A 115,343-nucleotide genomic window follows, 5' to 3' on the forward strand; every position below is an offset into this window, starting at 1 on the left:
CGCATGCCCGCCAGACCGGGGATCTGAGCCTGTTCGACCCACCTGCCGACGAGACGCTGCGATTCAAGATCGGCGCACAGATCATGATGCTCACCAACGATCCGGCCGACCGTTGGGTCAACGGCACCCTGGGCAAGGTCGTCGCGCAGGTGGCAGTTGATTCATCGGTCATCGTCGAGTTCACCGACGGCACCCGCGCCGAGGTGGGCCCCAACGTGTGGGAGGCGACCCGGCCGGTCATCGAGGGCGGTTCGCTGCACCACGAGGTCTGCGGCACCTTCACCCAGCTGCCGTTCAAACTGGCTTGGGCCATCACCATCCACAAGAGCCAGGGGCAGACGCTGGACCGCCTGGTTGTCGACCTGACCGGCGGCATGTTCTCCTACGGGCAGCTGTATGTGGCCCTGAGCCGCTGCACCTCACTGGGCGGCCTGGTGCTCAAACGCCCTGTGCTGCCCAAGGATCTGAAGACCGACCGGCGCATCGCACGGTTCCTGCAGACCGCCGGCGACGACGATCAGGGTGCCCGTCGCCACTGTGCCATCGGCATGCTGACCGTCGGCGACGAGGGCCGGATGTCGCGGCCCCGCCCGGTCGAACTCGCCGTCGCCTTCGACGACGGCACCGCGGTGAGCACGCTGGTCAACCCGCAACGTGATCTCGCCGACGCGCGTACCGCCTACGGCATCACCGTCGCCGATATCCTGCTGGCCCCCACCTTGGCCGAGGCCTGGGCGATCATCGCCCCGATGCTGACCGGTTGCACACCGGTGGGACCGCACATCGACGAGACCCTCGGCCTGATCGACTTCGAGCTCAAACGGCTCGGACACGTGACGGTCATGCCGTTGGGCGTACCGAACCGCGGCGCGAGCAACGCAGCCCGCGCCCTGGACCGCGCCACCGCCGCATTGCACCGGTTCACCGAGAACACACCACCCACAACGGGTTCCACACCGTTCGGCGACCCACCCGAATCGGCGTCGGGGCATCTGCTGACCCGCGACCCCGACACGCCGACACCGACCTCGGCGCACCTGCCCGCCCTGTCGGCGCTGCTGGAGGTCAGCACGTACGTCGGGCCGGCCCTGCTCGGTTTACCCACCACCGCGGCGCCACCGGACACGCCGTGGGTCGCGGCGGCCCGGCATTCGGTGGCCGGTCAGCTGCGCGCCGCGGCCGGCCGGGTCCGGCTCACCGCCGAGGCCCGTGACCGGTTGCACACGGCGCAGACCCTGCTCGGGGTCGACATCATCGACACCGCAACACAATCCGATATGCCCGATATCGACGCGGTGCTGGTGGCGGGCGCGCGGATCTGTTTCACCGGCACCGCGCTGGACGGCGCAGGGCGTGAGGTGCCGCGCGAGGAGATGATGCGACTCGCGACGGCCGCCGGCCTGTCGCCGGTGAAGACGGTGACCAAGACCCGCTGCGAGGTGCTGGTGACCGCCGAGGCCGGCACCCAGTCCGGTAAGGCCCGCAAGGCGCACGAACTGGGCAAACCGGTGTTCGCCGCCGAGGACTTCCTGCAATGGGCGCGTGATCACTCGTCATCGCCCGGCACACCTTAAGGTCGGAACCGTGAACCGGCTGGACCGCTTCTTCGAAATCACCGCCCGCGGCTCGACGATCTCTTCCGAGCTGCGTGGCGGCGTCGTCACCTTCATCGCGATGGCCTACATCATCGTGCTGAACCCGATCATCCTGTCCGGTTCGGCGGATGTCACCGGCAACCAGCTGGGATTCACCCAGGTCTCGGCCGTGACATCGCTGGCCGCCGGGGTGATGACCATCCTGTTCGGAGTGGTCGCGCGGCTACCGTTCGCGTTCGCCGCCGGGCTGGGCATCAACTCGTTCCTGGCCACCTCGGTGGTCGGCGAGCTGACCTGGGCCGAGGCCATGGGCCTGGTGGTCATCAACGGCATCATCATCGTGCTGCTGGCGGTCACCGGTCTGCGCCGGCTGATCTTCGATGCGGTGCCCATGCAGCTCAAGCTGGCGATCACGGCGGGCATCGGGTTGTTCATCCTCTTCATCGGGCTCGTCGATGCCGGCTTCGTCGCGTCCACCGGCGGGCCCTCGCCACCGGTCGGGCTCGGTGGCCAAGGTGCGGGCTCGATCACCAGCATCCCCACCGTGGTCTTCGTGTTCACCCTGTTGATCACCGGAATCTTGGTGGCCCGCAAGGTCCGCGGCGGCATCCTGATCGGCCTGATCACCGGCACGGTCGTCGCCGTCGCCATCGAGGCGATCTGGCATCTGGGCTCCTCGGTCGACAAACCGGGCGGCTGGGGCCTGTCGGTGCCGACGCTGTCCGGGTCCCCGTTCGCGGTGCCGGACCTGTCCCTGGTCGGTGAGTTCAGCCTCGGCAGTGTCGGGCGGATCGGCATCCTGGCCGCGGTCATGCTGGTGTTCACGCTGGTGTTCACCAACTTCTTCGACGCCATGGGTACCTTCACCGGCCTGTCACGACAGGCCGGTGTCGCCGATGACCAGGGCAACTTCCCGCGGCTGCAGTCCGCGCTGGTCGTCGAGGGCGCCGGCGCGGTCGTCGGCGGTGCCGCCTCGGCATCGTCGAACACCGTCTTCATCGAATCCGGTGCCGGTATCGGCGAGGGTGCCCGCACCGGGCTGGCCAGCCTGGTGACCGGCGCGCTGTTCCTGGCGGCCATGTTCGTGACCCCGCTGGCGGCGATCGTGCCCACCGAGGTGGCAGCCGCGGCGCTGGTGATCGTCGGCGCCATGATGGCCTCGCACCTGCGCGATATCGACCTGTCGGATTTCTCCATCGCGCTGCCGGTGGTGCTGACCGTGGCGGTGATGCCGCTGAGCTATTCGATCGCGAACGGTATCGGCGTCGGGTTCATCTCCTGGGTCATCGTGCGGACCGCGGCCGGCAAGGGCCGTGAGATCAGTCCGCTGCTGTGGGTCGTCGCCGTCGGGTTCCTGCTGTACTTCGCCCGCGGCTGGATCGACTCGCTGATCGGGGTATGACCGTCGACATCGAGGGACCCTCGCGCCGTACCCACATCATCCGACTGGCGGCGCTGGCCGCGTTCCTGCTCGGGCTCTGGTACCTGATCGGCATCGAACGGGTCCTCGACGTCACCGATATCCGTGCGGCGGTGGCCTCCACCGGACCGGCCGCACCACTGGTCTATGTGGTGGTGTCGGCAATACTGGGCAGCCTGTTCGTGCCGGGCCCGATCCTGGCCGCCGGCAGCGGGCTGCTCTTCGGACCTGTCGTCGGGGTGTTCGTCACCCTGGGCGCCACCGTGGGCACCGCGATGATCGCCAGCCTCGCCGGCCGGCGCGCCGGCCGGGACAGTACCCGGGCACTGCTGGGCGCCGAGCGGGCCGACCGGATCGACGCACTGATCGCCCGGGGCGGGTTGTGGGCGGTGGTCGGCCAGCGGTTCGTGCCCGGAATATCCGACGCCGCGGCCTCATACGCCTTCGGCGCGTTCGGAGTTCCATTGTGGCAGATGATGATCGGCGCATTCATCGGTTCGGTGCCGCGCGCGTTCGTGTACACCACGCTGGGAGCCTCGGTCGACGATCTGACTTCTCCCCTGGTGTACGTGGCGATCGGGGTGTGGTGTGTGACCGCCGTTATCGGCGCGTTCGCCGCGCACCGCGGCTACCGCAGCTGGCGTAACCGCGCAAACGAATGAATCCGCGGTCCGGGTCGCACGTTCGGCCCGGCTGACGGATGATCTGGGGCATGAAGCGGGAAGTCGGTGCCCAGCTCGAGGTCGACATCGCCGCACCCACCACGCTGGAATTCCAGATCGCGGTGGCCCCGCACCCGGGTGCCGAGGTGTACGAGTCATTGACCTTCACCCTCGACGGGGAACCCGTGCAACCGCTGGCGATCAGCGGGACCCACGGTAATCGGATCCACAAGTTCGACGCCGGTGTCGGCCACCTACGGGTCGAGTACGCGGCCACCGTGCTCGGCTACGCCGATCCCCCTCCGGTCACCGAATATGACCTGTCGATGTACCTGCGGCCCAGCCGATATGCCGAATCGGACAAGCTGCTCGGTTTCGCGGCAACCGAATTCGGAGACCTGTCGGACCCGGCCGCCCTGCTGGCCGGCGTCGCGGCCTGGGTGGGCCGCCGACTGCAGTACGTGCCGGGTTCCAGCGATCCCATCGACGGGGCGGTGGACACCATGCTGGCTGGCGCCGGCGTGTGCCGGGACTACGCGCACCTGGTGGTGGCACTGCTGCGGGCGGTCAAGGTGCCGGCCCGGTTGGTGTCGGTATATGCGCCGGGATTGTTCCCGATGGATTTCCACGCGGTGGCCGAGGCGTTCGTCGACGGGCAGTGGCGGGTGGTCGATGCGACCCTGCTCGCGCCGCGCGACAGCCTGGTGCGCATCGCGACCGGACGGGATGCCGCCGACACCGCGTTCCTGGACAATCACAATGGCGCCATCGCGCTGACCCTGCTGTCGGTCAGTGCGATCACCGAGGGGGTACTACCCACCGACGCCGTGGATCAGCTCGCCACGCTGCACTGACCGAGCACACTGACCGCGTTGCGTCGTCCGGTGCTCACGTAGACGGTGCCGTTATCTGGGCCGACGGCGATAGCCGTCGGCGCGGCGACACTGACCGTCGCGGCGACGGTGTGGCTGTGCGCGTCCAGTGCCCACACCGTGTCGTCGTCACGGCCGGCCACATAAACACGGGCGCCGCCCGCGTCGACCGCGAGCCGCAGCGGGCCGCGTCCCACCTCGACGGTGCCGGTGATCCGTAGGGCGGCCGCGTCGATGAACGTCACCACACCGTCACCGGCGACGTAGACGGCCGTGCCGTCCGGACTGACGGCCACCGCCGATGATTCCCCTCCCACCGCGAGCACCGCGGTGACCTCGGCGGTGGCCGCGTCCAGCACGGTGACCCCGGACGTGTCGGTGACATAGATGCGCCCACCCACCGGGTCGACGGCGACCCATTGCGGGGTGGCATGGAAGTCCACTGCTGTCACCACGCCCATCGTGGCGGTGTCGTACACCGTCAACTGACGGGTGCTGTCACACACCACGTACAGCCGGTCGCCGGCCGGGCTGATGGCCACCGACCGCGGCCGCGGCTGCGCGACCTCGGCGATGACGCGCAGCGAGTCGGTGTCCAGCACGGTGACCGCGCCCTCACCGCTGCGTGCGACGTACAACCGGTCGCCGTCGGGATGCACGGCGAGCGCGGCCGGATCCGAATCGACGGTGACCGTGCCGACGGACGCGTGCGCCGCGGTGGCGACCACCGACACGTCGGCGCTGTTGACGTTGGCCACGTACAGCCGGTCCCCGCGCGGACCGACCGCGAGATCGAACGGATGGCTGCCCACCGCGATCGTGTGCACAACGTTGAACATGTGGTCTCCCGTCGAAGGCTTCCACCGCACTCTGCCCGCGCCCCGGCAAGCAGTCGCGAGTAGTCGACTACCTGTATTCGGCACGACACCGTGGGCGAGATGGCGCTCACACCGCGACCTGCAAGGACAGCCTGTCCTGCCATTGCGGGCGCAAATCTGGTAGGAACAAAGCACCTCTAACAGACCAGGAGGAGAGACCGGCGTGCCCGACTCTTCAGCGGCGACGGTCGTCACTCCCCAGGAGCAGCACCGCGGCGGTATAGCCAAGTTCATCCGCAAGTTCGCGATCTTGATCATCGTGGGCTGGATCGCGGTGGTCGCGTTGCTGACCCTGACGGTGCCGCCACTGGAAACCGTCGGCCAGATGCGTTCGGTGTCGATGAGCCCGGACTATGCGCCGTCGGTGATCGCCAGCAAGCGCATCGGCCAGGTGTTCGACGAGTACCACTCCGACAGCCAGATCATGATCGTGTTGGAGGGCGAGGAGAAGCTCGGCGCCGACGCGCACTACTTCTACAACGACCTGGTCGACCGACTCGAGGCCGATACCGCCCACGTCGAACACGTCCAGGACTTCTGGGGCGATCCGCTGACCGAGGCCGGCGCCCAGAGCGCCGACGGCAAGGCCGCCTATGTGCAGGTGTTCCTCGCCGGCAACATGGGCGAGGCACTGTCCAACGAGTCGGTGGAGGCGGCCAAACAGATCGTCGACGCGGTGCCGCCGCCACCGGGTATCAAGGTCTACGTCACCGGCGGATCGGCGTTGGTGGCCGATCAGCAGATCGCCGGTGACCGCAGTGTCCAGGTGATCGAGAGCGTCATCTTCATCGTGATCATCACGATGCTGCTGCTGGTGTACCGGTCCATCCTGACCACCCTGCTGGTGTTGGTGATGGTGGTGCTCAGCCTGTCCTCGGCGCGCGGTGTGGTGGCGTTCCTCGGCTATCACGAGCTGATCGGCCTCTCCACCTTCGCCACCCAGATGTTGGTGACGCTGGCGGTGGCCTCGGCCACCGACTACGCGATCTTCCTGATAGGTCGTTATCAGGAGGCCAGATCGGTCGGCGAGGACCGGGAGTCGGCCTACTACACGATGTTCCACGGCACCGCGCATGTGGTGCTGGGCTCGGGTATGACGATCGCGGGCGCCATGCTGTGCCTGCACTTCACCCGGTTGCCGTACTTCCAGACCCTCGGCATCCCGATGGCCTTCGGCATGGTGACCGTGGTGTTGACCGCGCTGACCCTGGGTCCGGCGATCGTGACGGTCGCCAGCCGCTACCGCAAACTGCTGGAACCCAAGCGCGCGATGCGGATTCGCAGCTGGCGCCGGGTCGCCGCGGTGATCGTGCGGTGGCCGGGGCCGGTGCTGTTCGCCACCGTCGCGCTGTCGCTGATCGGCCTGCTGGCGCTGCCCGGCTACCGGACCAACTACAACGACCGCAACTACCTGCCGCAGAATCTGCCGGCCCAGGAGGGCTTCGCCGCCGCCGAGCGGCATTTCTCGGTGGCCCGGATGAACCCCGAGGTGCTGCTGGTCGAGACCGACCGCGACCTGCGCAACCCGGCTGACTTCCTGGTCATCGACAAGATCGCCAAGGGCATCTTCCGGGTGCCCGGGGTGGGCAATGTGCAGGCGATCACCCGGCCGCAGGGCGAGCCGCTGGAGTTCAGCACCATCCCAGCGCAGATGAGCATGAGCGGTTCCAGCCAGCAGATGAATCAGGCGTACATGGAGGACATGTTCGCCAATATGCTGGCCCAGGCCGACGATATGCAGTCGACCATCGACACCATGAACAACATGGTCGCGTTGATGACGGAGATGAGCGCCACCACGCAGAGTCTGGTCGGCAAGAGCAACGAGATGGCCGTCGATATCGCCGAATTGCGGGACAACATCTCCAATTTCGACGATTTCTTCCGGCCGATCCGGAACTACTTCTACTGGGAACCGCACTGTTACAACATCCCGATCTGCTGGTCCATGCGATCGGTGTTCGATGCACTCGACGGCACTGACAGGCTGACGACCCAGTTCGAAGAGGTGCTGCCCGACCTGAACCGGATGGCCGCACTGATGCCGGAGATGCTGTCGGTCATGCCCGCCCAGATCGCGTCGATGGAGTCCTCGCGCGACATGATCCTGCGGATGTACCAGACCCAGAAGGGCATCCAGGATCAGGGCATGGAGATGCAGGCCAACCAGAGCGCGATGGGTGACGCCTTCAACGACTCCAAGAACGACGACACGTTCTATCTGCCGCCGGACATCTTCAACAACGAGGATTTCAAACGTGGGATGGAGAGCTTCATCTCCCCCGACGGAAAATCGGTGCGGTTCATCATCTCTCACGCCAATGACCCGCTGACACCCGACGGCATCCAGCTGATCGACCAGATCAAGACCGCCGCCAAGGAGTCCATCAAGGGCACCCCGCTGGAGGGCTCCAAGATCTACATGGCCGGTACCGCCTCGGCGTTCAAGGACATGCAGGAGGGCAACAACTACGACCTGATCATCGCCGGCGTCGCCGCGTTGAGCCTGATCTTCATCATCATGTTGCTCATCACCCGCAGCCTGGTGGCCTCGGCCGTCATCGTCGGCACGGTGGTGGTGTCCCTCGGCGCATCGTTCGGTCTGTCGATCCTCATCTGGCAACACATCCTGGGCGTCGAGCTGTACTTCATGGTGATGGCGATGGCGGTGATCGTGCTGCTGGCAGTCGGTGCGGATTACAACCTGCTGTTGGTTGCCCGGATGAAAGAGGAGATCGATGCCGGGCTGAACACCGGCATCATCCGCGCCATGGGCGGCACCGGTTCGGTGGTGACGGCAGCGGGCCTGGTGTTCGCGTTCACGATGATGTCGATGTTCGTCAGCGAGATGGTCGTGGTAGCCCAGGTGGGTACGACGATCGGGCTCGGCCTGCTGTTCGACACCCTGGTGATCCGGTCGTTCATGACGCCGGCCATCGCGGGACTGCTGGGCAAGTGGTTCTGGTGGCCGCAGTTGGTCCGCCAACGTCCGGCTCGCTTCGTCCCGCCGGCAAAGCCACAGGAACCGGCCTCCGTCTGACCCCATGAGGGGTATCGTGCGACTCCGGCCTCACCCGAAACATCCGTAGCAAATACTCAACGGCGCCCCATCGACGCCTCCGCATACCGCCCGCGGGGTGACGCTACATCCGCGCATCCGTGGAGCGGACCATCGGCGGACCGGGACGGGTGGACCGCCTGCCTGGCGCGATGGACGGGCGCAGGACTGGTGGGCGCGGCGGGGTTGGTGGGCGCGCCGCATTCCCGATCGTGTCGAACGTGTGTTCTAATCGGTAGTGCCCGCCGACCGCGGGTGTTACCGGAGGGATACACCGTACCAATGACTTTCGATACGCTCACCGCCGATACCGCGACGCCGGCCGTCGAGGACACCGCGACCGCGGACACCCCGAAGAAGGCACCGGTCAAGCGGGCCGCCGGCAAGAAATCCAAGACCATCGAGCTGACCCTGACGGTCACCGGCACCGCCGACGGTGACTGGCATGCCGAGCTCAAGCAGGGCAGCAGCTACCTGGCCCGCGATATCGCGGTCGCCGCCGCCGCGGTATCCCGGGCAGCCAAGGAACTGCACGATGACCTGGCCAACCCGATCGACGCGATCATCGACGAAGCCCGCTCCGTGCAGGCAGCCCGGGTCGCCGCGCTGGAAGCCGAGCTGCAGGCCGCGCGGGCGGCACTGGCCGGCTTGGACTGACGCCCAGCTCTCCCGCGAGCGACCCCAAGCGGTCACTCACTGCGGCGTGTCTCGGGACAAGACGCGGTCCGTCACGCCTGAGCGATGTTGCAGGCCCGATGGCGAATCCTCGCGAAACCGGGTCGGCGGCAGCGCGGAACGATCACACTCCTAAGTCGAACGCTTCCCGCTCGGCGATAAGGCTTTGAATGGTCCGCACACCCGAACACCGCACACGCCTTAAGCCGGTGCGACGGTCGCGTGTCGCCGAGTACCGCGGCGGCTGGGCGCTGGTCACCGGCGCGGCCCGCGAGGTAGGACTGGGATACGCGTTCGCGCGCCAGCTCGCCGCCGAGGGTCTGAACCTGATCATCGTCGACATCCTCGGCGAGGAGTTGGAGGCTCGCGCGGACGAGCTGCGTGCCGAATTCGGGATCGACGTGCGGCCCGTGCCGTGCGATATTGCCGACCCCAACTCGATTCGGCAGATCGAGGCCGCCGCCGACGGCGTCGATGTCGACGTGCTGGTGTGCAACCACATGTTCACCCCACCGGATACACCACGCATCCTGGACATGCCCCTCGATGTGCATCGCAGGATGATCGAGATCAATGCCCGCGGCTACACCGACCTGGTGCACGTATTCGGCAATCAGATGCGGTCGCGGGCCCGGGGATCGATCATTCTGGTGTCCTCCGGCGTGGGCCTGACGTCGAGCCCGTTCACCGGTGCTTACGGAGCCAACAAGGCATTTCAGATCTGCCTGGGCGAGGCACTCTGGTTCGAACTGCTCGACAGCGGCATCGACGTGCTGGTGATGCTGGGCGGGCTGATGAACACCCAGGGCGATACCTTCGACAGATACCCGCAGTGGCTGATCTCGGAACCGCATGCGGTGGTACGCCGGGTGTTCAAGGCCGTCGGACGCAAGCACATGTTGGTGCCGAGCCTGCCGAATCGGGTGTTCCTGCTGGCGCAGACCCGGTTGATGACGCGGCGGCGGGCGGTGTCGTCGATCGGACGGTTCCAGGCGAAGGGGCTCGGCAAGGACTGAGCCTTTGTCACTGCGTCAGGCGCTCGATGTCCAACTCGCGCGCGGCGATCTGCGCGAGCGCGCGATGCCCTTCTTCGTTCATGTGGTACTCGTCGTGAAATTGCGACGGGCTGGCCGAGCGTGGTGAGATGCTCGGCCACCAGTCCAGCAGCGCGACGTTCTGCGCTGCGGCCGTTGCCAATACCTGTTCACGCACCGGAGACCAGTTGGGCTGCCAGTACGTCTGCAGGGCGATGTCGGCATTCGGCAGCAGGGAGCGCCAGGTCTCGATCAGGCGCACCAGGTTGTCGTCGACATCGTCGATCAGGGTGGCATCATCCAGATCGTTTGCGCCCAGGGCGATCACGATCAGGTCAGGGTTGAAGCCTGCGGCAAGCGCACGCGGCGCGGCGGTCGCCCGACCGTCGGCGGTATCGGTGGGACCGGTGATCAAGTCGGCCCACCATTGCGAGGTGACACCGTTCGCGGCGAGTGACATCACGTCGAGCTTGCGGTCACTGACCTGGGCAGTGAAGCCGTACCACTCGACCGAACCTCCGGCGCCGAGGTTGCGGACGGTCAACGCCTTGGCACCGTTCATGTCATCGATCCGAAAGCTGTTGACCGGCGCCGACTCCGGGTACATGTCCGACCAGACATCTCCGGTCGCCCACGGCTTCCATGGCCCTTCGTCGTACCGGTACTCGCCGACCGCCGGCGAATCCGGTGCGATCAACAGATCGATATCGGTGATATGGCCGAGCTCGTTGAACCTGGTTTCCTGGCCTGGTGACAGCGTGTTGACGAACTGGGTGTCCAGTGCGGAGTCGGCGACGGAACTCTGTTGCGGCGAGAAGTATCGGTGCCCGGCGAGCTGATGCTGCCAGGAGTACCCCGCCGAGGACGCCGAGTCCCCCACCACCAGAAGCCGCGGATTACGCACGTCGGCGTCGGCGACCGCCGCGCTCCAACGTGGCAGCTGCGGGGTGTCTTGTGCACTCGCCGGCGCGGCTGCCGATGTCGTTGAGGCCGGTGGATCCGCAGGCGTTCCGCCGCACCCCGCCAGGATGGCCACGGCCGCGGCGAGACCGAGGATGCAGCGGGCCATGGCTCAATCGTATCCACGCTCCGAAAACATCCAGCCAATACACAGTTAGCTTAGGTAACCTTCTCCCATTTCGGACTGCAGGAGGGCAATGATGATCTGGGGCGAGCTGACCATCCTCGACGGCATCATGGCGGCGGTGTTCGCCACCTGCGTCTTCATCTACATCACCCGACTGGAGAACCGGACCCCGCACCCGATGGGCGAACAGGTCGGTGCCCACAAGGCGGTGCTGGCCAAGGTGCGCAAACGCGAGCCGATCACCCAGGACGAGTACGACTACGCCCGCGAACTGGTCGACGACGCACGCTCGCCCCTAGCGCTCGCCATCCCGGCGACGCTGTTCTGCATGGGCTTCTTCTATGTGGTCGGCTGCCTGTATGAACTGCACGTGCACGGCGGCAACCCGTCGTTTCGCACCTTCATCGGCGGCATCCCCATGCTGACATCGATGAACATGGCCGCCCAACTGCGCCGCGTCGCTCGCCTGCAGGGCAAGCTCGACGGCATCAGCGTTACTTCTTAGGCGCCTCCGCGTCGTCGTCCTCCCACAGCAGTAGCTGACGCACCGAGGCGCGAGAACCGTAGGGCTGCAACATCGCGCTGGCCGGCCGTTGCCGCACGCGCAGTGGCCACCAGAACCACCGCCCGAGCAGCGCCGCGATCGCCGGCGTCATGAACGACCGCACGATCAGCGTGTCGAACAGCAAGCCCAGGGCGATCGTCGTGCCGATCTGACCGAGAATCTTCAGATCGGCGAAGACGAAGGACGCCATGGTCGCCGCGAACACCAGACCGGCCGCTGTCACCACCGCACCGGACCCACCCATCGCGCGGATGATGCCGGTGTTCAGGCCCGCGTCGATCTCCTCTTTGAACCGGGATATCAACAGTAGGTTGTAGTCCGAGCCCACCGCGAGCAGCAGGATCACGGCCAGTGCCAACACGATCCAGAACAACTCGGTGCCCAGGATGTCCTGCCAGATCAGGACCGACAGACCGAACGACGCGCCCAGCGACAGCGCCACGGTGCCCACGATCACCAGTGCGGCGACAATGCTGCGGGTGATGAACACCATCACCAGAAGGATCAACGAGAGTGCGGCGATCGCCGCGATCATCAGGTCGTACTTGGCCCCGTCCTGAATGTCCTTGTAGGTCGCGGCTGTTCCCGCGAGGTAGATCTTCGATCCGGCCAGCGGAGTGCCCTTGACGGCTTCCTGCGCGGCGTGCCGGATCGCCTCGATATGCGAAATGCCCTCGGGGGTGGCGGGATCACCCTCGTGGGTGATGATCATGCGGGCGGCCTCGCCGTCCGGTGACATGAACAGCTTCATCCCTCGCACGAATTCGGGGTTGGTGAAAGCTTCCGGCGGCAGGTAGAACGAGTCGTCGGTCTTGGAGGCGTCATACGCCTGCCCGAGTGCGGTGGCATTCTCCAACGCCGCGGCCGCCTGGTCGTTCAGACCGGACGTGGTGGCGTAGTTGGTCATCGTCAGGTCCCGGTTGGTTTCCTGGCTCTCGATCTGCGGCGGGATGAGCGCCAGCAACTTCGGTTGCAGCGCATCGAGTTCGGCGATACTGCTCGACACACTGTCCAGCTGATCGGTCAACGCATCGACACCGTCGAGCGCGTCGAACAAGGACCGGATCGCCGCGCACATCGGTATGTCGAAACAGTGCGGTTCCCAATAGAAGTAATTGCGCAGCGGCCGGAACTGGTCGTCGAAGTTGGCGATCTTGTCGCGCAGATCCTCGGCGGTCTGCACCGTCTGCTCGAAGGCTTTCGACTGCGCGTCGGTGACGGCGCTGGACTGCTGTTGCAACGCGTACTGCTGGCGCAGGATGTCGATCGAATTGTTGATCACGTCAACCTGTTTGAGCAGATCTTCACCGCGTGCCTGCTGGAAGGGCAGGTTATTGATCTGCGATGCGCTGCTCGCGCTGATCTGGAACGGGATGGAGGTGTGGTCCAGCGGCGTGCCGAGTGGGCGCGTGATCGACTGGACCTGCGCGATACCGTCGGTGTGGAAGACCGCCTTGGCGACGCGTTCCAGCAGGATCATGTCGGTGGAGTTGCGCAGATCGTGATCGGTTTCGATCATCAGCAGTTCGGGATTGAGCCGGGCCTGCGAAAAGTGTTTCTCCGCAGCCGCATAGCCGACATTGGCAGGGGCACTCGCCGGCAGGTAGGGCTTGGCGTCGTAGCTCGTCTCGTACTGCGGCAGGGCCAGCAGGCCGATGAGCGCGACGGCGACGGTCGCCGCCAGGATCGGTCCGGGCCAGCGGACGATCGCCGTGCCGATCCGGCGCCAGCCCCGGGTGCGCATCGGGCGGGCCGGCTCGAAAAGCCCGAAATGACGGCCGATCACGAGCAGCGCGGGCGCCAGGGTCAATGCGGCGGCAACGGCTACCAGGACTCCGGTGCCGGCCGGGATCCCCAGGCTCTGGAAGTACGGCAGACGGGTGAAGCTCAGGCACAGGACCGCGCCGGCGATCGTCAGCCCCGAGCCCAGGATGATGTGTGCGGTGCCGTGGTACATCGTGTTGTACGCCGCGACACGATCCTGGCCCGCATACCGCGCTTCGTGGAATCGGCCGAGCAGGAAGATCGCGTAGTCGGTGCCGGCGGCGATCACCAACAGCGTCAGCAGGTTGGTCGAATAGGTCGACAGCTCGATGATCCCGGCGTTGGCCAGCACGGCGACCACACCACGCGAGGCCGTCAGTTCGATCATCACCGTGAAGATGACCAGGAAGACCGTTGTGAGGCGTCGATAGAGCCAGAACAGCATCACCGCGATGACGCCGAGGGTGATGAGGGTGGTCTTCAGGGTGCCGTGGCGGCCTACTTCGAACTGGTCGGTGACCAACGGTGCGGCGCCGGTGACATACACCTTCAGGCCGTCGGGTGGCGGGGTGTGGTTGACGATGTCGCGGACCGCATCGACCGACTCGTTGGCCAGCGACTCCCCCTGGTTACCGGCCAGGTAGAGCTGGACCAGCGCGGCCCTGCCGTCGGCGCTCTGGGAGCCGGCCGCCGTCAGCGGGTCACCCCAGAAGTTGTCGATGTGCTGGACGTGCGTGGTGTCCGCCGAGAGCTTGCCGACCAGCTCGTCGTAGTAGTGATGCGCGTCGGCGCCCAGCGGTTGGTCGCCTTCCAGCACGATCATCGCCGAGCTGTCGGAGTCGAACTCCTGGAACACCTTGCCGATCTGCTTGCTGGCCTGCAGTGACGGCGCGTCCTTCGGGCTCAGTGAGACATTGTGCTGTTCGGCGACGGTCTCCAGTTGTGGGACGAAGACGTTGGTGACGACGGCCAGGGCGAGCCAGAACAGCGCGATGAGCACCGAGTAGCGACGGATGAAATCGGGAATCCGGTTGCCGCTCATCCGGACTTGTCCAGGCAATAGGTGAAGGCGTTGACAGTGTTCATGGTTCTCTCGTCCTTGACCGCGTCGTCGATGGTGATGCGACAGCCGATCCAGTCGCCGTCGACCTGTGCGGTGACGTTGACGAAGACGGCGGGTTGGGTGGTCGTTGCGTCGTACGCCCACGGCAGGGTGACGTTGTCAGCACGCTGCGGCTGGGCGTCGACGTCCAGGTAGGTGATGGTGGCCGCCGCGCCGGGTGGGCCGTAGACCTCGAGGACCACGTGTTTGGGGTTGAACGGCACGATCTCGTCGGCCGCGCCGCTGGGGGTCGAGACGACATCCTGGGAGGCGAAGACGCCGTGCAGGCGGTACACGGCAAAACCGGCGATGGCGATGACCAGCACCGCGGTCAGCAGTGTCCACCGCCGCATCAAGCGGTTTCCGATGGAAACCCGTTGCATCCGTGACTCTTTCATAACTGGCAACCGGCACCGGCAGCACGCCGATCCCTTTAGGAATGCTAATCAATTAGGTTGACGGTACGGTACCGGACCGGACTCCACAACACCGAGCCAGAAGGGCGAAAAGCGTATGGCCACAGGTGATTAGCAGAAAACTCACAGGCTCGGGGCAATACTTGTACTCGCGGGCCGGCTCATCGTCGCCGGTGGCCACCTGCCGTCGGTCGCTGGAGGTCCATCTTCGTTCGGCGCCCCGGGCGCCGGCCGGGACCCCCGGTCGAACCCGATGTTTTCAGGCAGGGATGCCTGGTTGGATAGGAGAATGGCGTCGTGAAGACGCTCTTCGTCGTGCTGGCAGCAGTCGCCGGCCTGGGTCTGGCCGAGGCGCCGATGGCTGCCTCGGACCCGGGGCCGGACGGATATGAGAACGTCTACGGTCTGTACACACCAGATGAGAAGCAGGAAGTCTGGGCCAACGGCCAACGCAACTGCGTCACCATCGACCAGGCCGTTGATTCGGGCCGAGTGGCCACCGATGCGGTGCGATCAGTGATCGACCAGTACCTGACCGCTGGATGGGACCTGGAGTCTTCCACAGACATCGCCTGGGAGTCGGCTGAGGGCCAGTGCCCCGAGTACATGGATGCAGTCAAGCGTGCTGTCCGGAGCTACGGCGACCAGTCATGATTCCGAGATCTTCAAAAGACCTGCTGAAGTGGGGCGGGCGGGGCTCGAACCCGCGACCAAGGGATTATGAGTCCCCGGCTCTAACCAACTGAGCTACCGCCCCGGCGCAACGCGCGGCACCTATGTTCGCACAGACCCTCGCGCTGACCTGCACGCGGCTACGCTGACCGCGTGATCAGATTCCTGCTGCGCATCGCGGTATTCCTGGGGTCCTCGGCCATCGGGCTGCTGGTGGCCTCACTGCTGGTCTCCGGCATGACGTTGCGCCCGCTCGGATTCATCACCGCCGTGGTCATCTTCACCGTCGCCCAGGCCATCCTGTCACCGTTCTTCCTCAAGATGGCCAGCCGCTACGCCTCGGCCTTCCTCGGTGGCATCGGCCTGGTCTCCACCTTCGCCGCGCTTTTCCTGGCCTCGCTGTTCTCCAGCGGGATCACCATCCGTGGCGTCGGCTCCTGGATCGCCGCGACCGTAGTCGTCTGGCTGGTCACCGCGCTGGCCACCCTCGTGCTGCCGGCGCTGGTCTTGAAGAAAAAGGCCACAACAAACTGAGCGTGACCACCGCCAGATTGCAAATATCGTTGCCGTCACTCGCACTTTTGCCCGATAAGTGCAATCTCGGCACAAAGGCTACGAGCTGAAGACGGGTATCCCGTCGGCGCCCAGCAAGTAGAGTTCCACACCGTCGGATACCCGCGGCTCGTCCCCGCCGAGGGCGACCGCGATCTTGTTGGTCGCGTTGCGCATCACGTCCAGCGTGATCTCGACGGCCTGCTCCAACGAGAAGTGCTCCAGCACAACGGCCGCGGCCTCATCGACCGCTGACGGTGTCCAGATCAACGCATCGACGTACCCGAGCGCCGCCTTCTGTGCGTCCGTCAGCCGATCCGAACTCTGATAGACCGAGATGTCCTCGTACAGGGTTTCCGAACCACCCGCCTCCAGCGCCGTCGACTCCCGTAGCGACCGGCACAACCGGCAGTTGTGCTGCACCGCGCCACGCAGTCGGATGATCTCGGTGGTCAGCGGATCCAGCCCACGCATCGACCCGACCGCACCGGTGAACTTGTTCAACAGCGCTTCGGCGGGATGGGTGGTGTGGTCCCACCCATCCGGGTCCGGCACGTCGATGCCCAGCGCACCCAGCCCCGCCCGCGCCCGCGGCACGAAATCGGCGATGAACATCAACGCCGCCACACCCAGCACCTCGGCTCCAAAAGCCACCACCAGCGCCGCCCGCTGCTCGGCCGACACCCCAGCGACGTCGGTGGCGAACTGCTCGGCGAACTCGGCCAGCACCGCCTCGGTCGACGACGCAGGCACCGCCGGATCCTCGTAGACCAGCGGCTCCAAGCCGAGGGCCTGCGCGCACACCGTGCGCAGCAGCATGTTCTGGCGGGCCATACCCTCCGGGGACAGCGCGATCAAACCGGTCAGCAAGTCCACACCCGCGATTATTGCGCCTGACTCACCGAGGACATGTGAAAGTCGGGAATCCGCAGCGACGGCATGGTCGCCCGGGTCGCCCAGTCGCCCCACTCCCGCGGCAGCGTCGGCTCACTGACCCCGGCCTCGGTGGCGCGGCGCAGCAGATCCAGCGGGCTCTCGTTGAACCGGAAGTTGTTCACCGCGGCGGTCACCTCACCGTCCTCGATCAGGTACACCCCATCACGGGTCAGCCCGGTCAGCAACAACACCGCCGGATCGACGGTCCTGATGTACCACAGCGTGGTCAGCAACAGCCCACGCTCGGTCGAGGCGATCATGTCGGCCAGTAAGGCGCTGCCGCCGGTCACCAGCAGGTTGTCGGCCGGAACCGCCACCGGCGCATCGAATTCCGCGGCAGCGGCCCGCGGATAGGACAGCGCGTTGATGACACCGTCACGCAGCCAGTCCACCCGGCCGATGTCCATCCCGTTGTCGAACACCGACACCTGCTCCGAGGAACTGGTCACCGAGACGAACGGCTGGCATTCCTGACCGGGCGCAAAAGGATCGGAGTACATGGTCAACCCCAGATCGGTGAGCTTCTCCCCCACCCGCGTCCCACCCGGAGCCGACAACGCCGAGCGACCCTCCTGAGCGCCGCGGCCGTCCATGCTCCAGCCCAGATAGATCAGCATGTCGGCGACCGTCGACGGCGGCATCAGCGTCTCATAACGGCCGGCCGGCAGGTCGACGGTGCGCGACGCCCACCCCAGACGCAACGACAATTCCTCGAGCAGCGCATCGGTGGACACGCCCACAAAGTCAGCGGTCCCCACCCCCGCCCACGCGCTCGCGCCGCCACGCTTGGCGTTGATCTCCACCGAGCCGGTCGGCTGGGTGAAACGCCGCCGCACACCACCCGAGGTGGCCAGGTAGGTGGTCTCCACCTCGTGCCGGGCGAACCCGTAGAGCTGATCGGCCTCCCGAAATCCGCGCACCAAACCGGTTGCCACATCGGCGAACACATCGGCGCCGGTGGTCGGCGACGCGGCATCCCAGTCGGCGGGCGCCGGCCCGGCGGGCAGCGGGTCGGCGGCGTCGGTGGCCGCCGGCGCCGCGGCCGCGGCTTCCTGGGACGCCGCGACCAGGGCGCTCAGCGCTGCCGGATCCACCTCGGTACTGCTCACCGAACCCACATGCGCCGACGCGCCGCGACGCACCACCGAGATGACCGTCGTACTGCGGCCGATGGTTTCACCGTTGGTGGTCATCGAGTTACCGGCCCAGCGCAGCGATGCGGTGGCCCGGTCGGTGACGATCACGGTGGTCTCGTCGGCCCGGCCCAGCCGCGCCGCCTCCGCGAGCACCTGATCGACAACCTGCTGCGGGCTGATCATGAGCGACCCGATTCTGCTTGGATATTCAGGACATTGACACCACGGAACAGTGCCGACGGGCATCCGTGGCTGACCGGCGCGACCTGACCGGGCTGTGCCTTGCCGCAGTTGAAGGCCCCACCCAGGCGCCAGGTGGACAGCCCCCCGACGGCCTCCATCGATCCCCAGAAGTCGGTGGTGGTGGCCTGGTAGGCGACATCACGCAGTTGCCCGTCCAGTTTGCCGTCGCGGATCCGGAAGAACCGCTGCCCGGTGAACTGAAAGTTGTAGCGCTGCATATCGATCGACCATGACTTGTCGCCGACGATGTAGATGCCGTCGGACACCCGGGCGATCAGGTCGGCGGTGGACAGATCCTCGGCCCCAGGTTGCAGGGACACGTTGGCCATCCGCTGGATCGGCACATGATGTGCTGAATCGGCATAGGAGCACCCGTTGGAGCGCGCCTCACCGAGGCGCGGCGCGAACACCCGGTCCAGTTGGTACCCGACGAACAGCCCGTCGCGCACCAGATTCCAGCTCTGCGCGGCCACCCCCTCGTCGTCGAAACCGACTGTGGCCAGGCCGTGTTCGACGGTGCGGTCGGCAGTCACGTTCATCACCGCCGAGCCGTAGCGCATGGTGCCCAGTTTGTCCGGGGTGGCGAACGAGGTGCCGGCGTACGCGGCCTCGTACCCGATAGCACGGTCGTATTCGGTGGCGTGCCCGATCGACTCGTGGATGGTCAGCCACAGGTTGGACGGGTCGATCACCAGGTCGGTGGGCCCGGCGACCACACCGGGTGCCTTGACCTTCTCGGCCAGCAGCGCGGGCAGTTCGGCCAGTTCGGCCGTCCAGTTCCACACGCTGTCATCGACGACGGCCTCCCAGCCGCGCGCCGTCGGCGGCGCCAGGGTGCGCATCGTCTCGAACGAACCGACCGACGGGTCGACGCTGACGGCGTCGAGCACCGGCTGCACCCGCACCCGCTGCTGGGTGGTGGAGGTGCCGAAGGTGTCGGCGTAATAAGTCTGCTCCTTGACGGCCTGCAGGCTGGCCGACACGTGGTCCACACCGTCGGCGGCCAGCAGCCGTTCGGAGTAGTCGGCCAGCACCGCGACCTTGTCCGCGCCCGGGATGCTGAACGGGTCGATTTGGTAGGCCGACACCCAGCTCAGGTCGTCGTAGACGGGTTCGTCGGCCAGTTCGATGCGTTCGGCGTTCAAGGGCGCCAACGTGGTGGCCACCCGCACGGCACGGCGCGCGGTCTGCGCGGCGACATCGGGGTCCAGCTCGGCGTGTGCGGCGAAACCCCAGGTGCCGTCCACGATCACACGAACCGCCAGGCCGACCTCGCGGCTGACCTCGGCGGTCTCCAGCGCGCCGTCGCGCAGTTGCACGACCTCGGTGGTCAACCGGTGGATACGCAGATCGGCATAGCTGGCGCCGGCGGCCAGCGCCGCCGACAGGGCGGCGTCGGCCAGCGCGCGGCGGGGCAGCGCGAGGAAGTCCGGGTCCACCTGCCGTGAAGAATCCGAGTGGGCTGTCACGGCCCCCACCGTAGCGGCCGAGCCGTCAGCGGGTGTGCAGGCCGTACGGCACGGCGGACACCAGCGTGACGACCTGCGTCGCACCCGTGGGCAGCCGGTACTCCCGGCGTTCACCTACCGACGCGCCGCTGATCGCCTCGCCGAGCGGCGATTTCACCGAATAGACCTCGATATCGCCGTAGTCGGCACCACGCACCCCGAGCAGGAATGTCTCGACGTCCGGGGTCCCCTCGAACCGGACGGTCAGCACCATGCCGAGTTCGGCGATCCCGTCATTGGGCGGATCCTCACCCACCACGGCCGCGGCCAGCATGTCGTGGATCTGCTGGATCCGACCGTGCTGGGCGCGCCGCACCGCGACGGTATTGCTGTCTGCGGCGTCGCTGTCGTCACCGTCGATCCCGGTCAGCGACCAGCTGCGCAGCACCTCCAACTCCTCGAGCAGTCGCGCGTGCGCGTCCGGGGTGAGCCATACGGGGGGTGTGGCATGCATGGAAGACTCTCCTTGATCGTGCGAATTGTCGTCAGGGGCAGGCTTGTGCACTGCCCCTGACGACGGGGAACAGAGCTGATTCAGCGCAGCGGGGCCAACGCGCGGAGTGCCTCATGCTGTTTGCCGGTGGTGATCTGCTCCGCAAGCAGACGCCCGGTGATCGGGCCGTGCGCGAAGCCCCACATACCATGGCCGGCGGCCGCGTACACCCGCGTGTCGACCTGTCCGATCAGTGGCAGACCGTCTGCGCTGACCGGGCGTGATCCGACCCAGACGTCGTCGCGTTCGTTCCACCGAACTCCGTCCAACAGATGGGCCGCGGACGTGACGATTGCGTCTATACGAGTCCGGTCGATCGGCGCCTCCGGAGCACGGAACTCCATGGTTCCTGCGACACGCATGGCGCCCAGATACGGCGTGCAGGCAACCCGAGCCGTCGGGAGGTAGATCGGACCGGGCATGGCCCGGTCGATGGGAACAGTGAAGGAATACCCACGTCCTGCGCGCACCGGTACCCGCACGTTGGGCGGCGCCAGTTCTGACACCCAGGCTCCAGTGGCCAGCACCACCACGTCAGCGGTGAAATCTCCGCCACTGGCTGTATGTACAGTCACCGCTCGATCACAGTCACTGAGCCCTATGACACGGTCGGTACGAATCGTGCCACCACGTTCGACGACCGTGCGTCCCAACGCCGTTACGAAACGCCCAGGATCGATGAAGCTCTGTTGATCGACGGACAGCGCCACAGTCGCTGCCCCCGAGGCCAGCGGCACGGCGGCCCGTACAGCGTCGCCGCGCAGGTCGCGCAGCCACACCGGCAACCCGGCGCGCTCCAACGCCGCAATCTCTGATCGGAGTGCCTCGACACCGGCAGGCGCCTCGAACAGCGCGGTGATCGCGGATTGGGTGATAGGTGCGTCCACCCCATTGTCGACGAGGACGCCGAATGCCTCCTGGCACTCGGCATTCAGGGGATGGTTGGCCCGAACCACCAGTTCGGCGGCTGCCGTATTGCAGTGCCGGGCGAACGTCATGAGGAACCGCGCCAGTCCGAGGTCGGCGCGCAGGGGGATATGCAGTGGCGCCGCGGGATTGAGAACCGATCTCAGGCCGTACCGCAGAACAGAAGGCTGATTCAGGGGGATCGTCAACGCGGGTGATATCCAGCCGGCGTTACCCCACGAAGCGCCTGCTGCCACACCGACGCGGTCGATGACGATGACGTCGACACCGCGCTCCTGCAGAAACCATGCTGTCGACAAACCCACGATGCCGGCCCCGACCACGACAGCTCGTCGCGGTCCACCGTCGAAGCGATCGACGCCGACCATCAGAACGACCTCCGTGACCTCAGTTGATGCTGTCAATGCCATCTTCGGAGTCAAGCTCAGGGCGGTCGCTGTGAAAGACGACAATCAAACATCAAGTGATTGTCGCTTTTGAACAATCATCCTCGATCGAGCGCGGCCAACTCGATCATCATGGCCAGCCGCTTACGCGGATCCTCGACCTCGACGGCCGTCACCTCGGCCATCTTGCGGAGCCGGTACCGGACGGTGTTCTCGTGCACACCCAACGCCGCCCCAGCCCGCGCGGGATCACCTTGGGATTCCAGCCACACCCGCAGCGTCATGACATACGGCGTGCCGTGCTCGCGGTCATGGCGCAACAGATCGGTCACCGGACCGCGACTGGGACCGCGCCCGGTGTCGACGGCCGTACGCAGCCGCTGCAACACCAGATCGTCCCAGGACTCGTCGTAGGCGGGCACCGTCGCCTCGACCGGGCCGGCCTCGTGCAGTGCCAGGCATTCATCGGCTTCCCAACGGGCCGCGGCCAATTCACCGATCTCGGCCACTCCGCTGATACCGGCCAGCAGTGTCGTCTGCTCCGGCAACACGGCGCGCAACTGCGCCAACCACTCACGCGCCGAGGACGCCCGCTCACCCGGCAGCACCGTGTAGACGGTGTTGTCCGCCAACGCACTGCGGCCCGGGCGCGACCAACCGAACCCGGCGGTGGCCTTCTCGAAGGCCACCAGCAGCGCGGTGTGCCGGTCGGGTTCCAGCCGGGCACGCAGCGCGATGACCCGCAACGGCCCCTGCGGCAGCCCCACCCGACTGGCCACCGTGACCGCGTCGGCGGTGCCGTCGAGCAGGCGCTGCACCGATTCCGATTCGACCTGGCGCTCCAGGTCGGCGCTGGCCCGCGAGCGCAGCAGGTGCAGCGCCACCGTGCGGGCGCCGTCGCACAGGGCGGTGCGCGCCGCACCGTCGAGCGCAGCCGGGCAGGCCACCCACACCGAGCCCAGCAGTTCGCGCCCGACGCGCGCTGCGACGACCATCCGCCCGGACAACCCCAGTTCGGAGTCCGGATCGATGAACAGCGGTTCGTCGGAGTTCGCGAGGTGGGTGAAGATGCCGCGGCGCTGCAGCACCGCGCGCAGTTCGGCGGGTTGCTCGCGGCGCAGGATGGTCTGCACGCGCGCGGTATCGGCCCCTTCCTGCATGCGCGAGTAGGCCAGCATCTGGGCGTGCCGGTCCTCGATGATGACGGCCCCGCCGATGGCGGCCGCCAGACTGTCGGCCAGCGCGAACAGATCGGTGGGGCCCCGGCCGGATTCGGTCTCGCGGCCTTCCAACACCAGCCCGTAGATCACCGCGGCCAGCTCGCTCCACGGCAGCGCCGGATCGACGAGCAGCACGGCGACACCGTCGGGAAGTTCGGCGGGGACCTCGCCGCCGCGCACCAGCACCACCGCCGCACGCGCGGCCACCGCCCAGTCCAGCGCCTGATGCACCGAAGCGGAACCGATCGCCAACAGGACATCGCCGACCACCGCGGGCTCGGGGATCACCACACTGCGCAACTCGGTGCTGCGCGGCACCGCGCACAGCCGCGTCGTCACGCCGTATCCGCCCAGTACGTTCACCAGGCGATCCAAGGTGATCACAAGCGCAGCCTAGGTGGTGGCCAGGAAGGTGAACCCTTCGATGTAGCCGGCCAACCCGCACACCACGGCCAGCAGGGCCAAGGCCACCCAGTCCGCGGCGCGCGGTCGCGACGGGGCGGCCGACAGTTGGCCCGCGCCACCGCGGGCGGTGATCGCGTCACCCATCTCGTCGGCCCGGCGCAGCGCCACGGTCACCGCCGCAGCCAGTAGATCGATCAGATCGGACACCTGCTGCTTGCCGCGTTCGCGGCGGGACTCGGGAACCTCACGCGGGCGTAGACGCCGTGCGGCATAGAGAATTCGGAACTCGTCGATCAGCATCGGAAAGGCCCGCAACGACAGCGCGACGGTGGCCGCCCAGTCGTCGATCGGCATCCGCAGCCAACGAAGCGGCCGTCCCAGCGTCGACACCGCGGGCGCAATCTCGGCGACATTGGTGGTCCACGAGACCAGCGCACCCATGCCCAACAGCACGAAGGACACCGCGGTCACCCGCAGGAACTTCAGCAGCCCGCCGAGCTCGAGTTCCAGCCCGGCCAGCGTGACGATCGGGGTCCCGCCGGCAAACGCGGCAGTCACCCCGCCAAACACGAGCAGCAGCCAGATCCACCCCGGGATGGACGGCAGTGCTCCGCGCGGGATGCGGGCCAGCAGCACCGCCGCCGTCAGCAGCAGGGTGATCAAGGCGATCGGGATCCAGCCGGGATAGAGCACCATCAGCACGGCGAGCGCGAAGACGGCGATGAGTTTCGTTCCGGCCCACAACCGATGGATGACGGTGTCACCGGGCACCGGCCGCAACAGGACCAGCGGCCGCTTCTGCTCACTCATGACGTCGCCCCCGTCGGCACCGGCACCAGCACCCCGTCGCGCAGGTGCAGGGTGCGCGGACAGAGTTCCTCCAGACCCGCGAAGTCGTGCGAGATCACCACGATGGTGAGCCCGCCACGACGCAACTCTTCGAGCAGACGCAGCAGGCCGCGGGCGCTGGCGGCGTCCAGCCCGGCCAGTGGTTCGTCGAGCACCATGGCGCGCGGCGAGCGGGCCAGCAGCCCGGCCAGCACGACCCGGCGCATCTGCCCGCCCGAGAGCTGATCGATACGGCGGTCGGCGATCTCGGGTTCCAACCCGACGGTGGCCAACGCGGCGACGACCTTGGCCCGGTCCCGGGACGAGAACCCCGCGGCCGAGGCGATCTCGCGGTGCACGTGGCTGCGCATGAGCTGCAACCGGGCGGCCTGGAAGGACAACGCCACCACGCCGACCTGTTCGGCGATGGGCCGGCCGTCGAGCAGGGCGGTGCCGGTGGTCGGTTCGGTGAGTCCGGCCAGGATCCAGGCCAGCGTCGACTTGCCGGATCCGTTGAGCCCGTGGATCAGGACACCGTCACCCTCGTGCACCACCAGGTCGATATCGCGCAGTGCGGTTGTCGCCCAGGGCGTTCCATCGCCGTAGCGGTGTCCGACACCGGACAGCTCCAGCACCGCCACATCGGCATGCACCGCGGCGGTCGCGGCCGGCGGCTCGGCGGACTCCACCATCGGCGAGCCGCCGGTGAGGTTGACCACCCGCTCGGCGGCCTCGGCCTCTTCGTTGTAGTGGGTGATGTGCACCAGCGACATGTCGCGGCGTCGGGTCAGATCGGCCAGCATCGTCATCAGCCCGTCGCGGCCCTGCTGGTCGACCATGCTGGTGACCTCGTCGGCGATCAGCAGCGAGGGCTTGCGGGCCAGCGCGGCCGCCACGGCCAGGCGCTGCAACTCGCCGCCGGACAGCCCGCCGGTATCGCGCTCGGCCAACCCGTCCAGGCCGACTTCGGCGAGCAGGGCCGGGATGTCGACGGCGGTGCCGACCGGCAGCCCCCACACCACATCGTCGGCGACCCGGGTTCCCAGCACTTGGCTCTCGGGATGCTGCATGATGACCGCGGTACCGCCGGGCGCGCCCAGACCGACCGCCCCCGGGCGTTCCACGAAACCCTCGGTGGCCGGCCGTCCGGACAGCACCAGCATCAGAGTGGTCTTGCCGGAGCCGTTGGCACCGGTGACGGCGATGTGTTCGCCGGCCTGCAGGGTCATCGACAGCGGGCCGAGCGCATCACGATCGGTGTCGGGATAGCGGAACACCACATCGCGCAGTTGCAGCGGCACGGGGGCGACGGCGCCGGATTCGTCCAGGGATTCCAGTTTGTGCACATCGGGGACGCCGGCCAATCGGGACAACACCCGCGACAACGCCCACCAGCCGACCAGCCCGACCACGACGATGGCGATCAGCCCGTAGCCGAAGATCAGGATCTGCCAGTGGTCGAGCAGCCAGCCGAACACCTGCCGCACCTGTTGGGCGGCCGGTTCCAGGTCCGGGATGTAGCTCAGGATCGCGACGGTGCCGTCGACGTTGGCGGTCATGGCGGTGAAGACGAGTTCGCGCATCCGGGTGGCCAGGGTCAGGGCCAGCACCACGAAGGCCCCGAACACCGCACCGGCGGCCACCGACACCGCCAGCACGGTCGGCAGACCACGCCCGCGGCGCTTCACGATGCCGACCAGTCCGCCGATATAGGCGCAGTTCAGGACCGTCATCAGACCGCCGATCCCGGCGATGACGAAGGCCACCAGCGCGCCGGCGACGGTGGCTGCCAGGACGACGCGCAACCGGTAGCGGTAGGCCAGTAGGCCCATCGGGACGGTCGCCAGCAGTGAGAGCCCGGCCGCGAAGGGGACGACGACGGCGATGATGGCGATCGCGGCGCTCAGCGCGGCCATCACCGAGGCCTGCGCCAACTCACCGGGGAGCAGGGTGCCGGCCCGACGAGGGTGCGACGGACCGGGAGGCATCACACGATTCTGCCAGTTGACAGGAGCGCTTCGGCCGCCCGCACTGTGACGGTAGCCACGCCGACAGATTTGCCGATGCATAGTAACCCTATGTAACCTTGTTCGAGTGACTCACCCGGACCACACCGCGCTCGGCGCCGACCTGCTGGCCGTCGTGGCGCGGATCAATCGGTTGGCCAGCCAACGCATCGAGTTGCCGTTGCCGTTCGCTCAGGCCCGGCTGCTGGCCACCATCGAGGATCAGGGGCGGACCCGGATCTCCGATCTGGCCGCCATCGATCACTGCTCACAGCCGACGATGACGACCCAGGTGCGCCGCCTCGAGGACGCCGGCCTGGTGTCGCGCACCGAGGACCCCGGTGACGCCCGAGCAGTGCTCATCGGCATCACCGAGGACGGCCGCCGAATCCTGGAGCGGGTGCGCGCCGATCGCAGCGCCGCGATCAACCCCTATCTGGACCATCTCGACGACGCGGAACGAGCCGCCCTCGTCGACGCGATCCGGGTGCTGCGTGGGCTTCTCGATGACGCCCAGCAGGACCGCCCGTAAAGAAGTAAGGAGTTCGCCCGCCATGTGGCGTCAACCGAAAGCCGTTTGGGCCGTAGCCTTCGCCTCCGTCGTCGCCTTCATGGGCATCGGCCTGGTCGACCCGATCCTCAAACCGATCGCCGACAATCTGGACGCCTCGCCCTCGCAGGTGTCCCTGCTGTTCACCAGTTACATGGCGGTGATGGGCGTGGCCATGCTGATCACCGGCGTGGTGTCCAGCCGGATCGGCCCGAAGAACACGCTGCTGCTCGGCCTGGTGATCATCATCGCCGGAGCCGGACTGGCCGGCCTGTCCGACACGGTCATGGAGATCGTGGGCTGGCGCGCGCTGTGGGGTCTGGGCAATGCGCTGTTCGTCGCGACGGCGCTGGCGACCATCGTCAACTCCGCGAAAGGTTCTGTCGCGCAGGCGATCATCCTCTACGAGGCGGCACTGGGACTGGGCATCGCAGTCGGCCCACTGGTCGGCGGTGCGCTGGGTTCGATCTCCTGGCGCGGCCCGTTCTTCGGCGTCTCGGCACTGATGGCAGTCGCCCTGGTCGTCACCGTGTTCCTGCTGCCCGCCACCGACCGTCCGGCCCGGGCGACCAGCCTGGTGGATCCTTTCCGAGCGCTGCGCCACCGCGGCCTGCTGGCGGTGTCGGTGACCGCGCTGCTCTACAACTTCGGTTTCTTCACGCTGCTGGCCTTCACCCCGTTCCCGCTGGACATGAATGCCCACCAGATCGGGCTGATCTTCTTCGGCTGGGGCGTGGCACTGGCGTTCACCTCGGTGGTGGTGGCCCCGCGCCTGCAGCACCGGTTCGGCACGGTGCCCACCCTGGTGGTCAATCTGCTGGCGCTGACGGTCACCCTGGCGGTGATGGCGGTCGGCACCGAGAACAAGACGGCGCTCGCGACGTGTGTGGTGGTGGCGGGTCTGTTCATCGGCGTCAACAACACCCTGATCACCGAGACGGTCATGAAGGCCGCCCCGGTGGAGCGCGGTGTCGCCTCGGCGGCCTACAGCTTCCTGCGCTTCGGCGGTGCGGCGGTGGCGCCGTGGCTGGCCGGGGTGCTCGGTGAACACGTCAGCGTGCATCTGCCGTACTGGGTGGGTGCGGGCGCGGTGCTGGCCGGCGCCGGGTTGCTGTTCGCCGCCCGCGGGCATCTGCGCGGTGTCGACGCCCCCGAGGAGCGCCTCGACGAGTTGACCGATGAGGCGACCGCCGTCACCGTCGGCAACTGAATCAGGTAACCGCTACGCCGACAACGGAACCGACGAGGTAGGTGGCCGCGACCGCGGCACCGCCGAGGGCCAGCTGCCGGATACCACCGAGTGACGTGGACTGGCGGGTGAACCGGGCCGCGACGGCTCCGGCGATCACCAGACCGAGCCCGCCGCAGGCCAGCCCGGCCCACAGCGACTCGAATCCCAACAGGTAGGGAATCAGCGGGATCACTGCCCCGAGGGTGAACATCAGGAACGAGGATCCGGCCGCCACCCACGGCGACGGCTTCTCGCGCGGGTCGACCCCGAGTTCCTGCACCAGATGGAAGTTCACTGCGCGGTTCTCGTCGCGGTGGATCTCGCTGGTGGCGGTGGCCGCGGTCTGCGCCGTCATCCCCATGTCGATGAGCATCGCCGTCAATTCGGCGCGTTCGGCATCGGGCTGCTTTCGGAAGGACCGCTGCTCGACACGCACCTCGGAGTCGATCTGTTCGTTGGCCGTGGTGACCGAGGTGTACTCCCCCAGTGCCATCGAGAACGCGCCGGAGAGCAGCCCGGCGACCCCGGCCAACACCACTGCCTGCGCGCTGGCGCCGGCCGCCACACCCGCGATCAGCGCGGTGTTGCTCACCAGGCCGTCCATCGCCCCGAAGGTGGCGGCCCGCAGCCACCCGCCGGTCACGTCGGCGTGCCGGTGACTGGCCACGTGCGGCAGTCCGGTCGGCGATACCGGTTCGGTCATGGCGTCATTCAACGCCGCACGATTCATAACGTTGTACTCAGGTTTACCTTCCTCGCGGCGTGGGCACGTTACCGTCGACTATGACCACAACCGCTGAACACCTGCGCAATGCTCTCGACGGTCGCTGGCGCGACGTGAAGAACCAGGTCCGGGCCGAGTTGTCCGGCGAGGTGTTCCGGCCGCACTACACCCCGAACACCGTCATCGCCCGCACCAAGGTCGGCGAACAGCTCAAGATCATGGCCGCCCGCGGGGCGGCCGAGGACGGGTTCAAGAAGGAACACGGCGGCAACGGCGACGTCGGCGCAGCCGTCACCCAGATCGAGATGCTCGCCATGAGTGACCTGTCGCTCATGGTGAAAGCCGGTGTGCAGTGGGGATTGTTCGGCGGGGCCATCGAGAACCTGGGCACCGAGCGGCACCACAACGCCTACGTCCGCAAGATCATCAGCCTGGAACTGCTCGGCTGCTTCGCGATGACCGAGACCGGGCACGGCAGCGATGTGCAGTCCCTGGAGACCACCGCGACCTACGACCCGGACACTCAGGAATTCGTGATCGACTCCCCCACCCCGTCGTCGCGCAAGGACTACATCGGTGGCGCGGCCCAAACCGCCAGGGTGGCAGCGGTGTTCGCCCAGCTGATCACCAACGGCGAGGGCCACGGGGTGCACTGTTTCGTGGTGCCCATCCGCGATGACGCCGGCAATGACCTGCCCGGTGTCACCACCTCGGACTGCCACTACAAGGGCGGGCTGCCCGGCGTCGACAACGGCCGCATCCAGTTCGACCAGGTGCGCGTGCCGCGGGAGAACCTGCTCAACAAGTACGCCGACGTCGCCGAGGACGGCACGTACTCCTCGCCCATCGAGAACAAGGGCCGGCGGTTCTTCACCATGCTGGGCACCCTGATCCGCGGTCGGGTCACCGTCGGTGGCAGCGCGGGTGCGGCGGCACGGGTGGCCCTGGACATCGCCACCCGATACGCCCTGGAGCGCAGGCAGTTCGACGCACCCGGCTCCGAGGAAGAGGTGCTGATCATGGACTACCTGGTGCACCAGCGCCGGCTGTTCCCGCTGATCGCCAAGTCCTATGCGCTGCAATTCGCGCAGAACGAACTGGTGGCCAAGTGCCACGAGCTGCAGACCTCGGACAGTCCCGACGCCGAGGAGCAGCGCGAACTCGAGTCCCGCGCAGCCGGTTTGAAGGCCGCCAACACCTGGCACGCCACCGCCGCCATCCAGGAGGCGCGTGAAGCCTGCGGTGGTGCAGGCTATCTGGCCGAGAATCGGCTGATCGCGCTCAAGGCCGACACCGATGTGTTCACCACGTTCGAGGGTGACAACCATGTGCTGACCCAGTTGGTGGCCAAGGAGCTGCTGACCTCCTACGCCGACGACATCAAGGGCATGAGCCCGGTGGAGTGGGTCCGGTTCGCCGCCAACTTCGCCGGTGAGCGGGTGCTCAAGCGCACCGCGGCCCAGACGATCATGCAGACCATCCTCGACACCCGGGAGGACAACGAGGAAGAGGGCTCGCTGTTCAACCGCGGCACCCAGGTGAAGATGTTCGAGGACCGCGAGGAGTACATGCTCGCCTCGGTGGCCCGCCGGCTGCAGGGCAAGGCGAAGGAAATGTCACCGTTCGAGGCCTTCAACGCCGTGCAGGATCACGTGCTGCACACCGCGCAGGCGCATATCGACCGGATCATCCTGGAGGCGTTCGTCGCCGGTATCGATGCCTGCGAGGACGAGCAGGCGCGGGAAATCCTCGGCATGGTGTGCGATCTGTACGCGCTGAGCGTCATCGAGGCGGACAAGTCCTGGTTCATCGAACACAAGTTCCTGTCCACCGAGCGCGCCAAGGCCGTCACCCGCGGCATCAACGATCGCTGCCGCCGGCTGCGACCGCACGCCGAGTTGCTGGTCGAAGGTTTCGGGATTCCCGAGCAGCTGCGCTACGCCGAGATGCTGCATCCCGAGCACATCCCAGACGCCGACGAGCATCGCGAGAAGGATGCCGTCAGCTCGGGGACCATCGAGCCGAAGTAGGCGGGCTCAGCCTCGACGGGGTCGACTGGGCCACCAGATCCGGTCGCCGATCAGTGACATGGCGGCCGGCACCAGGATGGTACGTACGACGGTGATGTCGATGAGCAACCCGACGCCGATCGTGAATCCGATCTGCAGCAGGTTGATCACCCGACCGCTCATCAGGGCGAACATCGTCAGCGCGAACACCAGACCGGCGGTGGTGATGACGCTGCCGGTGCTGCCGAAACTGCGCAGGATGCCCCGGCGCATGCCGTCGGCGGATTCGTCGCGGATACGGGCGGCGAACAGCATGCTGTAGTCGGCGCCGACAGCGATGAGCGCCATGAACGACACCGGAAAGACCGACCAGTCGACGTCGATGCCGATCAGGTGCTGCCACACCAGCACACTGACACCGGCCGCCGCGGCGAAGGACAGCGTCACCACGGCGACCATGAACACCGGTGCGGCGATACTGCGCAGCAGCACGATAAGCACCAGTAGGACACCGAGGATCGCGACGGCACCGTACACGGCGAAATCGCGCCACACCTGATCGCGCATGTCCGCCGACAGTGAGGCCAGTCCGGTTCCGGCGAACTGCGCGGAGGCCAGCGAGGTCCCGGCGGCCGCCTCGGTGGCCGCCGGTGCGATCTCCCGCGACGCGTCCAACGCTTCGGCGCTGTAGGGGTTGATCGCCCAGGTCACCAGCAGTCGAGCGGTGTGCCCGTCCGGTGCGAACAGCAGCCGTTCGGCGGCCCGGAATCCGGCGTCGGAGAATCCTTGCGCAGGAAGGTAGAAACCCGCGCCAGGGCCGGCCGAGGTGTGTGTGCTCAGGGCCGATAGGTAGTCGGTTGCCTCGGTCAGACCGGCGGTCAGCTGCCCGGTGAGGCCGACGACCTCGTCGACTCCGCCCTTGACCTGATGCAGCCCGGCGGCCAACTGGGCCACACCGACCGACAGCCGGTCGGCGCCCTGCAGCAGATCGTCGAGCCGGGCGGCACCGTCCGCCGGCGCCGCGGCGGCCAGCATCCGCAGCCGCGACAGCGTGTCCCGGAGGGCCGGTTCGGCCGCCCGCAGCCGCTCGATGCTCTCGGTCGGCATCGCGGCCGCCAATTGCGCCTGCCGCAGCGCGCGGCTGACCGCGCCCGCGGACAGCGCGTCGAGTTCGGCGATGTGTGCCCGCGCCCCGGTGCACACCGGGTCCCGCGAGCATCCCTGGTTGTCGGTGGACAGCGCCGGACCCAGCGCCGCACCGACGGCCCGTCCCGCATCGAGCAGGGCGGGGTTGGCGGTCAGCACGTGCAGCGCCGGTTCGAGCAGGTTCACCGCGGCGTCCAGGTCGGACAGCGCCGCATCGAGATCGGCCGGGCCGCCCGTCACGGTGGACAAGGTGGAGCCCGCGGCATCGCGGACGTCCACCATCTGTCGGGCCAGCGCGCTGACTTCCCTGATGCCCGAGACCAATTGCGGTAGCTGTGCGTCGGCCGCGGCGGCGCCGTCACGCAGTGCGGCGGATCCGTCGGCCAACCGCTCTAGATCCGGACGCGCGTCCTGCACCTGGTCGCGGGCCGAGCCGAGCCGATCGGCGACAACACCGGCCTGATAGCCGACCGTGCTCTGCTCCAGTTGGCTGCCCGCGGGCCGGGTGAGCGATCGCACGTAGGCGACCTCCGGGATCATCCCGACCCGGGTGGCGATCTGGTCCAGCGCGGCTAGATCGTTGGTGTTTCGCATGTCGTGGTCGGAGGTCACGATCAGGTACTCCGGTGCCACTTCGTTGACGCCCCAGTGCAGGTAGGCCTTCTGGTATCCGGCTGCACTCTCGGTGTCGTCGAGCTGCATGTCGTTCTCGTCGAAATTCACCCGGAAGGTGACCAGCGTCGACGCAGCGGCGATGAGCAGCACCAGCGATACCGTCGCCAGCGCACCCGAATGGCGTAACACCGTGGATCCGATACGGCGCCAGCGCCTTTCGTTCAATCGGCGTGGTTCGGCCAGCCCGCGGGCACCGAGGATGGCCAGCAGCGCATACGGCAGTGTCATCGATACCGCCAGCGCGACGACGATGGAGATGGCGATGGGAGGCCCGGCTGCCTTGAACATGCCGAGTTCGGTGAATCCCATCGCGGTGGCCGCAGCCGCGATGGTGAGTGCGGATGCGATCAGGATCCCCGAGACCCGGCGCCCGGCGTAGGACAGGGCGTCGTCGACCGACAGCTGTTTTCGGCGGGCCTCGTGGTAGCCGGACAGGATGAAGATGGCGTAATCGGTTGCGGCGCCGAGCAGCATCGCGGTCATCAGGGCGATGGTGAAGTTCGACACCGTCAAGATCTCGTTCCCACCGAGCAGGGAGATGATCGGGCGCGCCACGCCCATCGCGATTCCGATGGTCAGCAGCGGAACCATCGCGGTGATCAGCGACCGGTACACCGACAGCAGCACCAGCAGGATGAGGACCACCGAGACCCCGGTGATGATGTGCAGGGAAACATCCATGGCGCTGAACAGATCTGCCAGTGTCGGCGAGGGTCCGGTGTAGAACAGTTGCGTTCCCGGTGGCGTCGGCAGCGAATGGATCATGTCGCGGATCGCCACGGTGTTCGCGTGTGCCTTGGTCGATCCCACGTCACCGGTGCCGGCCACCAGCAGGTTGATGGCCTTACCGTCCGGGCTCAGTGCGATATCGCGCAGTTGGTCGGTGCCGAACACATCGAGCACATAGGCGACGTTTCCGGTGTCGGCGCGTAGATCGGCGACGAGCCCGTGATACAGCTGCTCCTCGGCAGCACCGATGCCGTTCTCGTTGACCAGCAGCACGCTGCCGATTGCCGAGGACTCCGGAACACCGAACTCGTGGGACATCTGACGCAGCGTCTCTGCGGCGCGGATGTCGGCGGGCATGAACGGCGCCGAATGGTTGGCGACTGTGGTCTCCAGTTGGGGTATCGCCACGTTCAGCACCGCGACGAGTGCTACCCACAGCCCGATGACCACCCAGGCGAACCGGCCGCACAGCTCGCTGACCTTGCCGAATCGGCCGCTTTCCCCGTGCTGCATTCGCCCTCCCCAGCCGTAGTAGACCAATTGGTCTACGCGCAGGCGCCGACGTTAGTAGACTGATCGGTACACCGCAAGAGAGGTTCCCATGCAGGCACGCGACCGACTGGTCACCAGCGCCATCGAACTGATCCGGCGCAACGGCGTCGCGGGCACCGGTTTGTCACTGCTGCTGGAGCGCAGCGAGACCGCACGCCGGTCGCTCTATCTGAACTTTCCCGGCGGAAAGTCGGAACTGATCGCCGATGCCACCGTTGCCGCGGGCACCGTGATCGGCGAGGCAATCGACAGCCTGGCGGCCACGCTGACCCCGGTGCAGTCGGTACGGGCGTTCATCGCGGGATGGCGAGAAACCTTGACCCGCAGTGATTTTCTGTCCGGCTGTCCGATCGTGGCGGCAGCACTGGGGCGATCGGAGGCCGAGGTCGCCGCCGACAATGCCGGCGCGGTGTTCACCGACTGGCAACAGCGCCTCATCACCCATCTCGCGGCGGCCGGCGTCGCCCCGGCCGAGGCGGCACGGCTGGCCGGCGTCACCATCGCCTCGGTGGAGGGCGCCATCGTGATGTGCCAGGCCACCAAGTCCGCCGAGCCCCTCCAGCATGTCGAGGACACCCTGGTGGAGCTGTACCGACTGAAGGTGCCTGCTACGTAGTCGGCGTCGGGATCGGATCCAACGCCTGCAGCGCGCCGTCCTCGCCGATCTGGAAGCGCACCTGACCGATTCCGGTCGGGCAGCACGGCGTGTCCGCACCCTTGAGCCACTGGTATTGCACCGTCGCGATCGACTGCCCCAGCGGCACCACCGTGAGATACGGGCGCGGCCGCGGTGTGGGCGGGCCCAGCGGGGTGTTGCGGTCGAAGAACAGCGCCTGCGTGGCGGCGTCGGGCGCGGTGTCACCGGTGCCGATGACAACCCAGTGCAGCCGGCAGTCACCGGTGTGCCCGCGGGAGGTCTCGGTCCACCGCTCGCCGACCTCGGCGATGGCGGCCTTGACGGTCTCGACGGTTGGGGTGTCCTCGGCCGGGCAGTCCGAGGCGGCCTGCGGCGCCGAGTTCTGCGGGCTCCAGCCGCACGAGGCCACCGTCAGTGCCGCGGCGGCCACCGCGAAAGTGCGCGTCGATCGCATGGCTGCGAGCTTACGGAACCGGCGAAACTGCCCGAGAAAGCACGATGGCCGGTGCTTTCGCACCGGCCTGCTGGCTCCCCCGATTGGACTCGAACCAATAACCGCCCGATTAACAGTCGGGAGCTCTGCCAATTGAGCTACAGGGGAATGAACCGAGGACAGACTCTAGCGCATGGACCCCGCCGACCTCGAATCGCCTTGTCAGAAGCCCCGTCGCCACCTTAGGCCGTCGCGTGAGGCAGGATGGTGAGCGTCCTGCTGTCACCATGGAGGGAGCCTGAGTGTTCCGGATCGTCTTCGTACTGGGGGTCGGCTACGTGCTGGGCGCGAAAGCCGGCCGGCGCCGCTACGAGCAGATCGCAGGCACCTACCGCGCAGTCACCGAGAATCCGGCCACCAAGGCCGTGCTGGATGCCGGGCGCCGCAAGATCGCCGACCGGGTGTCACCCGATCCGGCGTTGGTGAAGTTGACGGCGATCGACGCCGAGACGACGGTGTTGCAGCCAGACGAGGCGCAGCCGCCGCAGAACGGACAGACCCGCTAGCGCGAACTAGCCGATGCCGATGCTGGTGTTCCAGGAGTTGCCCGGCAGGATCGGGCTGGTGCAGATGCCGCCACCACAGAGGCCGGCACCGGGGGTCCCGAAGGCGACGCCGTTGCCCTCCGAGTAGGACATGCAGTTGCCGTCTTCCTTGTTACCGAACCACGCCAGGCAGGTCTTGGCTTCGACCGTGACCTCGGGACCGGCAGCGAGGCCGGATAGGGCCAGCACCGGCGCCGCGGCGGCGGCCGCTGCGAAGGCGCCGACGACTGCGAACTTGCGTGTCTGATTGCTCAGAAATGCCACGGTGTTGCCTTTCTAGACAGAGATCTGCTCCTCAACCATAACGGGTGGGACACGATCACGCAGTCAAGTCGTCCCCACTGGCCTGTTCCAGCAGGCTGCGCCGATAGGTCTCCATGGCGACCAGGTCACCGAACAGGGCGTGGTATTCGTCGCTGTTGTCCACCGGGGACATCCGCTGCAGCTTCGACTTCACCTCGGCGATCTGGCGGCCGACCGATACCTCCTGCAGCCGGGCCAGCACCCCGGAGATGTAGCGGGCCAGCCGCTCGTCGTCATCGATGCCGATACCGTCCACACCCAGTTCGTTGACCAGGCTCGCGGCCTCCCCGGCCAGGTCTCGCACCGTTTCGATCCATTGCGCGCCGGACAGCCCCGATGCCACACCGCCGGCGGCGGTGATCGCCGCGCGGACCGCGGCGTAGGCGGGGTGGGTGAAGCTCTCGACGCTCAGGCTGTCGAACACCGGGCCGGCCAGGCCCGGATACTGCAACGCCGATTTGAGCGCCTCACGCTGCGGGCGCAATGTCGGGTCCAGAGGGTTGGGGCGGGCGATCGTCGGCTTCGGCCGTTGCGCAGGTTCAGCGCCCCCACGCCGAGTGGTCTGGGTGGCGCCGCGACCGGTACGGGGCCCCTTACGGCCGGCCTCCTCACGCACCCGGCCGAGCACCTGGCCGACATCGTCCCAGCCGACCCAGCCGGCGAGCTGGCGGGCGTATTCGTCGCGCAGCGTCTGATCCTTGATCCGGGCCACCATCGGCACGCAGCGACGCAATGAGGCCACCCGGCCCTCGGCGCTGTCCAGATTGTGGTCGCCCAGCGCCGTGCGGATCGCGAACTCGAACAGCGGGGCGCGGCGGGCCACCAGATCACGCAGCGCGCCGTCCCCGGAGCGCAGCCGCAGATCGCACGGGTCCATGCCGTCGGCGGCGACGGCGACGAAGGATTGCCCGGCCAGGTTCTGCTCGCCCTCGAAAGCCTTCACCGCGGCGGCCCGGCCGGCGGCGTCACCGTCGAACACGTAGATCAGTTCGCCGCGAAAGAAGTTGTCGTCCATCATGAGTCGGCGCAGCATTGACAGATGCTCCTCGCCGAAGGCGGTACCGCAGGCGGCCACCGCGGTGGTCACCCCGGACAGGTGCATGGCCATCACATCGGTGTAGCCCTCGACCACGACGGCCTGATGGCCCTTGGCGATATCCCGCTTGGCCAGGTCCAACCCGAACAGCACGTGAGACTTCTTGTACAGCACCGTTTCCGGGGTGTTGACGTACTTGGCCTCCATCGGATCGTCGTCGAACAGCCGGCGGGCACCGAACCCGATGGTCTCCCCCGACGACACCCGGATGGGCCATAGGAGCCTGCGGTGGAATCGGTCCATCGGACCACGCTTGCCCTCCCGGCTCAGCCCGGCGGCCTCCAGTTCCTTGAACTCGAATCCCTTGCGCAGCAGGTGCTTTGTCAGCTTGTCCCAACCCGACGGCGCGAACCCGCAACCGAAGCGGGCAGCCGCCTCGCCGTCGAAGTTGCGGTCGATCAGGTACTGCCGGGCCGGTGCGGCCTCCTCCGAACGCAGCGCCTCGGCGTAGAACTCCTGAGCGGCGGCGTTGGCGGCGATCAGCCGGCTGCGGCTACCTCGGTCGCGTTGCACATTGGTCGCGGCGCCACCGGAATAGGTGACGGTGTAGCCGACCTTGTCGGCGAGCAACTCCACGGCCTCCACGAAGCTGACGTGCTCGATCTTCTGCAGGAAGGCGTAGACGTCGCCGCCCTCACCGCAGCCGAAGCAGTGGAAATGACCGTGGTTGGGCCGCACGTGAAACGACGGTGACTTCTCGTCGTGGAAGGGGCACAGACCTTTGAGCGAGTCGACCCCGGCGCGGCGCAACTGGACGTAGTCACCGACGATGTCCTCGATCCGGACGCGTTCCCGGATGGCCGCGATATCGCGATCGGGGATGCGGCCCCGGCCGCCACCCCGTGTCGCTTCGTTGGCCATCGGATCAGTCTAAAGGTCTCGGCGAGCGCACCTCGTGCACGCGTTCCAACCGGGACTCGGTGTACGACGCGATCTGGTCGATCACCACCCGCAGCCGCGCACCGTCGTCCTCGGCGAGAACAAAATCGGCCGCGAACTGCGGGTCCAGACTGCTCGGGGCCTGCGCCCACAGGGCCAGCGCCACCTCCTCGATCAGGGTGCGCTGGTCGGTTTGGATCTGCAGGTGGCGGTGGTCGGACATGATGAACTGCAGCGCCAGCATCTTGAGAACCGCGACCTCGGCGCGCACCGTGTCCGGGACGTGCAGGTCGGTGCTGAACCGGCGCACCGGCGCACCGTCGGCGACCGCCCGGGTCGCCGAGATGGCGGCGTTGGCGAATCGGCCCACCAACTCGCTGGTGAGCTGTTTGAGTGCCACCGAGGCGACCAGGGTGCCGTCGTACTTGCCGACCGCGGCGACCACCGGCATCTGGGACAGCCGCTGGGCGGCGCTGAGCAGTTCGTCATGCGAGACGGTCTTGGATACACCTGCGCCAAGTCGGGCCAGAGCGTCGGCGGCATCGGGGTCGGCGAGCACCCGCAGGTCGATGCGCCCGGAGATCACGCCGTCCTCGACATCGTGCACGGAGTAAGCGACATCGTCGGCCCAGTCCATCACCTGGGCTTCCAGACATGGCCGCCCGGCCGGGGCACCGTCGCGCAGCCAGTCCGCCGCGACCATGTCATCAGCGTAGAAGCCGAACTTCTTCGGGTTCTCCGCGCGTGTCCACGGATACTTGGTGACGGCGTCCAGTGCCGCCCGAGTCAGGTTCAGACCGGCCGAACGTCCGTGCTCGTCAAGGATTTTGGGCTCCAGCCGGGTCAGGATGCGCAGATTCTGCGCGTTGCCCTCGAACCCGCCGAACGGCGCCGCGATCTCGTTGAGCGCTCGTTCCCCGTTGTGCCCGTACGGCGGATGGCCGATGTCGTGGGCCAACCCCGCCAGGTCGACGAGGTCGGGGTCGCAGCCCAGCCCGACGGCCATCCCACGGCCGATCTGGGCGACCTCCAGCGAGTGCGTCAGCCGGGTCCGCGGGGTGTCACCGTGCCGGGGCCCGACCACCTGGGTCTTGTCGGCGAGTCGGCGCAGCGCCGCGCAATGCAGCACCCGGGCCCGGTCCCGCGCGAAGTCGGTGCGGTGTTCGGTCATGCTGCCGGTCGGCTTGAACGTCCCCAGCCCAGCACCCTTCGGCAACTCGGGGACCAGCCGCTGCCGGTCGGAGTCGTCGTAGTCGGATGTGTCTTGTTGTGTTGCCACCGACGGACAGTCTGCCAGTACGCGGGCGACAGTTCGGACATGACTGGCGCCGGATCGGCGGATGAGTCACTAGATTGACGGGCATGCGCATCGCCCGTTTGCTCAGCATGTTCCTCGCGGTCCTGATCGCGGGTCTGTTGGTCGCGCCCGCGGCGACTGCCACTCCACCGTTCCGGCTGCCCGGCTACGTCGTGGACGAGGCCGGTGCGCTCAGTGGTGCACAGTCGACCCAGGTCACCCAGGCCATCGACACGCTCTACGGCGACCGTCAGGTCCGGCTGTGGGTGGTCTACGTCGACACGTTCTCCGGGCAGAGCGCCGAGCCGTGGGCTCGGGCCACCCTGCGGGCCAGCGATCTCGGCGACTACGACGCGCTGCTTGCCGTCGCGACCGCCGACCGCGCCTATGCCTTCCTGGCCGGACCGGCGGCCGCCACCGGAACCGAGGCGAATACCCTGCGCCGCAATGACATCGAACCCGCGCTGCGCGACGGGCGCTGGGCCGATGCGGCGATCGCCGCAGCCACCGGGCTGACCGGGGTTGCGGCCTCGGCGACACCGTCGAGCCCGTCGGACACCGGACTGAACTGGTTCGGTGTGCTGGCCATGCTGGCGGTCATCGCCCTGGCCGTGCTCGGCCTGATGCTGTGGTCGCGGCGGCGCAAGCGCAAGCGCCGCGAGGCTGACGTCGCCGCCGCGCAGCGGGTCGATCCGACCGATCCGGCCGCGCTGGCCGCGGTCCCGCTGGACGCCCTCGACGAGCTGTCCCGCTCGATCGTCGTCGAGGTCGACAACGCGGTGCGCACCAGCGAGAACGAACTGGCGCTGGCCGTCGAGGAATTCGGCGAGCGCGATACCGCACCGTTCACCGCCGCGGTGACCGCTGCGCGCACCACGCTGGCCCAGGCGTTCAACGTCCGTCAGATCCTGGACGACACCGTGCCCGAGACCCCGCAGCAGCGTCGCGACCTGCTCACCCGGGTGATCGTAGCCGCCGCCAAGGCCGACCGTGAGCTGGACAAGCAGCGTGAGGCTTTCGCCGCGCTGCGGGATCTGGTGATCAACGCACCCACCCGGCTGGACGCGCTGACCCAGCAGATGGTGGAGCTGACCGCCCGCATCGAACCCGCCGCGCAGACCCTGGCCGGCCTGCACCAGCAGTTCTCCCAGACCGCACTGCACTCGGTCACCGACAATGTCGAAACTGCCAAGCAGCGGCTGGCATTCGCCGACCAGAACATCGGCAACGCCCGCTCGTTGGTGGCCCGGCCCGCCGGCAGCCAGGCCGGGCTGGTCGACTCGCTGCGCGCCGCCGAGTCCGCCTTGGGTCAGGCCCGGACCATGCTCGACGCAATCGACAGCGCGGCCGGCGATATCAGCCGCGCGACGGCCACGCTGCCCGATGCGATCGCCGATATCGGCAACGGCATCGCGGCGGCCGACGCACAGCTGGCCCAGGGTGGGGTGGCCGACGCGATCGCGCTGAAGGCGGCCCGGGATGCCGCGGCGCAGGCGGTGGCCACCGCACAGGCCTCGGGCAGTGCCGATCCGTTGGGCGCGTTCACGACGCTGACCCAGGCCGATGCCGAGCTGGACCGGCTGCTGGCCGTGGTCTCCGAGAAGCGCGAGGCCGAGGCGCGGCTGCGCCGATCCTTCGACCAGGCGTTGTCGACCGCGCAGTCGCGGGTACGTGGCGTCAGCGATTTCATCGACACCCGGCGCGGCAGCATCGGCCCCGACGCCCGCACCCGGCTGGCCGAGGCGGTGCGTCAGCTGCAGGCCGCCCAGGACAAACAGTCCACCAATCTGCCCGAAGCCATCGCGCACGCCAACGGCGCGACGACGCTGGCCATGCAGGCGCAGCAGTTGGCCAATGACGATGTGCACCGGGCGCATCAGGCCTACAACTCACAGCATTACGGCGGCGGGTCGAATTCCGGTGCGGTGCTGGGCGGCATCATCATCGGCAACATCCTGTCCGGCGCGCTGCGCGGCGGTATCGGCGGCAGTGTCGGTGGCGGAAGCTGGCGCTCGACGTCCTTCGGCGGGTCCGGTGGCGGCTTCTCCGGCGGTGGGTTCGGTGGGGGCGGCGGCCGCTTCTAAGGTCGGTACTCCTAGGTCGTGTACATCGACAGATGGACGAAGATCTCGTCGGGCGAGCGCTCATCGACGATGATCTCGCGGGTCACGGTGCCGTGGGCGGCGGTGGCGACCCGGTCCTGTACGTAGCGCGGATCGGGCGCCGAACCGAGTTCCGGGCCGGCGAGCACCGATGTCGATTTCGGGATGTCCGAGGGGCGAGGCGGCTCCGGGAACTGGCTGAGGAACTGGCTCAGTTGCGCTTCGTCCATCTGTAAGGTCAAGCGGTAGCGGGTATCTCGTCCCGAATCGGTGTCGGTGGCCAACACCTGGACTCCCGCGGGCAGTGTCACATCGCCGAACTGCGCGGCGGTCTCCGCCGAAACGGACATGCCCTGGCCTCCTTCGTCACGGGCATTGTCGCCCGTCGAGCATCCGGGCAGTGCGCACAACAGCAACAGCACTGTCAGGTATCGGGCGATTCTCATCGAGGCACTCCGTCGTAGGTCGATACCGTCGAGGAACCCGTGATGTCGAACTCACGTGCCAGACCGGCGGTCTGGAGTCCCGCCATCTGCTCGTCGGTGATGGTGATGGGTCCGATCTTGGTTTCCTTGCCCTCATCCCAGTTGTACCTGTCGGCGACGTCGATCTGGGATTCGACATGCACCCGGGGCTGGCCGCCCGGCGTCTCAGGCGGGTAGACGGTCACCACGCCGCCGGCCGACATGTCCACACCGCCGACCGCGCGGTACCAGTCCGGGTTCGCGTCGGGATCCAGGTAAAAGCCCTGCCACGGTGTGCGGAACGGTACCGGCCGGCCGTACTGTCCGGTCGCCGCCGCTTCGGCCGCGATCCTATTGACCTCGTCGTTGACCATCGCGTCACCGCGGGCCTGCATCTGCGGGATATCACCCATCATCGAGTTCACGTCGAGGCGGTAGGGCTCACCGGTGTTGTCCAGGTAGTGGTCCAGCAACTCGGCGGCGTGCGGCCACTGGGTCTCCACCAACGGCAGGCCGGCCTCGATCGCCGCTTTGAACGCGGCATCGTCACCGCGCGAGTACCACGGCTGCGAGCCCCATTCCCCGGAACCCTCGTCGTGGCGCTCCCACGGGGGCGGCGGCGGGATACCGTCTTCACCCTCCGGGATCTGCGGAGGCTCCTCGGGTTTGCCATCGGGATCGCGGGTATCGCCATCGCGTCCTTCGCGATCACCGAGAGTCTGGTAGCCGTCACCGATTTCGCGGATGCGTGCAGCGATCGCGTTCATATCGGCGTTCGACCGGTTCAGGATGTCGGCGACCTCGCCGACCCCGCGGGACACCACCGGCAGCAGCGCACGTTCGCCGGCTGCATTGTCGGGCAGGCTCGCCGCCGCACTGAGCACCCAGTGCCGCACCGAATCCAGATCGCGGCGGCCCGCGGCGACGACCGCGGCCGAACGATCCACCTCGGCACCGAGACGACGATCCAGCTCGGCCAACCCTCCGATGGTGCCGGCCAGACGCTGATTTCGATCCCCGTAGGACTCCGCCGCCGAACCTGTCCAGGCCGCGGCGGGCGAGGCAGACTCGACCGTGCGCCGGAGCTCTCCCAGCGGCGCGCTCTGGTCGAATTGTGCTCCGTCGACCGGAGTCCCCTCGCCCAGCGTCGCGCGGGCGTTGTCCCACGTCGACAAAAATGCCGCTAGCACGCTGATGGCCGCCCCCTCGATCTGTGCATTTCAGCCTAGGTGAGTTGCGGGGGTCCTCGGTGCGGCAATTTCAGAGGTCGCTACGCGCCCTCGGCGGGCGCGGTCAACCGCTCGGCGAGCTTGTCGAGTTGGGCCTTGTAGCCCCACTTCATACCGAATGCCGCCATCTTGGCCTTGGCGCCGATCTGGGTGATCGTCACGTCCAAGGTCAGTTCGGTCTGCCCGTCGTGTTCGGTCAGGGTCACATCGTTGACGTGCAGGATCGTGGAGGTGGATTCCTCACCGTCGGTCCAGGATCGGGCGTCGTAGGTCAGCCGGGTGACCGGATCGACGCGGGTGAAGGTCCCGGTCATCGGCCACCGAGTGCCCGCATACTTGCCCATCCCCTCGCCCGCCTCCATGACGATGTGGACCTCGCCACCGACGCGGGCATCGATACGGCATTCCGGGACGAACGTGTTCTTGGGGCCCCACCATTGTCGGACCATCTCGGCCTGTGTCCAGGCATCCCATACCGAGGCGACCGGTGCGGGGTAGGTCCGCTTCAGGGTGAAGTTCTTGTTCTTGAACAGTTGCATGATCATGGTGCAGGCCTTCCCTTTTCGTCGTTGTCCGCCATCGATTCCAGGAACGCACCCAGGTTGTCCAACCGGGTGTTCCACAGCTGTTCGAAGGATTCGGCCCACCGACCGATATCTTCGAACGGCCCCGACTCGAGCTGATAAAACCGTTGCCTGGCCCGGGCATGGCTGCTGACGATGCCCGAATCACCAAGCACCCGAAGGTGTTTGCTCGCCTGCGGCTGCCGGATTCCGAGCGCATCGGCGATCGCGCCCACCGATTGTGGTCCACCCCTGAGCAGTTCAACGATCCGCAACCGGCTCGGCTCGCCCAACGCCACGAACACCGCCGCCTGCATACCGTCACCATATGCCGACTGACGTATTCCCGTCAAGGAATACGTCCTGGCCACTTCTCCCAGCTTCCCCACTTCTCTCGGCGAGCGTGCGCGTCTGCGGGCAACACACCGAGCTGACAGACGAGTTTGCGCACGCTCACGCCGCGCGCGTCCGGGTCAATCCGTGCCCGATACGCCGCACCAGTTCCTCCGGGTATCGACGGACGTCCTCGGACACGATCGAGAGCACGGTCCAGCCCATCTCCTGCAGCGCCGCCCGCTTACGCCGATCCCTGGCGAATCGCTCCGGGTCGCTGCGCCAGTCGTACCCGTCGTACTCGACGACGAACGTGCAGTCCGGCCAGGCGAAGTCGACCCGCCACAGTCGACCCGAGCGGTCGATGATCTCGTACTGCAGCTCGGGCTGGGGCAGACCTGCGTCGAGCATCACCAGGCGGGCCTCACTCTCCATCGGAGACTCCGCGAGACCCGAGGCGTGTGCCGCGAGATCACGCACCGCGACGATGCCGCGGCGACCGTGCTGTCGCGCCACTGCCTCGAAAATTTCCCTGCGGTCACATGTTTCACTGCGCAACGCGGCATCCAGGGTGGCCAACGCCCGAGGACGCCGTAAGGACCTCGCCACTTCGACCGCGGTCCAGGCGGCAGCCGTTGCCGGTCGGCCGTCGACAACCGCCAAGGGCGCACCGTCGCGGCGGTGGATGATCAGACCGTCGGATGCGCGCAATTGGTGGCCGACGGGATTGAGCACATGCAGGTCGACGACCTCCTCGGTGGCAAAGCCATACGCCATGGCGGCGGTGTCGAGGCAGATGGCCACCGGTTCACCGGCCCGAAGATCCAGTCCGCGCAGCCGCGTCAGATTGTCCAGCTCCTCGGCCGAGTACACCCCGGGCCACACCTTCATCAGACGGCCGGTTCGGATCAGGGTGTCGAGGCGACTGCGACTCACGACCTCCAACAACTGTCCGGTGGTTGCAACACCGGATTGTCGTTCGAGCAGAGCCAGGACGCCATCGGTCATGCTGCCGATGGTCGATCAGGCGATTGCCGTTGGCCATGCCCGACGACGCATCTGTGGATGAATCGTCAACTGTGGATAACTGCCGCCGCCACGAGCGTGCGCAAACTCGTGTCCGTGCGCGGCGTGTCCATCCGCAGACACTCACGCTCGCCAAAAGAGAGGAAGCCGGGCGTCAGCTGCCCTTGAGCCGAACCGCCAGGTAGTTCGACACCTCGGAGACCGCCACCCGCTCCTGGCTCATGGTGTCGCGCTCGCGGATCGTGACGGCGTGGTCCTCCAGTGAATCGAAGTCCAGCGTCACACAGAACGGGGTCCCGATCTCGTCCTGGCGACGGTAGCGACGACCGATGGCGCCGGCATCGTCGAACTCCACATTCCAGCTCTGGCGCAACTCGGCCGCGAGATCCTTTGCCTTGGGCGACAAGTCGGCGTGGCGCGACAGCGGCAGCACCGCGGCCTTGACCGGCGCCAGCCGCGGATCGAGCTTGAGCACGGTGCGCTTGTCGACCCCGCCCTTGGCATTGGGCGCCTCGTCCTCGTGATAGCTGTCCACCAGAAACGCCATCAGCGAGCGGGTCAGCCCGGCTGCCGGTTCGATCACGTACGGCACGAAGCGCGTGTCGGAGGCCTGATCGTAGAACGACAGATCGGTCCCAGAATCCTTTGAGTGCGTGGACAAGTCGTAGTCCGTCCGGTTGGCGATGCCCTCCAGCTCGCCCCACGGGTTACCGGCGAAGCCGAACTTGTACTCGATATCGGTGGTGCCCGCACTGTAGTGCGACAGCTTCTCCAGCGGGTGCTCGTAGAGGCGCAGGTTCTCCGGTCGGATGCCGAGGTCGGTGTACCACTTGAGCCGGGTCTCGATCCAGTACTTGTGCCACTCCGGCGCGGTCGAGGGCTCGACGAAGAACTCCATCTCCATCTGCTCGAACTCGCGGGTGCGGAAGATGAAGTTGCCCGGGGTGATCTCGTTGCGGAAGCTCTTGCCGATCTGGCCGATACCGAACGGCGGCTTCTTACGCGAGGTGGTGACGACGTTGGCGAAGTTGACGAAGATGCCCTGCGCGGTCTCGGGCCGCAGGTAGTGCAGCCCCTCCTCGGACTCGATCGGCCCGAGGTAGGTCTTGAGCATCATGTTGAAATCGCGCGGTTCGGTCCACTGGCCCTTGGTGCCGCAGTCCGGGCAGACGATCTCGTCCATCGGGACGGTATCGGGATCGTCGAGCCCCTTCTTGAGGGCGTAGGCCTCCTGCATGTGGTCCTGCCGGTGCCGCTTGTGACAGTTCAGGCATTCGACCAGCGGATCGTTGAACACCGCGACGTGGCCGGAGGCCACCCAGACCTGCCGGGGCAGGATGATCGCGCTGTCCAGGCCGACGACATCGTCACGGCCGGTGACCACCGAACGCCACCACTGCTTCTTGATGTTCTCCTTGAGCTCCACCCCGAGTGGTCCGTAATCCCAGGCGGACTTGGTACCGCCGTAGATCTCGCCCGATTGGTAGACGAGGCCACGGCGTTTCGCCAGGTTTGCAACGGTGTCGATGATGGATGCCACGGGTGAACAGCGTAGCGACAACAGCCGCGACCCCACGTCGCGGGCCGAATACGGTCGCGCCGACAAGACCTCGAAGTATGGTGGCCCGACACGACGCGCATCCGCCCACCACAAGCACGCCGGGCGGGAACGCGAATGGCCTCGGGGGTGGCAGGTGAGCAGCGGGAACGATCAAACCTCCCGACTTGCGGTCATGTTCCTGCGCCAGCCGGCTTGTTTACTCAGCACGACCGGTGCGGTGCGACTGCTCAACACGGCGTGGCAGAAACTGGCGGGGCCATCCGCCGTCGCCGGACTGGCCGACCTCGTGACTGCCGAGGACCATCCACACGTTCTGGCCCAGATCGGATCGGGCAGCCGACTCGCAGACATCCGGCAAATGGAGTGCCGACTTCGCTGTGACGGCGGCGACGCCCGGTGGTTCCTGCTCACCTTTGCGCCGGCGACCGACAACCCCGACGACGGCGTGGTGTGTACCGCCGCCGACATCCACGACCTCAAACACCGCGAGCTGACCCTGGAACGTCTCGTGCGTCTGCAAGAACGCATGTTGGACAGCAGCGCCGACTGCATCAAGGTGATCTCGCCCGACGGACACTTGCTCCATATGAACGAAACGGGTTGCCAGTCACTGGGTGTGGCCCGCAACTCGGTGTACGGGCGGGATTGGCTGTCCCTGCTCCCGGCGGATGTCCAGGCGGCGGCACACGCGGCACTCGAGCAGGCCGCCGCAGGTCACTCGGCCCGATTCGCGGGCAAAAGCGACAGCCAGCGCGGCATTCAGCACTGGGACAACCTCCTGAGCCCCGTCGCCGGGACGGACGGACAGACCTCCTCGATTCTGTGCGTATCACGCGATGTCACCGCCGAACAGGCCGCACAGGAGCAACTGCGGCAAAGCCGACTCCGACTGGCGATGGCCGCGCATGTCGGTGGACTGGGCATCTGGGACTACGACATCGATCGGGACGAGATGGTCTGCGACGAGAACTGGTACCGCATCGTGGGCCTCGATCCGGCGCGGACCATCCGGTCGGTCGCCGACTTTCGCCCGTTCATCCACCCCGAGGACGTGGAGCGCGCGACGGAGGTGCGCCAAACCGCCAGCGATCTGGTCGCCTCCGGGCGCGACTACGCGATCTCGTACCGGATCGTCCGCCCGGATGGCGAAACACGTTGGGTGCGTTCTGCTGCGTGCCTGGTCAACGGGTCCGGACCCGACGCCCAGCGCGCCGTCGGCTTCATCGTGGACGTCACGGCCGCCCGGATGGCCGAACTGGCTCTTCGCGAGGCGAACCGCGAACTGCAGGAGGCGACGGTGTCGCTGACCCTGCAGACCGAACTGGATCCCTTGACCGGTGTCGCGAACAAGCGGCGCCTGGACCGGGACTTGGCGCGGTTGTGCGCCGACGCCGTCGAGACCGGGCGCCCGTTGACCATCTGCATGGTCGACGTGGATCACTTCAAGGCGTTCAACGACCGCTACGGCCATGTCGAGGGTGATGCGGCGCTGCGCAAGGTCGCGGTGGTGCTGCAGGCGTGTGTACGTGCCGACGACCTCGTCGCACGCTTCGGTGGCGAGGAGTTCGTCCTTTTGTTGCCCGATATCCGCGATCCGACGCCATTCCTGCGGCGTATCCGTCAGGCCATCGGCGACCTGGCGGTTCCGCACTTCGGATCCCCACTGGGCCGTCTGACCGTCAGCCAGGGCGGCGCCACGCTGTGGCCGACCGGCCCGATGACCCCCGAGTCCTTGCTCGCCGCCTGCGACGAAGCGTTGTACGAGGCGAAGGCAACCGGTCGCGACCGGTACATCGTCAGGCGTTGACATGCACGGAGCCGCATGTATTCTGAGTCGTAATGAAAATGATTTCCAATTCTGCCACGGCCGAAGATCACGCGGGGCACTCGCATCTGGGCGCGCCGTTCCCGGAGCTGCCATCCCGGGAGATCCTGGACACCACCGGTGATCTGTTGCGCGCACTGGCGGCGCCGCTACGCATCGCCATCGTGCTGCAACTGCGCGAATCGATGCGCTGTGTGCACGAACTCGTCGACGCGCTGCAGGTGCCCCAGCCACTGGTCAGCCAGCACCTGCGGATCCTCAAATCGGCGGGCGTGGTCGCCGGCGAACGCAGCGGCCGCGAGGTGATGTACCGCCTGGTCGACCATCACCTGGCCGAGATCGTCGTCGCCGCCGTCACCCACGCGTCCGAGGACGTGTCGTGAACGCGCCGGTGCGGTCCACCAAACAGCGTGCCGCCATCTCGGCCCTGCTGGAGAACATCGACGACTTCCGCTCCGCCCAGGAACTACACGACGAACTGCGCAAACAGGGTGAGGGAATCGGCCTGACCACCGTCTACCGCACATTGCAGTCGATGGCCACCGCCGGCCAGGTCGACACGTTGCGCACCGACACCGGCGAGTCCGTCTACCGACGCTGCTCGGACCATCACCACCACCACCTGGTGTGCCGGGTCTGCGGCAGCACCGTCGAGGTCGACGGCGGCGCGGCCGAGGTATGGGCCGACGAGGTCGCCGCCGAACACGGATTCACCGACGTGAGCCACACGATCGAGATATTCGGCCTCTGTGGCCCGTGCGCGGTCAACTGACGCGCACGAACTCCAACACCGCACCGAGCGTCAGCGGCGCGAGTTCCCGGTCCCCCGGTTCCTGCGGGTCCACCCAGGCCATCTCGACGATCTCGGCGCCCGGGCTCGGCGGCCCGTCGAGTTCGACCAGGAACAGGTCGGCCGCGACGCGGTGGCCGGGTTCGTTGGCCGCCGCCGCATCGTGATGGCCGAGTTCACGAACCGATCCCTCGACGATCCCCACCCCGAGTTCCTCGCCGACCTCGCGGTGCAGCGCCTGCAGCGGTGTCTCCCCCGGCTCGAGCTTGCCGCCCGGTTGCATGAACGCCATGGTGCCGCGTTTGCGCACCACCAGCACGTGATTGCGGTCGTCGAGCACCACCGCCGCGACGATGCGGATGACGGGACTGACCGGGGTCACGAAACGAGCGTGCGCCGCACGTCGGCGCCGGTCGCCAGCACCATCATGATCAGCGTGCCCAGCGCCTCGTCGGACAGCCCGGACGCCGGGAAGTTGTAGCGCAGCAACACATCCGCGGAATCGTCCTTCTCCACCAGCGAGACCGTGCCCAGCAGGGTATCGCGGGTGTGCCCGGCCACCGTCGCGCGCAGGGTGTCGTCGAGGGGGTGATCCCAGACCAGGATCTGGTTGAGCGACACCATGTCCAGTCCCTCGCCGACGGTCACCACCCGCAGCGAGGCGAAGGTGCCGTCGTGGTGCACTGTGAGCGCGCCGTCATCCTCGCGGGTGGCGGGCAACAGCGCCTCGGCCACCGCCGCCAATCGCTCGGCCAGGTCCATCAGGCGCGCCCGAAGCGGCGGTTGCGGTGGACATACTCCTCGCACGCGGCCCACAGGTCGCGGCGGTCGTAGTCGGGCCAGAGCTTGTCCTGGAACACGTACTCGGCGTACGCGGCCTGCCAGATCAGGAAGTTGGAGGCGCGCTGCTCCCCCGATGTGCGGATGAACAGGTCCACATCCGGGATGTCGGGACGGTGCAGGTGCTTGGCGAAGGACGCCTCACTGATCCGGCTCGGATTGACCTTGCCGGACACCGCCTCGTCGGCCAGTTGCCGTGCCGCCTCGACGATCTCGGTGCGCCCGCCGTAGTTCACGCAGTAGTTGACGGTGATGACATCGTTGCCGACGGTCATCTGCTCGGCGATGTCGAACTCCTTGATGACACTGCTCCACATCCGCGGCCGGGACCCGACCCATCGCATGTTGACGCCCATCGCGTCCAGGTTCTCGCGGCGCCGGCGCACCACCTCACGGTTGAAGCCCATCAGGAAGCGCACTTCCTCGGTGCTGCGCTTCCAGTTCTCGGTGGAGAACGCGTAGACGCTCAGGTGTTTGATACCCAGTTCGATGGCGCCACAGGTGATGTCGATCAGCACCGCCTCGCCCATCTTGTGGCCCTCGGTGCGCCCCAGCCCACGCTGGGTGGCCCACCGGCCGTTACCGTCCATGACCACCGCGACATGGTTGGGTACCTGGTCGGCGGGGATCTGCGGCGGCGCCGCCTTCGACGGGTGCTGCGGCGGCCGGGAGAACCGGCCGTTGGTCTTGGGCGGCAGATCCGGGAACACCACCGGCCACGACGAGGTATCCGGGAACTCCGGATAGTCCTCAGGCGCCGGGGCGAGCTGTGGGTACGGAGATTTGCCCCGCTTGCCTTCCCTGTTCAATGCCATGGGCCATATCCTGCCCGAACACCCCCGGCCTGCGTTCAACGGCCGCACTATCCACCCGGTAGACGCGCTCCACCAGCGGCAATGTCCGCAGCTGACGTTCCAGATGCCACTGCAGGTGCGCGGCGACCAGCCCGCTGGCCTGGCTGCGCTGCGATGAGGTGGAGGCTTGCGCGAACTCCCAGTCCCCGTCGTGCAGGGCGGACATCAGATCCAGCACCGCCTGCGCGGGCGTCGCCGAACCGGACGGCCGACAGTGCACACATACGCTGCCACCGGCGGCGACGTGGAACGCCCGGTGCGGGCCGGGGGCGGCACACCGCGCGCATTCGGTCAGCGCCGGCGCCCACCCCGCGATGCCCATCGCCCGCAGCAGATAGGCGTCGAGCACCAGCTCGCGTGGCCGGCGACCCTCGGCGACGGCCCGCAGCGCGGCCACCGTCAGCCCGTGCAGCTGCGGGACGGGCGCACGTTCCTCACCGGCGAGGCGTTCGGCGGTCTCCAGGACCGCGCAGGCGCAGGTGTAGCGGCCGTAGTCGCTGACGATGTCCACGGCGAACGCGTCGATGGACTGCACCTGGGTGACGATGTCGAGGTTGCGGCCGGGATGCAGCTGAACGTCGATGTGCGCGAACGGCTCCAGCCGCGCCCCGAACTTGCTGCGGGTGCGCCGCACCCCCTTGGCCACCGCACGCACCACACCGTGTTCGCGGGTGAGCAGCGTCACGATCCGGTCGGCCTCGCCGAGCTTGTGCTGGCGCAGCACGACCGCTCGATCCCGGTACAACCGCATCGGGACAGTGTCGCACAGCACGGTGACATCGGCCGCTTCGCAACGCCGGATATCCTCGACTTCACGATGGCTTCCACCCCGAAATTCCCCACCCTCACCCAGTTGCTCTACCGGCTCGCCAGCGGTGCGGTGACCTCCGAAGAACTGGTACGGCAGTCCCTGAACGCCATCGAGGCCAGCCAGCCCACCCTCAATGCCTTCCGGGTGGTGTTCACCCGCCAGGCGCTCGCCGATGCCGCCGCCGCGGATCGTAAACGTGCTGCCGGACAACAGCTTCCGCTGCTCGGCATCCCGATCGCGGTCAAGGATGACGTCGACGTGGCCGGGGTGCCCACCCGGTTCGGCACCGTCGCCGACCCGGCACCGGCGACCGCCGATGCCGAGGTGGTCCGCCGGCTGCGCGCGGCCGGCGCGGTGATCGTCGGCAAGACCAACACCTGCGAATTGGGTCAGTGGCCGTTCACCAGCGGACCCGGCTTCGGCCACACCCACAATCCGTGGTCACAGCGCCACAGCCCCGGCGGATCCTCCGGCGGGAGCGCCGCCGCGGTGGCCGCAGGCCTGGTCACCGCGGCCATCGGTTCCGACGGGGCAGGCAGTGTCCGCATCCCGGCCGCCTGGACCCACCTGGTCGGCATCAAACCGCAGCGCGGACGCATCTCCACCTGGCCGCTGCCCGAGGCATTCAACGGCATCACCGTCAACGGGGTGTTGGCCCGCACCGTCACCGACGCGGCCCTGGTGCTCGACGCCGCGTCCGGTAACGCCGACGGTGATCTGCACAAGCCGGCGCCGGTGCGGGTCTCCGAACACGTCGGTCGGGCGCCCGGCGCGCTGCGGGTCGCGATGTCGACGGCCTTCCCGTTCAACTTCTTCCGCTCCACCCTGCACCCGGAGATCGCCGCGGCCCTGCAGGGGGTCGCCGATCAGCTCGAACAGCTCGGACACCACGTGCACCGCGCCGACCCGAACTATGGGCTGCGGATGTCGTGGAACTTCCTGTCCCGGTCGACCTCGGGACTGGTCGACTGGTCACACCGGCTCGGCTCGGACGTCGAGCTCGATAAACGCACCGTGAGCAATATCCGCACCGGGTGGCTGCTGTCGCAGAACACATTGCGCAAGGCGCGCGCCGCCGAGGCCGCCGCGCAGCGCCGGGTCGGCTGGATCTTCAACATCGCCGACGTCGTCATTGCGCCGACGACCGCGCAGCCCGCACCCCTGGTCGACGAGTACGACGACCGCGGGCCGCTGGCCACCGACCGGGCCATGATCCGGGCCTGCCCGGTGACCTGGCCGTGGAATCTGCTCGGCTGGCCGTCGATCAACGTTCCGGCCGGATTCACCTCAGACGGGCTGCCCATCGGTGTGCAGCTGATGGGCCCGGCCGACAGTGAGCCGCTGCTGATCTCGCTGGCCGGTCAGCTGGAGGCGATGAACGGCTGGATGGCCAAGCAGCCGGAACCGTGGTGGGAGAGTCCGGCGCTGACGTAGCCTCATCAGCTATGACCGCAATACGTCGCTGCGTGACCGTCCTGCCGATGGTCGCCCTGGCCGCCGGGGCGGTCATCACCGCACCGGCCGCCAATGCCGACAACCGGCGCCTCAACGACGGCGTCGTCGCCAACGTCTACACCGTCCAGCACAAGGCCGGCTGCAGCAATGACGTGAAGATCAACCCGAAGCTGCGCCTGGCCGCGCAGTGGCACACCAACGACGTGTTGAACAACCGCGCGCTCAACGCTGATATCGGCTCGGACGGCACCACGGTCGCCGACCGGGCCCGCAACGCCGGTTATGCCGGAGCGGTGGCCGAGACCGTCGCGATCAACCCAGCGCTGGCCATCAGCGGTATCGAACTGATCAATCAGTGGTACCACCGGCCCGACTACTACGCGATCATGGCCGACTGCACCAATGTCGACATCGGGGTGTGGTCGGAGAGCGTGTGGGACCGCACCGTCGTCGTCGCGGTCTACGGCAAGGGTGACGGCGCACCGCCGGTGCCCTCCGACATCCGCGATTTCGGCCAGGTCCCGGGCTGGACGCCCTGACCGTCGGATGACTTGAGGAACCTGGTGAGGAACCTGCTCACGGCCACCACCGTGCCCGCACTGCTGCTCGCCGGGTTCATGGTCGGGGCCGCTCCGTCAGCGGCTGCCCCGTCCGACTCCGCAAGAGTGCTGTCCCTGATCAACGAGCAGCGCAGCCGGATCGGCTGTTCTTCGGCATTCGATGACGACCGACTGACCGCGGCCGCGGCCCGGCACGCGAACGACATGGCAGCGCAAGGTGTCTCGGGTCACACGGGGTCCGATGGATCCACGCCCGCGTCTCGGCTGGACGCTACCGGTTATGCCCCCGTGGCACTCTCGAACGAAATCGTCTTCTGGGGCACCGGTGGGCTGGCCAACCCCGAATCGGCGATCGACATGTGGATGAACAGTCCGGTCCATCAAGCGGTCATCGCCGATTGCCGGATGGTCGACATCGGCGTTCGCACGGCGACGGCGAACGGTCGGCTGACTGCTGTCGCCGTCTTCGCGACACACTAGAAGCCAAGCCGGCCAAGCTGTTTCGGGTCACGCTGCCAGTTCTTGGCGACCTTCACCCGCAGGTCCAGGAACACCTTGGTGCCCAGCAGCTTCTCGATCTGCAGGCGGGCGGCGGTGCCGACCTCACGCAGTCGCGCACCGCCCTTGCCGATCACGATACCCTTCTGGCTGTCACGCTCGACGTAGAGGATGGCGTGCACGTCCAGCAGAGGATCATCTTCTGGACGTCCCTCACGTTCCTCGATCTCGTCGATGACGACGGCCAGCGAGTGCGGTAGCTCGTCGCGCACACCTTCCAGAGCCGCCTCACGGATGAGTTCGGCCATCAGTACTTCCTCGGGCTCATCGGTGAGTTCGCCATCGGGGTAGAACGCCGGCCCCGGCTCCAGGTGCGAGACCAGCACGTCGGTGAGCACATCGATCTGTTGACCGGCGGTCGCCGAGACCGGCACGATATCGGCGGCCTTGGCGCCGAACGCCTCCTGCACCGCGACCAGCTGGGCGGCCACCTTGTCGCGGGGCACCTTGTCGGTCTTGGTGACAACCACCACCAGGGTGGTCCGCGGCGCGACCGCGCAGATCTGGTCGAAGATCCACCGATCCCCCGGGCCGATGCCCTCATCGGCGGGGATGCAGAATCCGATGACGTCGACCTCGGAATAGGTGTCCTTGACCAGATCGTTGAGCCGCTGACCCAGCAGTGTGCGCGGCCGGTGCAGACCCGGGGTGTCGACGAGCACGATCTGGAAGTTCTCGCGGTGCACGATGCCGCGGATGGTGTGCCGAGTGGTCTGCGGTCGGTTGGAGGTGATGGCCACCTTCTGCCCGACCAGGGCATTGGTCAGCGTGGACTTGCCGGTGTTCGGCCGGCCGACGAAACAGACAAAACCGGAGCGGAACTCGGTGCTCATAACGGCGTCCCGGACCGGTCGGTCACGATGACGGCGGCATCGGCGGACAGTTCGGTCACCGCGGCGATCCCGGCGTCCTCGGCCGACCCGCCGACCAGCACGGCGGCCTCCAGGCCGGCCGCGCCACTGGAGACCGCGGCGGCCACCGCGGCCTGCAGGGCGGTCAGTGTCAGCGCCGACAGCGTCACCGGCGCACCGGCATAGGTGCGTCCGTCCAGATCCCGCACGGCCGCGCCCTGAGTCGCCTCGGCGCGGCCCATCGCACCGCGGGCCAGCGTCACCAGCTTGGCGTCTTCGGCCTGCAAGCTCATCTCTCGTCCTCCTGGCGTTCTTCCTGGCTGATCAGCACCGTGCCGACGCGTACCCGGCCACGATGGTCGGGCCCGCCCTCGGCCCGCAACCGCAGCCCGTTCCAACTGACCTGGGCACCGGGCAGCGGCACCCGGCCCAGTTCGTGGGCCAGCAGCCCTCCGACGGTGTCGACCTCGAGGTCCCCGTCCACCTCGAGATCCTCATACAGCTCGGGCAGATCCTCGATGGGCAAGCGTGCCGACACCCGGAACCGTTTGTCGCCGAGCACCTCCCACGGAGCCACCTCATCGGAGTCGTACTCGTCGTTGATCTCGCCGACGATCTCCTCCAGCACATCCTCGATGGTGACCAGCCCGGCGATGGCACCGTATTCGTCGACCAGCAGCGCCATGTGGTTACGCATCCGCTGCATTTCCCGCAGCAGGGTGTCCAACGGCTTGGAGTCCGGCACGAACACCGCCGGGCGCATCAACTCGCCGACCCGCATATCGGTGTTGCCCAACTCCGAACGCGTCTGTTGCACCAGGTCCTTCAGGTAGACGACACCCACGACATCGTCGACGTTCTCCCCGATCACCGGCAACCGGGAATGCCCGCTGCGCACGGCCAACGATGTCGCCTGCCCCGCCGTCTTGTCCGATTCGATCCACACCATCTCGGTGCGCGGCACCATCACCTCGCGGGCCGGGGTGTCGCCGAGTTCGAAAACAGACTGGATCATCCGCCGTTCGTCGTCGGCCACCACACCGCGCTGCTGGGCCAGGTCGACCACCTCGCGCAGTTCGATCTCGGAGGCGAACGGGCCGTTGCGGAAGCCCCGGCCCGGGGTCAGCGCGTTACCGATCAGCACCAGCAGCCGGCTGATCGGGGTGAGCAGCACCGAGATGGCATGCAGCGGAAGGGCCGAGGCCAAGGCGATGGTGTAGGCGTTCTGGCGTCCGACGGTGCGCGGGCCGACCCCGATCGCCACGAAGCTGACCACCACCATGGTCACCGCGGCGGTGAACAACCCCCACCCGACACCGAGCGGCCCGTCCAGGTAGGACACCAACAACACGGTGGCCGTCACCTCACAGGTGATACGCAGCAGCACAACAAGATTGATGTAGCGGGGCCGGTCGGCCAGCACCCTGGCCAACCGGATGGCCCCGGGGCGCTCGTCGCGCACCATTTCCTCGACCCGGGCCAGCGAGGCGGTGCTGATGGCGGCGTCGACGGCGGCGAACAGGCCACCGAGCCCGATCAGCAGCACCGCGCCCAGCAGCGGCGTGATACCGGTCACTGCTGGTCGAAGTATCGCGACCGGTCCAGCAGCCGGCGATCCTTCTCGTTCTGCAGGTCCTGCCGGTAGGCGTCGACCTGATCGGCAACCCATTCCTCGAGGAGACGGCGCTGCAACGCAAACATCTCCTTCTCCTCATCGGGTTCGGCATGGTCATAGCCGAGCAGGTGCAGCACACCGTGCACCGTGAGCAACGCGAGCTCCTGCCCCAGCGAATGTCCGGCCTTCTCGGCCTGTTTCGCGGCGAATTCCGGGCACAGCACGATATCGCCGAGCATCGACGGGCCCGGTTCGGCGGCGTCGGGACGGCCACCGGGTTCGAGCTCGTCCATCGGGAAGCTCATCACGTCGGTGGGTCCGGGCAAATCCATCCACCGCACGTGCAGATCGGCCATCGCCGTTTCGTCGAGCAGCACCATGGACAACTCGGCGGCCGGGTTGACGTCCATCTGGGCGATGACGAACTTGGCGACGCTGATCAATTCGGACTCGGACACGTCGATGCCCGATTCGTTGGAGACCTCGATACTCATGCGGTTCCCTCGCAGGCTCGGGTCCCGCACGACACCTGATTATTCGCTCCGCAAGCGTCGCTCATCGCCGCGGCCCCGAGCGACGCTGGGCGCGGTTCAACAGCTCGGGTCGCTCCTCGTGCCGGGAGTAGGCGTCCACGATCTGCGACACCAGCCGGTGGCGCACCACATCGGCGCTGGTGAGCTCGGAAAAGTGGATGTCCTCGATACCGTCGAGGATGTTCGAGGCCGCGCGCAGCCCCGACTGCGCACCACCGGGCAGGTCGACCTGTGTGACGTCGCCGGTGACCACCATCTTGGAGCCGAAGCCCAGCCGGGTCAGGAACATCTTCATCTGCTCGGGCGTGGTGTTCTGTGCCTCGTCGAGGATGATGAACGCGTCGTTGAGGCTGCGGCCACGCATGAACGCCAGCGGCGCGACCTCGATCACCCCGGCCGCCAACAGATTCGGGATCGCCGCGGGATCCATCATGTCGTGCAGCGCGTCGTACAGCGGGCGCAGGTACGGGTCGATCTTCTCGGTCAGCGTGCCGGGCAGAAAGCCAAGGCGCTCACCGGCTTCCACCGCGGGGCGGGTCAGGATGATGCGGTTGACGTCCTTGGCCTGCAGCGCGGCGACCGCCTTGGCCATCGCCAGGTAGGTCTTACCGGTACCGGCCGGACCGATGCCGAACACGATGGTGTGCGCGTCGATGGCGTCGACGTAACGCTTCTGGTTGAGCGTCTTGGGCCGAATGGTCTTACCGCGCCGCGACAAGATGTCCAGCGTCAGCACCTCGGCCGGCGATGCCTCGGCGGTGCCGGTCAGCATGGACACGCTGTGCCGGATGGCGTCCGGCGTCAGCGACTGCCCGCGGCTGAGCACCGCGACCAGCTCACCGAAAACACGTTCGGCGAGGGCGACATCGGCGGGTTCACCACTGAAGGTGACGGCGTTGCCGCGAACATGGATGTCGGCGGTCAGCAGTTTCTCCAGGGCACGCAGGTTCTCGTCGGCCGAGCCGAGCAGGCCCACGATGGTGTCGGGCGGAACTGTGATGCTGCTTCGTACCGGTCCGGTGATCGGGCCAGCGGTCGTCTCGCGGGGCGTCACGTGGTGTTTCGTGCCTGCTTTCTGGTTCTGCGAACTGGTGCCCAGCAAGTTTACCGCTGGTCACCGACCTGTCCCAATGGTTAGTTCACGTCCCAACGCGCGGTCAGCACCCCGATCGCCCCGAGCGCCACGGCCGCAGCGGTCGAAGTCCGCAGCACCGAGGGACCGAGCCGCACCGGGAGCGCACCCGCGGCGACCAGTGCCTGCAGTTCTTCCTCGGTGACCCCGCCCTCGGGGCCGACCACCAGCAGCACGGACTCCGCAGCGGCTAGGCCGCCCGGCCCCACCAGGCCGGCGATCGGCACGGTGGCCGACTCGTGCAGCACCAGCATCCGGGAGCCGGCCGCCCGCGCGATCAGATCCTTGGTGCTGACCAGGCCGTCGACGGTCGGGACATATGGGCGCCGCGACTGCCGGGCCGCCGATCGCGCGACCGCCGCCCAGCGCGCCAGGCCCTTGTCGATCTTGGCCGCCGATTCCCATCGAGCCACGCAGCGGTTGGCCTGCCAGGCCAGGAAGCCGTCGGCACCGGCTTCGGTGGCCAGTTCGATGGCCAACTCCGAGCGGTCGGATTTCGGCAACGCCTGGGCGATGGTCACCCGCGGCACCGGCGGCGCGACCGTGCTCACCGACAGCACACGGGCGTCGAGGCGGCCCTTGGCGACCTCGGTGACCACGACATGGGCCAGCGTTCCGTCACCATCGCTGAGATCGAGTTCCTCGCCGGCGCGGGTGCGACAGACCGTCGCGGCATGGTGCCCCTCGTCACCGTCGACGACGACGGTGCCGCCGGCGGCCGGAAGGGTGTCGACGTAGAACAGCGAGCGCATCTACAGTCGTCAGCGACCGGAGAAGGTCTCGCGCAGCTTGCTGAACAGGCCACCGCCGTTCGCCGAAGCGCCGCGCGTCGACTTCACCTCGGCGACATCGCGGGATCGGTGTTCCTTGAGCTTGCGCAGCAGGTCGGCATCGGTGCCGTCCAGGCGCGTCGGCACCAGCACCTCGATATGGGCGTGCAGGTTACCGCGCACACCCGAGCGCAGGTGCGGCATACCGTGTCCGCGCAGCGTGGTCACCGCACCGGGCTGGGTGCCGGCCGGAATGGTCAGCTCGGTCGGGCCGTCCAGGATGGCGTCGACCGTGACGGTGGTGCCCAGCGCCGCGTCGAACATCGGGACGCTGACGGTGCAGTGCAGGTCGTCGCCGTCGCGCACGAAGATCTCGTGCTGCTGTTCGTGCACCTCGACGTAGAGGTCACCGGCCGGACCGCCGCCGGGGCCCACCTCGCCCTGAGCGGCCAACCGCACCCGCATCCCGTCGCCGACACCCGCGGGGATCTTGACGCTGATCTCGCGGCGCGCCTGCACCCGACCGTCACCGCCGCAGCGATTGCACGGATCGGGGATGACCTCGCCGACCCCGCCACACACCGGGCACGGCCGCGATGTCATGACCTGGCCGAGCAGTGAGCGCTGCACCGTCTGCACTTCGCCCTGACCGTGGCAGGTGCCACAGGTCTGTGGTTTCGAGTTGCCGTGGGTGCCCTTGCCCTGGCACAGATCGCACAGCACCGCGGTGTCGACGGTCACCTGCTTGGTCACCCCGGTCGCGCATTCGGTGAGGTCCAGCCGCATCCGCAGCAGCGAATCCGAACCCGGGCGCACCCGGCCGATGGGGCCGCGGGAGCCGGCGCCACCGCCGAAGAATGCCTCGAACACGTCACCCAGGCCGCCGAAACCGGCACCGGAGAATCCGCCGCCACCGGCGCCGGCGCTCTCCATCGGGTCCCCGCCCAGGTCGACGATGCGGCGCTTCTCCGGATCGGAGAGCACCTCGTAGGCGACCTGGATCTCGGTGAACCGGGCCTGCGCCGCCTCGTCGGGGTTGACGTCGGGGTGCAATTCGCGGGCCAGCTTGCGGTAGGCGCGCTTGAGCTCCGAATCACTGGCGCCCTTGCTCACGCCGAGCAGACCGTAATAATCGCGTGCCACGCTTGAAACCTCTCTCGTACCGCCTGCGGCGGCATCAGCCTCTCGTACCGCCTCCGGCGGTATTGCCCGTCTACGGGGACCCGTCAGCGGGTGCCCAGAACCTCACCTATGTAGAGAGCAACTGCGGCGACGTTGGCGATCGTTCCCGGATAGTCCATCCGTGTGGGACCGACCACACCCATACCGCCGAAGACCTTGCCCGAGCTGCCGTAGGTGGTGCTGACCACCGACGTCCCCAGCATCTGCTCGGCCTCGGTCTCGTGCCCGATACGCACCGTGACCTTACCGGCCTGCTGCTGGGCGGCGAGCAGCCGTAGCACCACGACCTGCTCCTCCAGTGCCTCCAACACCGAGCGCAGCGACCCACCGAAGTCTGCGGTGTTGCGGGTGAGGTTGGCGGTGCCACCGAGCAGCAGTCGCTCCTCGGTGTGCTCGACCAGGGTCTCCACCAGAACCGTCGCGGCCCGCCCCACCGCATCGCCCAGTCCGCCGCGACCGTCGAGTGCGGTGGCCAGGTCGGCCACCGCCACCGAGGCCGCCGACAGCGGTTTACCCTCCAACGCCGAGCCCAGCCGCTCCCGCAGCTGGGACAGCTCGTGTTCGTCGATGGCGTCCCCGAGTTCGACGACCCGCTGGTCCACCCGGCCGCTGTCGGTGATGACCACCAGCAGCAGCTTGGCCGGGGTCAGCGCCACGACCTCCAGATGCCGCACCGTCGAGGTCGACAGCGTCGGGTACTGGATGATGGCGACCTGCCGGGTCAGCTGGGCCAGTAGACGAACGGCCCGGCGCAACACATCGTCGAGGTCGACGCCGGACTCCAGGAATCCCAGGATGGCGCGGCGCTCGCTGACCGACATCGGCTTCACGTCGTCGAGGCGGTCGACGAACTCGCGATAGCCCTTCTCGGTCGGCACCCGTCCCGAGCTGGTGTGCGGCTGGGTGATGTAGCCCTCGGCCTCCAGAACAGCCATGTCGTTACGCACCGTGGCGCTGGAAACACCGAGGTTGTGCCGCTCCACCAGCGTCTTGGAACCGATCGGTTCCTTGGTGGCGACGAAATCGGCGACGATGGCGCGCAGCACCTCGAAGCGACGGTCGTCGGCACTACCCATCAGTTCACCTCGCCTCAGCCGGTACGTTGCTCTGGATCTGCCCACATTTTACGGGGACCAACTGCACAGATTCACGGCGACGGCGGGAAGCGGCGTGTTCGGCCTTCGGTCGGGCTCGGTTGTTGATCAAGCAATGACATTTCTGACATTGTCGGCGGATTGCGGATAACCTCACCTGCATGGGAGCCCGCCGGTGATCTTCAAAGGTGTCCGCGACGGGAAGCCGTACCCCGAACACGGTCTGTCCTACCGGCAGTGGGCTCAGATCCCACCGCGACAGATCCGACTCGACGAACTGGTGACCACCACCACGGTGCTGGCGCTGGACCGGTTGCTCTCCGAGGATTCGACGTTCTACGGCGACCTGTTCCCGCATGCGGTGCGCTGGCAGGGAATCATCTATCTGGAGGACGGTCTGCACCGGGCCGTCCGGGCGGCGTTGCGCAACCGGACCGTGTTGCACGCCCGGGTCTACGACATGGACACCCCGCTACCGGCGTAGCAGCGTGACGGCGGCCAGCAGCTGCCAGGCGAAGATCGGATAGACCGCCCCGCGTTCCCAGATCCCGATATTCGGCGGCGCGGTCGCCATCACCAGCAGGCACAGCAGGCCGACGATGCCCAGCGCCACCGAAGTCCCGCGGTACAGCCGGGAGCCGAGTGCCGGTCCCGCGATCGCAGCCGCATTGCCGCCGATGATCGCCAGCGCCGCACCCACCCCATGCCAGGTGTTGCCCTGACCGCTGTGCACCAGCGCCACCAGGATGTTGCCGACACCGTTGCACAACGCAAAAGCCAAGAACCACAGCCGCTTCGGTGCGATCAGGATTGCGGCGGTCGCGAAACACAGACCTTGGACGACGAACGCCGCATTCATCAGAGCCGCCTGCGGCGAGGCCACCGGGTCGCCGAGGGTGCTGATGTAGTCGCCGGCGTAGGAGTAGCCCGCGATCGCCGATGCCGCCAGCGCCTCGGCGGTGAAGTAGCCGACCGCTCCGATGATCCAGAGCGCGGCCGCCAGCCGCGTCCTGGTCGTCACGCCCTCACCCTATTCCCGCGAGCCGGGGGCAAAGGGTGACCCGTCAGGACATGGCGTCGCGCAGGCTCTTCGGGCGCAGGTCGCCCCAGGTTTCCTCGACGTAGGCCAGGCAGTCCGCGCGGGTGCTCTCACCGAACACGACGCGCCAGCCCGCGGGCACATCGGCGAACGTCGGCCACAGGCTGTACTGCTCCTCGTCGTTGATCAGAACGAAGAAGGCGCCGTCCTCGTCATCGAACGGATTGCTGCTCATCGGCTCTCCTGGAAGTGTTTTGAAAGAGTTCGGAGCCCAGTACCCGGTCGGACAACCGGCCCAGGCAGCTGAGGTTGGGGAATCCGGGGCCCTGTGTCAGCCCGGCCAGCCCCGGCAGGAACAGCTTCGGGTTCACATCGTTGACCGACAGGTCGTAGCCGATCGATTCCTGGATGCTGTCACCGGTCAGCGGCCCGCCCAGGCCGAGTTCGAGCACATCGAGGGCCTCTTGGCGCAACAACGGCACGAACCACATCGCGTTGGCGCCGGAGCCGTCGATGACCAGGTCGAAACCGTGCACTGTCTCCAACCGCTCACCACCGCGCTCGGTCTGCAAGGTCAGTCGGATCCGCTCGTCGCGGGCCACCGCGTGCGCCACCCGCCCGCGCAGATGCCGGATACGGTCATCGGCCAGCAGGCCTTCCTGCACGCGCACCGAGAACACCCCGCGGTCGGTGCGATTCATCGCATCGCGCTTCTCGGCCAGCGTCAGGCCGGCCCAGTGGATCGGATCGGAGTACAGCGAGTTCTCGAAGAACCCCTCACCGCGGGTGAACAGCGTCACCTGCGGTGAGATGACGGTGATGGTCGAAACCCGGTGCCGGAACAGCTCGTCGAGCATGGTGCCCGCGGTTTCACCGCCACCGATCACCGCGACCCGCTCGGCCGCGATCAACTCGTGCTGGGCGGCGCGGTGCCAGAACTGGGCGATCGACAACACCCGCGGGTTGCCCGGCAGGATGGACCGCTCGGCCTGCCCCGGGCCGGTGACCATCAGGGCGTCGGCGTGCACCGCACCCTCCCGGGTGCCGAGCTCCCAGCGGGTGCCGTCATCGGTGTCCTGCAGCCCGATCTCGGACACCTCGCCGGTGTGCACCGTCATCCCGGTGTTGTCGGCCACCCACTTGAGGTACTGACTCCACCGCTTGTGTGTCGGCGCGGGACGACCCCGGTCGATCCACTCGGCGAACTGCCCGGTCGACACCAGGTAGGACTGCCAGCTGTGCCGCATCATCCGCTCGTCGAGTTCGGCGTTGCGCCGCGACACCAGCGCCGACTGATACGGGAACCCGATGTCCTTTTCGGGACCGGTGCCCAGCCGGTGCGCTCCGTCGGTCCAGCCGCCGGCGGCCTGCCAGTTGGCGGCCACCGCCGTGCGTTCGATCGCGACCACCTCGGGCGCGGGCACACCCATCGCGCGCAGTTCGGCCGCCTTGGCTGCCACCGCGATGGCCTTCACCCCGGCGCCGATGACGGCAAGGGTTTTCGTCATCTCGACACCTCTGTCATGAAATCACCTCTCGTAGAGCGTCCTGCCACAACGCCTGCAAGGTGGCGACGTCGTCGGCAGAAAGAATGTCGGGCACGGTGCGCCACTGGGTGCCCAGCACCGGCGCCCCGTCCTTGTCGACCATCAGCACGTTCAGTGTGATCTCGTGCCGGATGGCGAGTTCCGGTTCCGGAATCCGGGACACCTCGTTGAGCAGCGCACGGTCGACCGTCAGCGCGGACCGGCCGGGGACCTGCCGCAACCGGCCCAGGTAGTTCAGCATGATCTGCGGATCACGATGTGCCCGTAGCCGTTCGGCGGTGTCGGCACGAAGGTAGCGCAGCAGCGCGTAGTCGATACCGTCACCGGGGATGGCGTCGAGTTCGGCGGCGACGCCGACGGCGTCGTGGGCGGCCAACCGCACCGGGTAGATGGCGCTGAGCAGGCCGACGGTGTCGCCGGTGTCGATCTGTCGGGAATCATCCGTCAGCCCGGCCGACACCACGGCGTCGGCACGTCCGTAGGTCTCGACGGCGAGCAACGGGGTCGGGGTGTCCTGACCGCGATGGTGCCGCCATGCCGTGATCGTGCGCGCCGTGGCCGCCGCCAGCACCTCGGGCACACCGGCGGGCGCGGCCAGCACCTGCGCGGTCAACGCACGCCCGATGAACGACATCGACACCACGGCGTCGGCGGCCCGGTCGGTGTCCGGCTGCACCCGACGGGCGCCCAGATCCGGGTCGGGCCCGTCGAGTTGACGTTCCCAGTAGTCGCAGCTGTCGAGTTTGAGCGCACGTTCGGCGAGCAGCCGGGACCACTGGCGCAGCGAGGTGTGTTCACGCACCGGTGCCGGGTTATGCCCGGCAGCCAACGCCTGCCAACCGGTTTCGAGCTCACCGAGCACGATCTGCCAGGACGCCGGGTCCATCGCCAGCACGTGCGCGGTCAACAGCAGCACCTCGGCGCCGCTGTCATGGTGCAACCAGACCGCGTTGAACATCGCCCCGCGATCGGGATTCAGTCGCTGGATCGCACTGTCGGTCTGGGCGGCCACCGCCGCGGCCAGCTCCCCGGAGACGGTCGCCTCGGTCAGGACGTCCTCGGGCTGCTGCGGCAACAAGCTCATGGTGGCCCGGTCCAGGCGGCTGCGCAGGACCTCATGACCGTCGATCACATTGCCCAGCAAAACTTCCAGACGCTCCCGCGTGACATCGGCCGGTAGCCGGATCACCTCGGTCTGGGCCAGCCTGCGCGCCTCACCGTGAGACAGCAGCCAGTGGCCGGCCGGTAGCAGCGGTATGGGGCCGGTGTCGTCGACGTCGATCGCCTCGGCCTGTTCGTCGGCATCGATTGCGGCCGCCAGCTCGGCGACGTTGGCGCATTCCAGCATCAGCCTGGCCCGCAACGCGACCCCGCGCCGACGCACCGCCTGCACCACCGACAACGCCACGATGCTGTCCAGGCCAAGGCCGAGGAAGTCCGCATTGACGTCGGTGACCTGAGTGTCCAGGAGCTCGCCGAGCACCTCGGCGAGGACGATCTCGGTCGCAGTGGCCGGCGCGGTTGCCTCCGCGGCGGCACCGGCACCCCGGTCGGCGTCGATCGCGGCAAGCGCGCGGTCGTCGACCTTGCCGTGTGTGGTCAGCGGGATCTCGGCGACGTCGATGATGTGATGTGGCACAAGATACTTCGGGAGGGTTGCGGTGAGCATGCGGCGCAGCTCCGCAACCCCTACCCCGGCCACGACATAGGCCGTCAACCGCGGCCCACTGCGATGCCTGCGCACCGCGACATGGGCGTGACGCACCTCGGGGTGGCGGTACAGCGCCGCGGCGACCTCGCCTGGTTCGACCCGGAATCCGCGGATCTTGACCTGATCATCGCTGCGGCCCAGATACTGCAGGGCACCGGAGCCGGGCAGCCTGCGCACCACGTCACCGGTGCGGTACATGCGCCGCCCGGGGTTGGCCGGGTCGGCGATGTAGCGGGCCGAGGTCTCCCCCGGTCTGCCCAGATAGCCGCGGGTCAGTTGACCGCCGGTCAGGTACAGCTCGCCGGCGACACCGTCGGGTACCGGTCGCAACCAGGAATCCAGCACATAGGCCACGGTTGGTCCGGTCGGCTCGCCGATGCAGGGCTGGGGATGTTCGGCGATGGCCGCCACCACCGCTTCGACGGTCGTTTCGGTTGGGCCGTAACAGTTGTGGGCCCGCATGCCGGTGCGGTCGCATTCGGCGCGGATGCCCTGCCAGGCGGCGACGTCGATGTTCTCGCCGCCCAGGGCCAGGACCGCCAACGGCACGGTCGAGAGCAGCCCGGCCGCGCGCAGCTGGGTGAACATCGACGGGGTGGTGTCGATCATGTCGAGCCCGAACACGCCGATCTCGGCCACCAGTGCCTCGGCGTCGCGCTGCACGATATCGGCGATGATGTGCACGCTGTGCCCATCCAGCAGCGCCACCAACGGCTGCCAGGCGGCGTCGAAGGTGAACGACCAGGCATGCGCGATCCGCAGATCGCGGCCCAGTCTCTCGCGTGCCGGCGCCAACAGCTGGCGGACGTGATCGGCCCCGTAGGACAGCACGGCCTGATGGGTTCCGATGACACCCTTGGGTTTTCCGGTGGTGCCGGAGGTGAAGACGATATAGGCGCCCTGCCCCGGGCGCACCGCTGCCGGTTGGTAGGCGGCGTCGGGTTCGGCGTCGGCCCCCGCTAACAGCTCGTCGTCGACGATGAGCTGGGCACCCGTCTGGCCGATGATCTCGCGGACCCGTTCCTCGGGCATCCCCGGATCCAGCGGGACGATCAGGCCGCCCGCCTTGAGCACCGCGAGCATGGCGACCACGTAGTCGGGCCCGCGGCGCAGCAGAATCGGCACGGGTGTCTCGGCGCCGATCCCACGCCGGCAAAGGTGCGCCGCCAGTCGGTCAGCGGCGGAATCGAGTTCGCGGTAGGTCAGGCTGCCGGTCTGCCAGCTCACAGCGACCGCATCCGGTCGCTGTGCGGCGACGGCGGCCACTGCGGTGTGAAATCCGCCGTCGGCGAGGACGGGCTCGACTGCCGGCGCGCGCCGGTCCTCCCCATCCAGGGTGACCGCGACATCACGTAGCGGTTTGTCCCAACCGGCGAGCAGGCGCTGCACGACGGTCAGCACGCGTTGGGCCAAGGTCGCCGGGTCGAGCAGACCCAGTGCGCCGTCCAGGGTTTCGACCAGAACGGTGAGCCTGCCGTGCGTCGGGTGCGCGGCGATGGTGACCGGGAAATGCGACAGGCTCTCCAGGGCCGCGGGACGGATCACCGCGTCGCCCATCTCGAATTCGCCACTGCCGACCAGGCCGCCGGGCGGGAAGTTCTCGTACACCAGCAGGGTGTCGTAGAGCTCCCCGATGCCGCCGGCGGCGCGCATCTCGGCGTGGCTGAGGAAGCTGTGGTCGCGCATCTCGGCGGCCTCGCGCTGTACGGCGAGGCACTGCCTGCCGACCCGCTCAGCGGCACTGAGCCGGATGCGCAGCGGCACCGTGTTGATGAACAGGCCGACCATCGACTCGACCCCGGACAGCTCGTCGGGGCGCCCGGAGACCGTCACCCCGAACACCACGTCATCACGGTCGGTGAACGCCGACAGTATTGTCGCCCAGGCCATCTGGAACAGCGTGCTGACGGTGACGCCACGCTCGCGGGCCGCGTCGAACAGCTCGGTGGTGGTCTGCTCGTCGAGGTCGATCTCGGTACGCTCCGGTAGTCCGCCGACCACCTCCCCGGACAGTGCCGGGGTGAGCATGGTCGGACCGTCCAGGGCGTCGAGGTGAGTGCGCCAGCGTGAGCGGCTCACCTCCGGATCACGGGCGGCCAGCCACCCGATGTAGTCGCGGTACGGCCGGGCGGGCGGCAGCACACCGATATCGCCTCCGGCGCCGTAGAGCGCCATCAGCTCACTGACGAACACCGGCAGTGACCAACCGTCGATCACGATGTGATGGGCGACGACGACCAGGCGCCATTGCGACTGCGGCAGTTCGGCCAGCACGAACCGGATCGCCGGACCGTGACTCAGGTCGAACGGCCGGGTCCGCGCCTGCGCCTCCAGCGCCGCCGCCTCGTCGGCATCCGCGACGACCACGTGCTGCCACGGCAGCTCGAAGGTGGCCGGGACGACCGCAACGGGTCGGGACAGGTTGCCCTGGAAGAAGCTGACCCGGATGTTGGGGTGCCGGTTCAGCATCGCCTCGGCACACGACCGCAACAGATCGGCATCGAGGTCGCCGTGCACATCGGCGGCCATCGCGATGAAATACGGGTCGGCTCCGGCCTCGCTGTCGGTCAGACCGGCCAGCGAGTGCAGCCCCAATTGCAGGGGGCTGAGTGCCATCACGTCGATGATGGCTCCGGTGTCACTCATTGCGTGCCGTTCACTTCTGTTCGTTGCCCCAGCCCGCGGCCAGTGCAGCCAGCTCGTCCGGGGACAGGCCCGAGGCGGTCATCGGTTCGTGGCGGGTGTCGGCCGCGACGGCCTGACCCGCCTTGGCATCCACAGCAGCGGCCAACTCGGCCAGCACCGGATGCTCGAACACCATCCGTGCGGTCAGCGGCACACCGGTGTCACGGGCCCGTGCCGCCAGCTGCACGGCCAGGATGCTGTCACCGCCCAGGGTGAAGAAATCGTCGTTGCGACCGAATTCCTCCACCGCCAGAAGGTCGTTCAACATGGCCGCCAGCGTCCGTTCGGTGTCGGTGCGGGCCGGCTCGCTCGGCGCGGTCGAGGTGACCACCGGTCGCGGCAGTACCCCGGTCAGCGAATCGAGCACCGTGATGGGCAGCGCGGCAAGGTGTTCCGGCAGCACGGGGGTTTCCGGACCGGTCAGCACCAGGTAACCGCCCAGCACCGAACCGCCGCGGGTCTCCCAGAATCGGGTGGTCGCCGCCGCGACCCCGGGCAGCGCCTCCAGCGCCGCCTGCACCTCGTGGTCGCCGCGTTCGACGTACTCGCACGTGCCCTCGGCGGTCCAGCGGGCCCGGTCACCGGTGCGGTACAGGTGCGCGCCGCCCTCCAGCGGATTCGCCAAATACCGGAATGACGTTGCCGAATTGCTCTTTTCGGCTGCGGCGTCGATGGCACCACCGGCGTAGTAGACATCACCGATGACACCGACGGGGACGGGCGCCAGCCATTCGTCGAGCAGGTACACCCGGTCGGCGCCGGCGGTCTGCGGCAGGCCGGTCAGTGGCGCGGTGGCGGCACTGAAATCGGTGATCGGCTGATCGCCGCCGGCGATGGTGATATCGCGCAGGGTGGCACCGGGATCCTCGGCGAACGCCTCGATGACCCGGTGCAGCCAGCTCACCAACCGTCCGGCGGTGTCCGGGCGGTACAGCTCGGTGCGGTAGATGACCGTGCCCGCATAACCCGCCGGGCTGCCGTCGGGTGCCGTCTCGGCGAAGAAATTCAGCGAGAGGTCGGCGTGCGCCACGTCGAAGGTCGGTTCCAGTGCCGTGAAACGGGTTTCCCCATCGGGTCCGGAGGCGATGACCCGGTCGGCGGGAAGCTCCTCACGAACATGCACGACCACACCGAACAGCGGGTTGCGTGACAGCGACCGCACCGGGGCGACGGCCTCGACGACCCGGTCGAACGGCAGATCCTGGTGCGCGTACGCGCCCAACGCCATCTCGCGGGCCCGCCGCAGCACCTCACGGACGGTCGGATTGCCGTCGAGGTTGTTGCGCAGCACCAGGATGTTGATGAAGAACCCGATCAGCCCGTCCAATTCGGGCTCGGTGCGCCCGGCCACCGGTGTGCCCAGTGGAATGTCGGTGCCCTCACCGGCCTTGTGCAGCGCGACCGCGACGGCGGCCTGCAACAGCATGAATTCGGTGATACCCAGTTCGCGGGTCAGCTCGGCCAGCTTGGCCCGGGTGTCGGTGTCGATGCTGAACGCCCACGCATCGCCTTCACCGTCCGGTACCGGCGGGCGCGGGAAGTCCGGCCGCAGTCCGTTCTCCTCGGGCAGACCCGACAGCTGCGATACCCAGTACTCGCGCTGTGCCTCGATGCTCGGGGTGCCGCCCCCGAGCAGTTCGGCCTGCCAGGCCGCGTAGTCGGCGTACTGCACCGGCAGCGGCTCGAACTCGGGTGCCGCACCGGCGACCCGGGCCCGATAGGCGGTCAGGATATCGGTGAACAGCACACCGGCCGACCAGTGATCGGCGGCGATGTGGTGCACCACCAGCGACAGCACATGCTGTTCTTCGGCGGTGCCCGATTTCGTACTCAGCACGGCGGCGCGGATCGGCCAGTCGTTCTCCAGATCGAAGCAGTACCGGCGTTCGGCGGTCAGCTCGGTCTGCAGCCACTCCTCGCCCTCGCCGCGGGCCCGGCGCACCGGGATCTCGGCGACCGGATTGATGATCTGATACGGCGCACCGTCGATCTCACGGTAGGTGGTGCGCAAGATTTCATGCCGAGCCACCACATCGTTGACCGCGGCGACGAAGGCGGCGGGATCGTTGGGGCCGGAGAGCCGCGCGGCGAACGGGATGTTGTTCACCGGGTTCGGGCCGTCGATGCGGAACTGGAACCACTGGCGCAGCTGCGCCGCGGACATCTGCAACGGACCGTCGTGGCTGATCGTCACCACCGGCGGCCGGTCCGACCGGCCGCCCGCCGCCGCGATGGCGTCGATATGGACGGCGATCGCGGTGACGGTGGCGAGTTCGAAGATCTCCTGCACCCCGATATCCACCCGGCTTTGCGAGCGGATCGCAGCGACCAGCTTGGTGGCCAGCAGCGAGTGCCCCCCGAACTCGAAGAACGAGTCGTCGGCACCCACCTGCTCACGACCGAGCAGGTCACCGAACAGGCCGGCGATCTGACGCTCGGTGTCGGTGGTGGGCTCGCGGTACTCGGTGGCCACCGAGATCTCCGGCTCCGGCAACGCCTTTCGGTCGATCTTGCCGTGCGCGGTGATCGGGATCTCGTCGATCTCGACATAGCCGGCCGGGATCATGTACTCCGGCAGCGCCGCGGCCACCCGGGCCCGGATGCGGTCGACCTCGACGGTGCCACCGTCGGCAGCCGGGGTCACATACGCCACCAGGCTCTTGCCCAGGCCGGCCACATCGGCGGCGATGACGACGGCCTGGCCGACCGACGGGTCGACCGAGATCGCGGCCGCGACCTCGCCGAGTTCGATCCGGAAGCCCCGGATCTTGACCTGCTCGTCGGCGCGGCCGACGAATTCGATATCACCGTCGGCGTTACGGCGGGCCAGGTCGCCGGATCGGTACATGCGCGCACCGGGGTTGAACGGGTCGGCCACGAAGCGTTCCGCCGTCAGGCCCCAGCGCCGGTGGTAGCCGTTCGCGACATGTGTTCCGCCGATGTAGATCTCACCGATGACACCGACCGGCACCGGCTGCAGGAAATCGTCGAGCAGGTGGATGGTGGTGTTGATCTTCGGGGTGCCGATCGGCACGATGCGGGAGCCCTGTTTGCCCTCGACCTTGAAGCGCGAGCAGTTGATCACCGTCTCGGTGGGCCCGTAGAAGTTGTGCAGCAACGAGTCGAACATCGCGTGGAACTTGTCGGCGACCTCGCCGGGCAGGGCCTCACCACCGATCGGGACGCGCTGCAGGGTGCGCCATTCGTTGACCCCGGGCAGCGACAGGAACAGCCCCAGCAGCGAGGGCACGAAGTGCATCGAGGTGACACCCTCGTTGCGCAGCAGGTCGGTCAGGTACCCGATATCGGTCAGGCCGTCCGGCTTCGGGATCACCAGGCGCGCACCGGCGGCCAGCATCCCGAAGATCTCGCCGATCGACACGTCGAATCCCTGCGAGGCCACCTGCAGCAGCCGGTCGGCCTCGGTGACCTGATATTCGTCACCGAACCAGGCAAAGTACTCCGCGATCGGGCGGTGCGGCACCGGTACACCCTTGGGCAGACCCGTCGACCCCGAGGTGTAGATCAGGTACGCGGTGTTCTCCGGACGCAGCGGGCGCACCCGGTCGGCATCGGTCGGATTGTCGGTGCGGTGGCCGTCCAGGTCGGCGGGCAGTTCCCGCAGCACGGCTTTCGGATCCGAATCGGACAGGATGTAGTTCAGCCGGTCCTCGGGGTACTCGGGGTCGATCGGCAGGTAGATCGCGCCGGCCTTGACGATGCCCAGCGCGCAGATCACCAGCGCCGGGCCCTTGTTCATCAGCACCGCGACGCGGTCCTCGGCCCCGATGCCGTGGGCGATCAGCCAGTGCGCCAACCGGTTCGCGGTCTCGTTGATCTCGCGGTAGCTGTAATGGCGGCCCTCGTAGACCACGGCGGTGTTGTCGGGGGTCTCGGCGACCTGATCCTCCACCGCCGCGGTGAGTGTCATCGGCGCGAACTCGAAATCTTCGCCGGTAGACACCGCGCGCAGCCACTCGGCGTCCTTGGGCGACAACACATCCAACCCGGCCAGCGCGCGATCCGGTGCGGCCAGCGCACCCTCGAGCAGCACGGCGAACGAGTCCAGCATCCGGGCGGCCAGGTCGGCCCCGATCACCTCGGTCAGGTGCTCGGCCTCGACGGTCACCGCACCGTTCTCGCCGTCCCACTCGACCATGAATCCCAGCGGCAACTGGGTGACGTGACCGCGTAGCTCGCCGCGCTCGCACCGCACACCGTCGGGGCTGAAGCCGCCGCCATCCGGTTCGCGGAAGCCGAAGCTGATCCGTGTCATGCGTTCGGCGCCGTGGCGCCGGTCCGGGTTGATCTCGCGGACCACCCGGTCCAGGTTGATGCGCTGATGGGCGAACGCGCCCAGCGCGGTGTCGCGGGTGGCCGCCACCAGATCGCGGAAGCCGTTGCGGGGCTGCGGCCGCAGCCGCATGACGACGGTGTTGCCGTAGTAGCCCAGCGCCTCGTCGGAGCCACGGTTGAGCACCGGGGTGGCGACCAGGAAGTCGTCGGTGTGGGTGTAGCGGTAGATCAGCGCGCCGAACGCGGCCAGCAGCACCATGTACGGCGTCGAGCCGGTCTCGCGGGCCAGGTCGGTGACCTTCACGACGGTGTCCGGCGCCAGGGTCAGGGTGGTGCGCTGAGAGCGGAACGCGGTGGGCACTGCCGACCCGGTCGGGCCCGGAAGTTCCAGCGGCTCGGGCGGATCGGCCATCACCTGGCGCCAATGCGCCAGATCCTCGTCACCGGTGTCGGCAGGCAGCACCGGTGCGGCGGGTGTGGGGCCCAGCGCGGCGCCGCCGTAGGCCTGGGTCAGATCATCGAAGAAGATCCGCCAGCAGCCGTCGTCCCAGGCGATGTGGTGGGCGACCAGCAGCATCATGTGCTCGTCGGCGGCGAGGCGCACCAGCGTGATGCGCAGCGGCGAATCGGTGCTCAGGTCGAAGGCGGTGCCGAACTCGCGTTGGGCCAGCACCTCCAGGCGTAACCCGCGGGCGCGTTCGGACATCTCGGACAGGTCGTGCAAGGCCCACGCCGGCTCCAGGTTCGCGTGCAGGGTTTCCTGGGGTTCGCCGTTCTCGTCGGCGGCATAGGTGGTGCGCAGCAACGGGTGCCGCTGTGCGACGGCCCGCAGTGCGGTGTGCAGCCGCTCGGCGTCCAGCGGACCGGTCAGCCGGTAGGACAGGCTGATGTTGAGCAGCACACCAGTCGGATCGAAGGCCTGCACGAACCACATCCGGCGCTGGCCGTCCGACAGCCCGGTCTGGCCACCGGGTTCGGCCAGCGTGGCAGCCAGCCCCCTTTCGGCGAGCTTGCGTCGCATCAGTTCGAGGCGGGGATTGGCCTCCTGGGGCGAGCGCAGCGACGGGATAGATGACGTGTCAGTCACGCGAAAGTGCCTTCTTTTCAGTGTGTTCCATGTGCTCGATGACCTCGGCGACGGTCGCGCCGCCGAGGATCGTGGCCAGCGGCACGTTGGCGCCGGTGGCCTTCTTGAGCTTCTTGCGTAGGTCGAGCGCCAACAGTGAGTCGACACCCAGATCGAGCAGCGACGCCGACGGCTCGGGTGCGATGTCGGCGGGGGTGTTCAACACCGCCGCCAGCGCCACCCGCAGCACATCGGCCGCATCGAGTCCCTCCAGTGCGGGTTCGGTCCCGCTCGGCGCGGCCGGTTCGGCCGTTTCGGCCCGACCGAGGAACTGGTCCAGCCGGGTGGTGTCCGCGGTGAAGATCACCGGGTCACCGGTGTGCTCGCGCAGGCAGGCGTCGATGGCACGCTCGGGCACCATCGGGCGCAGTCCCACCCGTTCGACGCGGCCGACCTCGTCGGCATCGATGATGCCGTCACCCGGCCACAGGCCCCAGCGCACCGCGGTGCACTGCCTGCCGTCGGCCCGCAGCTGCGCGGCCAGCACGTCGGTGAGCCGGTTGGCCGCGGCATAGGCGGTGTGCCCGGCACCGCCCCACAGCCCGGACACCGAAGAGCACAGGATGATTCGGACGTCGTCGCGCAGCGGCCAGGTCCGCGCCATGTTGGCCAGGCCGGTGACCTTGGCCGCCACGGTATCGGTGAAGCTGTCCGCGGTGACGTCGCGGTGCCCGGCGATACGCGCCACCCCGGCCGCATGGATGACCAATGATGCTCCCCCGCCGCCGAATTCGGCGGCGATCGCGGCCAGTGCGGCGTCATCGGTGATATCGCAGCGCGGTGCCGCCACCTCGACGCCCGGGATCTGCAGGTGCTGCGGATCCACCGGGCCACGACCGAGCAGCACGATGCGCCGTGCGCCGTGCGCGGCCAGGTAGGCCAGGAACTGTGTTCCCACGGCTCCGGAACCACCGGTGATGACGACCTCGTCGAAGGTCGACGCCGGCCACCGCGGAGCGCGCGGCCCGGCGTCGACGCAGGCGTGCCGGAACGGCGCCGGACCCGAATCGGTGTCGCGCACCGCGATCTCGGCCACCGCACCCTGCAGTATCGCGGCCGCCATCGACGCGGTCGCGTCGTCCGGTTGCCCGGACGGCAGGTCCAGGTGGCCGAACTCGTGGTCGGGATGTTCGAGTCCGATGCTGCGGTGCATGGCCGCCAGCGCCGCCTGGGCGGGCAGCGGTCCGGGTTCGGTATCACGCACCTGCTCACCACCGACGGTGACCAGCCAGACGTCGCGGGTCGACGGGCCGATGGCCTCGGGGTAGCGCAGCAGTCCGGTCTCGATCCGTGCGGTGAGGTCCGCACCGGCGCCGGCGGCGTCGAGTTGGTCGGTGACCGGTGCCAGCACCACCAGCAGGTCCGCCTCGCCCGGTTCGGTGATCGCCAGCCGGGTGTGCAGCGCGGCAACGAGTTCCGGGGCGGCACCCAGGTCCACCACGGCGGCGCGACGGCCCGTCGCTTGGCGTACGGTGGCGGGTTCCCAGGCCTCGGTCAGTACCTTCAGACCCGGCACCGGGGGCAGCGGGTCCGGTGCGGCCCAATAGTGTGCCGAGCGCATCGGGGCGAACGGGAAGTCCGGCAGCAGTGCCACGTCCGGTGCCTCCCACCGGCGGCCCCGGTCGGACAGCCACACCGCGGCCGCATTGGCCGACAGCCGGTCCACGAGTGGTTCATCGCGCCGTCCCGATCCGACGACCAGCGGTTGCGCCGCCGATTCCAGCCCGTCGAGTACATCACCCATCGCGAACAACAACGCCGGATGCGCCGACATCTCGACAAAGGTGTCCGCACCGGCGGTCACCGCCGCTGCCACCGCCTGATCGAACCGGACGGTGCTGCGCAGGTTGGTGTACCAGTACTCGGCGAAATCGGTTCCCGCAGGCACCGGCTGGGCGGTGGCCGAACCGATGAACTGCACCGCGGTGCCGTCGAATGTGCCTTCGGGGAGCAGATTTTCGAGGTCGGCACGCAGCGGGTCCAGTTTGGTGGTGTGCGCAGGGAACCACATCTCGATCTCGCGGGCGAACCCGCCGGCCTCGGCAACCCGGGCGACCACGGCCGCAACCGCATCGGTGTCGCCGGAGACGGCGACCGAGGAAGCCGAGTTGACCACCGACAGTTCCAGCCAACCCGGTGTGGCGTCGATCTCGGCCTGCGCCCGCTCGGGGCTCATGCCGAGCACCGCCACCCGGTAGGGACCGGTCAGCCGGTCCAGCAGCGTCGCGCGGGCCGCCACGATGCCCACCGCATCGGCCAGCGTGATGGCGCCGGCGATATAGGCCGCACCGATCTCGCCGAGACTGTGCCCCACCGTGATATCCGGTGTCACACCGAATGATTGCCAGACCCTGGCCAGCGCGACACCGTGGACAAATTGTGCGCCCTGGATCTGAACCTGGGTGAAGTCGTTGGTCTGCGCTGCCGGGTCGGCCATCAGATAGGCCAGCGGCGAGGCGAATCCAGCCGCGTCGAAGACTGCCACACACCGGTCGACCTCGGCGGCGTAGACCGGTAGTGCGGTGTAGGCCTCGACTCCCATCGACGGCCATTGGCTGCCCTGCCCCGGGAACACGAAACAGATTCGCCGGTCGCCACTCTGCTCGGAGCGGGTGACCAACCGATGGTCGTCACCGGACGCCAAGGCCTGCAGGGCGGCGGTCAACTCGGACCGGTCGGCGGCTCGGATCAGCGCACGGTACTTGCGCATCCGCCGGGTGCGCAGCACCGTGGCAGCCACCCGCGACACCTCGGTCACGGCGGGGCGGCGGCTCAGATGGTCGAGGATCGCGGTGGCGTCGGCGCCGATCAGTTCCTCGGCGTGCGCGCTCAGCAGCACCGCAGTCCGGCCGTCCGGCAGTGGTGGCGACGTGCTCACGCGGCCTCCCCCTGCTCGGGCATCTTCACGATGACATGGGTGTTGGTGCCGCTCATCCCGAACGCCGATACCGCAGCGACCCGTGCACCGTCACGGGCCGGCCACTCGGTCACATTGTCGGCCAGACGCAAACCCTGTGCACCCCAGTTGATTTCGCGGCTGGCATGCTCGCTGTGCAGGCTCGGGGGCACCGCGCCGCGTTGCGCCGCGATGATCACCTTGGCCAGCCCCAGCGCCCCGGCGGCGGCCTGGGTGTGGCCGACATTGGACTTCACCGACCCCAGCAGTGCACCGGTTCCGGGTTCGGCGGTGGCCCCGTAGGTCTTGGCCAGCGCCCGCAGTTCGGTGCGATCACCCAGTCGGGTGGCGGTGCCGTGGCCCTCGATCATGCCGACATCCTCGGGACGGACCCCGGCCCCCGCCATGGTCCGGGCGAACAGGCGTTCCTGGGCCGCCCCGCTGGGCGCGGTCAGACCGATGGTTCGGCCGTCCTGGTTGACCCCGCTCGCGAGGACCTCGGCCAACACCCGCCTGCCGTCGCGCAATGCCGCCGATCGCCGCTGCAGGACGAACAACCCGGCGCCCTCGGCCCAGACGGTGCCACTGGCCCCGGTGCTGTACGGCCGGCAGTGCCCGTCATCGGAAAGCGCGTGCTGCTTGGAGAACTCGACGAAGTAACCCGGAGTTCCCATCACGCAGACCCCACCGGTGATCGCCATCTCGCAGTCACCGTTGGCGATGGCACCGGCGGCGGTGTGCAGTGCGGCCAGCGCCGAGGAACACGAGGTGTCCACGGTCAGCGCGGGTCCGGCCAGATCCAGGGTGTAGGCGATCCGTCCGGAGATGACGCCGAGCGAGGTACCGGTGATGAGATGTCCGCTGTGGCTGGAGTATTCAGACAGTTGCGGGCCGTACTCCAGCGCCGAGGCACCGATATAACAACCGACGTCCGCACCGGCCAGGTCGTCGGGATTGATCCCGCTGTGTTCCAGGGCCCGCCACGCCAGCCGCAGTGCGACCCGCTGCTGCGGATCCATGGCGGTCGCCTCCCGCGGCGAGATCCCGAAGAAGGCGGGGTCGAACGTCGCTGCATCGGTGAGGAACCCACCGAGATCGTGGATCTCCTTGAAACCGTCGCGCCGCGATCCGTCCAGCAGGTCGGCGATCGACCAGCCGCGGTCGTCGGGGAACGGGCCGAGCGCCTCCCGGCGTCCGGCCAGAAGGTCCCAGTAGCTGTCTGTCGAGTCGACGCCGCCGGGCGCCTCCAGAGCCATCCCGACGATCACTACCGGATCGGTGTTCTCAGAGCGCATGCACAAGCTCCGCCACATCCGCGGTGTGGTCGTTGATGTAGAAGTGGCCGCCGTCGAACATCGATACCGTGAACGCACCATTGGTGTGGGTTTCCCACTGCCGCAACATGTTCTCGTCGATACGGTGGTCGCTCTCACCGCCGAGGGTGTGGATATCGGCACCGATGCGGATATCGTCACCACAGGCGTACCGGTTGAACGCCGCATAGTCGGCCCGCACCGCCATCAGCAACAGCTCGACAAAATCGTCATCGGCCAGCAGTTGCGGGTCGGTACCGCCGAGATCGACCATCTCGGCCAGGATCTCGGTCTGCGCCATCGGCAGGTCCGGTGCCGTCGCCACCGTCGAGGGTGCCTCACTGGCCGATACCCACAGCGCGCTGATCGGCACACCGTGCTTCTCGGCGACGCGGGCGAACTCGAATGCGACCACCGCACCCATGCAGTGGCCGAAGAGTCGCAGCGGGCCCAGCCCAGCCCAGTCGCCGCCGTCGAACAGGTCGGCAGCGAGATCGCCCACGGTCGACGGTGCGGGGTGGGTCAGCCGGTCACCGCGCTGCGGGTACTGCATGACATAGGCATCAGCACCGGCGACGGCCAACGCGGTACCGAAGTTGCGGTAGGCCAGTGCCGCGCCCCCGGCGTGCGGGAAGACCAGCGTCGGCTGACCTGCTCCGGGGTAGCGCTTGATCCAGGGCTTGAACGTCACGACTGACCCGCGGTGTGCAGCTGCGATTCGACGTCTGCCTCGTCCATGTCGGCGACCTCCAGGTACAGCTCGGCGACCAGCTCGAGGCGCTGGACGTCGGCTTCCCGTTCGGTCAGCCGCTCGGCGAGCGCCGCGACGGTGCGGGTGGCGAAGACGTCGGGAACCATGATGGTCGGAGTATCCAGCCAGTCGCGTACATGCGCCACCACCTGGGTGGCCATCACCGAGTCACCGCCGAGTGCGAAGAAATCGTCGTCGATACCGACATCGTCGCGGCCCAGCAGTTCGGCCATGATGCGCGCCACCGCCTTCTGCAGTGCGGTCGACGGCGCCCGGTAGCCGCGCTCGGCGGGCAGGTCGGCCTCGGACAGCAGCAGGGTCACCGCCTTGCGGTCGATCTTGCCGCCGACGGTGAACGGGATCCGGTCGCCGACCACGATGAGCTGCGGAATCATATGGTCGGGCACCAGCTCGACCAGCGCCGCGGTCACCGCGGCGGCGTCCATGCCGGGTTCGTCGACACGGACCAGTGCGCCGAGCACATCGCGGGAACCGGCGGTCACGACAGCGGCGACCGCGGCACCCACCCCGGGTACCCGCGCCAACGCGGCCTCGACCTCGCCGAGTTCGATGCGATAGCCGCTGATCTTCACCCGGTGATCGGTGCGACCGATGAACTCCAGGGTGCCGTCGGGCCAGTAGCGGGCCAGATCACCGGTCCGGTACCAGGTCCGGCCGTCGTACTCGACGAACTTCTCGGCGGTCAGGTCCGGTCGCCCGCGGTAACCCGACGCGATACCGCGACCGGTGAACCACAGTTCACCGGGCACCCAGTCCGGGCAATCCTCCCCTGCCGGGCTGACAACCCGGCACGCGTTGTTGGCGAACGGCACACCGTAGGGCACCGAGGCGGCGCTCGCCGGGATCCCCAGATCATCGCCGGCGTCGGGGCCGATCTCGAAGATGGTGCCGTGCACGGCGGTCTCCGTCGCGCCACCCAGACCGGCAAACCGCATCTGCGGGGCCCGTTTGCGCAGGGCCCGTACCATGTCGGGGCGCACCCAGTCGCCACCGGCGAGCACCACCCGCAGCGAGGACAGATCCCCCGGTACCTCGGTCAGCATCTCCAGCCAGCCCGGGATGAAGTTCACCACCGACACGCGGTGCGTCTCGATCAGGCGCGCCCAGGTGTCGGGATCACGACGCTGATCCTCGTCGACCATCACGATCGCCCCGCCGACGCGCAGGGTTCCGAACACATCGGGCACCGACATGTCCGATTCCAGGTGCGACAGCGCCAAGGCGCGGGCATCCGATCCGATGTCGAAATGCCGGTAGAGGAACTCCAGGGTGTTCATCACGGTGTCGTGGGACAGCTCCACACCTTTGGGTTCGCCGGTGGAGCCGGAGGTGAACAGCACATATGCCAGATCCTCCGGCGTACCGGCCACGGCACGGAAATCCGTTGTGGCGCTTTGTGCCTCACCGACATGCAGGAAGTCGATGCCGGCTTCACCGACCACGGCCGGGGTGTCGGTTCCGGTGATCAGCGCGAACTTCACGCCCGCGGTCGCCAGGATGCGGGTGGCCCGGTCGACGGGCTGATCGATCCCGATCGGCAGATAGGCCGCACCGGCGGTCAGGATGCCCAGCAGCGCGGGAATCTGCTCGGCGCCCTTGGGGCCCAGCACGGCGACGACGTCACCGCGGCCCACCCCGCGCGCCTGCACGGCACCGGCAACCGCCAGCACCCGGCCGCGCAGCTCGCCGTAGCTGAGTTCGCCGGCGCCGGAGATGACGGCGACGGCATCCGGGGTGGCCTCGGCATTGCGGAAGAAGCCGTCGACCAGGTTGTCCCCGCTGGGCGGGGCGGTCGTCGCGTTGACGGCCGCGCGCACGTTGCGCGACGCCTCGCTGAGTGCCGGCGGATCCACGGCATCCCAGGCCGCGTCATCGTCGGCCAGTCGCTGCAGTTCGGCGACCTCATAGGCGAACATCGCCTCGGGAACCCCGGGCGGGAAGGCCTCGACGCGGACGTCCCAGTTGATCATCAGCCCGTTGGCCAGCGGGGTGGCCTGCGCGTCGATGAGCACCTGCGGTCCCTGCGAGATGGTCCAGACCGGTTCACCGAACTGGTCGGTGACGTCCCCGGCGAACAGGTCGCCCAGACCCAGCGCGCTGGTGTAGACGATGGTCGCCAGGGTCTGGGTGCCGCGGTGCCGGCTCATATCGCGCAGCACGCTCAGCCCGGACACCGAGGAATGCGCGGCCGTGCTGTGCAGCACCTCCTGCACGGCGCGGGCTCGCGAGGCCGCGGAGTTGGTTTCGGCCAGATCGATATCGAGCATCAGCGAGGAGGTGAAGCAGCCCACCAACTTGTCGACATCGGGGTGATAGGGCTCACGTCCGAACATCGGCAGGTTGAGCAGGAAGCGGGAGTCGCTCGACCAACGGGCCAGCGCGTTGGCGTAGGCGGCCGCGACGGCCATCGCCGGTGTGACTCCCCGGCGGTGGGCCGCGGCGAACAGCGCATCGCGGGTCGGCACGTCGAAGATGTGCCACAACCGGACGTTGCGCAGCGGATTGGCCTGCTCGGCACGCGGAACCAATGGCAGCGCAGGCGGTTCCGGCAGATCGGGGATTCGTTCGGCCCACCACTGTCGGTCGGTCTCCGACGGCGGCGGGGTGAGGGCGGTGAGCCGGTTGCGGTACTCGCGGTAGGTGTATTGCAGGTCGGGCAACTCGGCGCCGCGGTAGAACGCCGCCAGGTCGGCCATGAAGTTGCGGTAGCTGACCGCGTCGGCGGCCTGCATGTCCATATCCACGTGCAGCCGGGTACGACCGTCTGCCAACAGCGACAACGAGATCTGCAACACCTCGTCGTCCATCAGCTGATGGGATTTGTCGTCGCGGATCTGCTCCAACCGCTGCTCGGCGTCTGCCGCGTCGCGCAGGTCGTACACGGCGACCGGCAATCCCCGATCGCTGATCCGCTGGGTTCCGTCGGGCAGAATCTCCTGCCGCAGCATCGGGTGACGCGCAACAAGTTTGGTGGCGGCACGCTGGAGCCGCTCGGGATCGACTCCGGCACCGTCGAATTCGACATAGAGGTGGGCGGCCACGCCGCCGAGTTCCTGCTCGCCGTGCCGGCCCACCCACATCGCATGGGCGATGGGCGCCAACGAGAACGGGGCGTCGGGATCATCGCCGATGGACTCGAGAACCGCGTCGTCCGTTGCGGCCGGCGCGGGCGCATGCTCGGCCACCAGCGCCTGCCACGCCGCGACGGTGGGCTCGGCCGCCAGTGCCGCGAAGCCGACCTCGATGCCCTGTTTGCGCCAGCGGCCCGACAGCGACATCATCCGGATCGAGTCGAGACCGGAGGCGATGAGGTCAGCGTTCGGGTCCAGCGAATCTGCACCGATCCCGAGCAGTTCGGCCACCTCGGCCCGAACAGTTTCTGATGTCGTCGCAGCGACGGCCACGCTATTCCTCCGAAGATTTAGTACAGGCTGCCCTAACTGGAGTGAGGCTACCCTATATTCGTATTGGCAACGCACCTACCCAGAGGGACGGTTTTTCCAGCATGAGCACGGTTTTTCCGCAGGAACACGACGATTTGACCGAGGGTTTCGTCACGTTCCCGGCCGATCGCGCCGCCACCTACCGGCAGGCCGGGTATTGGACCGGTTTGCCGCTGGATTCCATTCTCAGCAACGGTGCCTCGAAATGGCCCGATTCGACCGCGATCATCGATTCGCAGCGCGGTTATACCTTCGCCGAACTGGACGCCGTCGCCGACCGGGTTGCCGTCCGATTGACCGCGCTGGGCCTGCGTCGCGGTGACCGGGTCCTGCTCCAGTTACTCAACACCACCCAGTTCGCCGTGGCGTTCTTCGGCCTGCTGCGCGCGGGCGTCGTACCGGTGATGTGCCTGTCGGGCCACCGCGCCGCCGAACTGAGCCACTTCGCCGCCGTCAGTGGCGCCGTCGGCCTGGTAATCCCGGACACCGCAGGCAGTTTCGACTTCCGCGAGATGGCCGCCCAATTGCAGGCCGAGCATCCCGCGCTGCGCCACGTGATCGTCGACGGCGATCCAGGACCGTATCTCGCGTGGTCTTCGCTGACCGAACCGGGCGAGGTCGGCACCCCGGCACCCCGGGCAGACTTCGACCCGAGCCGCCCGGCGCTGCTGCTGGTCTCCGGCGGCACCACCGGCCTGCCCAAACTGATCGCCCGCACCCACGACGACTACGTCTACACCGCGACGGCATCAGCGCAGGCGTACTCGATGACCAGCGAGGACGCCTACCTGGTCGCCCTGCCCGCCGGGCACAACTTCCCGCTGGGCTGCCCCGGCCTGCTCGGTGCGATGACGGTCGGTGCGCCCACGGTGTTCACCACCGATCCCAGCCCGGAGAACGCTTTCGCCCTGATCGACAAGCACAAGGTGACGGTGACCGGCCTGGTCAACGCCCTGGCCAAGGTCTGGTCGCAGGCGTGCGACTGGGAGCCGGTACTGCCCACCTCGCTGCGGGTGGTCCAGGTCGGCGGATCGCGGATGACGGCCGAGGAGGCCGAGTTCATCCTGGACAACCTGACCCCGGGCTTGAGCCAGATCTTCGGTATGGCCGAGGGCATGCTGAACTTCACCCGGCCCGGCGATCCGGTCGAGGTGCTGTTGCACACCCAGGGTCGGCCGATGTCCCCGCATGACGAGATGCGCGTCGTCGATGAGCACGGCACCGACGTCGCCCCCGGCACCGAAGGCGAACTGCTGGTACGCGGCCCGAACACCATCAACGGCTACTACCGGGCCGAAGAGGCCAATGCCCGCTCGTTCAGCCCGGACGGTTTCTACCGTTCCGGGGACCGGGTCCGCATCTTCACCGACGGCCCGAAGGCCGGTTACGTCGAGGTGACCGGCCGCATCAAGGATGTCATCCACCGCGGCGGCGAGACGGTCTCGGCGTCGGACCTGGAGGAACACCTGTTTTCCCACCCGGGCATCTACGCCGCGGCGGCGGTGGCCATGCCCGATGAGTATCTGGGTGAAAAGATTTGCGCCGCAGTCGTTTTCTCCGGTAAGCCGATCACGCTGGCCGAGCTCAACGCCTTCCTCGACGAGCGCGGGGTCTCGGCGCACACCAAACCCGACATGCTGGCGGCGCTGCCGACATTGCCCAAGACCGCGGTCGGCAAGGTGGACAAGAAGCAGATCATCGAACAGCTGAGGTCCTCGTGACCGGTAATACATTCGTCCACTTGAATTTCCATCCACGGGTGTGCCAGGGGGCACACCACGTAGCCCTCCGTGCACAGTCGTCACGTGCCACGATCGGTGTCAATGCAAATGACGTGAAGAGGATCCGCACCCGTGACGCATAACCAGGAACCCACCCTGGAGCCGATCGCCATCGTCGGTATCGGATGCCGGCTGGCCGGTGATGTCAACACTCCGGCAGAGTTCTGGCGGTTCCTGCTCGACGGTGCCAGCGCGGTGAGCGAGGTGCCCGCCGATCGTTGGGAACCGTATCTGCGCCGCGACCCGCGCAACGCCGCCATCCTGAAGGACACCACATCCTGGGGCAGCTTCCTGTCCGACCTGCCGGGCTTCGACGCCGAGTTCTTCGGTGTGTCCCCGCGCGAAGCTGAACTGATGGACCCGCAGCAGCGCCTCGCCCTGGAGGTCAGCTGGGAGGCCCTCGAGCATGCCGGGGTGCCGCCGCGGTCGCTGGCCGGCACCGACACCGCCGTGCTGATGGGCGTCAACTCCGATGACTACGGCAAGCTCGTCATGGAGGATCTGCCGGGTATCGAGGCCTGGACCGGTATCGGCACCGCGCTGTGCGGTATCGCCAACCGGGTGTCACATCTGCTCGACCTGCGCGGCCCCAGCGTCGCCCTGGACGCGGCCTGCGCCGCATCGCTGGTCGCGGTGCATCAGGCCTGCCAACTGCTGCGCGCCGGGGAGACCTCGCTGGCGCTGGCCGGTGGGGTCAGTGCCCTCATCGGACCCGGACTGACCCGGGTGCTCGACGTCGCCGGTGCCACGGCGCCGGACGGTCGGTGCAAATCCTTCGACGAATCCGCCGACGGCTACGGCCGCGGCGAGGGTGCCGCCGTGGTGGTGCTCAAGCGACTGTCCGACGCCCAGCGCGACAACGATCGGGTGCTGGCGATCGTGCGCGGCGGCGCGGTGGCTCAGGACGGTAAGACCGTCGGGATCATGTCCCCCAACGGCGCCGCCCAGGAAGAGATGTTCCGGCGGACCTGCACGGCCTCGGGAATCGACCCGGCGACCATCGACTACGTCGAGGCGCACGGCACCGGCACCCCGACCGGGGATCCGGTCGAGCTGACCGCCTTGTCGGCGGTCTACGGCGCCGCCCGCCCGGCAGATGCGCCGTGTCTGGTGGGCTCGGTCAAACCGAACACCGGGCACCTGGAGGGCGGGGCCGGTGTGGTGGGCCTGGTGAAGGCCGCGCTGGCCCTGCACCACGAGGCGGTGCCGCCGACCGCCGGTGTACGCACCCCGACCACCGCGGTCGACTGGACCACCAACGGCCTCCGGGTCAACACCGAGACGCAGGCCTGGCCCCGCACCGAGCACCCGCGCCGGGCCGCGGTGTGCAGCTACGGATATGGCGGCACCATCGCCCACGTCCTACTTGAGGAGGCACCCGCACCGGTCGCCGAGCCCGACTGGGAAACCCCTGCGCTGCAAGTCATTCCGGTATCGGGGCGCTCGACGAAGCGACGCTCGGCCAACGCCTCGGCGCTGGCCGACCATCTGCGTTCTGCCCATGACACGCTGCCCGAGATCGCCGGCACGCTGTGGTCGCGGCGCTCGCACGAACCGGTGCGCGCCGCACTGGTCGTCGAGGACCACAAGGAACTGATCGTCGGGCTGGACGCTCTGGCGGCCGACGAACGCAACTCCTCGGTGGCGACCGGATCGGTGCTACCCGGCGCCGAGCACGGCGCGGTCTGGGTGTGCTCCGGGCACGGCTCGCACTGGGTCGGGATGGGTGCCGAACTGCTGCGTGACGAGCCGGCCTTCGCCGCCGTCATCGATGCGATCGAACCGGTATTCGCCGCCGAACTCGGGTTCTCGGCCCGTCAGGCGCTGTCCAGCGGTGAGCACGGCGGCACCGATCAGGTCCAGGCGCTCACCTTCGCGATGCAGGTCGGCCTGGCCGCGGTGCTGCGTTCCCGCGGCGCCTCACCGGCCGCGGTCATCGGTCATTCGGTCGGCGAGGTGGCCGCATGTGTCATCGCCGGTGTCTTCGATCTTCTCGGCGGCGCCCGGGTCGCCTGCTACCGGGCCCGCGGGTTCCGCGCGGTGCAGGGTCAGGGCGCGATGGCACTGGCGGCATTGTCCTTCGCCGACGCCGAGGCGCGGTTGCTTGCGTACCCCGATGTGGTGGCCGCCATCAGCGCCTCACCCGAGTCGACGGTCATCTCCGGGACCGTCGACGGGGTCCGCCAGGTGGTCGAGGACTGGACCGCGCTGGGCATCGTCACCCGCCAGGTCAACACCGATGTCGCCTTCCACAGCCCCGCGATGGACGCGCTGACCCCGGAGCTGGCCCGGCTCACCGCGATGTTGGATCCGCAGCCGCCGACGATTCCGCTCTACAGCACCGCACTGGCCGATCCGCGTTCGCAGGCGGTCCGCGGTCCGGACTACTGGGTGGCCAACCTGCGCGGCCGGGTCCGGTTCGCAGAGGCCGTCACCGCCGCATTCGAGGACGGCCACCGGTTGTTCCTGGAGGTCGCCGCGCATCCGGTGGTATCGCACTCCATTGTCGATACCTTGTCGCACAACGGGATCGAGGATTTCGGTGTGCTTCCGGTGCACCGGCGCAATATGCCGGAGGTCCGCTCGGTCAGCACCGCGATCGCCGCGTTGCACTGCCACGGCGCGCCGGTCGCGTTGGCGCCGGCGCACAGTCGGTGGGCCCGGGAACTGCCGGGCAATCAGTGGCAGCACCGGCACTTCTGGCGCACGCCGGCCACCCCGCCCGGCGGCGGTGGTGTGCACGACCGAGACAGCAACACACTGCTCGGCGGCCGCCTGGAGGTCACCGCGGCGGTGCCCGCCAAGGTGTGGCAGACCCAGGTGGACATGGACACCCGGCCCTACCCGGGTGATCACCCGGTGCAGGACACCGAGATCATTCCGGCGGCGGTGCTGATCAACACGTTCTTGACCGCGGCGGGCGGCGATATCGCGGATATCCGGTTGCGTACCCCGGTCGCGCCGGGCCGGGCCCGCGATATCCAGGTGGTCCTGCAGGACGGTGCGCTGACACTGGCCTCCCGCATCTCCGACGACGAATCCGGCACCGACAACTGGCTGACCCACTGCACAGCCGGAACCGCCGACCCGGTCGCGCTGCCCGCCGATCTCGACGTGGCGGCCGTGCGGGACCGGTGCGGTGAGTTGCTGCCCGCCGGCCACGTCGTGGACACGCTGGCCGGTCTCGGTGTGGCCGCGATGGGCTTTCCGTGGGAGGTGACCGAATTGCGCTGCGGTGACGGCGAGATGCTGGCCGTCGTACGCGCCGAGCCCGACGGGACGGCCCCGGCGACCTGGGCAGGGTTGCTGGACGCCGCGACTTCGGCCGCCTCGATCTGTTTCGAGAGCCCGCTGCGGTTGCGGATGCCGGCCCGAATCGATCGGGTTCAGTTGCGCGGCAATCCGATATCGACGGCCGTCTTACACATCCGGGGTGGCGCCGGCACGGTCGCCGATGTGACGATCGCGGAGCCGACAGGCGCCGTCGTCGGCGCGATCGGTGGGATGTACTTCGACGAACTGGAGAACCCGGGCGGTAACGACATCACCCGGATGGTGCAGCAACTGGCCTGGCATCCCACCGCCTGGCAGTCCGATGCTCGACCGTCGCAGGTGGTTCTGGTGGGCGGCGACGCCCACACGTTGGCCTGGTGCATGCGCGATCTGGCGGCCGCCGATGTGGCACACCGGATCTGCCGGTCGGCCGAGGAGATCCCGGCCACCCTCGGCGCGGGTGCGGTGGTGCTGGTGCTGCCGCAGGCCGACGCCACCCCGCTGGACACCGTGCTTGCGGTACACGACACCCTGACCAATCTGGTGGAACGTGCTGTGCCGGCGCAGCTCTGGGCACTGACCCGGGGTGTGTACGAGGGCAGCGAGATCGGCGACTCACCGCTGTGGGGGTTGTCGCGGATCGCCGCCGCCGAGCATCCCGGGCTGTGGGGCGGGGTCATCGACGTCGCCGACGACAATCTGCCGATCGGGGTGCTCGCGTCGCTGAGCGGCCACGGTGTGGTGGTGGTCCGCGACGATATCGCGCTGACCGCACGGTTGACCCATGCCGAATCCAATCGTGCTGCGGCACTGACCTGTTCGCCCGGCGGGACATATCTGATCACCGGTGGCACCGGCGCGCTCGGAGCGCGGATGGCCACCCGGTTGGCCGACGTGGGAGCGCGGCGCATCGTGCTGCTGTCCCGGCGCGGGGCCGGCGAACGGGCATCGTGGGATAACGACCGGGAACCGGCGCGCACCATCGGAGCGTTGGAGGAACGCGGGGTCACGGTGCGTGTCGCGGCCGTCGACATCGCCGCGGCGGCGGCCGCCGAGGAGCTGCGCGCCGCACTGGCCGATCTGCCCCCGGTACGCGGGGTTGTGCACGCCGCGGGTGTGGAGGCCGGTGCGCTGCTGACCGCGACCAGCGCCGAGGATTTCGCCGCCGCGATGCATCCCAAGGTGGACGGCACACTCACCCTGCACGAGGTCTTCCCACCCGGCGAGCTGGACTGGTTGGTGCTGTTCTCGTCGTGCGGTTACCTCGCCGGATTCCCCGGTCAGGGTGCCTACGCCTGCGCGAACAGTTTCCTGGACGCGTTCGCCCAGCATCGCCGCAGCCTGGGTGACCGGACCACGGCGGTGGCCTGGACCGCGTGGCGTGGCCTCGGGATGGGCTCGACGTCCAGTTTCGTCGCCGCCCAACTCGGCGCGCTGGGTATGGGCACCGTCGGCGCCGACGACGCGATGCGCGCCCTCGACCTGGCGATGCGGGCCGACCAGCCGCATGTGGTGGTGTTGCCGGTGAATGCGGACGCGGCGTCGGTGCCGATGCTCGCCGATATCGCACCGGCCGATACCGAGGACACCGCGGCCGCGGGTGCTGTCCAGGTCGGCCGCGATGGCGTCGAGACCGCCGTATGGGTGGCCGAACTGGTGGTCGCGACAGTCGCCGCCGAACTCGGCCTGGCCGAGGACGGGGTCGACCCGCGGTTGCCGCTGGCCGAGATCGGGGTCGACTCGATCATGACCGTCGCGCTGCGCAAACAGCTGGAACGCAAGACCGGCCTGGCCCTGCCGCCGACCCTGCTGTGGGAGCACCCGACCGCCGCGGCGGTGACCACCCGGATCGTGGAACTGCTGACGCCCGAGGATGATTCGGTCGATCACGGCACCGAGGTCGGGGCCGGCTGCCCCTGACGCCACCCCGGCGATTTGCGCACATTCTGTAACGCCGAGCGTCACCGAATGTGCGCAAATCGCTCGCTAGGCGAGCAGGTCGCGGATCACCGCATCGGCGAGCAACCGGCCGCGGTCGGTGAGCACCAGGCGGTCATCGGTCACCGTGAGCAGTCCGTCGGCGACGGCGGTGTCGGCGCGGGCCCGCTCGGCACCGGTCAGCACGTGTGTCGGCAACCCGCTGCGCAACCGCAGGCGCAACATCACGTCCTCGAAGTGGCGGGCCTGCTCATCGAGCTCCTCGGAGTCCGCGACCGGCAGCTCGCGCTGCGCCAACTTCTGCGCATATGCCTTGGGGTGCTTGATATTCCACCACCGGGTCGAGTCGAGGAAGCCGTGTGCGCCCGGTCCGGCGCCCCACCAGTGCCCACCGTCCCAGTAGCCCAGGTTGTGTCGACATTCCCCGCCGGGTGCGCTCCAGTTGGACACCTCGTACCACCGCAGACCGGCCGCCGACAGCGCCGCGTCGAGCAGTTCGTAGCGGTCGGCCAGCACATCGTCATCCGGCATCGGCAGCTCGCCGCGGCGCACCTTACGGGCCAGCGCGGTGCCGTCCTCGACGATCAGCGCATACGCCGACAGGTGGTCGATCCCGGCATCGAGTGCGGTCTCGACGGACAGCTTGAGATCGTCATCGGTCTCCCCCGGTGTTCCGTAGATCAGATCGAGGTTGACGTGTTCGAACCCCTCGGCGCGCGCCTCCCGGGCGGCCGCCGGGGCCCGGCCGGCCGAATGCACCCGGTCGAGCACCTTGAGCACATGCGGGGCCGCCGACTGCATACCGAGCGAGATCCGCGTGTAACCGGCCTCGCGCAACTGCGCGAACAGCGCCGGTGAGCTGGACTCCGGGTTCGCCTCGGTGGTGACCTCGGCGCCCGGCGCAAGGTCGAAGTTATCCCGTACGGCGGCCAGCACGTCGGCCAGCCCCCGGCCGCCCAGCAGGGTCGGGGTGCCGCCGCCGACGAACACCGTCTCGACCGGCCGCGGCCCCACCCGCTGTGTGGCCAGTTCCAGTTCGACCCGCACCGCGGTCAGCCAGCCGTCCGGGGTGGCATCCCCGAGCTCGGCCGGGGTGTAGGTGTTGAAGTCGCAGTACCCGCACCGGGTCGCGCAGAACGGCACATGGACGTAGATGCCGAACGGGCCGGCGGAGTCCAGGTGCGTGCTCATGGGAGACGATTGTCCCAGAGCCGGTTTTGCTCACCGTGATCCCAAATCTGGCCCGGTTAGGGCAGGTGGCGGCCGTCGTGGCAGAATGGCCGACGTGACCGCCGCCGTTGACAGCACCACCCGCATTGCGCTGGTGGTCCGGCGGCATGTCGACCTCAAGCGCATCTGTAGCTGTTGTTGTCTGCCCTGACCTGCGTCGATATCGGAATCAGCCAGCCCCAAAAATGAGGCGGCCGCCGGATCTGCGCCGCCGGCCAGCCCCCGGCGATCGCGCGATCTCCTGAGCCGCTCCCCCGACAAGGAGCCCCGACAACATGACCGAAACCGTCAACAAGCCGGCCAAGCCCGTCAAGCGCCCCCGCGGCGAAGGCCAGTGGGCACTCGGTTACCGCGAGCCGCTCAACGCCAATGAGCAGGCCAAGAAGGACGACAATCCGCTCAATGTGCGCCAGCGCATCGAGAACATCTACGCCCCGGGTGGCTTCGATAGCATCGACAAGGGTGACCTGCGCGGCCGTTTCCGCTGGTGGGGTCTGTACACCCAGCGCAAGCCCGGCTACGACGGCACCTGGACCGGTGACGAGAACACCGACATGCTCGAGGACTCGTACTTCATGCTGCGGGTGCGCAGCGACGGCGGCAATCTGACCACCGCCGCGCTGCGCACGCTAGGGACGATTTCGACCGAATTTGCCAGGGACACCGCCGACCTGTCCGACCGCCAGAACGTCCAGTACCACTGGATCGAGGTCGAGAACATGCCGGAGATCTGGCGTCGCCTCGACGAGGTCGGTCTGCAGACCACCGAGGCCTGCGGCGACTGCCCGCGCATCGTGCTCGGCTCCCCGCTGGCCGGTGAGCACCCCGACGAGGTGATCGACGGCACCCCCGCGGTCAACGAGATCGTCAAGCGTTATATCGGCAAGCCCGAGTACTCCAACCTGCCCCGCAAGTTCAAGACCGCCATCTCGGGCCTGCAGGATGTTGTGCACGAGGTCAACGATGTCGCGTTCATCGGGGTGAACCACCCCGAGCACGGTCCCGGGTTCGACCTGTGGGTCGGCGGCGGCCTGTCGACGAATCCGATGCTGGCCCAGCGGGTCGGTGTCTGGGTTCCGCTCGACGAGGTGCCCGACGTCTGGGAAGCGGTCGTCTCGACGTTCCGGGACTACGGCTACCGCCGACTGCGCGCCAAGGCCCGGCTGAAATTCCTGATCAAGGACTGGGGCGTCGAAAAATTCCGCGAAGTTCTGGAGACGGAGTACCTCAAGCGTCCGATGCTCGACGGTGTGGCGCCGGTGCCGGTGCCGCGTCCCATCGACCACGTCGGTGTGACGAAGCTCAAAAGCGGTCTCAATGCCGTCGGTGTCGCCCCGATCGCCGGTCGGGTGTCGGGCACCATCCTGACCAAGGTCGCCGAGCTGGCCGAGGCGGCGGGCTCCAACCGGGTCCGCTTCACCCCATATCAGAAGCTGATCATCCTCGACGTCCCCGATGACAAGCTCGAGGAGCTGCGCGCCGGCCTGGACGAACTCGGCCTCCCGTCGGCGCCGTCGCACTGGCGCAAGAACCTGATGGCCTGCACCGGCATCGAGTTCTGCAAGCTCTCCTTCGCCGAGACCCGCAGCCGCTCACAGGTGCTGGTGCCCGAGCTGGAGAAGCGCCTCGAGGACATCAACGCCCAGCTCGATGTCCCCATCACCATCCACATCAATGGCTGCCCCAACTCGTGCGCCCGCATCCAGATCGCCGATATCGGTTTCAAGGGTCAGATGATCGACGACGGTAACGGCCCCGAGGAGGGTTTCCAGGTGCATCTGGGCGGCAGCCTGGGCCTGGACAGCGGTTTCGGCCGCAAGTTGCGCCAGCACAAGGTGCTCTCCAGCGAGCTCGGCGACTACATCGAGCGGGTCGTTCGCAATTTCGTGAAACAACGCGAGGACGGCGAGCGTTTCGCTCAGTGGGCGGTACGCGCCGACGATGCTGACTTGAGGTGATGTGTGTGACGACGATGGAAGCGGATCTGCAGAAGCTGGCCGAACGCGGCGCGACGGAGATGGCCGATGCCAGCGCCGAGGAACTGCTGCGCTGGACCGACGAGCACTTCGGCGGTGCCGAAAGTGGATCCCGTGGAAGCAACTACATCGTGGCCTCGAACATGCAGGACGCGGTGCTGGTCGAGATGGCCGCCAAGGTCCGGCCCGGCGTGGATGTGCTGTTCCTGGACACCGGCTATCACTTCGTCGAGACCATCGGGACCCGCGACGCCGTCGAGGCCGTGTATGACGTCCACGTGGTGAACGTGCATCCGGAGGACAGCGTCGCCCGTCAGGACGAGCTGCACGGTAAGGACCTGTTCGCCCGCGATGCGGCGGCCTGCTGCCGGATGCGCAAGGTCGAACCGCTGGGCAAGGCGCTCAAGGGCTACTCGGCGTGGGTGACCGGAATCCGCCGGGTGGAGGCCCCGACCCGGGCTAACGCCCCGCTGATCAGCTGGGATGCCGCATTCGGCCTGGTGAAGATCAACCCGATCGCCGCGTGGAGCGACGAGGAGATGCAGGCCTACATCGACGCCAACGGCATCCTGGTCAATCCGCTGGTCTACGAGGGCTACCCGTCCATCGGGTGTGCGCCGTGCACCAGCAAGCCGGCCGAGGGCGCCGATCCGCGCAGCGGACGCTGGGCCGGGCAGGCGAAGACCGAATGCGGTCTGCACGCCTCGTGAGCATCCGGTGAGCGCGCCGGTGCTGGTGCTCACCGCACACGGCAGCGCCGATCCGCGTTCGGCGGCGACCGTGCACGCGGTGGCCGACACCGTCCGCCGGTTGCGTCCGGATCTGGAGGTGGCTCCGGCGTTCTGCGAGCAGAACTCCCCCAACCTGGTCGACGTGCTGCGCGCGGTCGGTGACCGCGCGGTGGTGACCCCGCTGCTGCTGGCCGACGCCTACCACGCACGCGTCGACATACCGGCCATGATCGCCGACAGCGGAGTCAGCGCCCCGCAGGCCGATGTCCTGGGCGAGGACGATCAACTGCTGGCCGTGCTGCGCAGACGTATCGCCGAAGTCGGTGTGTCGGCGCAGGATTCGGATGTCGGGGTGATCGTGGCCGCGGTCGGGTCATCGCGCGCGAAGGCCAATGCCCGCACCGCCACGGTGGCGGCCACACTCTCGGTCGGCACCGGGTGGGCCGGAGCGACCACCGCGTTCGCCACCGTGCCCGAACCGTCACTCCCGCAGGCGGTCCGGCGACTGCAGTTGCGCGGGGCGCGGCGGATCGTCATCGCACCGTGGTTCCTGGCGCACGGCAGGATCACCGACCGGGTCGCCGGTTTTGCTGCATCCCATCGCATTCCGATGGCGGCACCACTGGGGTCGCACCGGCTGGTCGCCGAGACCGTGCTGGACCGTTTCGACGCGGTCAGGGCGCGGCGCGCCGCCGCCTGACCCTCACGGCCGCACCTCGTAAACCAGATTGAACGGCGTCCGCGCCGCCTCCCGGAACCGGGTGAACCCAGCAGTGGTGACGACGTCGCGGATGCGGGCCGGTCCGGCCTGGGTGCCCAGTGCCAGCCCAACCGGCTGGGCCAACGAGGACGGCGTGCACAGCAGCGTCGAGAAGCCGTAGTACGCACGCCCGACGGGGGTGAAATTGTCCTCGACGTGGTCACCGGCGGCCGGCTCGACGATCATCCAGGTGCCGTCATCGTCGATGACCGACCGCACATGCCGGGCCACACCGACCGGATCGCCCATATCGTGCAGACAGTCGAACATGGTGACCAGGTCGTAGGGACCACCGGTGAAACCGTCCGCCGGCGCGCATTCGAATGCCGTCATCGACCCCAGCACGGCGGCCTGGGCACGCTCCCGCGCGGTGTCGATCGATGCGGCGTGCGCATCGGTCCCGGTGAACTCCGATCGCGGAAATGCCTGCGCCATCAGGATTGTCGAGGCGCCGTGGCCACACCCGACATCGGCCACCCGGGCACCACGTTCCAACTTCGCCGTGACACCGTTCAGCGCAGGCAGCCACTCGGCGACCAGATGCGCCGCATAGGTCGGTCGGAAAAATCGTTCACAACCGACATGGACGTCGGAGTTGTGATCTCCCCAGTGCACACCGGCGCCGGTGGTGGCGGCGTCGAAGATTTTGGTGGCGTCCCGCGCGGTGCCGTGGGCCGTCTGGAAAAGCCCGACTACGAAGGCGGGGCTGTTCTCGTCGGCCAGTGCCGTCGCCTGCTCGGGGGTCAGAAAGTAGCTACCCGAGGCGGGGTCGTATTCGACGAAGTGCCCGGCGGCCTGGGCGTTGAGCCATTCGCGGGCGTAGTGCTCGTCGGTGCCGGTGCGCTCGGCCAGTTGGGTCGGTGTGCTCGCGCCGTGGTTGTGCAACGACCGGTAATAACCCAACCGGTCGCCCATCACGACCAGCGCGCAGTTCAGTGCGGCGCCGGCCTCTTCGACGGCACGCATGACGAAGGCCATCAACTCGTCTTGGTCGACGGCCGGCGTACTCGTGGTGCTCATAGGACCTGTCCCTTCCACTCGGCTGCCGGTAGAAGGTCGGTCACAGACGGGGTCGGAGCATCACTTTTCTGCGGCCCAGCGCACGGCCGCCACCACCGATCAGCTCACAAATTACGCCGAAGCACACCCGTCGGCGATAGCTCCTGGGACCCAGATCTTTTTCGATAGTGGCCAATATTCAAATAATGATTATTATTTGAATATGGAACCTGACCACCGGCCCCGTCGGATGACCCGCGCGGAGAGCAAGGAGCTGACCCGGCAGCGCCTGCTCGACGCCGCGGCCCGGGTGTTCGCCCGCCGTGGATACGCCGCCGCCTCGGTCGAGGACATCGCCGAATCGGCCGGGTTCTCGGTGGGTGCGGTGTACTCGAACTTTGCCGGCAAGGACGAGTTGTTCGCCGCGCTGATGACCGACCGTGCGGTCAACCGGATGGACGAGGTCGCCGACATCATCGCGCAGTCGCAGGCCGAATCCGCCGATCCGCTACATGCCCTCGGCCGGATGCTCATCGCGATGGCCGACAAGGAAATCGATGCCGCCGTGCTGCGCACCGAGTTCTGGCTGCATGCCGTCCGTAACCCCGAGCTGATGAAGATCGAGGCGGACGCCTCGGCGAAAACCCTCGATGCCGTCCGCGACATATTGTCGAACATGTTGGACCGCAACGGAGTCGACGTCACGCAGGTATCGGTCGACGATTTCGCCACGACGACGCTGGCCATGTTCGGTGGTCTGATCCGGCAACGCCGAATCGAACCAGAACGTGTCACCGAGGAGATGTTCGGTCAGGCCCTGCGCTGGCAGATCGACGGTATGCCCCACAAACAGGACAGGAACCGCTGACATGGAGTGGATCGGCAACATCGGCCTCTACGCGATCCCGGCCTTCCTGCTGCTGTTGAGCATCGAGTTCCTCGGCGATTGGCTCGAACGCCGCCGCGACCGTGCGACGGGCCGCGCAGCCGAACCCCGCCGGACGGTGGGATTCTCGGGCCGGGACACCTTGGCCAGCCTGGGTGTCTACGGGTTGGGCAGGTTCGCCAACCTGGTCGAGGATTTCATCCAGTTCCCCATCGTGGTGTTCGCCGCGATGTTGGCTCCGATCGCGCTCTCACCCTCGGTTTGGTGGGTATGGGTGCTGGCCGTCGTGGGCGCCGACCTCGGCTACTACGCCCAGCACCGGATGCAGCACCGGGTGCGACTGTTCTGGGCGGCGCACAGCGTGCACCATTCCAGCCAGCACTTCAACATGTCGACCGCGGTTCGACTGCCGTGGCTCATCCCGGGTCGGTTCCTGACCTCAGTGGTCTACATTCCGCTGGCACTGATCGGCATTCCGGTCTGGATGATCTTCCTGTCCCAGGCCGTCGTCCTGCTGTTTCAGTATCCGCTGCACACCGAGCGCATCGGAAAGCTACATCCGGCAGTCGAATTCGTGTTCAACACGCCGTCGCACCACCGGGTGCATCATGGAGCCAACAACCCCTACCTCGACAAGAACTACGGCGGCATTCTGATCATCTGGGACCGGATGTGGGGCAGCTACGCCGAAGAGGTCGAGCGGGTCCGTTACGGGCTCACCCACAACATCGACACCTACAACCCGATCAAGGTGAACTTCCACGAGTTCATCGCCATGATGCGTGATGTCTGGCACGCGCAGACCTGGCGCGGCCGGGCCGGTTACCTGCTGCGGCCGCCCGGCTGGGGCGAGACCGCGCCCTTCGTCGAGCCGGCAACCGAACCCGTCGTGGAGTCGGCGCTCAGGTGAGCGCCTCGGCACGCACCTCGCTGCCCTGCGTGTCGCCGGCGATCGCCGGCACTCGAGTGGCCCGCACGTAGACCGTGTCCCCGGCGTGCAGTCCCAGCGCCTCGGCGTCACCGCGGGTGATCTGCGCGGTGAACGGGGTGCCGGTGACCGCGCTGGTCAGCTCGACACGCACCTCGAAGCCCAGAGTGACGATCCGGTCGATGGTCGCCTTGGTGACACCGGTGGATTCGGCCGTGCCGTCCCCCGCCGCGATCGCGAGATCGGGATTTCGGCCGACACGAATATCGTGCGGCCGCACCAGGATTCCGTTGAGCAGCGACACGGTGCCCAGAAAGGACATCACGAACGGGTTGGCCGGCGCGTCGTAGACGTCGGTGGGTGAGCCGACCTGTTCGATGCGGCCCTTGTTGAGTACCGCGATCCGGTCGGCGACGTCCAGCGCTTCGGCCTGATCGTGGGTGACCAGCACGGTGGTGACGTGTACATCATCGTGCAGCCGGCGCAGCCAGGCACGCAGGTCCTCGCGAACCTTGGCGTCCAGCGCACCGAACGGCTCGTCGAGCAGCAACACCTCCGGGTCGACTGCCAGAGCCCGGGCCAGCGCCATACGCTGACGTTGGCCGCCGGACAGCTGGGCCGGGTAGCGGGTCTGGAAGCCGGCCAGACCGACGACCTCGAGCAGGTTGTCGACCTTCTCCTTGATCTCGTTCTTGGGCTTCTTGCGGATCGACAACCCGAAGGCCACGTTGTCCCGCACCGTCAGGTGCTTGAACGCGGCATAGTGCTGGAAGACGAAGCCGATACCACGCTTCTGCGGCGGCACGCCGGTCACATCGCGACCGTTGATGGTGATCGAACCGGTGTCGGGCTGGTCGAGGCCGGCGATGGCGCGCAGCAGGGTCGATTTGCCCGACCCGCTGGGCCCCAACAGGGCGGTCAGCGAGCCTTTCGGCACCACAAAATCGATGTTATCCAGGGCGGCGAAATCGCCGTAATGCTTGTTCGCGCCCTTCACCGTGATAGCGGTTTCGCTCATCGGATCGGTCTCCTTCAGTCCTCAGTCTTGACGCGCGAACGTTGAGCGTCAAACAAAATCTGTGCCACCAACACGATGAGTGCGACCGCCATCAGCACCACCGAGATGGTGTAGGCCCCGTACGGATTACCGAGGGTGTAGCGATCGTGCACCAGCAGCGTCAGCGTCTGGGATTGGCCCGGCAGGTTGGACGACACCATCAGCACCGCGCCGAACTCGCCGAGGGTACGGGCCACGGTGAGCACCACCCCGTAGGTCAGTCCCCACCGGATCGACGGCAGCGTGATCCGCCAGAAGGTCTGCCACCAGCCGGCGCCCAGGGTCGAGGCCGCCTCCTCCTGGTCGGTGCCGACCTCGTGCAACACCGGCTCGACCTCGCGGATGACGAACGGGATGGTGACGAACAGGCTGGCCAGCACGATCCCCGGGAAGCCGAAGATGATCTTGAAGCCCCAGCTGTTCTCCACGAAGCCGAAAAGTCCGGCACTGCCCCACAACACGATGAGCGCGACACCGATGACCACCGGCGACACCGCGAAAGGCAGGTCGATGGCCGCCTGCAGTGCGTTCTTACCGCGGAACTTGCGCCGAGCCAACACGATTGCGGTGGGCACCCCGAAGATCACGTTGAGCGGGACCACGATCGCTACCACCAGCAGTGACAACGACAGTGCCGACTGCGCCGCGGGCGTGGAGATCGAGGCGAAGAACTCCCCGACCCCGGGCGCGAAGGCCCGCCACAGGATGGCGCCCAGCGGCACCACCAGCAGCGCGAAGATGTACAGCGAGGCGACCAGTCGCAGGATCAGTGTGGTCGAACGGGACAGGATCATCGCGCCGATTCCTCCCGCTTGGCGGCCCGGGCACCGAAGTACCGCAGGACGAAGAGCACGACGAACGAGATCAGCAGTAGCACGATCGATATCGCGGCCGCGCCCACGCGGTCATCGTTCTCGATGAGCGTCCGGATCCACTGCGAGGACACCTCGGTCTCGCCGGGAATGGCGCCGCCGATCAGCACGATGGAGCCGAACTCGCCGATGGCGCGGGAGAACGCCAGACCCGCGCCGGACAGTAGCGACGGGGCGAGGGCGGGCAGGATGACCTTGACGAAGATGGTCAGGTTGTTCGCACCCAACGAGGCCGCGGCCTCCTCGACCTCGCGGTCGAGTTCCAGCAGCACCGGCTGCACGGCGCGCACTACGAACGGCAGCGTCACGAAGGCCAGCGCCAGCGCCACGCCCCAGGAGGTGTGTTGGATATGGATGCCGACCGGGCTGCCCGGGCCGTAGAGCGAGAGCAGCACCAGGCTGGCCACGATGGTCGGCAACGCGAACGGCAGGTCGATGATGGCGTCGACCACCCGCTTGAGCGGGAAGTCGTCACGAACCAGTACGAAGGCGATCAGCAGCCCGAACACCACATTGAGGACGGTCACGCCGACCGAGATGGTCAGCGTCACCCGGAACGAGGCCAACGCCGACGGCGAGCTGACGGCCGACCAGAAGGCGCCCCAGCCGCCTTCGGCCGAGGTCCACAGGATGGCGGCGAGCGGCAGCAGAACGATCAGAGACAGCCACAGCACCGCCACCCCGACCTGCAGGGTGGCGCCGTTGCCCCGGCGGCGACCTCGCCGCACCGCAGACGTGTCGCCTCCAGATAGCTCCGGGCGACTCGTCTCAGGATTTGTGGTTGTCACCCGGTTGCCGACTTGTAGATCTTGGTGATCTCACCGTTGTCCTTGTCGAACAGCTGCGGATCGACCTCGGACCAACCGCCGAGGTCCTGGATGCTCCACAGCTTCTCCGGAGCCGGGAACTTGTCGGCGAACTCCTCGGCGACGGCCGGGTCGGACGGGCGGAAGCCGGCTTCGGCCCACACCTTCTGAGCCTCCGGCGTGTACTGGAAGTTGACGAACTCGGTCGCCTTGTCCAGGTGCTTGCTGGTGTTGACCACGGCGACCGGGTTCTCGATCTTGAAGGTCTGAGGGGGGTTCACATGCTCCAGGTCGTAGTGCAGCGCCTCGTTCTCGTAGGCCAGCAGCACGTCACCGGTGCCCTGCCGGAACACGTCGGTGGCCTCACGACCGGAACCGGGGCGCAGCTTCACGTGCTGGCTCACCAGTTCCTGGACGTAGGCGATACCCGCCGCGTGGTCCTGGCCACCGTTGCTCTTGGCCGCGTACGGGGCCAGCAGGTTCCACTTGGCTGCACCGGAGCTCAGCGGGCTCGGGGTGATGACCTCGATACCGGGCTTGAGCAGATCGTCCCAGTCACGGATGTTCTTCGGGTTGCCCTCGCGCACCGCGAAAGTCACCACCGAACCGAATGGCAGGCCCTTCTGCGCACCGGCGTTCCAGTCCTCGTCGACCAGTCCGGCCTTCACCAGGCGGGTGATGTCGGGTTCGACCGAGAAGTTGACGACATCGGCCGGCTTGCCGGACTCCACACCGCGGGACTGATCGCCGGAGGCGCCGTAGGAGGCCGTGACACCGACACCCTGGCCCGCTTCGGTCTCCGCGAACACCGGGGCCACCTTCGACCATCCGGGCTCCGGCACCGCGAACGCCACCAGGGTCAGGGTGGTGTCGGCTGCGGTCCCACCACCTTCCCCTGCGACATCGCTGGCTCCGCCGCCACACGCCGCGACGAGGGTGGTGGACAGCGCGAGCGCGGTGAGCGCGCTCCAGCGTTTGGTGGCGGCGAGCTTGCTGGGCATTGAGGACCTTTCCGGATGGGATACGGGACGGGTACCCGTACATACGGAAAGGTGGTGGATCAGTGCGCGACAGATCTCATGTCGTCACCAACGCCAAACCGCACGACGGGTTGGGGTCAGCGACAACAACAGACATCAGCCACAGCGGAAAAACCCACGGCAATGAGGGCCAGGATATGGCCACTCTTGTTGCCGGTCGCTGCACGCATGGCCGGAAGAGTACCAGAATCCGCAGGTGCCGCCCGTCGAGGGTGGGCCTGCTATTGCGCCAGCCACCACATCACGATGACCAGCACCACCAGGGCAATCAGCGCGAGCGTGACCCGCGAGCGTGGCATTTGATTCACGACGGTTCCTGCTCCTCGTGGCGCGCCCGGCGCAGCACCTTGATGCCGTTGCCCAGTGCCCCGTCCAGCAGCACGGCGATCCCGTAGGCCAGCAGCAGCACCACCGGCATCACGATGGCCGTCTGCGCGACGAACCCCAGGCCCGACAGCCACAGCTCGACACCGTCCCACCAGCTCAGGAAACCGCCCATGCGCCCCAGACTAGTGCCACCATGGACAGATGCCCTCAGCCCAGCAGGCACCACGCAGTACCGGGTGTGTGATCGTCGGGGGTGGCCCCGCCGGGATGATGCTCGGACTGCTGCTCGCCCGCGGCGGCGTGCAGGTGACGGTGCTGGAGAAGCACCCCGACTTCCTGCGCGATTTCCGCGGTGACACGGTGCACGCCAGCACCTTGGCACTGCTCGACGAGTTGGGGCTCGGCGAGCGGTTCGCCGCCGTCCCGCACCGGCTGATCGAATCACTGCGCTTGGCGGTGCAGGGCGTCCCGGTCGAGATCGACCTGCGTCACCTACCCGGAGCGCACAAACATATAGCCCTGGTGCCGCAGTGGGATTTTCTGGAACTGTTGGCCGGGGCCGCCGAGCAGGAACCGACGTTCACGCTGCTGCGCAGCTGCGAGGTACTCGAGCCGCTCCGTGTCGGCCCGCGGGTCACCGGTGTCCGCTACCGGGACGCCGACGGTGCCATCGCCGAGTTGCGGGCACCGCTGACGGTGGCCTGCGATGGCCGCGGTTCGATACTGCGGACGTCGATGGGGTTGCAGCCCAAACGATTCGGTGCGCCGATGGATGTCTGGTGGTTCCGGGTACCGCGCACCGAGGAGGACCCCGCCGGACTGGCAGGGGCGATGGGCGCCGGTCACGTGGTGGCCATGATCGACCGCGGCGACTACTACCAGTGCGCCTTCGTGATCCCGAAGGGTTCGGATGCGCGACTGCGCGCCGAGGGCATCGAATCGCTGCACCGCCGGGTCACCGCCGTGGTGCCGTGGGTCGCCGACCGCATCACCACCGTCACCTCGTTCGACGATGTCAAACTGCTGGACGTGCAGTTGAATCGACTGCCCCGCTGGTACACCGACGGACTGCTGTTCATCGGTGACGCGGCACACGCGATGTCCCCGGTCGGCGGGGTGGGGATCAACCTCGCCGTGGCCGACGCCGTCGCCGCCGGCCGGATGCTCGCCGACCCGCTGCGCGACGGGTCGGTGACGACCCGGCAACTGCGCCGTGTCCAGGCTCGCCGATGGTTGCCCACGGTGCTGGTGCAACGCGCGCAGCAGGCCGTGCAGAACAGGGTGATCGCTGTCGCAGTCACCGAGGGCGCTCCCGTCGAGGCACCCACCCCGGTGCGTGTGGTCAGCCGGATTGCACTGCTGCGCAGAATCATCGGATACGGCATCGCGGTCGGGCCGTTACCGGAGCACATACCTGCGTTCGCGCGCCGCTGACACCCCACTGCCGGGTAACTAGACGCCGACGGATTCTGGACCCATGATGGGCGGCATGGTTCTTGAGCACACCGACCCGTTATCGTCACCGACGCCGTTCACCGCGACGGCGCCGATAGCCAGCGCCGGCGCCGGGAACCTGCGAAACCCATTCCCGCCCATTGCGGATTATGCGTTCCTGTCCGACTGCGAGAACACCTGCCTGGTGTCCTCGGCGGGATCTGTCGAATGGCTGTGTGTCCCGCGGCCGGACTCCCCCAGCGTGTTCGGCGCCATCCTGGATCGTGGTGCGGGTCACTTCAAACTGAGCCCGTACGGCGTCTCGGTGCCGTCGGCCCGGCGCTACCTGCCGGGCAGCCTCATCATGGAAACCACCTGGCAGACCCACACCGGGTGGATGATCGTGCGCGACGCCCTGGTGATGGGCCCCTGGCACGACACCGAGACCCGCTCCCGCACCCACCGGCGCACCCCGACGGACTGGGATGCCGAGCACATCCTGCTGCGCACCGTGCGCTGTGTCAGTGGCGTGGTGGAGCTGGTGATGAACTGTGAGCCGTCCTTCGACTACGGCCGCAGCCCGGCCACCTGGGAGTATTCCTCGGCGGCTTATGGCGAGGCGATCGCCCGCGCGAGCAAGGACCCCGAGGCCAATCCGACGCTGCGCCTGACGACCAATCTGCGCATCGGTCTGGAGGGCCACGAGGCCCGCGCCCGCACCCGACTGACCGAGGGCGACAAGGTGTTCGTCGCGCTGAGCTGGTCCAAGCATCCCGCGCCGCAGAATTTCGAAGAGGCCGCGGACAAGATGTGGAAGACCAGCGAGTCGTGGCGCCAGTGGATCAACATCGGCGATTTCCCGGACCACCCGTGGCGGGCCTACCTGCAACGCAGCGCGCTCACCCTCAAGGGGCTGGTGTACTCCCCCACCGGCGCACTGCTGGCGGCCAGCAGTACATCGCTGCCGGAAACACCTCAGGGCGAACGGAACTGGGACTACCGATACTCCTGGATACGGGACTCGACCTTTGCCCTGTGGGGTCTGTACACCCTCGGCCTGGACCGCGAGGCCGACGACTTCTTCTCCTTCATCGCCGATGTGTCCGGTGCCACCAATGGTGAGCGTCATCCACTGCAGGTGATGTACGGCGTCGGCGGCGAACGCAGTCTGGTCGAGGAGGAGCTCAACCACCTGTCGGGTTATGACAACGCCCGCCCGGTGCGCATCGGCAACGGCGCGTACAACCAGATGCAGCACGACATCTGGGGAACCATGCTCGATTCGGTATACCTGCATGCGAAATCCCGCGAGCAGATCCCGGAGGCACTGTGGCCGGTGCTCAAGAATCAGGTCGAGGAGACCATCAAGCACTGGCGCCAGCCCGACCGCGGTATCTGGGAGGTGCGCGGCGAGCCGAAGCACTTCACCTCCAGCAAGATCATGTGCTGGGTGGCCCTGGATCGCGGGGCCAAACTCGCCGAACTGCAGGGCGAGAAGTCCTATGCGCAGCAATGGAGTGCGCTCGCCGAGGAGATCAAGGCCGACATCCTGGAACACGGTGTCGATTCACGCGGTGTGCTCACCCAGCGGTACGGCGACGATGCGCTGGACGCCTCACTGTTGCTGGCGGTGTTGACCCGGTTCCTGCCGTCGGACGATCCTCGGATCCGGGCCACCGTGATGGCGATCGCCGAGGAGCTGACCGAGGACGGCCTGGTGCTGCGGTACCGCACCGAGGAGACCGATGACGGCCTGTCCGGCGAGGAGGGCACGTTCACCATCTGCTCGTTCTGGTTGGTGTCGGCGCTGGTCGAGATCGGTGAGGTCGGCAGGGCGAAACGGTTGTGTGAGCGGCTGCTGTCCTTCGCCAGCCCGCTGCACCTGTACGCCGAGGAGATCGAACCGCGCACCGGCCGGCACCTGGGCAACTTCCCGCAGGCGTTCACCCACCTGGCGCTGATCAACGCCGTCGTGCACGTGATCCGCGCCGAGGAAGAGGCCGACAGCACCGGGACGTTCCAACCGGCCAACGCGCCCATGTAGCTTGCGATTTCGGCGCGTTCGCGTACGGCCAGAGTACGTCGGCGCGCCGAAATCACGTTGCGCGGGTGGCGATCTCGAAGTCGATGACGGTGGGCGCCGGGATCGCCAGCGCCACCGGGGTCAGGTCGGCATCATCGAAGGCGATACCGGTGACCACCCGACCGCCGAAACCGTCGGCCGCGGCCGGCACGCTCGCGGTGATGGTCATCCGGTTCTGGTGTGGCGGCAGCTGGACGTAGATATCGGTGCCGGGAACCACCGGTCCCGTGATCGGTGCACCCTCTGCATCGAGGATCGTGCCCGCCGAGCTGGTCACCGACGCGGCATCGGTGGCTTGGAACTGCAGCGGCCCGATCACCCCGTCCACGACGACGGCCCGGTCGGCGGTCAGCCGTGGCGCGACGGTCGACCTGCGGGCCGCCTCGGCCCCGGCGACCAGGTAATCGTAAAGGGCGACAACACGATCGGCGTTTCGGTAATGCCCCGAACCGTGCAGCGCGAACGTCACATCGTCGATGTCGAACGCACCCTCGGCGACCACCTGCAGCCGGTAGAACCGGTAGCCGCGGTGTACCCGACCCGGGAGCGTCGACGATGTTGTGGCACCCAGACCCAGGCGACGACGGTGGGTTCCGCGACCGGCGGGAACGTTGAGCCCGGACGCCGCGACATCTCGCCATTCGAGTCCGTCGGCGGACTTCTGCAACAGCAGCGTCACGGCGGTATCGGCGGCCAGATCCACTGTGTAGCCCGCTAATTGGGGTTCGCCGTCGAACTCGAAGGTGATGGTGCCGGGCCCCTCGGTGACCACGACCGGCACGTTGAGCGGCCGGTTGTCCAGCCGCAGACCATTGGTGAAATGCCAGATGGCGGCCTGGGTGGCGGCGATCGCCTCATGCTCGGCCAGGTGCGAAGCACCCCGCAGATGCCCGGCCGCGCGCACCCGACGACTGAGTTCGACGGTGCCCAGCGTCGGGAAGGAGTTGCGGATGAGCCAGTCCACCTCGGCCTCGACGGCGCGCGCCGACATGTTCGGCACCGCCGACCAGTTCGCCGGGCGATACCGTGACGGCCGTGTCGGTGCCCGACCGGTGAAGTCCAGCGAGTACGCGTCGATGCCCGGGTTGAGCCGGATCAGGTCGGTGCGGGCGGTGCTGCCATCGGTGAACACCACGGTGTCCACCGTCGGCGAGTAGGTGCCGCCGCGGTAACGGGTCATCCGGGGGATGTCGACGGTGCGACGCACCGATCGCCGTATCGACACGGGTGTGCGGGAGGGAGCGTGCAGAGCAAGAGCGGGCATTGCCGTTGGCTTTCTGAAGGCTGTGAACAGCGCGTTTGTGCACACCGCCGAAGATGGGCGGGCTGAAACGCAGGGGGCCGGCGTCAGAAAATCAACAACAACAACAGAGCACGACGGTGGCGCGCGCGTAACCGGCGCGCAGCGATCCGTCGTGAGCCATGCCCCAAACCATACGGCAAAGCGCTGGAAATGCCACCCGCCCGGCATTTGCCTCTCATTGCGCACTAAGGCTGTGCCATGCGTTTCGAGGCCGTATCGTGGCCGCCGCACCGCACAACAGAACTCCGTCGGAGGTAGCACCATGACGTCTGCCCAGAACGAATCGCAGGCACTCGGCGATCTTGCCGCACGGCAACTCGCCAATGCCACGAAGACCGTTCCCCAGCTTTCGACCATCACTCCCCGTTTCCTGCTGCACCTGCTGTCCTGGGTGCCGGTGGAGGCCGGCATCTACCGGGTGAACCGGGTGGTCAACCCCGACCGCGTCGCCATCCACGCCGACGAGGGCACCGGCAGCGAGGACCCGCTGCCCGAGACCTATGTCGACTACGAGACCAGCCCGCGGGAGTACACCCTGCGGTCCATCTCGACGCTGCTCGACGTACACACCCGGGTCTCCGACCTGTACTCCAGCCCGCACGATCAGGTCGCCCAGCAGTTGCGGCTGACCATCGAGACCATCAAGGAGCGCCAGGAGTACGAACTGGTCAACAACCCGGAGTACGGCCTGCTGTCGCAGGTGACCCCGGAGCAGACCATCTCCGCCCGGGTCGGCACCCCCACCCCCGACGACCTCGATTCGCTGATCACCAAGGTCTGGAAGACCCCGGCGTTCTTCCTCACCAATCCGCTGGGCGTGGCCGCGTTCGGCCGCGAAGCCACCCGCCGCGGGGTCCCGCCGCCAGTGGTCAGCCTGTTCGGCGCCCAGTTCATCACCTGGCGTGGCATCCCGATCGTGCCGAGCGACAAAGTGCCGGTGACCGACGGCAAGACCAAGTTCATCCTGGTCCGCACCGGTGAGGAGCGCCAAGGCGTGGTCGGACTGTTCCAGCCGGGCCTGGTGGGCGAGCAGGCACCCGGTCTGTCGGTGCGCTTCACCGGGATCAACCGGTCGGCGATCGCGTCCTACCTGGTGACGCTGTACTCGTCGCTGGCGGTGCTGACCGATGATGCGCTGGCGGTGCTCGACGACGTCTCGGTGGACCACTTCCATGAGTACAAGTGAGTATCGGTCTGCGGATGCCGAGGGCGAGCTGCCGATAAGCGAGGCCGAGCTGTCCGCGCTGGCCAACCAGCTGTTCGCGACCAGCTTTCGACCGGGTCCGGACAGCCCGCCGGCGGTGACGCAAGCTGCTCCGCGCGGCGTGGCCCCGGATGTGACGACGGCGACCTCAGCGGGATCCACCGCAGCGGGCGCTGTGCATCCGGGTACGCCCGCGGAGTTCGTGTCGGTGCCGGAGGTCAACGTTCCGGCACCGACATCGCCCGGGCCGGAGGGATTTCCGCCGGGTGTTGCGCCGGTGGCGCCCCGAGGGAACGCGGCCGATCCCTTCGGCAGCCTCGAGGGTTTCGCCGTGCCGGCGGGCCTGGTCCCGACGGCGCCGGGAGTCTTGGCCGCTCCCCCGTCCGCACCGGTCGCTCCGAACCCTTCCCCGTCGCTTCGCTCGCCCCAGCGCGGTTCGGCGCCTACGTGGCCGGGCACCGTCCCGGACGTCCCGAATCTGGGCTGGAGTGGATCCGCACCGGCATCCCAGGACGCCGACGGCTTCTACTTCCTACAGCGACCGGACACCAACCTCGTTGGCGCGGAGCCTGTCCCGGCCATCCGTGATGACCACGAGATCTTCGACGTCAATGCCATCCGGGCCGATTTCCCGATCCTGCACGAGACCGTCAACGGCAAGCCGCTGATCTGGTTCGACAACGCGGCGACCACCCAGAAGCCGCAGGCGGTCATCGATCGACTCGCCTACTTCTATGCCCACGAGAATTCCAATATCCACCGGGCGGCACACGAGTTGGCGGCGCGGGCCACCGACGCCTACGAGGATGCGCGCGAGGCGGTACGCCGGTTCATCAACGCCTCCAAGTCCGAGCAGGTAATCTTCGTCCGCGGTACTACCGAGGCGATCAACCTGGTGGCCTACTCGTGGGGTGGCAAGCATCTGGGACCGGGTGACGAGATCGTCATCACCCACCTGGAGCACCACGCCAATATCGTTCCGTGGCAGCTTCTTTCGCAGCGCACCGGCGCGGTACTCAAGGTCGCGCCGGTCGATGACGCTGGCAATCTGCTGCTGGGCGAGTTCGAGAAGCTGCTGGGACCCAAGACCAAGCTGGTCGCCGCTACCCAGGTGTCCAATGCACTGGGCACGGTGACGCCAGTGGAGAAGATCGTCGAACTCGGACACCGCTACGGCGCCCGGGTGCTGATCGACGGCGCGCAGTCGATACCGCACATTCCGCTCGATGTGCAGGCCCTCGGGGCGGACTTCTTCGTGTTCTCTGGACACAAGATCTTCGGGCCCACCGGGATCGGCGTGCTGTACGGCACCGAGGAAGCCCTCGAGGAGACCCCGCCGTGGCAGGGCGGCGGCAACATGATCGCCGACGTCACGCTGGATCGGGCCATCTACCAAGGCATCCCGAACAAGTTCGAGGCGGGCACCGGCAACATCGCCGATGCCGTCGGACTGGGTGAGGCTCTGCGGTACGTGGAGAAAGTCGGTATCGAACGGATCGCCGCCTACGAGCACGCGCTGCTCGAGTACGCCACTCCGCGTCTGGCCGCGATCCCGGGGGTGCGACTGGTCGGCACCGCCGAGGAGAAGGCCAGCGTGCTGTCGTTCGTACTGGCCGGCCACGAACCGCTGGAGGTCGGCAAGGCACTCAATGCCGAGGGCATCGCGGTGCGGGCCGGACATCACTGCGCCCAGCCGATCTTGCGCCGTCTCGGCCTCGAGGCGACGGTGCGGCCGAGCTTCGCGTTCTACAACACTTTCGAGGAGATCGACGTGTTCATCGACGCGGTCCGCCGGATTGCCGAGGGCTCCGTCTAACCCGCGAGCTGGGGGCACCTCCCGCTTGCGGGGGAACGCAAATGGTCGCTGTTTCGTTCGAAACAGCGACCATTTGCGTCTGCTCGCGGTTAATTCTGGGCAGGCCGACGGGCGGCAGCGATCATGGAGCCCATGAGTTATCGCGCCGGAGCACACACCTCACGTCGGGAGATCGACGTCGCCGTCGGCATTCTGGTCGGGTTGCGGGGCTGCTCGGAGCGCGCCGCCTTCGATGAACTGGTGGGCGTCGTCCGCGACACCGGCATCGGGATCGGCGCCATCGCCACCGGCCTGGCCGCACTGGCCGGCGGCGGATCCTCGGCGGGCCACGACGAAGCCTTCGCCGCCTGGGGCGATCTGGTCGCGCGGCGCCGCTCGGCGCCTGCCGCCGTCGTTTCCTGACGTGGCGGAAACGTCAACGCCGGTCGTCCTCAACGCGTTCTCGATGGACGCGGTGTCCCATGTGAACTACGGGCTGTGGCGGCACCCGCGGGATCAGACGCACCGCTACAACACCATCGAGTACTGGACCGAGCTCGCCCGCATCCTCGACGACGGCAGATTCGACGCGCTGTTCATCGCCGACGCGCTGGGGCTCCTGGACACCTATGCGGGCAGCGCCGAGGCCTCGCTGCGCACCGGCACCCAGTCCCCCGTCAGCGATCCGCTACTGCTGGTCTCGGCGATGGCGGCAGTCACCACCCACCTCGGGTTCGGGGTCACGGTGTCCACCACCTACGAGCACCCGTACCTGCTGGCCCGCAAGTTCAGCACGCTGGACCACCTGACCGGCGGGCGCATCGCCTGGAACATCGTCACCTCGCAGTTGGAAAGTGCCGCACGCAATCTCGGCCTGGAGCGGCAGATCCCGCACGACGAGCGCTACGAGCGCGCCGAGGAATTCCTCCAGGTCACCTACAAGCTGTGGGAAGGCTCCTGGGAGGACGACGCCGTCGTGCGGGACCGCGCGCGCGACATCTACACCGACCCGGCCAAGGTGCACGGGATCGCGCACCGCGGACGGTTCTTCACCGTCCCCGACGCACATCTGTCCGAACCCAGTCCCCAGCGCACCCCGGTGCTCTTTCAGGCCGGCGGATCCCCGCGCGGACAGCAGTTCGCGGCACAGCACGCCGAGACCATCTTCGTCGCCGGCGCCGACGCAGCGGGGATCCGTCGCAACGTGGGGAAGACGAAGGCGCTGGCCGCCGAGCACGGCCGTGACCCGGAATCACTGACCTTCATCAGCGCGGTGTCGGTGGTGGTCGACGACACCGAGACGGGTGCACGCGCGAAACTCGCCGACTTCCAGACCTACTTCAGTGTGGAGGGTGCGCTCGCGCACTACTCGGCGAGCACCGGTGTGGACTTCTCCGGACAGGATCTCGACACCCCCATCGGCCAGCACGACACCGACTCCAACCGCTCGCTGCTGAGCATGTTCGCCGACGCCGACCGGGATTGGACGCTGCGGCAGGCGTTGGCGCCGGCCCATCAGTTCGGCCGGTCACACACCCTGGTCGGCACCCCGTCGACGGTGGCCGACCAGCTCGAGCGCTGGCTGGCCGACAGCGGCACCGACGGCATCAACCTGATCCACATCGTCAACCCGGACAGCTACCGCGATTTCGCCGAACTCGTGGTCCCCGAACTGGACCGGCGCGGCCGGCTGCGTCCCCGCCCGAGCGGCCGGGTCACCCTGCGGGAACGCTTGACCGGTCGGGCACGGGTGCGTGATGACCATCCGGCGGCGCGCTACCGCGAGGCATTGGAGTTGCGATGACCATCCACCTGCACTGGTATCTGCCGACCAACGGCGACAGCCGCGAGATCGTCGGTTCGGGCGATGATGCGGATCGGGTCGCCGGCCCGTCGGCGAGTCGTATCCGCCCGCCCACCATCAGCTACCTCGGCGAGGTGGCCCGCACCGCCGAACTGCTGGGATTCGAGGCGGTGCTCACCCCGACCGGCACCTGGTGCGAAGATGCCTGGATCACCACGGCGGCGCTGAGCCAGACCACCTCGCGGCTGAAGTTCCTGGTGGCGTTCCGGCCCGGCTTCATCTCCCCCACCCTGGCCGCCCACCAGGCCGCGACATTTCAACGGGTCTCCGGCGGACGTCTGCTGCTCAACATCGTCACCGGCGGCGACCCGGTGGAGCAGGCCCGCTACGGGGACCACCTCGACCATGACGAGCGCTACGGTCGCACCGCGGAGTTTCTCCGGGTGCTACGCGGGGTCGGCACCGATCCGAGTTTCGACTTCACCGGTGACCATTACCGCATCGAGGGCGCACATATCGACTACGGCGATTGGGATCCGCCGCAGATCTTCTTCGGCGGCGCCTCCCCGGCTGCCGAGGAGGTCGCCGCGCAGTACGTCGACGTGTATCTGGCATGGGGTGAGACACCGGCCCAGATCGCCGAGCGCATCGAACGCATCCGTTCCCGGGCAGCGCATTACGGCCGCACGCTGCAGTTCGGGATCCGGCTGCACGTCATCAGCCGCGACACCTCCGAGCAGGCCTGGGCGCACGCCGACCAGCTGCTGGCCGCGATCAGCGGAGAGCGCATCACAGCCGCCCAGCAGACGTTTGCCCGCACGCAGTCGGTGGGTCAGCAGCGGATGATCGCCTTGCACAACGGTAGAACCTCGAACCTGGAGATCTCCCCGAACCTGTGGGCCGGCTACGGGCTGGTGCGCGGTGGCGCGGGCACCGCGCTGGTGGGTAGCCATACCGAGGTGGCCGATAGGATCTCCGAGTACCACGAGCTGGGCATCGACCATTTCATCCTGTCCGGCCAGCCACATATCGAAGAGGCGTTCTGGTTCGCGGAGGGAGCGAAGGCAGTGCTGCACGAGCGGGGTCTGGTGTGACGTTCGACATCCGGGTGCTGTCCTCCGATGACGAACTCATCGAGGCGGGCAACCTCTTTCGCACCGCCATGATCGGCTTCCCACCGCTGAGCGAGCAGCAGCGCGGGTTGATCGGCAAGCTCTTGGAGCCGGGCCGCACCCTCGGCGTCTTCGTCGACGGACGGCTGGCCGCCACCGCCGATTCCACCACCAGCACCCTGACCCTGCCCGGCGGCGCCCGGGTGAGCCACGCCGCGGTCACCCATGTCGGGGTCTCGCCCTCGCACACCCGGCGCGGGATCGCCACCGCGCTGCTGCACCACCAGCTGCGCGATATCGCCGACCGCGGTGAGGTGGTCGCGTCACTGCGGGCATCGGAAGCCACCATCTACGAGCGGTTCGGCTACGCGGTCGCGACCACGACGGCCACCATCGAGGTCCGCACCGACCGCGCCGCGCTGCGACCGGGTGTCGCGGCCGGCGGACCCGTGCGGTTGGTCGACCCCGGACAGGAGTGGGATGTGCTGCCCCGGATCTATGCGGCCAACCGCGGTCCGCGGGCTGGTTCGACCGACCGTAACGCCACCTGGTGGCTGAACCAGCAGGTGCGTGCCGAATCCAGTCCAGGCGCGAGATTTGTTGCGGTGCATGGACAGCAGGGTGAAGAAACTGGGTTTGTGCGTTACCACCCGGTCGATGCCGACGCCTGGTTCACCAGCGACCAGCGCACCGTCGTCGTCGACGACCTGTTCGCCCCCACCGAGCAGGCCTACCTGGGTCTGCTGCGGTTCCTGCTCGACCTGGATCTGGTGGACCGGTTGATCTTCCACCTGGCTCCCACCGACAGCCCGCTGCCCTGGTTGCTGCAGGACCGGCGCGCCGCCCGGATCACCGGGTTGCGTGACGAAACCTGGCTGCGGGTGGTCGATGTGGCCACCGCGCTGAGCCGCCGCACGTATTCGGGAGCGCAGACGCTGACGTTGCGTATCGAGGACCCGGTGCTGACCCGGAACACCGGGACCTATGAGATCTCCGCGGGCGGGGTTCAGACCACCTCTGCCCCAGCACAACTCGTCGCCGATATCGCGGCCCTGGGGGCTGCACTCCTGGGTGGCACCTCCTGGCGCGATCTCGCCCTGACCGGTCTGGTCCAGTTATCCGAACAGCAGGCCGTGCCGGTGGCCGACGAGTTGTTCGCGGTGTCGCAGGCGCCACACTCCGGCATTTATTTCTGACCCGGCGAATAACTTCGCTCTGATCCAAACCGGTGGCAGCGCTTGACCATTGGTTGATCATTGTCACCATGTTGGTGTGCGATGGCGCTGTTTGACGTCTCTGAACTCGCCGTTACTCTGCACGCCGGAAACCGCGCCATCGGTCGACGCGCGGTGCGGGCCGTCGAGTCCTTCAGTTTCTCCGTCGACGACGGTCAGACGCTGGCGATCGTCGGCGAATCCGGTTCCGGCAAGAGCGTTTCGCTGCTCGCCGCCACCCGCCTGCTCGGCCCGAACGCCGATATCGACGGCACGGTCCGGTTCCGGGACCGGGATCTGCTGGCGCTGCGTCCGCGCCAACTGCGCCGGACCCTCGGCCGGGACATCGGGTTCGTCTTCCAGGACCCGCAGAGCAACCTGCACCCGTTCAAGACCGTCGGCGCACAGATCGACGAGGTGCTGCGCATCCACCGGTTCGGTGACCGCCGTGCCCGGCGCCGGCGCGTCGTCGAACTACTCGACGAGGTGGGTATTGCCGACCCCGAATCCGCCTATGGCAGTTACCCTGCCGAATTCTCCGGCGGGATGCGGCAGCGGGTCATGATCGCCATCGCGATCGCGCTCAACCCGGCACTGATCATCGCCGACGAACCGACCACCGCACTCGATGTCAGTGTGCAGGCCGGCATCCTGGGCCTGTTGAGCCGCCTACAGCGCGATCACGGCACCGCCATCGTGTTCATCAGCCACGATCTCGGTGTCGTGCACCAGGTCGCGGACACCGTGGTGGTCGTGCGCGACGGTCGGGTCGTCGAGCAGGGTCCCCGGGACCAGATCTACCACGCGCCCACCGAGGACTACACCCGCGAACTGCTGGCGGCCGCCCGACTGCACGACGTGGCCAACGTCGCGCCCCGCCCGCCCTTGGAGCGTGCGCCGCTGCTGCAGGTGACCGGGCTGCGCAAGTCATACCGCTCCCGCAAGGAGCGCCGCACGGTCGTCGACGGCCTGGACTTCACCATCGGCCGCGGCGAGATCGTCGGACTGGTCGGAGAATCCGGGTCCGGCAAGTCCACGGTGGGCCGGATCGTGGCCGGCCTGCAGTACGCCGACGCCGGCGAGATCACCCTGGCGGGCACCCGCTATCCCACCGCCGTCGACGACAGTGTGCCGCCACTATCCCAGACCGCGCGGCGCACAGTGCAACTGGTGTTCCAAGACCCGTATGCCAGCCTCAACCCGCGCCGCACCGTGTACCGGTCGCTGGCCGAACCGCTGCTCGCCCAAGGCATCGACCGCGCGCTCGTCGGGCCCAAGGTCACCGAGGCCGCCGACGCTGCCCGGCTGCCCGCCGGCCTGCTGGACCGCCGCCCCGCCGAACTGTCCGGTGGTCAACGTCAGCGTGTCGCGATCGCCCGTGCCCTGGTATTGTCGCCGGCGCTGATCGTCGCCGACGAGGCGCTGTCCTCACTCGATGTGACCACGCAGGCCGAGATCGTCGAACTGATCGGCCGTTTGGTCGCCGAGCAGCAGACCGCATTCCTGTTCATCACCCACGATCTCGGCGTGGTGTCCACGATCGCCGACCGAGTGATCGTGCTGGGCCCCGACGGTGTCGCCGAAACCGGCTCCACCGCCGACGTGTTCGCCGCACCGCAGTCGGCCTACACCCGCACCCTGCTGGACGCGGTACCCCGGGTGACGGAGCCCGCCTCATGAGCCAGTTGCTGACGCGACCCGCCACCGCAGTCGCGGTAGGCCCCACGGGGCGCGGCCGACTGCGGTCCTTCCTCGCCGATCCCGGCCTGGTGGCCGGTTCGGTGCTGGTGGCCCTCGTGGTCCTGGCCGCATTGGCCGCCCCGCTGGTGGCGGCCATCGTCGGGCACGGTCCCAACGAACAGTTCCCCGACGAAACCCTGGACGCCGCAGGACTTCCCATCACCGGCGGGAACGGCTTCCTGCTCGGCGCCGACGGCAGCGGCCGCGACGTGTTCATCCGCACCCTGTACGGCGCGCGGGTGTCTCTGGGCATCGGTATCCCGGCCACCACCATCGCCATGGTGGTCGGCGTCGTCGTCGGACTCGTCGGCGGCTACTTCGGCGGACGCACCGACGCAGTGCTCTCCGAGCTGACCAACATCGCGCTGGCATTCCCGTTCCTGGTGACCGCCCTCAGTGTCGTCACCCTGAACCGCGGCACCGCCGGTACCACCCTGGTCGATCCGGTGGTGGTGGTGATCGGCGTGGTGGCACTGTTCTCCTGGACGTATTTCGCACGGCTGGTGCGCAATTCGGTGATCGAGATCAAAGCCAGACCGTTCGTGCTGGCGGCCGTCGGCGCCGGCAGCTCGCATACCCGGGTGATCGTCCGGGAGATCCTGCCGAACATCGCTCCGACGGTGATCATCTACTGGGCCGTCCAGCTGCCGATCAACATCATCGCCGAAGCCTCGCTGTCCTACCTCGGTGTCGGCATCAAGGCACCCACGCCGAGCTGGGGCACCATGATCGCCAACGCACAGGATTCCGCGCTGTACCAACCACAAC

Annotated in this window: 95 protein-coding genes and 2 tRNA genes (2 of these 97 only partly in view); 41 read left to right on the forward strand and 56 right to left on the reverse strand. The window is 67.8% G+C overall.

Annotated features, from left to right (window positions below):
- The 4 genes in view from ACLBYA_RS12440 to ACLBYA_RS12455 are tightly spaced (at most 50 nt apart) and all read left to right on the forward strand, a layout consistent with a single transcriptional unit that may run on beyond the window.
- Window positions 1–1,574: the 3' portion of an AAA family ATPase gene (locus tag ACLBYA_RS12440; protein ID WP_447709717.1), read on the forward strand. Its footprint begins 781 nt before the window's first position; 1,574 of the gene's 2,355 nt are visible here — the last part of the coding sequence; the start codon falls outside the window, past its left edge; it ends in the stop codon at window positions 1,572–1,574.
- 10 nt (window positions 1,575–1,584) lie between these two features.
- Window positions 1,585–2,997: an NCS2 family permease gene (locus ACLBYA_RS12445; RefSeq protein ID WP_447709718.1), complete on the forward strand. Its 1,413-nt coding sequence runs from the start codon at window positions 1,585–1,587 to the stop codon at window positions 2,995–2,997.
- Window positions 2,994–3,677: a TVP38/TMEM64 family protein gene (locus ACLBYA_RS12450; RefSeq protein WP_447709719.1), complete on the forward strand. Its 684-nt coding sequence runs from the start codon at window positions 2,994–2,996 to the stop codon at window positions 3,675–3,677. Before ACLBYA_RS12445 ends, ACLBYA_RS12450 begins: the two co-directional genes overlap by 4 nt.
- 50 nt (window positions 3,678–3,727) lie before the next feature.
- Window positions 3,728–4,531, forward strand: coding sequence for a transglutaminase-like domain-containing protein (locus ACLBYA_RS12455; RefSeq protein WP_447709720.1), 804 nt, complete (start codon window positions 3,728–3,730; stop codon window positions 4,529–4,531).
- Here ACLBYA_RS12455 and ACLBYA_RS12460 read toward each other — a convergent pair.
- Window positions 4,510–5,388 carry a beta-propeller fold lactonase family protein gene (locus ACLBYA_RS12460; RefSeq protein ID WP_447709721.1) on the reverse strand — a complete coding sequence of 293 codons (879 nt, stop codon included), beginning with the start codon at window positions 5,386–5,388 and terminating at the stop codon, window positions 4,510–4,512. The genes ACLBYA_RS12455 and ACLBYA_RS12460 overlap by 22 nt on opposite strands.
- Before the next feature lie 202 nt (window positions 5,389–5,590).
- Between ACLBYA_RS12460 and ACLBYA_RS12465 the strand changes: the two genes are divergently transcribed.
- From ACLBYA_RS12465 to ACLBYA_RS12475, 3 genes are all read left to right on the forward strand, one after another.
- A complete protein-coding gene (locus tag ACLBYA_RS12465) occupies window positions 5,591–8,467 on the forward strand; it encodes an MMPL/RND family transporter (RefSeq protein WP_447709722.1) in 2,877 nt (958 codons plus the stop codon).
- Window positions 8,468–8,767: 300 nt separating this feature from the next.
- The gene (locus ACLBYA_RS12470; protein WP_447709723.1) at window positions 8,768–9,142 is read left to right on the forward strand and encodes a DUF6319 family protein; all 375 of its coding nucleotides are present in this window, start codon (window positions 8,768–8,770) and stop codon (window positions 9,140–9,142) included.
- A 227-nt stretch (window positions 9,143–9,369) separates the two neighbouring features.
- Complete coding sequence (locus ACLBYA_RS12475) at window positions 9,370–10,176, forward strand: SDR family NAD(P)-dependent oxidoreductase (RefSeq protein ID WP_447709724.1); 807 nt, start codon at window positions 9,370–9,372, stop codon at window positions 10,174–10,176.
- A gap of 7 nt (window positions 10,177–10,183) precedes the next feature.
- Here ACLBYA_RS12475 and ACLBYA_RS12480 read toward each other — a convergent pair whose 3' ends face one another.
- Window positions 10,184–11,263 carry an SGNH/GDSL hydrolase family protein gene (locus tag ACLBYA_RS12480; protein ID WP_447709725.1) on the reverse strand — a complete coding sequence of 360 codons (1,080 nt, stop codon included), beginning with the start codon at window positions 11,261–11,263 and terminating at the stop codon, window positions 10,184–10,186.
- A 91-nt stretch (window positions 11,264–11,354) separates the two neighbouring features.
- Here ACLBYA_RS12480 and ACLBYA_RS12485 point away from each other — a divergent pair, with 91 nt between their 5' ends.
- Window positions 11,355–11,786, forward strand: a complete 432-nt coding sequence (locus ACLBYA_RS12485; protein WP_447709899.1) for a hypothetical protein — start codon at window positions 11,355–11,357, stop codon at window positions 11,784–11,786.
- On the opposite strand, the gene ACLBYA_RS12490 is transcribed toward ACLBYA_RS12485, so the two are convergent.
- Both ACLBYA_RS12490 and ACLBYA_RS12495 read right to left on the reverse strand, forming a co-directional pair.
- Entirely contained in the window at window positions 11,776–14,652 is a 2,877-nt protein-coding gene (locus ACLBYA_RS12490) for an MMPL/RND family transporter (RefSeq protein ID WP_447709726.1), read from the reverse strand. The genes ACLBYA_RS12485 and ACLBYA_RS12490 overlap by 11 nt on opposite strands.
- Window positions 14,649–15,095 carry an MmpS family transport accessory protein gene (locus ACLBYA_RS12495; protein WP_447709727.1) on the reverse strand — a complete coding sequence of 149 codons (447 nt, stop codon included), beginning with the start codon at window positions 15,093–15,095 and terminating at the stop codon, window positions 14,649–14,651. The genes ACLBYA_RS12490 and ACLBYA_RS12495 overlap by 4 nt, the downstream gene beginning before the upstream one ends.
- A 330-nt stretch (window positions 15,096–15,425) precedes the next feature.
- On the opposite strand from ACLBYA_RS12495, the gene ACLBYA_RS12500 reads away from it, so the two are divergent.
- Window positions 15,426–15,782 (forward strand): hypothetical protein, encoded by a 357-nt coding sequence (locus tag ACLBYA_RS12500; protein WP_447709728.1) that lies wholly within the window; start codon window positions 15,426–15,428, stop codon window positions 15,780–15,782.
- Window positions 15,783–15,811: 29 nt separating this feature from the next.
- On the opposite strand, the gene ACLBYA_RS12505 is transcribed toward ACLBYA_RS12500, so the two are convergent.
- Window positions 15,812–15,885 (reverse strand) — tRNA-Ile (locus ACLBYA_RS12505).
- 68 nt (window positions 15,886–15,953) lie between these two features.
- Between ACLBYA_RS12505 and ACLBYA_RS12510 the strand changes: the two genes are divergently transcribed.
- Window positions 15,954–16,334 (forward strand): phage holin family protein, encoded by a 381-nt coding sequence (locus ACLBYA_RS12510; protein WP_447709729.1) that lies wholly within the window; start codon window positions 15,954–15,956, stop codon window positions 16,332–16,334.
- Between the two features lie 78 nt (window positions 16,335–16,412).
- On the opposite strand, the gene ACLBYA_RS12515 is transcribed toward ACLBYA_RS12510, so the two are convergent.
- The 8 genes from ACLBYA_RS12515 to ACLBYA_RS12550 form a co-directional block, all read right to left on the reverse strand.
- On the reverse strand, window positions 16,413–17,186 hold the full coding sequence (locus ACLBYA_RS12515; RefSeq protein WP_447709900.1) for a carboxymuconolactone decarboxylase family protein: 774 nt from the start codon (window positions 17,184–17,186) through the stop codon (window positions 16,413–16,415).
- Window positions 17,187–17,236: 50 nt separating this feature from the next.
- Window positions 17,237–18,607 carry a metallopeptidase TldD-related protein gene (locus ACLBYA_RS12520; protein ID WP_447709730.1) on the reverse strand — a complete coding sequence of 457 codons (1,371 nt, stop codon included), beginning with the start codon at window positions 18,605–18,607 and terminating at the stop codon, window positions 17,237–17,239.
- Window positions 18,604–20,136 carry a TldD/PmbA family protein gene (locus ACLBYA_RS12525; protein ID WP_447709731.1) on the reverse strand — a complete coding sequence of 511 codons (1,533 nt, stop codon included), beginning with the start codon at window positions 20,134–20,136 and terminating at the stop codon, window positions 18,604–18,606. The genes ACLBYA_RS12520 and ACLBYA_RS12525 overlap by 4 nt, the downstream gene beginning before the upstream one ends.
- A 25-nt stretch (window positions 20,137–20,161) precedes the next feature.
- Complete coding sequence (locus tag ACLBYA_RS12530) at window positions 20,162–20,629, reverse strand: GreA/GreB family elongation factor (protein ID WP_447709732.1); 468 nt, start codon at window positions 20,627–20,629, stop codon at window positions 20,162–20,164.
- A gap of 80 nt (window positions 20,630–20,709) precedes the next feature.
- Entirely contained in the window at window positions 20,710–21,963 is a 1,254-nt protein-coding gene (locus ACLBYA_RS12535; protein ID WP_447709733.1) for an NAD(P)/FAD-dependent oxidoreductase, read from the reverse strand.
- A gap of 116 nt (window positions 21,964–22,079) precedes the next feature.
- The gene (locus ACLBYA_RS12540; RefSeq protein ID WP_447709734.1) at window positions 22,080–23,585 is read right to left on the reverse strand and encodes a PucR family transcriptional regulator; all 1,506 of its coding nucleotides are present in this window, start codon (window positions 23,583–23,585) and stop codon (window positions 22,080–22,082) included.
- 9 nt (window positions 23,586–23,594) lie between these two features.
- Window positions 23,595–24,416: a CbiQ family ECF transporter T component gene (locus ACLBYA_RS12545; protein ID WP_447709735.1), complete on the reverse strand. Its 822-nt coding sequence runs from the start codon at window positions 24,414–24,416 to the stop codon at window positions 23,595–23,597.
- Entirely contained in the window at window positions 24,413–26,422 is a 2,010-nt protein-coding gene (locus ACLBYA_RS12550; protein WP_447709736.1) for a DUF2232 domain-containing protein, read from the reverse strand. The genes ACLBYA_RS12545 and ACLBYA_RS12550 overlap by 4 nt, the downstream gene beginning before the upstream one ends.
- A 106-nt stretch (window positions 26,423–26,528) precedes the next feature.
- Between ACLBYA_RS12550 and ACLBYA_RS12555 the strand changes: the two genes are divergently transcribed.
- Together ACLBYA_RS12555 and ACLBYA_RS12560 are read left to right on the forward strand one after the other, a co-directional pair.
- A complete protein-coding gene (locus tag ACLBYA_RS12555) occupies window positions 26,529–26,972 on the forward strand; it encodes a MarR family winged helix-turn-helix transcriptional regulator (protein ID WP_447709737.1) in 444 nt (147 codons plus the stop codon).
- A gap of 22 nt (window positions 26,973–26,994) precedes the next feature.
- Complete coding sequence (locus ACLBYA_RS12560; RefSeq protein WP_447709738.1) at window positions 26,995–28,200, forward strand: MFS transporter; 1,206 nt, start codon at window positions 26,995–26,997, stop codon at window positions 28,198–28,200.
- 1 nt (window position 28,201) lies between these two features.
- Here the strand turns inward: ACLBYA_RS12560 and ACLBYA_RS12565 are convergent, their stop codons facing one another.
- The gene (locus ACLBYA_RS12565; protein ID WP_447709739.1) at window positions 28,202–28,924 is read right to left on the reverse strand and encodes a VIT1/CCC1 transporter family protein; all 723 of its coding nucleotides are present in this window, start codon (window positions 28,922–28,924) and stop codon (window positions 28,202–28,204) included.
- Between the two features lie 80 nt (window positions 28,925–29,004).
- Between ACLBYA_RS12565 and ACLBYA_RS12570 the strand changes: the two genes are divergently transcribed.
- The gene (locus ACLBYA_RS12570) at window positions 29,005–30,975 is read left to right on the forward strand and encodes an acyl-CoA dehydrogenase family protein (protein ID WP_447709740.1); all 1,971 of its coding nucleotides are present in this window, start codon (window positions 29,005–29,007) and stop codon (window positions 30,973–30,975) included.
- Window positions 30,976–30,981: 6 nt separating this feature from the next.
- Here the strand turns inward: ACLBYA_RS12570 and ACLBYA_RS12575 are convergent, their stop codons facing one another.
- Entirely contained in the window at window positions 30,982–34,017 is a 3,036-nt protein-coding gene (locus ACLBYA_RS12575; protein WP_447709741.1) for an MMPL family transporter, read from the reverse strand.
- Window positions 34,018–34,105: 88 nt separating this feature from the next.
- Between ACLBYA_RS12575 and ACLBYA_RS12580 the strand changes: the two genes are divergently transcribed.
- Entirely contained in the window at window positions 34,106–34,672 is a 567-nt protein-coding gene (locus tag ACLBYA_RS12580) for a TetR/AcrR family transcriptional regulator (RefSeq protein ID WP_447709742.1), read from the forward strand.
- Here the strand turns inward: ACLBYA_RS12580 and ACLBYA_RS12585 are convergent.
- Window positions 34,665–35,147, reverse strand: coding sequence for an LppP/LprE family lipoprotein (locus tag ACLBYA_RS12585; RefSeq protein WP_447709743.1), 483 nt, complete (start codon window positions 35,145–35,147; stop codon window positions 34,665–34,667). The genes ACLBYA_RS12580 and ACLBYA_RS12585 overlap by 8 nt on opposite strands.
- A gap of 71 nt (window positions 35,148–35,218) precedes the next feature.
- Window positions 35,219–35,294: transfer RNA gene (locus ACLBYA_RS12590), tRNA-Asn, on the reverse strand.
- Window positions 35,295–35,428: 134 nt separating this feature from the next.
- On the opposite strand from ACLBYA_RS12590, the gene ACLBYA_RS12595 reads away from it, so the two are divergent.
- Entirely contained in the window at window positions 35,429–35,692 is a 264-nt protein-coding gene (locus ACLBYA_RS12595) for a hypothetical protein (protein WP_447709744.1), read from the forward strand.
- A 6-nt stretch (window positions 35,693–35,698) separates the two neighbouring features.
- Here the strand turns inward: ACLBYA_RS12595 and ACLBYA_RS12600 are convergent, their stop codons facing one another.
- Genes ACLBYA_RS12600 through ACLBYA_RS12610 form a run of 3 tightly spaced genes read right to left on the reverse strand, consistent with a single transcriptional unit; the run spans window position 35,699 to window position 39,288 of the window.
- On the reverse strand, window positions 35,699–35,995 hold the full coding sequence (locus ACLBYA_RS12600; RefSeq protein ID WP_447709745.1) for a DUF7155 family protein: 297 nt from the start codon (window positions 35,993–35,995) through the stop codon (window positions 35,699–35,701).
- Between the two features lie 55 nt (window positions 35,996–36,050).
- On the reverse strand, window positions 36,051–37,991 hold the full coding sequence (gene dnaG, locus ACLBYA_RS12605; protein ID WP_447709746.1) for a DNA primase: 1,941 nt from the start codon (window positions 37,989–37,991) through the stop codon (window positions 36,051–36,053).
- A gap of 4 nt (window positions 37,992–37,995) precedes the next feature.
- The gene (locus tag ACLBYA_RS12610) at window positions 37,996–39,288 is read right to left on the reverse strand and encodes a deoxyguanosinetriphosphate triphosphohydrolase (protein WP_447709747.1); all 1,293 of its coding nucleotides are present in this window, start codon (window positions 39,286–39,288) and stop codon (window positions 37,996–37,998) included.
- An 83-nt stretch (window positions 39,289–39,371) separates the two neighbouring features.
- Between ACLBYA_RS12610 and ACLBYA_RS12615 the strand changes: the two genes are divergently transcribed.
- The gene (locus ACLBYA_RS12615; protein ID WP_447709748.1) at window positions 39,372–41,390 is read left to right on the forward strand and encodes a TPM domain-containing protein; all 2,019 of its coding nucleotides are present in this window, start codon (window positions 39,372–39,374) and stop codon (window positions 41,388–41,390) included.
- Between the two features lie 11 nt (window positions 41,391–41,401).
- Here ACLBYA_RS12615 and ACLBYA_RS12620 read toward each other — a convergent pair whose 3' ends face one another.
- From ACLBYA_RS12620 to ACLBYA_RS12645, 6 genes are all read right to left on the reverse strand, one after another.
- Window positions 41,402–41,854: a hypothetical protein gene (locus ACLBYA_RS12620; protein WP_447709749.1), complete on the reverse strand. Its 453-nt coding sequence runs from the start codon at window positions 41,852–41,854 to the stop codon at window positions 41,402–41,404.
- Window positions 41,851–43,062, reverse strand: coding sequence for an EspA/EspE family type VII secretion system effector (locus ACLBYA_RS12625; RefSeq protein ID WP_447709750.1), 1,212 nt, complete (start codon window positions 43,060–43,062; stop codon window positions 41,851–41,853). Before ACLBYA_RS12625 ends, ACLBYA_RS12620 begins: the two co-directional genes overlap by 4 nt.
- A gap of 80 nt (window positions 43,063–43,142) precedes the next feature.
- Window positions 43,143–43,646, reverse strand: coding sequence for an SRPBCC family protein (locus tag ACLBYA_RS12630; RefSeq protein ID WP_447709751.1), 504 nt, complete (start codon window positions 43,644–43,646; stop codon window positions 43,143–43,145).
- Window positions 43,643–43,981, reverse strand: a complete 339-nt coding sequence (locus ACLBYA_RS12635) for an ArsR/SmtB family transcription factor (RefSeq protein ID WP_447709752.1) — start codon at window positions 43,979–43,981, stop codon at window positions 43,643–43,645. The genes ACLBYA_RS12630 and ACLBYA_RS12635 overlap by 4 nt, the downstream gene beginning before the upstream one ends.
- A gap of 136 nt (window positions 43,982–44,117) precedes the next feature.
- Complete coding sequence (locus ACLBYA_RS12640) at window positions 44,118–45,005, reverse strand: DUF559 domain-containing protein (protein WP_447709753.1); 888 nt, start codon at window positions 45,003–45,005, stop codon at window positions 44,118–44,120.
- A gap of 172 nt (window positions 45,006–45,177) precedes the next feature.
- The gene (locus ACLBYA_RS12645; protein ID WP_447709901.1) at window positions 45,178–46,584 is read right to left on the reverse strand and encodes a glycine--tRNA ligase; all 1,407 of its coding nucleotides are present in this window, start codon (window positions 46,582–46,584) and stop codon (window positions 45,178–45,180) included.
- 217 nt (window positions 46,585–46,801) lie between these two features.
- Here ACLBYA_RS12645 and ACLBYA_RS12650 point away from each other — a divergent pair, with 217 nt between their 5' ends.
- From ACLBYA_RS12650 to ACLBYA_RS12660, 3 genes are read left to right on the forward strand one after another with little or no spacing between them, the layout of a single operon-like run.
- Window positions 46,802–48,391: a sensor domain-containing diguanylate cyclase gene (locus tag ACLBYA_RS12650; RefSeq protein ID WP_447709754.1), complete on the forward strand. Its 1,590-nt coding sequence runs from the start codon at window positions 46,802–46,804 to the stop codon at window positions 48,389–48,391.
- A gap of 38 nt (window positions 48,392–48,429) precedes the next feature.
- Window positions 48,430–48,792, forward strand: coding sequence for an ArsR/SmtB family transcription factor (locus ACLBYA_RS12655; protein WP_447709902.1), 363 nt, complete (start codon window positions 48,430–48,432; stop codon window positions 48,790–48,792).
- Window positions 48,789–49,181 carry a Fur family transcriptional regulator gene (locus tag ACLBYA_RS12660; protein ID WP_447709755.1) on the forward strand — a complete coding sequence of 131 codons (393 nt, stop codon included), beginning with the start codon at window positions 48,789–48,791 and terminating at the stop codon, window positions 49,179–49,181. The genes ACLBYA_RS12655 and ACLBYA_RS12660 overlap by 4 nt, the downstream gene beginning before the upstream one ends.
- Here the strand turns inward: ACLBYA_RS12660 and ACLBYA_RS12665 are convergent.
- The 4 genes from ACLBYA_RS12665 to recO are packed head-to-tail and all read right to left on the reverse strand — an operon-like array spanning window position 49,174 to window position 51,644.
- Complete coding sequence (locus ACLBYA_RS12665) at window positions 49,174–49,581, reverse strand: NUDIX hydrolase (RefSeq protein WP_447709756.1); 408 nt, start codon at window positions 49,579–49,581, stop codon at window positions 49,174–49,176. The two genes, ACLBYA_RS12660 and ACLBYA_RS12665, sit on opposite strands and share 8 nt — an antisense overlap.
- Window positions 49,578–49,961: a hypothetical protein gene (locus ACLBYA_RS12670; RefSeq protein ID WP_447709757.1), complete on the reverse strand. Its 384-nt coding sequence runs from the start codon at window positions 49,959–49,961 to the stop codon at window positions 49,578–49,580. Before ACLBYA_RS12670 ends, ACLBYA_RS12665 begins: the two co-directional genes overlap by 4 nt.
- Window positions 49,961–50,854: a decaprenyl diphosphate synthase gene (locus tag ACLBYA_RS12675; protein WP_447709758.1), complete on the reverse strand. Its 894-nt coding sequence runs from the start codon at window positions 50,852–50,854 to the stop codon at window positions 49,961–49,963. Before ACLBYA_RS12675 ends, ACLBYA_RS12670 begins: the two co-directional genes overlap by 1 nt.
- Window positions 50,790–51,644: a DNA repair protein RecO gene (gene recO / locus ACLBYA_RS12680; protein ID WP_447709759.1), complete on the reverse strand. Its 855-nt coding sequence runs from the start codon at window positions 51,642–51,644 to the stop codon at window positions 50,790–50,792. The genes ACLBYA_RS12675 and recO overlap by 65 nt, the downstream gene beginning before the upstream one ends.
- A gap of 66 nt (window positions 51,645–51,710) precedes the next feature.
- On the opposite strand from recO, the gene ACLBYA_RS12685 reads away from it, so the two are divergent.
- From ACLBYA_RS12685 to ACLBYA_RS12695, 3 genes are read left to right on the forward strand one after another with little or no spacing between them, the layout of a single operon-like run.
- Entirely contained in the window at window positions 51,711–53,138 is a 1,428-nt protein-coding gene (locus ACLBYA_RS12685) for an amidase (RefSeq protein WP_447709760.1), read from the forward strand.
- 11 nt (window positions 53,139–53,149) lie between these two features.
- Window positions 53,150–53,698 carry a CAP domain-containing protein gene (locus ACLBYA_RS12690; protein ID WP_447709761.1) on the forward strand — a complete coding sequence of 183 codons (549 nt, stop codon included), beginning with the start codon at window positions 53,150–53,152 and terminating at the stop codon, window positions 53,696–53,698.
- A 24-nt stretch (window positions 53,699–53,722) separates the two neighbouring features.
- Window positions 53,723–54,199, forward strand: a complete 477-nt coding sequence (locus tag ACLBYA_RS12695) for a CAP domain-containing protein (protein ID WP_447709762.1) — start codon at window positions 53,723–53,725, stop codon at window positions 54,197–54,199.
- Here the strand turns inward: ACLBYA_RS12695 and era are convergent.
- From era to hrcA, 8 genes are all read right to left on the reverse strand, one after another.
- Window positions 54,196–55,110 (reverse strand): GTPase Era, encoded by a 915-nt coding sequence (gene era / locus ACLBYA_RS12700; protein ID WP_447709763.1) that lies wholly within the window; start codon window positions 55,108–55,110, stop codon window positions 54,196–54,198. The genes ACLBYA_RS12695 and era overlap by 4 nt on opposite strands.
- On the reverse strand, window positions 55,107–55,421 hold the full coding sequence (locus ACLBYA_RS12705; protein WP_447709764.1) for a cytidine deaminase: 315 nt from the start codon (window positions 55,419–55,421) through the stop codon (window positions 55,107–55,109). The genes era and ACLBYA_RS12705 overlap by 4 nt, the downstream gene beginning before the upstream one ends.
- Window positions 55,418–56,704 (reverse strand): hemolysin family protein, encoded by a 1,287-nt coding sequence (locus tag ACLBYA_RS12710; RefSeq protein ID WP_447709765.1) that lies wholly within the window; start codon window positions 56,702–56,704, stop codon window positions 55,418–55,420. Before ACLBYA_RS12710 ends, ACLBYA_RS12705 begins: the two co-directional genes overlap by 4 nt.
- Entirely contained in the window at window positions 56,701–57,237 is a 537-nt protein-coding gene (gene ybeY / locus ACLBYA_RS12715; protein ID WP_447709766.1) for an rRNA maturation RNase YbeY, read from the reverse strand. Before ybeY ends, ACLBYA_RS12710 begins: the two co-directional genes overlap by 4 nt.
- Window positions 57,238–57,298: 61 nt before the next feature.
- Window positions 57,299–58,330: a PhoH family protein gene (locus ACLBYA_RS12720; protein ID WP_447709767.1), complete on the reverse strand. Its 1,032-nt coding sequence runs from the start codon at window positions 58,328–58,330 to the stop codon at window positions 57,299–57,301.
- A gap of 80 nt (window positions 58,331–58,410) precedes the next feature.
- Window positions 58,411–59,160: a 16S rRNA (uracil(1498)-N(3))-methyltransferase gene (locus ACLBYA_RS12725; protein ID WP_447709768.1), complete on the reverse strand. Its 750-nt coding sequence runs from the start codon at window positions 59,158–59,160 to the stop codon at window positions 58,411–58,413.
- Window positions 59,161–59,169: 9 nt separating this feature from the next.
- Entirely contained in the window at window positions 59,170–60,321 is a 1,152-nt protein-coding gene (gene dnaJ, locus ACLBYA_RS12730) for a molecular chaperone DnaJ (protein WP_447709769.1), read from the reverse strand.
- A gap of 83 nt (window positions 60,322–60,404) precedes the next feature.
- A complete protein-coding gene (gene hrcA, locus ACLBYA_RS12735; protein ID WP_447709770.1) occupies window positions 60,405–61,436 on the reverse strand; it encodes a heat-inducible transcriptional repressor HrcA in 1,032 nt (343 codons plus the stop codon).
- 193 nt (window positions 61,437–61,629) lie between these two features.
- Between hrcA and ACLBYA_RS12740 the strand changes: the two genes are divergently transcribed.
- Window positions 61,630–61,938 carry a type II toxin-antitoxin system VapB family antitoxin gene (locus ACLBYA_RS12740; protein WP_447709771.1) on the forward strand — a complete coding sequence of 103 codons (309 nt, stop codon included), beginning with the start codon at window positions 61,630–61,632 and terminating at the stop codon, window positions 61,936–61,938.
- Here ACLBYA_RS12740 and ACLBYA_RS12745 read toward each other — a convergent pair.
- The 9 genes from ACLBYA_RS12745 to ACLBYA_RS12785 are packed head-to-tail and all read right to left on the reverse strand — an operon-like array spanning window position 61,927 to window position 82,243.
- Complete coding sequence (locus ACLBYA_RS12745; protein WP_447709772.1) at window positions 61,927–62,475, reverse strand: DUF998 domain-containing protein; 549 nt, start codon at window positions 62,473–62,475, stop codon at window positions 61,927–61,929. The two genes, ACLBYA_RS12740 and ACLBYA_RS12745, sit on opposite strands and share 12 nt — an antisense overlap.
- A gap of 43 nt (window positions 62,476–62,518) precedes the next feature.
- Window positions 62,519–62,728: an MbtH family protein gene (locus ACLBYA_RS12750; RefSeq protein WP_447709773.1), complete on the reverse strand. Its 210-nt coding sequence runs from the start codon at window positions 62,726–62,728 to the stop codon at window positions 62,519–62,521.
- Window positions 62,706–64,001: an NADPH-dependent L-lysine N(6)-monooxygenase MbtG gene (mbtG, locus tag ACLBYA_RS12755; RefSeq protein WP_447709774.1), complete on the reverse strand. Its 1,296-nt coding sequence runs from the start codon at window positions 63,999–64,001 to the stop codon at window positions 62,706–62,708. Before mbtG ends, ACLBYA_RS12750 begins: the two co-directional genes overlap by 23 nt.
- Window positions 64,002–64,014: 13 nt before the next feature.
- Window positions 64,015–68,397, reverse strand: coding sequence for an amino acid adenylation domain-containing protein (locus tag ACLBYA_RS12760; protein WP_447709775.1), 4,383 nt, complete (start codon window positions 68,395–68,397; stop codon window positions 64,015–64,017).
- Window positions 68,398–68,407: 10 nt separating this feature from the next.
- Window positions 68,408–73,819 (reverse strand): amino acid adenylation domain-containing protein, encoded by a 5,412-nt coding sequence (locus tag ACLBYA_RS12765; protein WP_447709776.1) that lies wholly within the window; start codon window positions 73,817–73,819, stop codon window positions 68,408–68,410.
- On the reverse strand, window positions 73,812–76,736 hold the full coding sequence (mbtD, locus tag ACLBYA_RS12770; RefSeq protein ID WP_447709777.1) for a mycobactin polyketide synthase MbtD: 2,925 nt from the start codon (window positions 76,734–76,736) through the stop codon (window positions 73,812–73,814). Before mbtD ends, ACLBYA_RS12765 begins: the two co-directional genes overlap by 8 nt.
- Window positions 76,733–78,049, reverse strand: coding sequence for a beta-ketoacyl [acyl carrier protein] synthase domain-containing protein (locus ACLBYA_RS12775; RefSeq protein WP_447709778.1), 1,317 nt, complete (start codon window positions 78,047–78,049; stop codon window positions 76,733–76,735). The genes mbtD and ACLBYA_RS12775 overlap by 4 nt, the downstream gene beginning before the upstream one ends.
- Window positions 78,039–78,758 carry a thioesterase II family protein gene (locus ACLBYA_RS12780; RefSeq protein ID WP_447709779.1) on the reverse strand — a complete coding sequence of 240 codons (720 nt, stop codon included), beginning with the start codon at window positions 78,756–78,758 and terminating at the stop codon, window positions 78,039–78,041. The genes ACLBYA_RS12775 and ACLBYA_RS12780 overlap by 11 nt, the downstream gene beginning before the upstream one ends.
- Window positions 78,755–82,243: a non-ribosomal peptide synthetase gene (locus ACLBYA_RS12785; RefSeq protein WP_447709780.1), complete on the reverse strand. Its 3,489-nt coding sequence runs from the start codon at window positions 82,241–82,243 to the stop codon at window positions 78,755–78,757. Before ACLBYA_RS12785 ends, ACLBYA_RS12780 begins: the two co-directional genes overlap by 4 nt.
- A gap of 101 nt (window positions 82,244–82,344) precedes the next feature.
- Here ACLBYA_RS12785 and ACLBYA_RS12790 point away from each other — a divergent pair, with 101 nt between their 5' ends.
- Together ACLBYA_RS12790 and ACLBYA_RS12795 are read left to right on the forward strand one after the other, a co-directional pair.
- The gene (locus ACLBYA_RS12790) at window positions 82,345–84,003 is read left to right on the forward strand and encodes a (2,3-dihydroxybenzoyl)adenylate synthase (protein WP_447709781.1); all 1,659 of its coding nucleotides are present in this window, start codon (window positions 82,345–82,347) and stop codon (window positions 84,001–84,003) included.
- Between the two features lie 132 nt (window positions 84,004–84,135).
- A complete protein-coding gene (locus ACLBYA_RS12795) occupies window positions 84,136–89,256 on the forward strand; it encodes a type I polyketide synthase (protein WP_447709782.1) in 5,121 nt (1,706 codons plus the stop codon).
- A gap of 66 nt (window positions 89,257–89,322) precedes the next feature.
- On the opposite strand, the gene hemW is transcribed toward ACLBYA_RS12795, so the two are convergent.
- On the reverse strand, window positions 89,323–90,465 hold the full coding sequence (gene hemW, locus ACLBYA_RS12800) for a radical SAM family heme chaperone HemW (RefSeq protein ID WP_447709783.1): 1,143 nt from the start codon (window positions 90,463–90,465) through the stop codon (window positions 89,323–89,325).
- A gap of 94 nt (window positions 90,466–90,559) precedes the next feature.
- On the opposite strand from hemW, the gene ACLBYA_RS12805 reads away from it, so the two are divergent.
- The 4 genes from ACLBYA_RS12805 to ACLBYA_RS12820 all read left to right on the forward strand — a co-directional run bounded on the left by ACLBYA_RS12805 (window position 90,560) and on the right by ACLBYA_RS12820 (window position 93,911).
- Window positions 90,560–90,655 (forward strand): Ms4527A family Cys-rich leader peptide, encoded by a 96-nt coding sequence (locus ACLBYA_RS12805; protein ID WP_447709784.1) that lies wholly within the window; start codon window positions 90,560–90,562, stop codon window positions 90,653–90,655.
- 124 nt (window positions 90,656–90,779) lie between these two features.
- Entirely contained in the window at window positions 90,780–92,462 is a 1,683-nt protein-coding gene (locus ACLBYA_RS12810) for a nitrite/sulfite reductase (protein WP_447709785.1), read from the forward strand.
- Window positions 92,462–93,190, forward strand: coding sequence for a phosphoadenylyl-sulfate reductase (locus ACLBYA_RS12815; RefSeq protein WP_447709786.1), 729 nt, complete (start codon window positions 92,462–92,464; stop codon window positions 93,188–93,190). The genes ACLBYA_RS12810 and ACLBYA_RS12815 overlap by 1 nt, the downstream gene beginning before the upstream one ends.
- 7 nt (window positions 93,191–93,197) lie before the next feature.
- Window positions 93,198–93,911 carry a sirohydrochlorin chelatase gene (locus tag ACLBYA_RS12820; RefSeq protein ID WP_447709787.1) on the forward strand — a complete coding sequence of 238 codons (714 nt, stop codon included), beginning with the start codon at window positions 93,198–93,200 and terminating at the stop codon, window positions 93,909–93,911.
- A gap of 3 nt (window positions 93,912–93,914) precedes the next feature.
- Here the strand turns inward: ACLBYA_RS12820 and ACLBYA_RS12825 are convergent, their stop codons facing one another.
- A complete protein-coding gene (locus tag ACLBYA_RS12825) occupies window positions 93,915–94,991 on the reverse strand; it encodes a class I SAM-dependent methyltransferase (protein ID WP_447709788.1) in 1,077 nt (358 codons plus the stop codon).
- A gap of 202 nt (window positions 94,992–95,193) precedes the next feature.
- Here ACLBYA_RS12825 and ACLBYA_RS12830 point away from each other — a divergent pair, with 202 nt between their 5' ends.
- Entirely contained in the window at window positions 95,194–95,838 is a 645-nt protein-coding gene (locus tag ACLBYA_RS12830; RefSeq protein WP_447709789.1) for a TetR/AcrR family transcriptional regulator, read from the forward strand.
- 1 nt (window position 95,839) lies between these two features.
- The gene (locus ACLBYA_RS12835; protein ID WP_447709790.1) at window positions 95,840–96,766 is read left to right on the forward strand and encodes a sterol desaturase family protein; all 927 of its coding nucleotides are present in this window, start codon (window positions 95,840–95,842) and stop codon (window positions 96,764–96,766) included.
- On the opposite strand, the gene ACLBYA_RS12840 is transcribed toward ACLBYA_RS12835, so the two are convergent.
- The 6 genes from ACLBYA_RS12840 to ACLBYA_RS12865 form a co-directional block, all read right to left on the reverse strand.
- Entirely contained in the window at window positions 96,759–97,802 is a 1,044-nt protein-coding gene (locus tag ACLBYA_RS12840) for a sulfate/molybdate ABC transporter ATP-binding protein (RefSeq protein WP_447709791.1), read from the reverse strand. The genes ACLBYA_RS12835 and ACLBYA_RS12840 overlap by 8 nt on opposite strands.
- A 14-nt stretch (window positions 97,803–97,816) precedes the next feature.
- Window positions 97,817–98,635, reverse strand: coding sequence for a sulfate ABC transporter permease subunit CysW (cysW, locus tag ACLBYA_RS12845; RefSeq protein WP_447709792.1), 819 nt, complete (start codon window positions 98,633–98,635; stop codon window positions 97,817–97,819).
- On the reverse strand, window positions 98,632–99,441 hold the full coding sequence (cysT, locus tag ACLBYA_RS12850; RefSeq protein ID WP_447709793.1) for a sulfate ABC transporter permease subunit CysT: 810 nt from the start codon (window positions 99,439–99,441) through the stop codon (window positions 98,632–98,634). Before cysT ends, cysW begins: the two co-directional genes overlap by 4 nt.
- A 56-nt stretch (window positions 99,442–99,497) precedes the next feature.
- A complete protein-coding gene (locus ACLBYA_RS12855; RefSeq protein WP_447709794.1) occupies window positions 99,498–100,520 on the reverse strand; it encodes a sulfate ABC transporter substrate-binding protein in 1,023 nt (340 codons plus the stop codon).
- Window positions 100,521–100,636: 116 nt separating this feature from the next.
- The gene (locus tag ACLBYA_RS12860) at window positions 100,637–100,729 is read right to left on the reverse strand and encodes an Ms4533A family Cys-rich leader peptide (RefSeq protein ID WP_366515297.1); all 93 of its coding nucleotides are present in this window, start codon (window positions 100,727–100,729) and stop codon (window positions 100,637–100,639) included.
- Between the two features lie 134 nt (window positions 100,730–100,863).
- Window positions 100,864–101,058 (reverse strand): hypothetical protein, encoded by a 195-nt coding sequence (locus tag ACLBYA_RS12865; RefSeq protein ID WP_447709795.1) that lies wholly within the window; start codon window positions 101,056–101,058, stop codon window positions 100,864–100,866.
- A 29-nt stretch (window positions 101,059–101,087) separates the two neighbouring features.
- On the opposite strand from ACLBYA_RS12865, the gene ACLBYA_RS12870 reads away from it, so the two are divergent.
- The gene (locus ACLBYA_RS12870) at window positions 101,088–102,320 is read left to right on the forward strand and encodes an FAD-dependent oxidoreductase (protein ID WP_447709796.1); all 1,233 of its coding nucleotides are present in this window, start codon (window positions 101,088–101,090) and stop codon (window positions 102,318–102,320) included.
- A gap of 55 nt (window positions 102,321–102,375) precedes the next feature.
- A complete protein-coding gene (locus ACLBYA_RS12875) occupies window positions 102,376–104,364 on the forward strand; it encodes a glycoside hydrolase family 15 protein (RefSeq protein ID WP_447709797.1) in 1,989 nt (662 codons plus the stop codon).
- A 52-nt stretch (window positions 104,365–104,416) separates the two neighbouring features.
- Here ACLBYA_RS12875 and ACLBYA_RS12880 read toward each other — a convergent pair whose 3' ends face one another.
- Entirely contained in the window at window positions 104,417–105,667 is a 1,251-nt protein-coding gene (locus ACLBYA_RS12880) for a thioester domain-containing protein (RefSeq protein WP_447709798.1), read from the reverse strand.
- Between the two features lie 301 nt (window positions 105,668–105,968).
- On the opposite strand from ACLBYA_RS12880, the gene ACLBYA_RS12885 reads away from it, so the two are divergent.
- From ACLBYA_RS12885 to ACLBYA_RS12920, 8 genes are all read left to right on the forward strand, one after another.
- Complete coding sequence (locus ACLBYA_RS12885; RefSeq protein WP_447709799.1) at window positions 105,969–106,892, forward strand: family 2A encapsulin nanocompartment shell protein; 924 nt, start codon at window positions 105,969–105,971, stop codon at window positions 106,890–106,892.
- On the forward strand, window positions 106,879–108,726 hold the full coding sequence (locus ACLBYA_RS12890) for a family 2A encapsulin nanocompartment cargo protein cysteine desulfurase (protein ID WP_447709800.1): 1,848 nt from the start codon (window positions 106,879–106,881) through the stop codon (window positions 108,724–108,726). Before ACLBYA_RS12885 ends, ACLBYA_RS12890 begins: the two co-directional genes overlap by 14 nt.
- 132 nt (window positions 108,727–108,858) lie before the next feature.
- Complete coding sequence (locus ACLBYA_RS12895; RefSeq protein ID WP_447709801.1) at window positions 108,859–109,128, forward strand: ANTAR domain-containing protein; 270 nt, start codon at window positions 108,859–108,861, stop codon at window positions 109,126–109,128.
- Between the two features lies 1 nt (window position 109,129).
- The gene (locus tag ACLBYA_RS12900; RefSeq protein ID WP_447709802.1) at window positions 109,130–110,509 is read left to right on the forward strand and encodes an LLM class flavin-dependent oxidoreductase; all 1,380 of its coding nucleotides are present in this window, start codon (window positions 109,130–109,132) and stop codon (window positions 110,507–110,509) included.
- Window positions 110,506–111,603, forward strand: coding sequence for an LLM class flavin-dependent oxidoreductase (locus tag ACLBYA_RS12905; protein WP_447709803.1), 1,098 nt, complete (start codon window positions 110,506–110,508; stop codon window positions 111,601–111,603). Before ACLBYA_RS12900 ends, ACLBYA_RS12905 begins: the two co-directional genes overlap by 4 nt.
- Window positions 111,600–112,817 (forward strand): GNAT family N-acetyltransferase, encoded by a 1,218-nt coding sequence (locus tag ACLBYA_RS12910; protein WP_447709804.1) that lies wholly within the window; start codon window positions 111,600–111,602, stop codon window positions 112,815–112,817. Before ACLBYA_RS12905 ends, ACLBYA_RS12910 begins: the two co-directional genes overlap by 4 nt.
- 81 nt (window positions 112,818–112,898) lie before the next feature.
- Entirely contained in the window at window positions 112,899–114,515 is a 1,617-nt protein-coding gene (locus tag ACLBYA_RS12915; protein WP_447709805.1) for a dipeptide ABC transporter ATP-binding protein, read from the forward strand.
- Window positions 114,512–115,343: the 5' portion of an ABC transporter permease gene (locus ACLBYA_RS12920; protein WP_447709806.1), read on the forward strand. The gene runs 107 nt beyond the window's last position; only the first 832 of its 939 coding nucleotides appear in the window; the start codon lies at window positions 114,512–114,514; its stop codon lies beyond the right edge, outside the window. Before ACLBYA_RS12915 ends, ACLBYA_RS12920 begins: the two co-directional genes overlap by 4 nt.

Source organism: Mycobacterium sp. C31M, from assembly GCF_053345865.1.

Coding starts and splice junctions, on each gene's coding strand:
- ACLBYA_RS12620 (WP_447709749.1), bottom strand. CDS start 41,854: ATGAGAATCGCCCGATACCTGACAGTGCTGTTGCTGTTGTGCGCACTG.
- ACLBYA_RS12565 (WP_447709739.1), bottom strand. CDS start 28,924: ATGACCGAACCGGTATCGCCGACCGGACTGCCGCACGTGGCCAGTCAC.
- ACLBYA_RS12550 (WP_447709736.1), bottom strand. CDS start 26,422: ATGCCTCCCGGTCCGTCGCACCCTCGTCGGGCCGGCACCCTGCTCCCC.
- hemW (WP_447709783.1), bottom strand. CDS start 90,465: ATGAGCACGCACCTGGACTCCGCCGGCCCGTTCGGCATCTACGTCCAT.
- ACLBYA_RS12895 (WP_447709801.1), top strand. CDS start 108,859: ATGAGTTATCGCGCCGGAGCACACACCTCACGTCGGGAGATCGACGTC.
- ACLBYA_RS12840 (WP_447709791.1), bottom strand. CDS start 97,802: ATGAGCGAAACCGCTATCACGGTGAAGGGCGCGAACAAGCATTACGGC.
- ACLBYA_RS12675 (WP_447709758.1), bottom strand. CDS start 50,854: ATGGCATTGAACAGGGAAGGCAAGCGGGGCAAATCTCCGTACCCACAG.
- ACLBYA_RS12855 (WP_447709794.1), bottom strand. CDS start 100,520: ATGCCCAGCAAGCTCGCCGCCACCAAACGCTGGAGCGCGCTCACCGCG.
- ACLBYA_RS12470 (WP_447709723.1), top strand. CDS start 8,768: ATGACTTTCGATACGCTCACCGCCGATACCGCGACGCCGGCCGTCGAG.
- ACLBYA_RS12705 (WP_447709764.1), bottom strand. CDS start 55,421: ATGAGCTTGCAGGCCGAAGACGCCAAGCTGGTGACGCTGGCCCGCGGT.
- ACLBYA_RS12880 (WP_447709798.1), bottom strand. CDS start 105,667: ATGCCCGCTCTTGCTCTGCACGCTCCCTCCCGCACACCCGTGTCGATA.
- ACLBYA_RS12535 (WP_447709733.1), bottom strand. CDS start 21,963: ATGGTCGGCGTCGATCGCTTCGACGGTGGACCGCGACGAGCTGTCGTG.
- ACLBYA_RS12825 (WP_447709788.1), bottom strand. CDS start 94,991: ATGAGCACCACGAGTACGCCGGCCGTCGACCAAGACGAGTTGATGGCC.
- ACLBYA_RS12775 (WP_447709778.1), bottom strand. CDS start 78,049: ATGCGCTCTGAGAACACCGATCCGGTAGTGATCGTCGGGATGGCTCTG.
- mbtG (WP_447709774.1), bottom strand. CDS start 64,001: ATGACGAAAACCCTTGCCGTCATCGGCGCCGGGGTGAAGGCCATCGCG.
- ACLBYA_RS12460 (WP_447709721.1), bottom strand. CDS start 5,388: ATGTTCAACGTTGTGCACACGATCGCGGTGGGCAGCCATCCGTTCGAT.
- recO (WP_447709759.1), bottom strand. CDS start 51,644: ATGCGGTTGTACCGGGATCGAGCGGTCGTGCTGCGCCAGCACAAGCTC.
- ACLBYA_RS12685 (WP_447709760.1), top strand. CDS start 51,711: ATGGCTTCCACCCCGAAATTCCCCACCCTCACCCAGTTGCTCTACCGG.
- ACLBYA_RS12915 (WP_447709805.1), top strand. CDS start 112,899: ATGGCGCTGTTTGACGTCTCTGAACTCGCCGTTACTCTGCACGCCGGA.
- ybeY (WP_447709766.1), bottom strand. CDS start 57,237: ATGAGTATCGAGGTCTCCAACGAATCGGGCATCGACGTGTCCGAGTCC.
- ACLBYA_RS12835 (WP_447709790.1), top strand. CDS start 95,840: ATGGAGTGGATCGGCAACATCGGCCTCTACGCGATCCCGGCCTTCCTG.
- ACLBYA_RS12885 (WP_447709799.1), top strand. CDS start 105,969: ATGACGTCTGCCCAGAACGAATCGCAGGCACTCGGCGATCTTGCCGCA.
- ACLBYA_RS12450 (WP_447709719.1), top strand. CDS start 2,994: ATGACCGTCGACATCGAGGGACCCTCGCGCCGTACCCACATCATCCGA.
- ACLBYA_RS12890 (WP_447709800.1), top strand. CDS start 106,879: ATGAGTACAAGTGAGTATCGGTCTGCGGATGCCGAGGGCGAGCTGCCG.
- ACLBYA_RS12790 (WP_447709781.1), top strand. CDS start 82,345: ATGAGCACGGTTTTTCCGCAGGAACACGACGATTTGACCGAGGGTTTC.
- ACLBYA_RS12810 (WP_447709785.1), top strand. CDS start 90,780: ATGACCGAAACCGTCAACAAGCCGGCCAAGCCCGTCAAGCGCCCCCGC.
- ACLBYA_RS12905 (WP_447709803.1), top strand. CDS start 110,506: ATGACCATCCACCTGCACTGGTATCTGCCGACCAACGGCGACAGCCGC.
- ACLBYA_RS12815 (WP_447709786.1), top strand. CDS start 92,462: ATGTGTGTGACGACGATGGAAGCGGATCTGCAGAAGCTGGCCGAACGC.
- ACLBYA_RS12575 (WP_447709741.1), bottom strand. CDS start 34,017: ATGCAGCACGGGGAAAGCGGCCGATTCGGCAAGGTCAGCGAGCTGTGC.
- ACLBYA_RS12520 (WP_447709730.1), bottom strand. CDS start 18,607: ATGATCAGCCCGCAGCAGGTTGTCGATCAGGTGCTCGCGGAGGCGGCG.
- ACLBYA_RS12495 (WP_447709727.1), bottom strand. CDS start 15,095: ATGCAACGGGTTTCCATCGGAAACCGCTTGATGCGGCGGTGGACACTG.
- ACLBYA_RS12615 (WP_447709748.1), top strand. CDS start 39,372: ATGCGCATCGCCCGTTTGCTCAGCATGTTCCTCGCGGTCCTGATCGCG.
- ACLBYA_RS12640 (WP_447709753.1), bottom strand. CDS start 45,005: ATGACCGATGGCGTCCTGGCTCTGCTCGAACGACAATCCGGTGTTGCA.
- ACLBYA_RS12635 (WP_447709752.1), bottom strand. CDS start 43,981: ATGCAGGCGGCGGTGTTCGTGGCGTTGGGCGAGCCGAGCCGGTTGCGG.
- ACLBYA_RS12725 (WP_447709768.1), bottom strand. CDS start 59,160: ATGCGCTCGCTGTTCTACGTCGACACCCTTCCGGCCGCCGGCGGCACC.
- ACLBYA_RS12560 (WP_447709738.1), top strand. CDS start 26,995: ATGTGGCGTCAACCGAAAGCCGTTTGGGCCGTAGCCTTCGCCTCCGTC.
- ACLBYA_RS12865 (WP_447709795.1), bottom strand. CDS start 101,058: ATGGGCGGTTTCCTGAGCTGGTGGGACGGTGTCGAGCTGTGGCTGTCG.
- ACLBYA_RS12515 (WP_447709900.1), bottom strand. CDS start 17,186: ATGGCCCGCCAGAACATGCTGCTGCGCACGGTGTGCGCGCAGGCCCTC.
- hrcA (WP_447709770.1), bottom strand. CDS start 61,436: ATGGGTAGTGCCGACGACCGTCGCTTCGAGGTGCTGCGCGCCATCGTC.
- dnaG (WP_447709746.1), bottom strand. CDS start 37,991: ATGGCCAACGAAGCGACACGGGGTGGCGGCCGGGGCCGCATCCCCGAT.
- ACLBYA_RS12870 (WP_447709796.1), top strand. CDS start 101,088: ATGCCCTCAGCCCAGCAGGCACCACGCAGTACCGGGTGTGTGATCGTC.
- ACLBYA_RS12655 (WP_447709902.1), top strand. CDS start 48,430: ATGATTTCCAATTCTGCCACGGCCGAAGATCACGCGGGGCACTCGCAT.
- ACLBYA_RS12750 (WP_447709773.1), bottom strand. CDS start 62,728: ATGAGCAGCAATCCGTTCGATGACGAGGACGGCGCCTTCTTCGTTCTG.
- ACLBYA_RS12860 (WP_366515297.1), bottom strand. CDS start 100,729: ATGCGTGCAGCGACCGGCAACAAGAGTGGCCATATCCTGGCCCTCATT.
- ACLBYA_RS12585 (WP_447709743.1), bottom strand. CDS start 35,147: ATGCGATCGACGCGCACTTTCGCGGTGGCCGCCGCGGCACTGACGGTG.
- ACLBYA_RS12545 (WP_447709735.1), bottom strand. CDS start 24,416: ATGAGTGAGCAGAAGCGGCCGCTGGTCCTGTTGCGGCCGGTGCCCGGT.
- ACLBYA_RS12760 (WP_447709775.1), bottom strand. CDS start 68,397: ATGAGTGACACCGGAGCCATCATCGACGTGATGGCACTCAGCCCCCTG.
- ACLBYA_RS12490 (WP_447709726.1), bottom strand. CDS start 14,652: ATGAGCGGCAACCGGATTCCCGATTTCATCCGTCGCTACTCGGTGCTC.
- ACLBYA_RS12480 (WP_447709725.1), bottom strand. CDS start 11,263: ATGGCCCGCTGCATCCTCGGTCTCGCCGCGGCCGTGGCCATCCTGGCG.
- ACLBYA_RS12485 (WP_447709899.1), top strand. CDS start 11,355: ATGATCTGGGGCGAGCTGACCATCCTCGACGGCATCATGGCGGCGGTG.
- ACLBYA_RS12570 (WP_447709740.1), top strand. CDS start 29,005: ATGACCACAACCGCTGAACACCTGCGCAATGCTCTCGACGGTCGCTGG.
- ACLBYA_RS12530 (WP_447709732.1), bottom strand. CDS start 20,629: ATGCATGCCACACCCCCCGTATGGCTCACCCCGGACGCGCACGCGCGA.
- ACLBYA_RS12580 (WP_447709742.1), top strand. CDS start 34,106: ATGCAGGCACGCGACCGACTGGTCACCAGCGCCATCGAACTGATCCGG.
- ACLBYA_RS12630 (WP_447709751.1), bottom strand. CDS start 43,646: ATGATCATGCAACTGTTCAAGAACAAGAACTTCACCCTGAAGCGGACC.
- ACLBYA_RS12670 (WP_447709757.1), bottom strand. CDS start 49,961: ATGGACCTGGCCGAGCGATTGGCGGCGGTGGCCGAGGCGCTGTTGCCC.
- ACLBYA_RS12830 (WP_447709789.1), top strand. CDS start 95,194: ATGGAACCTGACCACCGGCCCCGTCGGATGACCCGCGCGGAGAGCAAG.
- ACLBYA_RS12455 (WP_447709720.1), top strand. CDS start 3,728: ATGAAGCGGGAAGTCGGTGCCCAGCTCGAGGTCGACATCGCCGCACCC.
- ACLBYA_RS12690 (WP_447709761.1), top strand. CDS start 53,150: ATGACCGCAATACGTCGCTGCGTGACCGTCCTGCCGATGGTCGCCCTG.
- ACLBYA_RS12875 (WP_447709797.1), top strand. CDS start 102,376: ATGGTTCTTGAGCACACCGACCCGTTATCGTCACCGACGCCGTTCACC.
- era (WP_447709763.1), bottom strand. CDS start 55,110: ATGAGCACCGAGTTCCGCTCCGGTTTTGTCTGTTTCGTCGGCCGGCCG.
- cysW (WP_447709792.1), bottom strand. CDS start 98,635: ATGATCCTGTCCCGTTCGACCACACTGATCCTGCGACTGGTCGCCTCG.